This window comes from Azoarcus indigens (assembly GCF_004361735.1).
Taxonomy (GTDB): domain Bacteria; phylum Pseudomonadota; class Gammaproteobacteria; order Burkholderiales; family Rhodocyclaceae; genus Azoarcus; species Azoarcus indigens.
In genome coordinates, this window is record NZ_SNVV01000001.1 from 506,670 (window position 1) to 615,851 (window position 109,182).

Here is a 109,182-nt window from a genome sequence, read left to right on the forward strand (position 1 = left end):
CCTGCTGCGCCAGCGCCATGTCGGCCTCGTGCAACGCCAGGTCTTCGCGGTGGGCAGCGGCGATGGCGGTGACCGCCTGCTTGTAGTCGGCGCAGTTGAGCGCCAGCGCCGGGCTGGCGAGGCCGCTGGCGCCGGCGCCGGCGCGCAGCTGCTCCAGCCGCTCCAGGTTGCCCAGGTAGCGGGCGCGCTCGCCCTGCCGGCTCGCCATGTCGGCACTCAGGCGGTCGACCTCGCGGCTGCGCAGTTCGACCAGCCGCTTCAGGCTGTCCAAGGGCTTGACCATGCTCATGCCATCAACTCCTCGAGACGGGCGCGGGTTGCCGCCAGCGGCGCCGCTTCATGCGTGCCCTGGCGCAGGAACTCTTCGATCGCGGGGTACAGCGTCACCGCGCGGTCGGTGGCCGGATCGGCGCCGGGCACGTAGGCGCCCAGCGGCAGCAGGTCGCGCACCTGGGCGTAGCGCGCCGCCATCTCCTTCAGCGCGCGGGCGGCCTTCTGGTGCGACTGGCTGGCCACCAGGGCCATGCAGCGGCTGATGGAGGCGGCAATGTCGATGGCCGGGTAGTGGCCGCGCTCGGCCAGCTCGCGCGACAGCACGATGTGGCCGTCGAGGATGGCGCGGGCGGTGTCCACCACCGGGTCCTGCTGGTCGTCGCCCTCGGCCAGCACGGTGTAGATGGCGCTCATGCTGCCGTGCTCGTTCTCGCCGTTGCCGGCGCTTTCCACCAGCTGCGGCAGCAGGCTGAACACCGAGGGCGGATAGCCACGGGTGGCCGGCGGCTCGCCCAGCGCCAGCGCCACTTCGCGCCGCGCCATGGCGTAGCGGGTGAGCGAATCCACCAGCAGCAGCACATCGCCGCCCTGGTCGCGGAAATGGGCGGCGATGGTGTGGCACAGCTCGGTGGCCTTGAGGCGCATCAGCGGCGATTCGTCCGCCGGCGCCACCACCACGATGGCGCGCGCCAGCCCGGCCGGGCCGAGGGAGAGGTCGATGAACTCGCGCACCTCGCGGCTGCGCTCGCCGATCAGCCCGACCACCACCACGTCGGCGACGATCTGGCGGGTGATGAGGCCGAGCAGCACGCTCTTGCCGACGCCGGAGCCGGCCATCAGGCCAACGCGCTGACCCTTGCCCAGGGTCAGCACGCCATCGATGGCGCGCACGCCCACGTCCAGCGGCTCGCGCACCGGCCGCTTCTTCAACGGATTGACGCGGGGCGGGCGCGGCTCCAGTACATGCTCGCCGCTGAGGCGGCCGAGGCCGTCCATGGGCTCGCCCAGGCCATTGACGATGCGCCCCAGCCAGGCCGGGCCGATGCTGGGGCCGGACTGCTCGGCGGCCGGCAGCACCCGGGCGCCGGTGGCCAACCCGTCCGGCCGCTTGTAGGGCATGAGGTAGGAGATTTCGTTGCGGAAACCCACCGCCTCGGCGGCAATCCACTCGCCGCAGGCGGTTTCGATGCGGCAGCGCTGGCCGGTCTGCAGTGGACAGCCGACGCTTTCCAGCAGCAGCCCGGAGGCGCCCACCAGGCGGCCGGTGGGGGTCGCCACCGGCACCGCCTCCAGCTCCAGCCGCCGCAGGGCCTCGCCTATCATGCGGCCACCTCGCCATCTTCGCTGGCCGGCAGCAGCTGGCTGGAAACCTGCTCCATGCAGGCGGCCAGGCGCTGCCGGCAGCCGGCGTCGGCTTCGCGGCCGTCGGCCTTGATGCGGCATTCGCCCGGCTCCAGCCGCGGATCGGCAATCAGCTGCCAGCGCGCCGCCCGCTCCGGGTCCAGCTCCTTGATACGCAGCAGCTCTTCCGGGTTGAGGAAGACCTCCACGCCCTCGCGTGCCGGCGGCATGGTCGCCAGCGTCTCGTCCACCAGCGCCAGCATCTGCACCGGCTGCAGCGCCAGTTCGCAGCGGATCACCTGGCGGGCGACCTTGCCCACCAGCTCGACGACTTCCTTGCGCAGCGCGGACTGGTAATCCGCCTGCAGGTGCCTGAGGCTTTCCAGCATCGCCTCCAGCGGCGCCGCCAGGCGCTCGAAATCGGCGCGCACCGCCCGCATCGCTTCATCCCTGCCGCTGCGCAGCCCCTCTTCCCGGCCCTGGGCGCGACCTTCCTCCAGGCCCTGGGCAAGACCGCTGCCGTGGCCCTCGCGGTAGCCGCGCTCCATGCCCTGCTGGAAGCCCTCGGCGAGCGCGGCCTGGATGTCGGCGACGGAGCCGCCGGGCGCCGCGCTGCTGCCGAGCTGCGACAGCGGCGGGAAGCGGTGCAGGCGGTAGCCTTTCATTCCACCACCGCCTCGGCGAACAGCTGGATCTCGATTTCGCCGGCATCCGCCAGCCCCTTCACCGCGTCCATGATCTCGCGCCGCGTCTGCTCGATGCGGCTGATGGGCACCGGGCCCATGCGGCGCATGGTGTCCTCGAAGGTCTGCGCCTGCCGGCGCGGCATGGACTGCAGCACCGCGTTGCGCACCGCCGGCTCGGCGCCCTTGAGGGCGATGGCCCACTGCTCCAGCGGCACCTCTTCGATGATGCGGATGATGTTGGCTTCGCTCTGGCGGGAGAGGATAAAGAAGTCGTACATGCTGACCTCGATCTCCGACACCACCTCCGGATCGCGCGCCCGCAGCAGCTCCACCATCTGCTGGCGGTTGCCCGGCAGGCGGTTGAGGATCTCCGCCGCCTGGCGCACGCCTTCCACGCTGGCGCTCTGCAGGCCCAGGCTTTCGAGGCAGCGGTCCACCACCTCGTCCAGTTCTTCCAGCAGCTCGCGGTCGATCTCGTTCAGGCGGGCGACGTTGAGCAGTACCAGGTCGCGGCTCTCTTCCGGCAGCGCATCCACCACGTCGCCGGCCAGCGCCGGCGGCAGGAAGGCGAGGAATACCGCCTGCATGCGCACATGCTCATGCACGATGCGCTCGGCCAGCCACTTGGGCGAAGCCCACTGCAGCCGCGCCATCTTGGGCCGTATGGCGTCGCCGTAGATGGTGTTGAGCACGCTGTTGGCGATGTCGGCGCCCAGCGCCAGATCCAGCGAGCGCTTGAGGTAGGAACGCGAGGCGCCATGCACCCCGCTCTGCTCGCGGTAGTCGTCGAAGAAGGACTGCAGCGAGTGCTTGACCGTCTCCACCTTGATGCCGCTCATGCGCGACATCACCTGGGTGACCTCCAGCAGCTCCTCGCGGGAGAAGCAGCGCAGCACCGCGGCGGCGGGCTCCTCGCCCATGCTCAGCAGCACGATGGCCGCCTGCTCCAGCGGGCTCGGCTTCCCGGGAACGACCAGCTCACCCGGCTTGTTCGGATCGGCCATGATTCTGCACCCATTGTTTGACGACTTCGGCGACGCGCTCCGGCTCCTTGCCGGCGAGCACCTTCAGGTGATCGACCATCACATCCACCGGCGACCCCGGCGGCGGCAGGTCGTAGTCCTCCAGCAGCGGCCGCACCGGCATGCCACCGGCACCGGCCGGCCCTGCCAGCGGAATGGCGGTGCTGCCGGCCAGGGCGGCTGCCGCTGCGCCTTCGGGCGCGGCCAGCGCGGCCGGTTCCGGCGTCACGTCGACTTCCGGCAGCGTGTTGATCGGCGGCGCCCAGCGCTGCTGCGCCAGCCGCAGCAGCGGGCGGACGACGAGGAAGAAGGCCAGCAGCGCGCCCAGCGCGTACAGCAAGTAGTTGGTGGCGTCGATGACGTTGTCGCGCTCCTGCCACCAGGGCAGCGCTTCCGGCGCCGCCGGGAAGGCCATCGCCGACACCGCCAGGGTGTCGCCGCGCTGGGCGTTGATGCCGAGGCCGCTGCGCAGCAGACGCTCCACGTCGGCCAGGGATTCCTGCGTCCAGCCGGCCCCGCCCGGCGCCGCCGCGGCATTGAGCACCACCGCCACGTTTAGCTTCTCCAGCCGGCCGCGGCTGCGCTGGATCTGGGTGATGCTGCGGTCGTAGGCGTACTGGCGGGTGGTGGCGTTCTTCTGCGCGGTGCTGGCCTCCGGCGCGCCGTTCTGGCCGTTCTGGTTCTGCGGCGGGTTGCCCTGCACCGCGACCGGCCGGTTGCTGAGCGACCCAGGCACGCCGACCGCCAGCGGATCGCGGCCGCTTTCCTCGCGCATCGCCTCGTTGGTGATGCGCGGCGTGTCACCGTAGCGCTCGTGGGTTTCCTGCACGCGGTCGTTGTCCACTTCGGCGGTGACGCTGACGCGGTAGTTGTCCTCGCCCAGCACCGGCGCCAGCAGGTCGCGCACGCTGCGGCGGGTCTCGTCCTGGAAGCGGCGCGCCGCCTCGCTGCCCTGGCTGGGATCGAAGCCGTCGCTGAGGTCCACCTGGGCGGACAGCAACCGGCCGCTCTGGTCCACCAGGCTGACGCGCTGCGGGTCCAGCCCGGCGGCGCTGTCGGCCACCAGCTTGATGATGGCGGCGATCTGCTCCGCCGCCAGTTGCCGCCCCGGCTTCAGCGTGACCACCACCGAAGCGGAGCTCTTGCTGCCGTCGCTGACGACGAAGGAGGAGGATTTGGCGATGGACAGGTGCACCCGCGCGGCGGACACCGCGTCCAGCGTGGCGATGCTCTGCGCCAGCTCGCCCTCCAGGCCGCGGCGGAAGCGCACGTCCTGCACGAACTGGCTGACGCCCAGCGGATCGTTGCGGTCCATCAGCTCCAGGCCGGCGGGCAGCTGGGCGGTCACGCCCTTGCCGGCGAGCATCATGCGCACCTCGCCGAGGCGGCCTTCAGGCACCAGCACCTGGCCGGTCTCGGGATGCAGGCGGTAGGCCACGCCGGCGGCGTCCAGCGCCACCATCATGTCGGCCACCGCGACCTTTTCACCGTGGCCGAACACCGGCTTGTAGCTGGACTGGTCGCGCCACATGAACATCAGCACCAGCGCGGTCACGCCCACCGCCAACGCCACCAGCGGCACCAGGCCGCGCAGCAGCGCGGGCGACAGCACCGGCACGGCGCCGGCCGGCCTGAGGCGGGAGAGTACGGGTTTGAGGGAGGCAATCACGGTTGCTTGTCCAGGGGTAGTGGGGTCAAAGCTGCAGCTTGATGAGCTCGTCCACCGCGCCCACCACCTTGTTGCGCACCTGCATCAGCATGGAAAAAGACAGGCTGGCCTCCTGGCTGGACAACATGGCGCCGACGAGGTCGTCGCTGGCGCCGCTATCCACCGCCTCGGCACGCTCGCCGGCGATGCGGGACTGATCGTCCACCCCGCGCACCGCCTGCCACATCACATCGGCGAAATTCACCTCGGAAGCCGAGCCGAAGCCGGCAGGCATCGCGGGCTTGAGCACCGGCAGGGCCAGCCCGCCGGCAATGCCTGCAGCGTCGGCCCCCATCCGGGCGGCCTCGGCGCGGAGTACCGCATCCAGTCCCAACTGCATTGATCTCTCCTGTGCCGGCACAATGAAAAAGCCGGCGGCAGACAAATTAAGAAAGGCGTTTAAGGAAATCCGCGGATGGTCGCCTTATACCGAAGGCATCAATCGAGGGCATGATCATATTGAGTCGCGAAGTGAATCGGGAGATATATTGAATCAATGTTAGAGAATCGTTAGAAAAGCAAATCTGCAATTCCATCCCATTCAGGAAAAAACAATCGCGCATCGTGCTCGGGAATTGAAGCGCAAGAAATCCCCCTGCGCGGAATAATCATTCCGTGCAACATCCGCGATTCAAATCGCAATAACAAACCGTGAATTGACCGCAGGGCAATAAACCGGACGGCATGAGCCCTGCCGCGCGAAGTCAGCGCAGCACCGATGCGAACATCAAGTGTATCCGGGTGGTTTCATGACGCTTTCCTTGTCGTGAGCCCTGCGATCCCATCGGGGAGCACACGCACGCGGAGAGGCCTCAGCTTCGCCAGAACGGCGGAATGACAGACTTGAAAGCCATCAAATCCTTGATAATCAATGGATTTGAAGTAAGCCAAGACGGTGGCTCAAGTCCGGCAACCCCGCTATCTTGACCCGCCCGCATGCCGCGGAAGGATGTTAGACCGGAAGCTTTGCGACCCCGCCTTTCGTGCGGGTGTGCCCAAGTTGTATCTTCAAATTACATGACGCTTACACATCCCGTCAAGCAAAGAAGCAAGTTTTTTTGCATTTCCGACGCAGTGCACCATGACGCACCAATTTGAATCACGCGAATCGTGAACAGCACCAGTCAGGTTCATAAAACTGTCAACTTCCGCACCCTGCTTTTTTAATCTTCCACTTCTCCTTCAATTTCATCCCATTTTTACAGAACACGCATTATATTTAATTGTCCGTTATTGAAATTCGATCCAAATCCGAATTCGTGCGTATAGAATCGCGCCGAATTCCAACCGAACTCCAACCGAACTCCAAGTATCGCTCCGCCGCATTGCGTAGACATCACGCGAGACGCCCCGTCAACGGCAGGTCCAAAACGGCAGGTCATTACCGACGAGCATGAACACCACGCCCCCCATCGCCACCCATCAACATCCAGTACTGGACCCGTGCAGCCTGGGCCGGCCGGTGCACCTGCTGGGCAAGTTCACCGCGCTGTTCCGGGACGACCTCGCCGAGTTGCTGCGGACCCGGCTCAACCGCCGTTACCGGGCGAGTTTCCAGGTCGGCAAGGTCCAACTGGCGCAGACGCCTGCCCTGCCTACGCAGCGGTGGCGGGTGTTCGACCATGGCGCCGGCCGCGTCGCCTTCTCGATGGACCGCCGGCTGCTGCTCAGCATCCTGGCCTACCGCTACGGCGCCGCCAGCGTGCCGGAGGCCGAGGGTGAAGCGCAGCCGGAGACGGCGACCGAGGAGCGGCTGTGCGGCATGCTGGGCAAGCAGTTCGTGGCCACCCTGGCGCAGCGGGTGGCCCTGTTGCCGGGCGCGGACAACAGCTGGAGCACGGAAGGCGGCGAGCCGGCGGAGATCTCGCTGACGCCGCCGGTGGAGCGCACCTGGCTGCTGCGCGCCGAACTGGTCGAACCTGGCCACGGCATCTCCGGCGAACTGCTGTTCGCGCTGGATGAGACCTGGATGAGCCGCATCCTGCGCGGCGTTGCGCCGGCCGCCGAGCGTACCCGGCCGGGCAAGCTTCCGCGCCAGCCGCTGGCCGCCCGCCTGCCGCTGGTGCTGATTGCCCGCCTGCTGGAAAAGGAGCTGCCGCTGGGCACGCTGCTGGATGCACGCGTGGGCGACGTGATTCCGATGCAGCTGGGCCCCACCGAAGTCCTCATCGGCAACGCCCTGCTGTTCCGCGCCGCGGTGGCGGAACACAAGGGCAAGCTCTGCCTGACCTCTTTCGAAGATGTGGAGTAATCACATGGAACTCACCGACAACGTCGAGATGGACAAGCTGCTGGAAGATTTCGGCGAGGACGCCGAGAGCGGGGCCGAAGCGGAGAACCGCCCGGCGCCCGCGCCGGCCCGCCCGCGGCGCGACATGGCGCAGATGATGCGCAAGATCCCGGTGACGGTGACGCTTGAAGTCGGCGCCGCCCGCGTGTCGCTGCAGGACCTGATGGAGCTGGGCCAGGACAGCGTGCTGGAGCTGGACACCATCGCCGGCGAGCCGCTGGTGATCAAGGTGAACGGCACGCCGATAGGCCGCGCCGAAGTGGTGGTTGCGGGCGAGAACTACGGCCTCAAGGTGGTGGAACTCACCGATCTCGACCTGGGCACGCTGGCCCCATGACGCGGCTCCCGCCCGCCGGCGCTGCGCCGCGGCTGGCCATTCCGCAAGCGCTGGCGCCGGAACCGCCGGCGGCCTCATCCGCCGCGCCTGCTTCCCGCCTGCCGGCACTGTTCGCCTGCGCGGCAACACTGGCGCTCGCGCTGCTGCCGCAATTCGCGGCGGCGGCCTCGGTGCCCATCATCGGCACCACGACCCAGGGCAACACCACCGATTTCACGGTGAAGACCCAGGTCCTCATCCTGATGACGCTGCTCGGGCTACTGCCCGTGCTGGCGCTGATGATGACCAGCTTCGCCCGCTTCGTCATCGTGCTGTCGCTGCTGCGCCAGGCGCTGGGCCTGCAGCAGGGCCTGCCCAACCGCATCATCACCGGCGTCGCCCTCATCCTCACCCTGCTGGTGATGCGGCCCATCGGCGAACACGTCTGGCTGAACGCCTTCGTGCCCTACGACGAAGACCGCATCGGCCTGCAGGAAGCGCTGAAGATCGCCGAGGCGCCGCTGTCCCGCTTCATGCTGGCGCAGACGAGCAAGAGCGCGCTGGCGCAGATCTCCCACCTGGCGGGCGAAGGCGAGGTGGCCGATCCGGCGGCCCACGCCTTCACCGTCAAGCTCGCCGCCTTCGTGCTGAGCGAGCTGAAAACCGCCTTCCAGATCGGCTGCATGCTGTTCATCCCCTTCCTCGTCATCGACCTGGTGGTGTCATCCGTGCTGATGGCGATGGGCATGATGATGCTGTCGCCTCTCGTCATCTCGCTGCCGCTCAAGCTGCTGCTGTTCGTGCTGGTGGATGGCTGGACGCTGACGGTGAACACGCTGGTGACCAGCGTGAGGATGGTGTCCTGATGCGCGCCCGAGGCCGGACATGCTGACGCCAGACATCGCCACCGACCTCGTCGGTGAGAGCCTGCGGCTGGTCATGCTGATGGTGCTGCTGCTGATCGGCCCCGGCCTCATCGTCGGCCTGCTGGTGGCGCTGTTCCAAGCCGCCACCCAGATCAACGAGCAGACGATGAGCTTCCTGCCGCGCCTGCTGGTCACCCTGCTCGCCATCATGCTGATGGGGCACTGGCTCACCGGCGCGCTGATGGACTTCTGCGTGTCGGTGTTCCAACGCGCGGCGCTGCTGGTCGGCTAGGCCCCGGAGCGGCGATGGAACTGGTGATGGGGCAGATGGTGCAGGCGCTGGGCGCGCTGTGGTGGCCCTTCTGCCGCACGCTGGCCCTGCTCAGCGCGGCGCCGATGATAGGCGAGAACATGGTGCCCATCAGCGTGCGCGTGCTGCTGTCGCTGGTGCTGGCGGTGGTGTTGCTGCCGGCGGTGCAGGCGCCGGTGGGGCTGGAGGCCATCTCGCTGGCGGCGGTGGTGGCCACCGCCGAACAGGCGCTGATCGGCTTCGCGCTCGGCCTCGCCTTCCACCTCACCGTCGCCATCGTCATGGTGCTGGGCTACCTCATCGCCTCGCAAATGGGCCTGGCGATGGCGCTGATGAACGACCCGATGAACGGCACCTCGTCCGACGTCGTCTCCACCCTGCTCTACATCCTGGTGGCGCTGGTGTTCTTCTCCATCGACGGCCACCTGGTGCTCACCGGCGTGCTCGGCGCCAGCTTCCAGGCCTGGCCGGTGGGCGGCGGGCTGGCGGCCTTCGTCGGCCAGCCGCTGGAGACGCTGGCGCACGCGGTGGCCTGGGTGTTCTCCGCCGCGCTGCTGCTGGCGGTGCCCATCGTGTTCTCCGCCTTCGTGGTGCAGCTGGGCTTCGGCTTCCTCAACCGGGTGGCGCCGGCCTTCAACCTGTTCTCCCTCGGCTTCTCCATGGTGGTGGTGTTCGGCGTGTTCATGCTGGCCTACCTGGTGCGCTTCATTCCGGCGCACTACATCCGCATGACAGAGCGAGTGCTGGAAATGCTCACCTACAGCATGGGGCGCTGAGCGATGGCCGAGCAATCCACCGGCGAGAAGACGGAAAAAGCCACGCCGCAGAAGCTGCGCAAGACGCGCGAGCAAGGCCAGGTGGCACGCTCGCGCGACTGGGCCACCGCCGTCGGCCTGCTCATCAGCCTGCAGCTGGTGATGCTGCTGGCACCCGGCTGGCTGGAGGATTTCCGCATGCTGCTGCGCCAGGGCTTCGCCGACCTCTCCGGCGATGGCAGCGCCATCGACAACGTCTGGTCCAACGCCTTCAGCGCGGCGCTGCTCCTGCTGCTGAAGATGGTGGTGCCGCTGACGCTGATTCCGCTGCTGGTGTCGCTGGCCTCGGTATTCCCCGGCGGCTGGGTGCTCAGCGCCAAGAACTTGCAGCCCAAGCTGGAGCGCCTGAATCCGCTGGGCTATGCGAAGCGGCTGTTCAAGCCCAAGCATGTGGTGGAGGTGATCACCACCGCGCTGAAGGCGGCCACCATCGCCGCGGTGCTCTACCACGTCACCCGCAGCAGCATGGCGGCCTTCCTGCACCTGCAGTCGCAGTCGCTGGACCAGGCGCTGATCCACGGCATGGGGCTGATGAGCAACGGCATCCTGGCGATGTGCGCCGTCTTCGTCGTCTTCGCCCTCATCGATCTGCCGGTGCAGCGCCTGGTGTTCCTGCGCGAGCAGCGCATGAGCAAGCGCGACCTCAAGGAAGAACACAAGACCAGCGAGGGCCGGCCGGAAGTGCGCCAGCGCGTGCGCCAGCTGCAGATGCAGATGGCCCGCCGCAGCGTGCGCAAAGCCGTGCCGACCGCCGACGTGGTCATCGTGAACCCGGAGCACTACGCCGTTGCCCTGAAATACGACGAACGCCGCGCCGAAGCGCCCTTCGTCGTCGCCAAGGGGGTGGACGAGATGGCGCTCTACATCCGCACGGTGGCCGCCGAGCACGGGGTGGAAGTCGTTCCGCTGCCGCCGCTGGCGCGCGCCATCTACAACACCAGCCAGGTCCATCAGCAGATTCCGGCGCCGCTCTACAAGGCGGTGGCGCAGGTGCTGACCTATGTGCTGCAGCTGAAGGCTTTCCGCGGCGGCCAGCGCGCCGGCGAGCCCTTGCTGCCCGGCGACCTGGCCGTTCCCACGCATCTGAGCTGAAGACGTTCACGCCATGAGCTACCTCACCCGCCTCCTCGCCGACCTGCGCCGCTACCGCATCGTCGCGCCGCTGTTCCTGCTCGCCCTGCTGGCGATGCTCATCCTGCCGCTGCCGCCGGTGGTGCTGGACGTGTTGTTCACCTTCAACATCGTGATGGCGCTGATCATCGTGCTGGTGAGCGTGACCGCCAAGCGGCCGCTGGACTTCTCGGTGTTCCCCACGGTGATCCTCGCCACCACGCTGCTGCGGCTGGCGCTGAACGTGGCTTCCACCCGGGTGGTGCTGCTGCACGGCCACGAAGGCACCCACGCCGCCGGCCAGGTCATCGAGGCCTTCGGCCATGTGGTGATAGGCGGCAACTTCGTCGTCGGCCTGGTGGTGTTCGTCATCCTGATGATCATCAACTTCGTCGTCGTCACCAAGGGGGCCGAGCGCATCTCCGAGGTGTCCGCCCGCTTCACCCTGGATGCGCTGCCGGGCAAGCAGATGGCGATCGACGCCGACCTCAACGCCGGCCTCATCAACCAGGAGAAGGCGCAGGCGCGGCGGCGCGAGGTGGCGGCCGAGGCGGACTTCTACGGCGCCATGGACGGCGCCTCCAAGTTCGTGCGCGGCGACGCCATCGCCGGCATCCTCATCCTGCTCATCAACATGGTCGGCGGCATCGCCATCGGCGCGCTGATGTACGACCTGTCGCTGGGCGACTCCTTCCGGCTGTACTCGCTGCTCACCATCGGCGACGGCCTGGTGGCGCAGATCCCGGCGCTGCTGCTGTCGGCCGCGGCGGCCATCATCGTCACCCGCGTCAGCGACGCCGGCGACTTCGAACAGCAACTGGGCACCCAGCTGCTGGCCTCGCCCCAGGTGCTGTACGCCGCCGCCGCGCTGATGCTGGCGCTGGGCGTCATCCCCGGCATGCCCTGGGCGACCTTCCTCACCTTCGCCGCGGTGCTCGCCTTCGTCGCCTGGCGAGTGAGCAAGCTAGGGCCACGGCCCGCGCCGGCAGACATGGAGGCGGTGGAAACCGCGCTGGTGGCGGAACGCCCGCCGGAGCTGGACTGGCGCGCCCTGCCCTTCGTCGAACCGCTGGCGGTGGCGGTGGGCTACAAGCTGGTCGGCCTGATCGACCAGGCACATGACGCGCCGCTGTCGCGCCGGGTGAAGGGCGTGCGCCAGACCCTGAGCGAGACCCTGGGCATCCTGCTGCCGCCGGTGGCGATACGCGACGACCTCGCCCTCAAGCCCAGCCAGTACGCCATCCAGCTCTCCGGCACCACGGTCGCCCAGGGCGAGATCCTGGCCGACCGCCTGATGGCGATTCCCTCGCCACAGGTTTACGGCGAGGTGGATGGCATTCCCGGCATGGACCCGGCCTACGGCATGGCGGTGGTGTGGATCGCCGCGCAGGACAAGGCCCATGCGCTGGGCATGGGCTACCAGGTGGTGGACGGCGCCAGCGTGATCGCCACCCACCTCTCCAAGGTGATGCGCGACAACCTGCCGGAGCTGCTGCGGCATGAGGACGTGCCGGCGCTGATGGAGCGGCTGGCGGCGCTGGCGCCCAAGCTCTCCGGCGCGCTGGAGAAGGCGCTCAGCCACAGCCAGCTGCTCAAGGTGTTCCGCACCCTGCTGGCGGAGAACGTGTCGCTGAAGGACATCGTGCCCATCGCCACCACGCTGCTGGAGAACGCCGAGGCGACCAAGGAGCCCATCCTGCTCGCCGCCGAGGTGCGCTGCACCCTGCGCCGCCAGATCGTCGCCGGCATCGTCGGCAACAGCGGCGAGATGAAGGCCTTCAACCTCGGCGGCGAGTTGGAGAACATGCTGCTGGGTTCGCTGAACCAGGCCCGCCAGGCCGGCAAGGTGGCGCTGGACAACTTCCCGATAGACCCCAACCTGCTCGCCCAGCTGCAGAGCAACATGCCGCTGGCGCGGGAACAGATGAAGCAGCAGGGCACCCCGCCGCTGCTGCTGGTGATGCCGCAGGTTCGCCCGCTGCTGGCGCGCTACGCGCGGCTGTTCGCGCCGGGGCTGCATGTGCTGTCCTACAACGAGATTCCCGAGCAGCGGGAGGTGAGCATCGTGGGCTCGCTGGGGTGAGTTCGAGGTACGGCGCTGGCTTGAGGGGGATCAGCAAGAACCGCTGCGCCGGGGATGAGGGCCTTTCCCCCTCTCCCCCGGCCCCTCTGCCGCGAGGGGAGAGAAAACCGCTGCCTCTGCGGGAGAGAACCGCTGCATTTGCATCCCCGCGACGTTTCTTCGACGAGCTGCATCTGTTTGCAGGACTGGGGACTGGAGTGGCCCCCCGGGCTTGAGGCTCTCGCGGCGGGAGGCAAGCAGCCAAGCCGGTTCGCAGCGCCAGTGCCACATGCCACCGGCGCCGGTGCGCCCCGTGCCACGCGCGGAAAGGCCGGGAGAGGGGGCGCCCCGCAGGGGCGGCTGCGTGCAGCGATCCCGGCTCTTCCTCTCCTCCCCTGCCAGGCAGCAAGGAAAAGGAAGGAAAAACAAGGACCTTCCCCCTCCATCCGCTCACGCCCGCGCGCGATTGTCCTTCGCCATCGCGCAGCCCAGCAGCACCACCGCCACTTCCGCCGCAGCCCGGAACAGGCCGGGGGCCAGCGCCGCGGCCGCGGTGCCGGGGGACAGGCCAGCCAGCGAGGGCACGGTGATCGGTGGCTGGCCGTGCATCAGCGCCACCTTCAGCAACCTCAGGTCAGCGCTGGCCATGGCGGTGGCGATGGCCGGCAGCGCGTCGCGCACGGTCGGCATGCCTTCCCGGCGCTCCACCCCCAGGCTGAGCTGCACGCCGCCTCCGCCGCCCTGCACCTGGATCACCACATGGCCCAGGCCGGGCAGTACCAGTTCCAGCCGCAGCGCATAAGTGCGCAGCCGCCGTCGCGGCGGCGTGCCCTCCTCCTCTTCCACCGGCAGCACCCGCAGCATCGCCGGCACGCCGCCCCAGGCGAACACCGGGAAGATCCAGCGCTCCACCTGGGCCGGCGGCACGTTCGGGGTGGTGTCGGCCAGGCCGGCTGCGGGGGCGAACATGGACTGCATGCCGGCAAGCTGCGCCCGCGCCAGCGGTTCGTCCATGGCCACGCCCAGCACCAGGTGGCGCCAGCCCTGGGCCAGCATTGCCGGGTCCGGCACATGCCAGGAGATCTGCCGCAGCGCGGCCTGATCCAGCCGCATGGCCGCCGGCTCGGCGTTCGCCGCCGGCGTAGCCGCCGCGCCGCCGCGTGCGCCGAGGTTGCCGAACAGCTCCAGCTCCAGCCGCGGCGCGGTGGAGAGCACTTTCAACATCAGCACGTCACCCGGGGCGAGGTCCCGGCTGAGGCGGCCCAGACCGCCCAGACGCAGGGACAGCCCATCCTCGGTATGCGCGAGCAGATCGTCGCCCAGCGTCTCGGCGAAGGTCAGCCGCAAGGTGTCGCCGGCATTGGGTAGCGACCTCGCTGCGTTGCCGCCATGGGGATGTATGGCCTGGGTGTGGACGACCGCTGCAACCCGTCCCACGCTCATCTTCTAGCCCTCCACTTGCATTCCGCACACGCGCCGCGTGCGAAAAAAAAGCCGCCCGCGGCTGCGGTCGGCTCTGCCTTCGACGGCCCCGCCGGCGCGGGGCCGCAAAGCGCCGAGCGCTTACTGCATCAGGCTCAGCACCAGCTGGGACATGCTGCTGCTTTGCTTCAGCATCGAGGTGCTGGCCTGCATCAGCAGTTGCTTGCTGGTCATGTTGGCGGTTTCGCTGGCGTAATCCACGTCCATGATCCGGCTGCGCGCTTCCGTCGTGTTGGTGCTCATGTTCGACAAGTTGTTGTAGACATGGTCCAGCCGGTTGGACGCCGCGCCCAGCTGGGAGCGCAGCTCACCCACGTCGTCCAGCGCATCGGCGATGGTGTCGATCATGCCGTTGGCCGCGGTGGCGTCGTCGATCTCGGTGCCGATGGCGGTGGGCGCGGTGGCGTTGTAATAGGCGCTGATGCCGCCCAGCGCGGTATCCAGGCCAGTGAGGGCGGTAGAGGTGTCCACTTCCATGGTCTCGTCGGAGGTGGCGCCGATCTGGAAGGTCAGCGCGGCGGACAGCTTGCCGTCCGGGCCGCCGACGGCGCCGAACAGCTTCTCGCCGCCGAAGGAGGTGTTGCCGATGATGTTGGCCAGTTCGGAGCCCAAGGCGTCGAACTCGGACTGCATCGCGGTGCGGTCGTCGTCGGTGGCCGACGCGGTGGCCGATTCAGTCGCCAGGTCCTTCATCCGCATCAGGATGTTGGTCACTTCCTCGAAGGCGCCTTCGGCAACCTGCATCATCGAGATGCCATTCTGGGTGTTGCGCATCGCGACCGACATGCCGCGCGTCTGCGCTTCGAGACGAGTCGCGATCTGCAGGCCGGCGGCATCGTCCATCGCCGAGTTGATCCGGTAGCCGGTACCCAGGCGGGTCATCGAGGTGGACAGCGCCTTCTGGTTGCTGCCAACGGCAGCAGTCGTCGACAGCGCGGCGGCATTGGTGTGTAGGCTAAGCATGGCAAGTACTCCTGGCTGGGTTGGTGACGGGCGCCTGCTGCTCGCCCTCACTGATACAAGGCGACCCCGCGGCCTGCGGACTTAAGCCGGATTGCGCGAAAAGAGCGCCCGGAGCCGACCTTAGTTCACGCTGTGCGGCGGGCGACGGATGCAAAAAAAGACGGCCGCCGTGGCGACCGTCTTTCCGTGTGCTGCCATGACATCCAGCTTGCCGCCGGAGGCCCGCGCAGACTTACTGCATCAGGCTCAGCACCAGCTGGGACATGCTGCTGCTCTGCTTCAGCATCGAGGTGCTGGCCTGCATCAGCAGTTGCTTGCTGGTCATGTTGGCGGTTTCGCTGGCGTAATCCACGTCCATGATCCGGCTGCGCGCTTCCGTCGTGTTGGTGCTCATGTTCGACAGGTTGTTGTAGACATGGTCCAGCCGGTTGGACGCCGCGCCCAGCTGGGAGCGCAGGGAACCGACGTCGTCCAGCGCGTCGGCGATGGTGTCGATCATCGTGTTGGCGTCGGTGGCGGCGCTGATCTCGGTGCCGGCGGTCGGGGTGGCGGCGAACATGGTGCTGATGTCGGCCAGCGCGGTGGCGAGGTCGCCCAGCGCGGTGGAGGTATCTACTTCCATGGTTTCATCGGAGGTGGCGCCGATCTGGAAGGTCAACGCGTCGGAAAGCTTGCCGCCGGTGCCGTCCAGTGTGGTGCCGCTGCTGAACAGCTTCTCGCCACCGAAGGAGGTGTTCTTGATGATGTTGGCCAGTTCGGAGCCCAGGGCGTCGAACTCGGACTGCATCGCGGTGCGGTCGTCGTCGGTGGCCGACGCGGTGGCCGATTCAGTCGCCAGGTCCTTCATCCGCATCAGGATGTTGGTCACTTCCTCGAAGGCGCCTTCGGCAACCTGCATCATCGAGATGCCGTTCTGGGTGTTGCGCATCGCGACCGACATGCCGCGCGTCTGCGCTTCGAGACGAGTCGCGATCTGCAGGCCGGCGGCATCGTCCATCGCCGAGTTGATCCGGTAGCCGGTACCCAGGCGGGTCATCGAGGTGGACAGCGCCTTCTGGTTGCTGCCAACGGCGGCAGTCGTGGAGAGCGCGGCGGCATTGGTGTGTAGGCTAAGCATGACAAGTACTCCTGGCGGTTTGGTGGCGGGGGCATAATGCTGGCGCCCTCCCCTTCCGAAGGCGACCCGCCAGACGGCGGACTTAAATCGACGCCGTATCAACCACCTCACCACCCAACACTCAGGCTTCTGCATGCAGCGCTACCCCCACTTCTTCCACGCCCGCCGGCTGTGCTGCAATCAGCCGGCGGGCGGCTTTCCGATACGCATGGCCGGCCCCGCACCGGGTGCCGGCCGCAATCGGAGAGCATCATGGAAAACGAGCGAAAACGAACACGGGCGCTGCGCCGTCATCACCTCGCCCGCCTCAAGGCCCGCTGGCTGAGACGCGCCTGCCAGAACCCCTTGCCGCCCAGCTGGCGCCTGGCAGAGGCCGAGCGCCAGCGCTACGCGGCCGTGCGCGCCCGTACGCCGGCGCCGTGCAGCTGCTGGATGTGCGGCAACCCCCGCCGCTGGGGTGAGCGCACCCTGGCCGAACGCCGCGCCGCAATGGCTGCAGACGATGCGGAGCATGCGCTGCGGCAATCCTTGTCGTAAGCGCACAACGTGCCGCGGCGCATGATGGCTAGCCGCCGCGGCCGCTTCTAGACTGGGAAACGCGGCCCGTCCGGGCCCGTCCCAGGAGAGAAAACAAGATGCGTACATTGCCCGCCCTGCTTGCCGCCGCCGTGATCGGCAGCGGCCTGTTCGCCACCGCCGCCTACGCAGCCGATGCGCCCGCAGGGGCCTGCATGGCGCGCGCCGACGAGAAGAAACTCGCCGGCGCCGCGCGCAGCAGCTTCCTGAAAAAGTGCGAGAAGGACGCCAACACCCTGTGCTCCGCCAGCGCCACCGAGAAGAAGCTGGCCGGCGCCGCCAAGACCAGCTTCGTCAAGAAGTGCGTCAGCGATGCGGTGAACGGCGCAGCGCAGTAAGGATCTTCTGCCCCGCGCGCCCGTCCGCCTCCAGGCCCAGCTCGCGCTGTACGGCCTGGATGGCCTCGCGGGTGCGCGCGCCTATCATCCCGTCCGGGTTGCCGATGTCGTAGCCGCGGGCGATCAGCAAGGTCTGCAGTTCGCGCCGCTCGGCGCGCGACAGGCCGGCATCATCGGTCGGCCACGGCGTGGCGAAGGGCTGGCCGCCGCGCAGACGGTCCGACAGATGGGCGATGGCCAGCGCGTAGCTCTCGGCAGCGTTGTAGGAATAGATGGCGTCGAAGTTGCGGGTGACGAGGAAGGCCGGCCCCTGCGGCCCCGCCGGCAGCAGCAGGCCGGCCGGCGTCGCGCCCGCCGGCAGCGCGCTGCCATCCACCTGGCGCAGGCCGCGCGCCGCCCACTCCGACATCGGCTTCTTGTTGCGCCGGCCGGCGCCGGAAGTGTCCAGCCCGGCCGGCAGCTTCACCTCGAAGCCCCAGCCCTGGCCCGGCTGCCAGTTGGACTTGCGCAGGTAGTTGGCGGTGGAGGCCAGCGCGTCCGGCACGCTGTCCACCAGGTCGCGGCGGCCGTCGCCGTCGAAATCCACCGCCAGCCGCAGGTAGGTGGAAGGCATGAACTGGGTGTGGCCGAAGGCGCCCGCCCAGGAGCCGACCAGGCGCTCCGGCGCCATGTGCTCGTCCTGCATGATCTTCATGGTGGCGAAGAACTCGCCGCGGAAATAAGGCTGGCGGCGGCCGAAGCAGGACAGGGTGGACAGCGAGGTGAGCAGCGAACGGCTGCCGAAGTTGCGCCCGTAATTGCTCTCCACGCCCCATACCGCCACCACCGTGGCCGGATCGACGCCGTACTCCGCCTCCACCCGCGCCAGCACCGCTTGCCATTGCGCCAGCATGGCGCGGCCGTCGGCCACCCGCTCCTCGTCCACCAGGGCGGCGAGGTAATCCCAGATCGGGGTGACGAACTCAGGCTGGGCGTCCAGCAGGCCGATCACCGCCATGTCTGGCTGCAGCGCGGCGGTGGCAGTATCGAAGGTGGCGGCGGTGACGCCCTTGGCGGGTGCTTCGCCGCGCAGGCGGGCAAGGCATTCGGAAAACTCGTCGGCCGCGGCAGCCGGAGTGGAAAACGGCAGGCAGGCGGCCGCCAGCGCGAGGCTCAGTATCTTGGCGTTCATGGGGCGGCATTTTAATGGCCGGGGCAGGCGGGGACGACCGTTGGAGAGATACGGATACAAGCGCGGTGATGATGGCTGCGCGCACAGGCGCGTTGAGCACCTCAGCAACCCGGTAGTACCATTTCAACACCTAGAGGAGACCCCGCCATGCCCAACCTGTCCGTGAAGCTGGACGAAGCAACCCGCCAGCGCCTGCAGGAAGCCGCCGCCCGCCAGGGGGTGACGCCGCATGCGCTGATGGTCAAGGCCATAGACCGCGAGCTGGAGCGCGCCGCCGCGCACGATGCCTTCGTCGCCCGCGCCCTGCAGGCCCGCGCGCAAGTGGAAGCCAGCGGCAGCGCCATCGAGGGCCCCGCCTTCGCCGACTACCTGCGCCAGCGCGCCCGCGGCAAGGCTGCCACCCGGCCCGCGCCGCAGGCCCTGCTGCCCCGGGACGACAGCGACGCATGACCCGCTGGCTGCTCGCACCCGAGGCAGCCGACGACCTGGAGCGCCTCACCGACTTCCTGCTGGAAGCCGACGCCAGCACCGCCGTCGACACGGTGGACCTCATCCTCGACGCTCTGGCCATCCTCACCCGCCACCCCCGCATCGGCCGCCCGCTGCCGCAGGGGCTGCGCGAGCTGGTGATCTCCCGCGGCCAGTCCGGCTACCTCGCGCTGTACAGCTACGACGAAGCGGCGGACATCGCGCTGGTGCTGGCGCTGCGGCATCAGCGGGAAGAGGACAATTTCTAGTCCGGACGGTTTGCGGCGAACCTCAAGCGGAAGAAAAAACGCCGCACGGGAAGTGCGGCGTTTCATCCCGATGCACCGGGGGCGCCCCTCGCCCTGCCCTTCTCCGGGCAGGCGCGAAGGGAAGTGCTTCATCAATACGTCTTGTACGGCAGGAACTTGCCGCTCATGGTGATGCTCACCCGGTCGCCCTTGGGGTCGGGCTCGCGCTGCAGGTCCATCTTGAAGTCGATGGCGCTCATGATGCCGTCGCCGAATTCCTCGTGGATCAGCTCCTTGAAGGTGGTGCCGTACACGCTGATGAGTTCATAGAAGCGGTAGATCAGCGGGTCGGTGGGCACGGCGGTGGGCAGCGAGCCCTTGTAGGGCACCACCTGCAGCTGGGCGATGGCGGCCTCCGGCAGTTCCAGCGCGGCGCCGACGGCATTGGCCTGGGTCTCGGTGAGGGTCATCTGGCCGAGCAGCGCGGCGGTAGACCACTCCTTGCTCTGGCCGACGATCTCGGCCAGCTGGGCCCAGGTGAATTTGTTCTTGAGCTTGGATTCGAGGATCAGGGCGGTGACTTCGTTGCGGGTCATGGGAGTCTCCTTCAGGCGGATGCGGATGACACGGGTTTGAGCTGTGGCGCGGCGGGCGCCGCGCCGGCGGGAAGCGGGAGCACCTCGGCGCCGCCCTCCAGGCCGGGGCGGACCAACGGCGGATTGCGCGGGTCGTGGGCGGCAGCGGCGGGCGCGCCGGCGGCGTAGTCGCGCGAGCGGTTCACCAGGAAATCCACCAGGTGATTGCGGATGCGGTAGTACTGCGGATCGTGGTGGATGGTGGCGCGGCTGCGGTCGCGCGGCATGGTGATGTCCACGATCTCGGCGATGCGGGCGTGGGGGCCGTTGCTCATCAGCAGCACCTTGTCGGCGAGCAGGATGGCTTCGTCTACATCGTGGGTGATCATGAACACCGTCTGGTGGGTGGCCTGGACGATGGCGAGCAGCTCGTCCTGGATGGTGCCGCGGGTGAGCGCGTCCAGCGCGCCGAAGGGTTCGTCCAGCAGCAGCATCTTGGGCTGGATGGCGAAGGCGCGGGCGATGCCCACCCGCTGCTTCATGCCGCCGGAAAGCTCCGCCGGCTTCTTGTGCAGCGCATGGCCGAGGCCGACCATCTCCAGGTAGCGGATGCTGTGCGCCTCGATCTGCTTGGGCGTCCATTGCGGCCAGCGCGAGCGCACGCCGAACTCCACGTTCTTCAGCGTGCTCAGCCAGGGCAGCAGCGCATGGCCCTGGAACACCACGCCGCGGTCCAGCGAGGGGCCGCGCACCTCGCGGCCATCCATGATGACGACGCCCTCGCTGGCCTCGTCCAGGCCGGCGAGCACGTTGAGGATGGTGGTCTTGCCGCAGCCGGAGTGGCCGACGATGCAGGCGAACTCGCCCTTGGCGATGCCGAAGTGGATGTTCTCGAACACCGTGTTGGCCGGCTTGCCGGCGGGGCCGGGGTAGCGCTTGGCGAGCGCCTCGACCTTGAGGAAGGGCTGGGTCATTGCGCTTATTCCCGGTAGGTGACGGCGCGCGCGAGGCGGGCCAGCAAGGTGTCCAGCGCCATGCCGATCAGGCCGATGAAGAGGATGGCGCTGATGATGTTGGCGATGGAGAGGTTGTTCCACTCGTTCCACACGAAGTAGCCGATGCCGGTGCCGCCGACCAGCATCTCGGCGGCGACGATGACCAGCCAGGCGATGCCGATGGAGATGCGCATGCCGGTCATGATGGTGGGCGCGGCCGCCGGCAGGATGACCTGGAAGGCGGTGCGCAGCCGCGACACCTCCAGCGTGCGGGCGACGTTGAGCCAGTCGCGGCGCACGCCGGCGACGCCGAAGGCGGTGTTCACCAGCATCGGCCACAGCGAGCAGATGAAGATGACGAAGATGGCGGAGATGCCGGAATCCTTGATGGTGTAGAGCGCCAGCGGCATCCAGGCCAGCGGCGACACCGGCTTCAGCACCTGGATGAAGGGGTCCAGCGCCTTGTAGATCAGCGGCGACATGCCGATCACGAAGCCCAGCGGAATCGCCACCAGCGCCGCCAGGCCGAAGCCCAGCAGCACCCGGCCGATGGAGTAAAGCAGCTGGATGCCGATGCCCTTGTCGTTGGTGCCGCGGTCGTAGAAGGGATCGGACAGGTGCTCCCACAGCTTGGCGCCGACCTCGCCCGGCGTCGGCATGGCCGACTTGGCGCCGGTGGAGGCGGCCTGCCCGACCAGGGCGGCGTACTCGGAATCCACCGTGGCCTCGGCGGCCGGCTGGTAGGTGGCGAGGTACCAGACGCCGACGAGCAGCGCGAGGAAGAGCGCCGACAGCAGCGGCGCCAGCCAGGGTCGGGCGGACCTCATGGCTCAGCTCCGCTTGATGGCGAAGCTGTCGACGTAGGCCGCCGGCTGCTTCGGGTCGAAGGTCTTGCCCATGACGACGATGGGCCTGGCCGGATCGGCGGCGGGCATGCCCAGCTCCTTCATCAGGCGGGCGGCGTCGGTGGCGAGGAAGACGTCCTTCGCCACCTTGGCGTAATCCACCTCGCCCTTGAGCTGCCCCCAGCGCTTCATCTGGGTGAGGATCCACACCGCGAAGCTGTCGTAGGGGAAGGGGTCGAAGTCGATGCGGTTGGGGTCCTTCTTCACGTTGCCCAGGCCATCGGCATAGGTGCCGGTGAGCACCTGCTCCACCACCGTCACCGGCTGGTTGAGGTAGTTGGCCGGGGCGATGGCGGCGGCGATCTCCTTGCGGTTCTCGGCCTTGCGGGCGTAGGCGGTGGCGTCGAGGATGGACTTCAGCAGCGCGTGGTAGGTGTTGGGGTTCTGGGCGACGAACTCCTTGCTGGCGGAGAACACGCAGCAGGGGTGGCCGTCCCAGATCTCCTTCGACAGGGTATGGATGAAGCCGACGCCGTCATACACCGCGCGCTGGTTCACCGGGTCGGGGGCGAGGAAGCCGTCGATGTTGTCGGCGCGCAGGTTGGCCACCATCTCCGGCGGCGGCACCGAGCGGATCTGCACGTCGCGGTCCGGGTCCAGGCCGTGCTCCGCCAGGTAGTAGCGCAGCAGGTAGTTGTGCATCGAGTAGTCGAAGGGCACGGCGAACTTGAAGCCCTTCCAGTCCTTGGGATCGCGCTTGTCCTTGTGCTTCATCGCCAGCGTGATGGCCTGGCCGTTGATGTTCTCCACCGCCGGCGCGGTCCAGGGAATCGGGTTGGAGCCGGTGCCGGTGGAGATGGCCAGCGGCATCGGCGACAGCATGTGGGCGGCGTCGTACTCCTTGGCCAGCGCCTTGTCGCGTATCACCGCCCAGCCGGCGGTCTTCACCACTTCCACGTCCAGGCCGTACTTGGAGTAGAAGCCCAGCGGGTGAGCCATGATGATGGGCGTGGCGCAGGTGATGGGAATGAAGCCCACCTTCAGCTTGGTCTTCTCCAGCGCGCCGGCGCCCTGGGCGAAGGCCTCCTTCGCCAGCCCCAGCGGGAACAGGGTGGAGACGGCGGCCAGCGCGGTGCCGGCGCCCACCGCCCGCAGGAAGCCGCGGCGCATCTCGTCCTGCGGGAACAGCGCGCGCATCACCGCGCCTTCCACCACGCGGTCCTGCAGCTGGCGCGCTTCCAGCGCCTCGGCATGGTCGTGCTCGGCCTGGCTGGCGTGGCGGCCGCAGGCGCAGCCGCCGCGGTGCAGGCGCACCCGGTGATCGAAGGGATTGCGGAAAGCGGACATGGGGGGCTCCTTGTGAAGGTTCAGGCGGACTTCAACAGCGGGGAAAGGGAAACGGGCTGGGATGCGGACTGAGCGGCGGGCGCGCCAGCGGCGTATTCGATGTCGTGGGCGTAACTGTCGTAGCCGCGCTGGTATTCCATGACGCGCGCCACTTCGCGCACGAAGCCTTCGTCGTAGCCGGCGCGGCGCAGCAGGTGCAGGCCCAGCTCCACGCCGGCGCTCATGCCGCCGGCGGTGACGAGGCGGCCGGCATCCACCACCCGCGCATGGCTCACCCGGCAGCCGGGGGCGAGTTCAGCCAGGCGGTCTATTGGCGTCTTGCCCAGGTGGGAGGCCTCGTAGCGATCCGGCTCCTTGCGGTTGGTGGCCGGCAGGCCGTCGAGCAGGCCCATGCGGCCATACACCCACGAGCCGGTGCCCACGCTGGCGAGCAGGCAGTCCTCCGGCAGGCTGCGGATGTAGTCGTGCAGGCGGCGGTTGTGCATTTCCTGGCGCACACCGGGGCCGCCGGGCAGCAGCAACGCGTCCATCGCCGGGTTCTCGGCCAGGGCGTAGGCGGGCTGCACGGTGAGGCCGGCGCGGGTGCTCACCGGGCGGGCGCCCTCGGCGAGGATGAAGACCTGCAGCTCCGGGTCGAAGCGCTGGGCGGCGGCGAACACGCCGCAGGGGCCGGCGTAGTCGGCGATCTCGGCGTCGCGGAAGAGATAGACGCCCAGTCTGAAACCCGGCTTGCGCAGCATGACGGCCCGCCCCTTGCAGCAACATTCGATGGGGCGATGGTGCCGGCGGGAAGCGGGGCTGGGTATCGTGGCTGTCGTGATCCTGCTGTAGTGCTGGCACTACACGCTGTGGTCGCCGGCGCGGGCGCGGCCGGCGGTGGCAACCGCTACACTGGTTCCACCGCTGCCACCGGAGCCGCCCTTGAGCCCTGACCGCCCCGCCGCCAGCCCCGGCACCACCCCGGCGCGACCGCAGGGCTGGGCCGAACACGAATTGCTGGTGATCCAGGGCGCGGTGCGCATGCTCGGCCGCAGCCTGGACCCCGCGCCGGCAATCCGCGAGATCCTCCACCTCGCCTCCGAATTCCTCGGCCTCAACCGCGGCCGCCTGGTGCTGTGGGACGAAACCCGCGGCGCCCTCGCCATCCGCCACAGTTACGGCCTTACCCGCGAAGAAGCCGCCGCCGGGGTGTTCGCCCCCGGCGAGGGCGTCACCGGCGGCGTCTATCTCACCGGCGAAGCCGCGGTGATCCAGGATGTAGACGCCGAAGCGCGCTTTCTCTTCCGCTCCGTGCCGCGCCACCGCCTGCCGCCGGAGACGGTGGCCTACATCGCCCTGCCGGTGCTGCACGACGCCCGTGTCGTCGGCGTGCTCGGCGTGCACCGCCTGCGCCGCCGCGACCGCGGTCTGGCCGAGGATCTGCGCCTGCTCGGCATCCTCGTCGCCCTCGTCGGCCAGTTGCTGGAGCTCGAACGCCACGTCGCCGCCCGCACCGCCGCGCTGGAACGCGAGAACCGCGCGCTGAAAGAAGAGCTGGAGCGTGCCGCCGCCACCGCCCATGCCGCGGGCATCGTCGGCGAATCGCCGGCGCTGCTGGCCGCGCTGCGCCAGATCGAACGCGTCGCCGACACCGATGCCACCCTGCTGCTGCTGGGCGAATCCGGCACCGGCAAGGAACTGGTGGCGCGCGCAGCGCACCTGATGTCGCGCCGCCGCGACCGCCCCTTCATCAAGCTCAACTGCGCGGCCTTGCCCGAAACCCTGTTCGAGGCCGAACTGTTCGGCCACGAGAAAGGCGCCTACACCGGCGCCGCCGGCGCCCGCGCGGGCAAATTCGAGCTCGCCGATGGCGGTACCCTGTTTCTCGACGAGATCGGCGAGATGCCGCTGGCACTGCAGGCCAAACTGCTGCGGGCGCTGCAGGAGCGCGTGGTGGAACGCCTCGGCGGCCACCGCGAACGCCCGGTGGACGTACGCATCGTCGCCGCCACCAACCAGGACCTGCAGGCCCGGGTCCAGGCCGGCCTGTTCCGCCTCGACCTGTTCTACCGCCTCAATGTCGTGCCACTGACGCTGCCGCCGCTGCGCGACCGCCAGGCCGACATCCCGGCCCTGGTGCGCCACTTCCTCAACCGCTTCAACCAGCAGCATCAGCGCGCCGCCAGCCTGGCGCCGGCGGCCATGGCGGACCTCGCCGCCTATGCCTGGCCGGGCAACGTACGCCAGTTGCAGAACGTCATCGAGCGCATGGTGCTGCTCCAGCCCGATACCCGAGCGCTGGACCGCGAAGCCGTGCTCGCCGCGCTCGCCGCCGAGCCCGCCTCTCCCCCTGCCGCCAGCCCCGCGCGCCGCCCCGCCGGCCCGCGCGGCTACCGCTATGTCGCCGAAGACGAGCGCCCACGCATCGAAGCCGCGCTGCGCGAGACCCACGGCAACAAGTCGGCCGCCGCCCAGCGCCTGGGGCTCAGCCTGCGCCAGTTGCAATACCGCATGCAGATCCTGGCCATCCCCGGCTGAGCCTGGGGCAAACAATTCGAATTGTGTACACCGCAATGTGTACACGCAGGCTCCGCCCCACCCCTTGCCACACCACGGACCTTTCCACAATGCATTGAAACAGCAGCCCTTTTCTCCTCCAGCCGGCGACTGGCACCGCGCTTGCAATGAGACCCCGGCAAGCCCTGCCTGCCCGGCAGCCTGCCGGGCCTGGCCCAAACGAACTGGAAGGAGATCAAGGATGAACGACGTCGCCGCCCCCACCACCGTCAAGACCCAGCTCAAGCCCATAGACCGCGACGGCCTGCTCGCCTTCGCCGCCAAGGGCCGCGGCAACCCCTGCGCCCAGGGCACGATGAAGGTCCACACCGTGGCAGACGGCCAGTTCCGCAACCTCAGCTACGTCGGCGAACACGCGCCGGTGGTGGTCGATGAACCGCTGCACCTGTTCGGCCAGGACACCGCCCCGGCCCCCTCCGAAGTGCTGCTCGCCGCGCTCGGCGCCTGCCTCTCGGTCGGCATCCAGGCGGTGGCCACGTGGAAGCAGGTGGAACTGCACAGACTGGAACTATTCCTCGAAGGCGACATCGGCAACCCCGCCGCCTGGGGCGCCGGCGGCGCCGAGAAAACCCCGGAGGCCATGGGCTTCCAGGCCGTGCGGGTGAAGGTGGTGGTGGAGGGCGACGCCAGCCCCCAAGCGCTGGACGAGATCGTGCGCCACGCCAACTTCTTCTCCCCGGTGGCGAACAGCTTCCGCAACCCCATCCCGATGACGGTGGCCCTGGCCTGACCCCGCCCGTGCGGACCGCCACCAGCGGTCCGCTCCTCTCCTGCCAAGCAACGGCGCGCAGCGCGGCGCCGGAGGACACCCCATGCCCACGACCCAAGCCCCCGCAACCCCGTCCGCCAGCGGCGAGCTCGGCGCCCTGCGCGCCCTCATAGACCGCGAACTGCCGCCGCTGGTGGCCAGCATCGACCGCGAAGCCGCCTACCCCGCCGAACTGCTGCGCCAGTTGGGCGCCCTCGGCGGCTTCGGCGGCGTGGTGGCGCCCGAGTACGGCGGCAACGGCCTGGGCTTGTGGCACACCGTGCAGGTCATGGAAGCGGCCTCGCGCCACTGCCTGTCCACCGGCTTCCTGGTGTGGTGCCAGAGCGCCGCCGCGCGCTACCTGCAGCTCTCCGACAACACCGCCGCCAAGGCAGCGTGGCTACCGCGCATCGCCAGCGGTGCGGTCATGGCCGGCACCGGCCTGTCGAACACGATGAAATCGGCCGACGGCATCGAAGCCTTCCGCCTGTCCGCGCGGCGCGTGGCCGGCGGCTACCTGATCGACGGCGTGCTGCCCTGGGTCTCCAATCTCGGCGCCGACCATGTCTTCATCACCGGCTGCCCGGCCGAAGACGGCAAGCTGGTGTTCTTCCTGGTGGACTGCGCCGCCGACGCCGTCCGGCTGGTGGACTGCGCCCACTTCGCCGCCCTCGACGGCACCCGCACCCTCGCCTGCCACTTCAAGGCCAGCTTCATCGCCGACGCCGCCGTGCTCGCCCACCCGGACGAGGGCCGCGCCTACCTGCGCCGCATCAAGCCCGGCATGATCCTGGCGCAGATGGGCATGGGCCTGGGCCTGGCCGCCGGCTGCGCGGCGCTGATGCACGAAGCCAACCGCAACCTGGCCCACGTCAACCGCTACCTCGACGACCAGGTGGAAGACATCGAGCTGGCCATCGCCAGCGCCGCCGACACCACCCGCCGCCTGGCCGCCGCGCTGGCCGGGAACCCGCAGGCCGACATCGTCCCCGACATCCTGCGCCTGCGCGCCGCCGGCGGCGAACTCGCGCTGCGCGCGGCCAATGCCGCCATGCTGCACCAAGGCGCGCGCGGCTACCTGATGCGCAACCCGGCACAACGCCGCCTGCGCGAAGCCTACTTCGTCGCCATCGTCACTCCTGCGATCAAACACCTGCGCCGCGAAATCGCCCGCCTCGAAGCGGCCGCCGCGCCCGCCGCCGCCTGACCCATCCCCCGCCCGAGAGCCCGCAGATGACCACTCCACCTCCCACCGCCACCACCGCCCGCCAATGGCTGTGCCGCACCTGCGGCCTGGTATACGACGAAGACGAAGGCATGCCCGAGCACGGCCTCGCCGCCGGCACCCGTTTCGAAGACATCCCCGACGACTGGTACTGCCCCGAGTGCGGCGTCGGCAAGGGCGACTTCGAAGCGCTCGAATTCTGATCCCCCACGGAGAACGACGCGATGGCCGCCTTCGACGACCCTTTCGACCCCGACCGCACCCTGCACGGGTGCAGCTGCGGACATCACCGCAGCCAGGCCGAGCACGACGCCGCCGCCGCCCCGCCCGCCGACGCCGAACAAGCCCTGAGCCGCGCGGTGCAGGCCGGCGTGATGCGCGCGCTGTTCCCCGACGACGCGCTGCGCCGCCGCTTCCTCAAGAGCGTGGGCGCGGGCACCGCGCTCGCCGCGGTGTCCACCTTCTTCCCCCTGGGCGCCGCCACCGCGCTGGCGCTGGAACGCGGCCCGCTGGAGAAGCGCGAGCTCAACATCGGCTTCCTCCCCATCACCTGCGCCACCCCGCTGGTGGCGGCCGACCCGCTGGGCTTCTACGCCCGCGAAGGTCTCACCGTGTCCTTGATGAAGACCGCCGGCTGGGCGGTGGTGCGCGACAAGACCCTGGCCGGCGAATTCGACGCCGCCCACATGCTGTCGCCGATGCCGCTGGCCATCAGCCTGGGCCTGGGCGCCAGCCCGGTGCCGATGGTGATGCCGGCACTGGAAAACGTGAACGGCAACGCCATCACCCTGGGCATCCAGCACAAGGACAAGCAGGACCCGAAGAGCTGGAAAGGCATGCGTTTCGCCATCCCTTTCGACTACTCCATGCACAATTTCCTGCTGCGCCACTTCCTCGCCGCCCACGGCCTGGACCCGGACCGCGACGTGCAACTGCGGGTGATGGCGCCGCCGGACATGGTCTCCAACCTGCGCTCGGGCAACATCGACGGCTTCATCGTCGCCGAACCCTTCAACCAGCGCGCGGTGTTCGACGGCGTCGGCTACATCCACACCCTCACCAGCGAGATCTGGGACAAACACCCCTGCTGTGCCTTCGCCGCCACCGCCCGCTTCGCCCGCGAGCAGCCCAACACCTTCTCCGCCCTGTTCCGCGCCATCGTCACCTCCACCCTGCACTGCTCGGACATGAACAACCGCAAGGCGGTGGCCGAGGCCATCGCCGGCCCCAATTACCTCAACCAGCCCGCCACGGTGCTGGAACAGGTCCTGCTGGGCCGCTTCGCCGACGGCCTCGGCAAGGTGCGCAACGAACCCGGCCGCATCGACTTCGACCCCTTCCCCTGGCAATCGATGGCGGTGTGGATGCTGGCCCAGATGAAGCGCTGGGGCTACCTCAAGGGCGAGGTCGACTACCGCCAGGTGGCCGAACAGGTCTTTCTCGCCACCGATGCGCGCAAGCGCATGGCCGAACTCGGCTACGAGGTCCCGGCCAGCAACTACCGCAAGCACATCATCCTTGGCAAGACCTTCGACCCCGAGCGGCCGGAGGCCTGAAGCGGCAGGGGCGGCACCCGCCGCCCCACACCGCCAGGCTCACATCGGCAGCAGGTCCTGGCGGGCGGCGTAGGTCAGCAGCTCCACCATGCTGCGCACGCCCAGCTTGTCGAACACCCGGCTGCGGTAGGTGGAGATGGTGTTCACCGACAGCGACAGTTGCTCGGCGATCTCGGATACCGAGCGCCCCTGGGCGAGCAGCTTCAGCACCTGGAACTCGCGGTTGGAGAGGGTTTCGTGCGGCGGCCGGGCTTCGTCGGCGCGCACGTTGCGGGCCAGCAGCTCGGCGATCTCCGGGGTGATGTAGACGCCGCCGCCGGCCACCTTGGCGATGGCGGCGAACAAGGTTTCCGGCGAGCAGCCCTTGTTGAGATAGGCGGCCGCGCCGGCGCGGATGGAGCGCACCGCGAACTGCGTCTCCGGATACACCGACAGCATCACCACGCCGGTGGCGGGAAACTCGCCACGCATGGCCTTGAGCACGTCCAGGCCGTCGCGGTCGCCGAGAGCGATGTCGAGCAGCACCACGTCGGCGCCGGCTGCGCGCAGCGCCCGCAGCGCGGCGGGGCCGTCCTCCGCTTCGCTCACCGCGCCGATGCGGCCGTCGCCGGCCAGGATCTGCGCCAGGCCGCGGCGGATGATCATGTGGTCGTCCACGATGAGCACCCGGATGCCGCCGGTGCTCCGGCTCGTCGCGCGGCCGTCCATCGTCCGGCGCTCCCTGCTGCGGTCTTCCGCCATCCGCTCGTCCATGTCCGGTCCCCCGCTCAGGCCAGCACGCCGGGCAGGCGCAGGCTGACCACGGTGCCGCGCCCCGGCTCGCTGTCTATCGAAAGCTCGCCGCCGATGGCGCGCGCCCGTTCGTGCATGCCCAGCAGGCCGAAGCTGGTGGGCTGGGCCGGCACCCGCATGCCGCAGCCGTCGTCCTCCACCGCGATCACCAGGTCGCGGTCCAGCGCCCGCGCCAGCAGCGCTACCCGGGCGGCACCGGCATGGCGCTGCACGTTGGTGAGCACTTCCTGGACGATGCGATAGACGGCGATCTCCGCCTCCCGCCCCAGCCGGCAGCGCTCCACCGCCGGCGGGCAGACGAAGCTGCAGCGCAGGCCGCCGCGCGCCTGCACGTCCTGCAGCAGGCATTCCAGCGCCGCCCACAGGCCGAGATGGTCGAGCACACCGGGGCGCAGGTCGTTGAGGATGCGGCGCACGGCGCCCATGGCGGTGGCGCCGATGTCCAGCGCGGCATCGATGTGGGCCAGCATCTCCGGCTGCCGGTCCGGCTGTCCATCCACCCTCCCATCCAGGCGCTGGCGCAGCCAGTTCAGCTCCAGCTGCATGGCGGTGAGGGAGGCACCGAGGTCGTCGTGGATGTCGCGGGCAATGTGGGCGCGCTCCTCCTCCCGCACCGAATTCATGTGCGCCGACAGCCGCCGCAGGCCGTCGCGGGCCTGGCGCAGTTGCAGGTTGGCGGTGGACAGCTCGGCGGTGCGCTCGGCCACCCGCCGCTCCAGCTCGGCATGCGCCACTTGCAGCGCGGCCTGGGTGCGCTTGCGCTCGGTGATGTCGGTGAAGGTGACCACCGCGCCCACCACCGCCTCACCATCGCGTATCGGGTAGGAGGCGTATTCGGCGGGAAAAGCGCTGCCGTCGCGCCGCCACAGCACTTCGTCCTCCACCCGGCAGCCCTGGCCCTCCTTGAAGGCCTTGAAGATGCGGCAGTCGTGCACCGGCATCAGCGCTGCGTCCGCATGGGAGTGGTGGATGAGGTAGTGCATGTTGCGGCCCAGCACCTCGTCCGCGCTGTAGCCCAGCATCTCGGCACCGGCGCGGTTGATGAAGATGCAGCGGCCGCGCAGGTCGATGCCGTAGATGCCTTCGCCTGCCGATTCGAGCAGCATCTCGAGCTGGCGCCGCCAGGCGGCGTGGTGGGACAGCTGGTGAAGGTCGGCGAACATCGGGGGCTCCGCATGAGACCCCGGAGCCCGCGCAAGAAAAGTGCCGGCCCGGCCACCGGCCTGCGGGAACAGGCGGTGGAGGCGCGCGGCGGCCGTCGCCTGCCACGGCGGAGCGGATGCGCGGGCCGCGCCGGCAACAGCGAAGGCCCCCGCCAGCCGGGGCGGCCGTTCAGCTTCCGCTCAGGCTGGGCCTCTCTCCGCCCTGCCCTGGCGGGGCACCAGATGTGTGCACTGCGCCCGCGCCACACCCCAGGGCAGTGCGCGGCAGCCGGGGCCCCCCTTTCCCTGCAGCGCTCAGGCACCCAGCAGCGCAAGTGCTTCCGCATGCAGGGCCGGCGTGGCGGCGGCCACTACCCGCCCGTCCGACCCCAGCCCCAGCGGCTGCCCCTGCCAGTCGCTGACGACGCCGCCCGCGCCTTCGATGATGTTCACCAGCGCAAGGTAGTCGTAAGGCTGCAGGCCGGCCTCGACAACGAGATCGACATGGCCGCTGGCGAGCAGGCCGTAGGAATAGCAGTCGCCGCCGAAGCGGCGCAGCGCCACAGCCGCGCTCACCCGGGCGAAGCGCGCCTGGTCCTCGCCGGTGAACACGTCCGGCGAGGTGGCGTACAGCCGCGCCGTGGCCAGTGCCGCGCAGTCGCTGCTGCGCGCCGGCTCGCCCTGGTAGCGGGCAGGCTCGCCCGCCACCGCCCACCAGCGCTCGCCGGTGAAGGGGATGTCCATCATCCCCAGCACCGGCCGGCCCTTGTGCAGCAGGGCCAGCAGCGTGCCCCACAGCGGCGAGCCGGTGATGAAGCTCTTGGTGCCATCTATCGGGTCTATCACCCACACATACTCGGCATCCAGATGCTGACGACCCTGCTCCTCGCCGAAGATGCCGTGGGCGGGGCAGGCCGCCGCCAGCCGCCGCCTCAGCGCCGCCTCTATCTCGCGGTCGGCGAGGGTGACCGGGCTGTCGTCCGCCTTGATAGCCACATCCAGCCGGGTGCGGAAAAGGCGCAGCGCCAGGATGCGCGCCTCATCGGCGAGGGCGTGGGCCAGCGGCAGATGGGCGGCGAGGATATCTGTGCTGTTTTGTGCATTCATGCGCACTCCTGTCACATTCCCGAAAAAAACGTGTTATAAATTGCCTCAACTATGCACATTTACCCATTAATGCACAAGCTTGGTGTGTCGGGCCCACTGCCTGCACCAGTTTGAACAGCGACCCGCCGCTGTGGAGGAATCGAGATGCGCAGCCACCGTCCCGCCCGTTCCCGCTCCATCCGCCTCGCCCTCGGCCTGCTCGCCGGGCTAGCCGCGCTGCCGGCCGCCGCCGGCACCCTGGTGGCCTATACCGCGCTGGAAGAGGATGAGATCAAGGCCTACGTCGCCGCGGCGAAGAAGGATCTGCCCGACATCGACATCAAGGTGCTGCGGCTGTCCACCGGCGATCTCGGCGCCCGCATCCTGGCGGAGGCCGGCAACCCGCGCCACGACGTGATCTGGGGCTGGGCGCTGACCAACCTGCTGGACCCGCGCATCCTCGACCTGCTCGAACCCTATGCCGCCAGAGGCAGCGAGGCGCTGGCGGCCAAGGACAAGGCGGCCGACGGCAAGTGGTTCGCCGCCACCGGCTACATGGCCGCCTTCTGCGTCAATACCGAGATCCTGGCGGCGAAGAAGCTGCCGCTGCCGACCTCCTGGCAGGACCTGGCCAAGCCCATCTACAAGGGCGAGATCGCGATGCCCAACCCGGTGTCCTCCGGCACCGGCTACCTGCAGATCGCTGCGCTGCTGCAGGGCATGGGCGCCGAGGCCGGCTGGAAGTACCTGAAGGCGCTGGACGGCAACGTGGCGCAATACATCAAGTCCGGCTCGCGGCCCTGCAAGGCGGCGCGCGCCGGCGAATTCGCCATCGGCATCTCGCTCGCCTTCGCGGCGATGCAGTCCATCGAGGAGGGCTACCCGCTGAAGATGGTCATCCCCAGCGACGGCGCCGGCTACGAGCTGGAGGCCTCCGGCCTGATGAAGTCGTCGAAGAACAAGGCCGACGCCAAACGCTTCCTCGACTGGACGCTCTCGCCCCAGGCCGCCGGGCTGTACACCCGCTACAAGGAGATCGTGACCATCCCCGGCACGCCGCGCTCCAGGGCCGCCACCGCCGCCGGGCTGCCGGCGGACCTGTCCGGGGTGCTGTTCCCGATGGACTTCGCCCGCTCGGCGCGCGAGCGCGATGCGACGCTGGCCACCTGGCAGAAGCAGATCGGCCGCTGAGCGGCGCCACCTTTCATACCGACCCCGCCCCGGAAACAGCCGCCATGTCCCTGGAGATCCGCAACCTGCACAAGAGCTTTGCCGGCCAGGTGGCGCTCGAACGCATCGACCTCGCCCTGGACGGCGCGGAGTTCGTCTGCCTGCTCGGCCCCAGCGGCTGTGGCAAGACCACGCTGCTGCGCATCATCGCCGGCCTGCTCGCCGCCGACCGCGGCAGCATCCGCCTGAACGGCCGCGACCTCGCCGCCGTGCCGACGCGGGAGCGCGGCTTCGGCATCGTGTTCCAGTCCTACTCGCTGTTTCCGCACATGACGGTGGCGCAGAACGTCGGCTACGGCCTCGCCATCCGCGGCGTCGCGCCGGCGCGGATCGCAGAACGGGTCGCCGGCCTGCTGGCCACGGTGAAGCTGGCCGGCTTCGGCGAGCGCTACCCCGGCCAGCTCTCCGGCGGACAGCAGCAGCGGGTGGCGATTGCCCGCGCGCTGGCGGTCGATCCCGCCCTGCTGCTGCTGGATGAACCGCTGTCGGCGCTGGATGCGCGGGTGCGCGCGGAACTGCGCGGCGAACTGCGTGAAGTCCAGCGCAAACTCGGCATCCCGACGCTGATGGTGACCCACGACCAGGACGAGGCCATGGTGCTGGCCGACCGGGTGGTGTGCATGAACCGCGGCCGCATCGAACAGAGCGGCACGCCGCAGGAACTCTACGAGCAGCCGCGCACCCGCTTCGTCGCCGAGTTCATGGGCCACAGCAACCTGCTGACGCCGGACTGGCTGCAGCACGCCGCCCCTTCGCTGCTCGCCGGCATGCCGGCGGACCTGGGGCCGGCCGGCGCCGCCTGCGTGCGGCCGGAGCGCATCGCGCTCACCCCCGGCGCGGCAGGCGGCGGCCGCATCGTCGAGGTGGCCTTCATGGGCAACTTCAAGCGCGTGCGGCTGGAGTGGCGCGGTCGCGAACTGCTCGCCGAAGTGTCCTCCGCCCTCGCGCTCCGGCCGGGAGACCCGGTGTCGGTGGACATCGCCGCGCAGGACTGCGCCTGGGTAATGGCATGAGCGGGCATGAGCGGGCATGAGCGCCACGATGAACGCGCCCTGCCGAGCGGGGAGGAAGAGCCGATGACCGCCGCGCCGCTCGCCGCCGCCGACCGCTGGCTGATGCGCGCCTGCCTGTGGCTGCCGCTGGCCGCGCTGCTGCTGTTCTTCGCCCTGCCGATGGGCTTCATCGCCTGGCGCAGCCTGATGCAGGACGACGGCGGCATCGGCTTCGGCAACTACCTGGCGCTGCTCGACACGCCGGGCGTGTGGCAGGCCACCCGCAACAGCCTGGGGCTGGGCGTGGCCACCACCGCCATCACCCTGCTGCTGGCCTTCGTGCTGGCCTACGGCATGGACCGCACCTGCATGCGCGGCCGCCGCTTCGTCGCCGCGGCGCTGACACTGCCGCTGCTGGCGCCCTCGCTGGTGCTCGGCCTCGGCCTCATCTTCATCCTCGGCCGCAACGGCATCGTCGGCCAGCTGCTGGGCATACGGCCCGACATCTACGGCTTCCACGGCCTGCTGATCGCCGACGTGCTGTATGCGCTGCCGCAGGCGGTGCTGATCCTGCGCGCCGCACTGCGCTGCGCCGATGCCCGCCAGTACGAGGCGGCCGAGGTACTGGGCGCCACACCCTGGCGCCAGTTCCGCGACATCACCCTGCCCGGCATGCGCTACGGCCTGCTCAGCGCCGGCTTCGTGGTGTTCACCGTCACCATCACCGACTTCGGCAATGCAGTGGTGATAGGCGGCGACTTCGCGGTGCTCGCTACCGAGATCTACAACCAGGTGAGCGGCCAGATGCGCTTCGGCATCGGCGCGGTGGTCGGCCTGCTGCTCCTGTTGCCGGCGGCGCTGTCGGTATGGATAGAGCGGGTGGCGGCGCAGCGCCAGGCCGGCATCGGCGCTGAATCCGCCCAGCCGCCGCAGCCGCGTATCGCCCGCGGGCGCGACGGCCTGTACGCGATCGCCTGCCTGGGCATTGCCGGCGCGATCTGCGCGGTGGTGGCCACGGTGATCCTCGCCGGCTTCATCCGGCTATGGCCTTACCGGCTGGACCTCACCCTCAAGCATTACGACATCACCGTGTCCGGCGGCTACGCCAGCCTGTGGGCCTCGCTGGCGGTGTCGCTGATCGCCGCCGCGGCCGGCACCCTGCTGCTCTTCCTGCTCGCCTTCTCGGTACGCCGGCTGGCCGGCTGGCCGGCGCGGGCCGCCACCCTGCTCGCCACCCTGCCGGTGGGCGTGCCGGGGCTGGTGCTGGGGCTGGCCTATGTGTTCGCCTTCAACGAGCCGGAGCTGCCCTGGGGTGCGCTGTACGGCAGCCTCTTCCTGCTGGCGATGTGCAACTTCTACCACTACCACACCCAGGGCTATGTCTCGATGGCCACCGGCCTGCGGGCGGTGCCGGCCCAGCTGGAGGAAGCGGTGGCGGTGCTGGGCGGCGGCGTCGGCCGCCTGCTCGCCGACGTGCATCTGCCGGCGCTGCGCATCACCCTGTGGGCAGTGGCGGCCTTCCTCTTCATGCGCTCCATGGTGACGCTGTCGGCGGTGATCTTCCTGGTCACGCCCGAGCGGTCACTGTCGGCGGTCACCGTGATGCGGCTGGACGAAGCCGGCTTCACCTCGCAGGCGGCCGCCTTCTCCACCTGCATCATGGCGGTGGTCGGCGCGGTGGCCCTGCTGCTGCACCGGCTGACCTCCCGCGGCCGCACTCGCTAGAACAAGATCCGGAGACCCGAATACATGCTGCAAGAAGAACGCTACCAACGCATCTGCGCCCTGCTCGAAACCTTCAAGAGCCTGTCCACCGAGCGCATCTCGGGCGAACTCGGCATCTCCCGCGAGACGGTGCGGCGCGACGTGATCGCGCTGGAGGCCATGGGCCGGCTGCGCCGGGTGCATGGCGGCGTGGTGCTGGACAGCGCCCGCAGCGAGGCGCCCTACGGCGAACGGCTGAAGGTGCGGGCCAAGGAGAAGCAGGCCATCGCCCGCGCCGCGGTGAAGCTGCTGCAGCCCGGCCACACCCTCTTCCTCGACGCCGGCAGCACCACGCTGGCGCTCACCGAGGAACTGCTGACGCTGTCCGGCCTCACCATCGTCACCAACAGCATGGACATCGCGGTGCGCATGGCGCAGGCCGGCGAGAGCATGGGCCAGCGCCACGAAGTGATCGTGCTCGGCGGCCGGCTCGCGCCCGGCATCGCCGCCACCTGCGGCGAAACCACGGTGAGCGAGATCCAGCGCCACCGCGCCGACTTCGCGCTGCTGTCGCCGGTGGCGATAGACGCCCGCAACGGCGCCACCAGCTTCGACCACGGCGAGGCCGGGGTTGCCCGCGCCATGGCCGAGCGCGCCGCCCACCGCATCATCCTCGCCGATTACAGCAAGATCGGCGAGAGCAGCCGGGTGAGCTACTGCCCCATCGGCAGCATCGACACCCTGGTGACCGACGGCCGCGCCCGCAAGCTCGCCGCCCTGGCCGAGATCCAGAAAGCCGGGCCCGAGGTCGTCGTCGCCTGAGCGCGGGAAAACGAGGAGGCCGCCATGCCCTACCGTCACACCCTGGACCATCGCAACTGGGTCTTCGCCGACCTGCGCGAGGTGCTGGCCAAGGCCAGCCCGGCACGCTCCGGCGACCAGCTCGCCGGCCTCGCCGCGGAAAGCGCGGTGGAGCGCATGGCCGCGCGCATGTGCCTGGCGGAACTGCCGCTGGCGCGCTTCCTGGAAGAGGCGCTGATTCCCTACGAGGACGACGAAGTCACCCGCCTCATCATCGACGGCCACGACCCGGCCGCCTTCGCCCCGGTGGCCCACCTCACCGTCGGCGACTTCCGCGACTGGCTGCTCTCCGACCACGCCGACGAAGCCGCGCTGGCCGCGCTGCGCCCCGGCATCACGCCGGAGATGGCAGCGGCGGTGAGCAAGCTAATGCGCAACCAGGACCTGGTGCGGGTGGCGCAGAAATGCCGCGTCATCACCCGCTTCCGCAACACCATCGGCCTGCCGGGGCGGCTGTCGGTGCGGCTGCAGCCCAACCACCCCACCGACGACGCCCGCGGCATCGCCGCCGCCATCGTCGATGGCCTGCTCTACGGCGCCGGCGACGCGGTGATCGGCATCAACCCGGCCAGCGACAGCCTGCCGGCGCTGACGCGGCTGGTGCGCATGCTGGACGAGATCATCGACCGGCTCGCGCTGCCCACCCAGTCCTGCGTGCTCACCCACGTCACCAACACCGTGCAGATGATCGAACAGGGCGCGCCGGTGGACCTGGTGTTCCAGTCGGTGGCCGGCACCCAGGCCGCCAACGCCGCCTTCGGCATCAGCCTCGCCACCCTGCGCGAAGCCCGCGAGGCGGCGCTGTCGCTCAAGCGCGGCAGCCTGGGCGACAACCTCATGTACTTCGAAACCGGCCAGGGCAGCGCCCTCTCCGCCGACGCCCACCACGGCGTGGACCAGCAGACCTGCGAAGCGCGCGCCTACGCCGTCGCCCGCGAGTTCAAGCCGCTGCTCACCAACACCGTGGTCGGCTTCATCGGCCCGGAGTACCTCTACGACGGCAAGCAGATCCTGCGCGCCGGGCTGGAAGACCACTTCTGCGGCAAGCTGCTCGGCCTGCCGCTGGGCTGCGACGTCTGCTACACCAACCACGCCGAGGCCGACCAGGACGACATGGACAGCCTGCTCACCCTGCTCGGCGTAGCGGGCATCAACTTCATCATGGGCGTGCCGGGCGCGGACGACATCATGCTCAACTACCAGAGCACGTCTTTCCACGACGGCCTCTACCTGCGCCAGGCGCTGGGCCTGCGCCGCGCCCCCGAATTCGAAGACTGGCTGCAGCGCATGCAGTTGGTGGACGAAGCTGGCCATGCCCTGCCGCTCAGCCCGGCGCACCCGGCGCTGGGCACCCTGCGCCGGCTGGCGCTGCCCGCCTGAGGCGCCGCCGATGAAAAAGCGCACTCCCCCGCCCGCCGATGCCGCACCGTCCGCCGCCGGCACCGCCGCGCCCGGCGCGATAGACGCCGACCCCTGGACCGACCTGCGCCGCTACACCGCCGCCCGGCTCGCCCTCGGCCGCGCCGGCGCCAGCCTGCCCACCGCCGAGGTGCTGCGCTTCGGCCTCGCCCACGCCAAGGCGCGCGACGCGGTGCACCTGGCGCTGGACGCCGGGGCGCTGCAGGCCGCGCTCGCCGCCGACGGCTGCGCCACCCTGCGCGCCCACAGCGCCGCCGCCGACCGCGGCAGCTATCTCGCCCGCCCCGACCTCGGCCGCAAGCTCGCCGCCGACAGCGCCGCCGCGCTGCGCGCCCAGGCCGGACCGGCCGGCTGCGACCTGCTGCTGGTGATCGGCGACGGCCTGTCCTCGCTCGCCGTCGAGCGCAATGCCCGCGCGCTGGTCGCCGAGATCCGCCGCGGCCTGCCCGCCGGCTGGACGCTGGGCCCGGTAGTGGTCGCCACCCAGGCGCGCGTCGCCCTCGCCGATGAGATCGGCCAGGCGCTGGGCGCCCGCCTGGTGGCGATGCTGATCGGCGAACGCCCCGGCCTCAGCTCGCCCGACAGCCTCGGCCTCTACCTCACCTGGGCGCCCCGGCCTGGCCGCAGCGACGCCCAGCGCAACTGCATTTCCAATATCCGCCCGGAAGGGCTGGGCCACGCCGAGGCCGCGCGCCGGCTGTGGTGGCTGTGCCTGGAAGCACGCCGCCTCGGCCTCACCGGCGTGGCGCTCAAGGACAACAGCGAGGGCGCGCTGCCCGGCGCCGGCACGCCGCTGGCGCTGCCGGCCGCAGCCTCGGCCCCGGACACCGGCACACAGGACAAGCCGTAAACAAGACCGGCGGACCGCAGGCGCGGACCAGCCCGGCAGTGGAGGTGACGCAGGTGGGTGACGGTGCGGCCATGCCGCCTTGATGCCCGAAGGCGCGAGGAATTCCCCTCGCCGAATCGACGAAATGGAGTACCGCCAATGAACCGCAGAACCTGGACCCTTTCCATCGCCGCGCTGTCGGCCGCCTTCCTCGGCGCCTGCGCGAGCTCGCCCACCGGTACCGCCGGCATCGACAACAGCGCCATCGGCAAGCCGGAATTCCGCGAGCATGTGAAGACCTACGGCCTGGTCTACCGCCTGCCCAAGGACGTCACCGACGTGCTCGACGCCAAGATCACCACCCCGCTGCAGCAGAACCTGCTGCGCCTGGGGCTGAACGCCGAGGCCAACACCTTCAACCTGCCGCACGTCACCGTGGTGCACATCCACAGCGCCGACCCGGCCACGCCGAAGAAGATGCTGGCCGCGCTGCCGGCGCTGCCGCCGGTGCTGGACGGCGTGGTGCTGAAGGGCTTCTACACCACCGAGGCGGCCAAGGGCGCCGGCCACCCCTGGTGGCTGGACCTGGGCATCGTCAAGAGCGGCCCCGCCTTCGACAACATGATGGCCTTCAACACCCGCGCCACCGCCGCCTTCGCGCCGCTGCGCGACGGCCCGCTGCCGCGGGTGACCGGCCCGGTCTACGCCAAGATGGGCGACGCCGGCAAGGAGCTGGTGCGGACCGTGGGCGTGAGCGGCGTGAACGTGGTCAAGGACGGCAAGGAGCTGCGCAGCCACAACCCGCACAACACGCTGGTCTACAGCATGGCGATGTTCACCCCGCAGCTGCAGGCCTCGATGGACCAGGTGGCGGCGGACTTCAACAAGGTGCTGCCGGACGGCATCACCACCTCGTTCAAGAACGTCTCCATCGTCGAACTCGCCTTCTCCGGTAACGTGCTGCGCGAGATCTACCGGATCAGCCTGGAAGACGGTTCGGTGTACGACGTGGCGACCGGCCAGAAACTGCGCTGAGCGGCAACCGCGGGGAAGCCCTTCCCCGCCGGCCACGGCCCCAGGGCGGCCGTGGCCGGCACCCGATTGCGGCCGAAATCGCCTGCCGCCGCAGGCAGCCGGGCGCCGGGGGCGCGGCTCAATCCAGGCGCTGCTCGGTGTAGCGCAGGCCGCCGAGGTCGTAGCCCTGGTCGCGCGCCGCCTGGCGGGCCTTCTCCAGCACGTCCAGCGGCATCGCCGGGGTGCGGGAGAGTATCCACAGGTACTTGCGCTCCGGATCGCCGACCACCGCCCAGCGGTAGTCGGGCGCCAGGCCGATGATCCAGTAGTCGCCGCTGAAGGGCCAGAAGAAGCTCACCCGCAGCTTGGCGCCGCCGCTGTCCTCCACCACCCGCGCCGTCCCTTCGGCCTCGTCGAAGCCCTTGTCGGTGCGGCAGCGGTTCAGCACCCGGATGCGGCCATCCTCGCGCAGCGAGTAATCGGCGGTGACGTCGCCGACGCAGTTGCGCTGGAAGAACATCGGAAAGCGGGCAATCTCGTACCACTTGCCCAGGTAACGCTCCAGCTCCACCGCCGCCACCGTCTGTACCGGCGGGGTTTCCTCCGCCGCCCCTGCGCTCCCCGGCGCCATCATCAGCAGGCTGGTGCAAAGCGCCCCAGCGACCTTGCGGCCTGTTTTCCACCGTCCCGTGCAAACCCCGCCAGCGTGCCTCATGACTCCCTCTCCTTGCAGGCTTTCCATACTTGCACCATCGGAGTGCGAGGTACCCGCCGGGTTCCGGCTCCGCCGCAACCAGAAGACAACCCACACGCGCTGACACGTGGTAAAAACCGCCACGAGCCCCCCTCCCCCTCCACCATGGACACTTCCCGCGCGCCCTCCTCCCTGCCTGAGCAGCTCATGCCAAGGGCCGGCGACGGCCCGGCCAGTTACGCCGCCGGCGCGCGCATCGGCAGCTACACCGTAGAGGACGTGCTATATACCAGCAGCCGCAGCCAGGTCGTGCGAGCGCAGGATCCGCGGGGCGAACGCGTCATCCTCAAGCTGCTGTCGCCACCGCTGCCGGAAGTACGCCAGTTGGGGCGCTTCCGCCATGAGTTCGAACTCGCCCGCCGCTTCCATCACCCGGCGGTGCTGCGCCCGCTGCGGCTGGACAGCGATGGCGGCCGGCTCTACCTGGTACTGCCGGACGATGACGCGGTGGCGCTGCGCCAGCGCCTCGCCGACGGCCCGCTGGATTCCACCGCCGCGCTGGAGATGGCGCTGACGCTGGTGGATGCGCTGGCGGAAGTACACGCGGCCGGTGTCATCCACCGCGACATCTCGCCAGGCAACATCCTGCTGGCCGGCGGCGACCACCGCCACGCCCTGCTGGCCGACTTCGGCATTGCCGCCGAAATCGCCGCCGAGCGCCCCCTGGCGCCGCGCGCCGACGAACTGGAAGGCACGCTGAGCTGCATGGCGCCGGAGCAGACCGGGCGCATGAACCGCGATGTCGACTACCGCAGCGACTTCTACGGCCTGGGCGCCAGCCTGTTCGAGGCCGTCACCGGCCAGCCGCCCTTCATCTTCCGCGACGCCGCCGAGGCCGCCCACGCCCACCTGGCGCGCACCGCGCCGGCGGCGGACTTCGTCGAGCCCGGCGTGTATCCGCCGCTGTCGGCCATCATCGCCCGCCTGCTCGCCAAGGAGCCGGACGCCCGCTACCAGAGCCACGACGGCCTGCGCCGCGACCTGCAGCGCGCCCTCGCCGGCCTGCAGGCCGGCGACCCGCTGCCCGGCTTCGTCGCCGGCGACGGCGACCTCGCCGAACGCTTCCAGCTCTCCGGCCGGCTCTATGGCCGGGAGGACGAAATCCGCCTCATCGCCCGCAGCTTCGAGGCCGCCGCCAGCGGCGTCGCCCGCCTGCTCGCGATCTCCGGCTTCTCCGGCATCGGCAAGACGGCACTGGTGCGCCAGGCTCAGCGCAGCCTGCTGGCCCAGCGCGGCAGCTTCGCCAGCGGCAAGTTCAACCAGTTCGGCCGCCACATCCCCTACGGCGGCTTCATCGACGCCCTGCGCCAGCGCGCCCGCCAGATCCTCGCCCTGTCGCCGCACGCCCGCGGCCGCTGGCAGGAAAGGCTGTGCCAGACGCTGGGCGCCAACGCCCGCATCGTCACCGACGCGGTACCGGAATTCGCCCGCCTGCTCGGCCCATTGCCGGGCGTGGAGCGGCTGGAGCCGAACGAGGCGGAGAACCGCTTCCTGCTCGCCATCCGCCTCTGCCTGGGCGCCCTCGCCCATGCCGACGAGCCGCTCACTCTCTTCCTCGACGACCTGCAGTGGGCCGACCCGGCCTCCCGCCGGCTGCTGCGCGAAATCGCCCAGGACAGCGGCCTGCACCACGTGCTGGTGGTGATCGCCTACCGCGACAACGAGGTGCCGCCCGGCCATCCCTTCGCCGCCGACCTGGAGGAGTTCGCCAACCTGGGCGAGCGTTACGTCGCCATCGAGGTGGCGCCGCTGACGCCGGGCGACGTCGCCCGCCTGTTCGCCGACAGCCACCTGCACCCGGCCCACCGGGTGGAAGAGCTGGCCGCGCTGTGCCACGCCAAGACCGCCGGCAACCCCTTCTTCCTGCGCAACTTCGTGGACGACCTCTACACCCGCGGCCTGATCCGGCGCGAAGCCTCCGGCCGCGGCTGGACCTGGGACAGCAGCGAAGTCGCCACCGTCGCCATCGCCGACAACGTGGTGGAGCTGCTGCTCAGCCGCCTGCGCCGGCTGCCCGACGGCGCCCGCGACGCCCTCACCGCGGCCGCCTTTCTCGGCGCCACCTTCGACCTCGGCACCCTGGCCACCGTGCTGGAGCGCTCCGCCTGCGACACCGCCGGCCTGCTGGCGCCGGTACTCGCCGCCCAGCTGCTGGTGCCCGCCAGCGAGCTCTACCGCTACGCCCCGCGCCTGAGTGCGGACGAGAGCGACGGCACCGACGTGCGCTACGCCTTCGCCCACGACCGTATTCAGGAAGCCGCTTACGCCCTGGTGCCCACCGCCGGGCGCGCCGCCCTGCACCTGCGCATCGGCCGCCTGCTGCTCGCCCGCCTGGGCGAACCGCCGCCCTTCGAGGTGGTGAACCACCTCAACGCCGGCCGCGGGCTGATCGCCGCCGGCGAGGAGCGCCAGCGGCTCGCGCACTGGAACGCCGAAGCCTCCCGCCAGGCCGCCGAGGCGGGGGCCTTCGACCTTGCCGCCGACTACGCCGACACCGCGCTTGCCGACCTGCCGGAAACCCACTGGCACAGCCTGCCCGAGCAACGGCTGGCGCTGCAGGTGCACGCCGCCCGCATGGCCGCCCTCGCCGGCCGGCCGCAGCGCATGGAAGCCCTGCTGGACGACGGCCTGCGGCACGCCGCCGACGCCACCGCCGAAGCCCGCCTGCAGGAGGTGCGCATCGAATCCTTCTACGCCTCCGGCAAGCTCAACGAGACCCTGGCCCAGGGCCTGGAAGCGCTGGCCCTGCTGGGCGTGGAACTGCCGCGCGCCGACGACCTCGCCGCCACCACCGCGCTGATCGCCGCCTGCCGCGACGAAGTCGCCGCCCTCGGCCTGGAGGCGCTGGCCGAACTGCCACCGATGACCGAGGCCGCGCCGCTGCGCCAGCTCTCCATCGTCACCCGCATGACGGCCGCCGCCTACATTGCCCGCCCCGCCCTGCTGCCGCTGCTCACCGTGCTGCAGATCCGGCTGATGAAGGCCCACGGCCATCTGCCGGCGGCGCTCTCCGCCTACTCGGTGCTGGGCCTGTTGTGCGCCGAAATGCTGGGCGACTACGACTTCGGCTGCCGCGTCGGCCGCATGTCCATGCAGCTGGTGGAGCGCCACGGCTGGCGGCCGGCCTATGCCCACGCCAGCTTTTCCTACAACGCCTTCCTGCGCCACTGGGTGGAACCGCTGGCCGGCAGCCTGCCGGGGCTGATGGAAACCCACCGCAACGGCATCGAGTTCGGCAACCTGCGCCACGCCGGCCTCAGCCTGTACGTGCATGACTACCACGCCTTCCTCGCCGGCCGGCCGCTGGCGGAGCTGGAGGCGCAGCTGGAAGAACATGCGGCAGTGCTGGTGCGCATCCGCCAACCGGTGGCGGCGGACTACCTCTCGGTGCTGCGCGCCACCGTCGCCGAACTGCGCTCGCCGCGCCTGCCGGAGCGGCCGCTGGAAGGCGGCGGCTTCTCTGCCGCCCGGCTGGAGGAGGCCTACGCCGCCCGCGGCGACCGCACCGGCCTGATGTTCCTGCACGCCTTCCGCGCCCTGCTGCACTTCCTCGCCGGCCGCTACCAGGAAGCGCTGGCCGCCGGCCATGCGGCCGCCGACCACTTCTCCGCCGGCCGCGGCATGCACATGGTGCCCACGGTGGAGTTCATCCGCGCGGTCGCCGGCCTGCGTCACGCCAGCGCCGGCGACGAGAGCGCGCTATCCGAAGCCAGGCGGGTGCGCAGCCGCTTCGCCCAGCTGAATGGCGTCAATCCCCATACCTTCGCGGCCAAGTGCCATCTGCTGGACGCGGAGATCGCCCGCTTCCGTGGCGACGAAGGCGCCGACGGCGCCCACATCGCCTACGCCCTGGCCGCCTCTGCCGCCCATGCCGCGCCCGGCGGCACCCTGCTGGACGCCGGCCTTGCCGCCTGGCTGCTGGGCACCCATCGCCAGTCCCGCCTGCCGGCCGGCAGCAGCGATCCGGCGCTGGGCGAAGCACGGGTGCAGTTCCTGCACTGGGGCGCGGAGGCCCTGGCCGCGCGCATACGGCCGGTGGGCATGGATGCCGAGACCGTGGTTCAGGGCACCCCGGCCAACGCCATCGACCTCAGCAGCCTGATGAAGGCGGTGCAGGCCATCACCGCCGAAACCGACCTGCCGCAGCTGCTCAACCGCCTGCTGCGGGTGGTGGGCGAGAACGCCGGCGCCCGCCGCGCCGCCGTCATCCTCAGCCAGCGCGGCGGCTGGGTGCTGGCCGCAGACAGCGCCTCCGGCGCGGCCGGGGCCAGTGCCGGCACGCCGCTGGAACAGTGCGGCGACCGCTTGCCGCTGGGTTTGCTGCGCACGGTGCTCGCCACCGGAGAAAGCGTACTGATCGAGGACGCCGCCCACGACCAGGACTGGGCTGCCGATCCCTATCTGCACGCCCACGGTGCCCGCTCGGTGCTGGGCGTGGCACTGCAGCACCAGGGCCGCATCGTCGGCGCGCTGTGCCTGGAAAACGACGCCATAGGCGGCGTGTTCACCGCCGGCCGCAGCCAGTTCCTGGAGCTGCTGTCCGGCAACATCGCCGGCGCGGTGGACAACGCCCGCCTCTACGACCAGCTGCGCGAACTGGCCTCCAGCCTGGAGCGCAGGGTGGCCCAGCGCACCCGCGAACTGAGCGCCAGCGAACGCCAGCTGCGCACCATCCTCGACAAGGCACCGGTGCCGATGACCATCACCCGCCGCGCCGACGCGGTACTGGTCTACCTCAACCCGGAAGGCGAGCGCTTCAGCGGCCTGAGCGAAGACGAGGTGGTCGGCCGCCCGGCGCTGAGCTTCTACCGCGACCCGGCCGACCGTGAACGCATGATGCGCAGCTACAAGGCCGCCGGCTCGGTGAAGGACCACGAGCTGTGCCTGCGCATGAATGACGGCAGCGAACGCTGGGTGATCGTCTCCATCGTGCCGATCCACTACGACGGCGAGGCCGCCGACCTGGCGACCATGGTGGACATCACCGAGCGCAAGCGCATGGAGCTGGAGCTGCACCGCCTGGCCACCACCGACCCGCTCACCGGCATCGCCAACCGCCGCCGCTTCTTCGAGCAGGCCCAGCACGAGGTCGCCCGCGCCCACCGCTACGGCAATCCGCTGGCCCTCGTCATGCTGGACATCGACCGCTTCAAGACCGTCAACGACAACCACGGCCACGCCGCCGGCGACCTCGCCCTGCGCGAAACCGCCCAGGCCTGCCAGGCGGAGATCCGCGAGCAGGATCTGCTCGGCCGCCTGGGCGGCGAGGAGTTCGCCATTCTGCTGCCGGAGACCTCGCCGCTGGCGGCAGAGGCGCTGGCCGAGCGGCTGCGCGAGCGCGTCGCCGCACTGGCGCCGGTTGCCGACAACGGCCTGCAGCTGCAGCTCACCGCCAGCTTCGGTGTCACAGAACTCGGCACTGGCGAGGCGCTGGACCGCTTCCTGGCACGGGCGGACGCCGCGCTGTACGACGCCAAGCACGCCGGCCGCAACCAGGTGCGCTGCCGCCGGCCAGGGGGGTGAGAGGGCTTCCGCCCGAGGCGGTGGAGCAACTGGGCGGCTGCCGGGTCGCTTCTCTCCGCCACCCTTGAGCCGGAGTTGTTCACGGCAAAACGCGAACACCGCGCTGACTGCGCCAATGGCGAGCCGCAGGGTGTTCGCGTCCGAGGGAGCCCAGTCCTTCCGCGGCGGCGACTGCCCGCGCCGGCTAGGCCTCCCTCAGCGCCGGCCGGTTCCCAGCCGCGCCGCCGCCTTCTCCGGCGAGCCTTCCAGCCCGGCGCCGCCGTCGGTGCTCATCACCGTCGGCAGGGTGAAGGTGTGATCCACCGAGGTGTAGTCGTGGTAGCCCAGCCGCGCCAGCGGGCGCACCTTGGGGATGTCGATGCGGCCGTCCTCCGTCATCGCCCAGTCGGCCACATGCACCGCCACCACCCGGCCGAACACCACGTCCACCGTGCCCATCACGCCGTTGCCGGGAATGCGCAGGGTGTGCAGGTGTTCGCACTCGAAGTGGATGGGCGAGGCCGCCACCCGCGGCGGCCGCACCAGCCGCGATGGTGCCTTGGCGAGGCCGGCGCGCTCGAACTCGTCCACCTCCGGCGCCAGCTCCTCGGAGGTCAGATTCACCGCCTCGCGCAGGTCGTAGGTCGCCATGTTCCAGACGAACTGGCCGGTTTCCTCGGCATTGACCGTCGAATCCTTGCGCTTGCCGGTGCTGGTCTGGTTGGCGGAGAACATGACCATGGGCGGATCGAAGGTGATGTTCTGGAACTGGCTGAAGGGCGCGAGGTTGTCCACGCCGTCGCGCGAGGTGGTGGAGATCCAGCCTATGGGCCGCGGCACCACGCAGGACTTGAAGGGATCGTAGGGCAGGCCGTGGGGCAGGCGGCCGGGTTCGTAGTACATGGGGAAATCCTCTGTTCGCCGTATGGGGGTCGGGGGTCTGGGGTGCTGGCGGGCCGCGGGAGCTGCGCCGCCGCCGGCCTGCGCCCGCTAGTCGGCGAGCTTCCAGCTGCCGTTCTCGATGCGCACCATCACCTGGGCGCGGTCGTCGATGCCGTTGTGGTTGCCCGGGCTCATGGTGAATACGCCTTCCGGCGTCACAACCTCGCGCATGTTCTCCAGCGCATCGCGCAGCGCGCCGCGGAACTCCGGCGTGCCCGGCGGCGCCTTCTTCAGCGCCTCCGGCACCGCCGCCTGCAGCCAGATCAGCGCCGTCCAGGCGGTGGAGCCGAACAGCGAGCGGGTGCCTGCGCCGTAGCGGGATTCGTAGCGGCTGGCGTAATCCACGCCGGCGGCCTTGGTCGGATTGCTGTCCGGCAGCTGCTCGGCCACCAGCACCGGCGCCACCGCCATGAAGCTGCCCTCCAGGTCGCGCCCGCCGAGCTTCAGGAACTGGGCGTTGGCCACGCCATGGGTCTGGTAGATGGCGCCCTTGTAGCCGCGCTTCACCAGCTCCAGGTGGGGCAGCGCGCCCGGCGTGCCGAAGCTGAGGATGTAGACCGCGTCCGGATTGGCCGCCTGTATCTTCAGGATCTGCGAGGTGACGCTGAGGTCGGCCGGGTTGTACTGCTCCGCCGTCACCACGGTGATGCCGCGCGCCGGCGCCCGCTCCCGCAGCGCCTTCAGGAAGCCCTCGCCGTAGCTGGTGGTGACCGCGATGGCGGCGACCTTCTTCACACCGTGCTTCACCATGTGCTCCAGCACCGCGTTCACCGACAGCGCCTCCGGCGCCGGCATCTTGAAGGCCCAGCGCCGCGGCCCCTCCACCGGCTCGACAATGACGTTGCCGCCGCCCAGCGCAATGATGGGCGTGGCGGCGCGGCCGGCCACTTCCATCGCCGCCACCGAGTTGGGCGTCAGCGACGGGCCGACGATCACGTCCACCTGCTGCTCGTTTACCAGGCGGGTCGCGGCGCGCGCCGACTCGGTCGGATCGCTGGCGTCGTTGAGCAGGGTCAGCTTCACCTTCTGCCCGGCGATCTCGGCGGGCCACAGCTTCACCGTGTTCTCCGCCGGCATGCCGAGTGAAGCGGCCGGCCCGGTGACGGACAGGATCACGCCGATGTTGATGTCCGCCCGCGCCGCCGGGGCAAGTGCCAGCGCGGCGCAGAGCAGCAGGGCATGGCGCAGTGGCGCCGGCCTGCGAATGCTGGAATTCATGGAGTCTCCTCGCGGTTTGTCGGTCTTGATGGCGGTCTGGATGCCGCGAGGCCAGTCTGCCGCGCCCGGCGGGGGCTGTCTGTCCTCCTTGTGGACGACAGGGAGCGTGCGCCGGCCCACCGGAATTGGTGTAGCGTTGCACGCACGACTGCGGGGCAAGGACCGCGCGGCAAGAGACCAAGGAGGAGGCGATGTTGACCTGGCAACTGGGCGCCCGCGCGCCGGCGGCGCCATGTGCCGACGCGGACGTCTTTCTCGCCGGCATCGTCGATGCCATCGGCGAATCCGACTTCGGCACCGTGGCCCTGCGCACCCTGAACCATGCGGTGGCGATCGACTTCTGGTCGGTCTATTGCCTGCCGGTGGGCCAGCCCGCCTCCGCGCCGCCGCGCATGTACGTTTCCGGCGCATTGCGCGGCCCGGACGTTTCCGGAGACTGCTTCCGCAGCTACCGCGGCGGCCTCTGGCGCGCCGACCGCACCTTCAGCGGCGCCAGCCGGCTCGCCGCCCAGGGCGCGGCGGCGATGACGCTGTGGAACGAAGCCGAAATCCCATCTCCCCACCGCGACCGCATCTACCGCCGCCACGACATCCGCGAACGCCTGTCCATCGTCGGCGGCGAGGCCGGCGAACTGCTGGCGGTGAACCTCTACCGTTACCAGAAGAGCGGCTCCTACCGCGAGCGCGAGATCGACGGCGTGCAATCCCTGGCGCGCAGCCTCTACGCCAGCGTGCGCAAGCACATCCGTCTGCAGCGCAGCCTGGAAGCCACCGCCCCGCAGCAACCGGACGTGGCCGCCCTGCTGCAGGCCCGCTGCCCCGCCCTCACCCGCCGCGAACTCGAAGTCTGCGCACGCCTGCTGCGAGGCTGGACTTACGACGGCATCGCCGCCGACCTCGGCCTTTCCCCCACCTCGGTCAAGACCTACCGCGGCCGCGCCTTCGACCGCCTCGGTATCCACTTCCGCAGCGAATTGTTCTCCCTCGTGCTGCCCCTCACGCTGCCATCGGACAGCTAGGGTTTTCCCCAAAGGCTGAGGATAGTGCTGTGGACGACGCTGTGGATAAGTCGCATGCGCTGCGCCACTGCGGGCTCCGGCCTACCCTGCCCTTTTTTTGGGCAATAAAACCAAAAGCATATGCTTTAAGTATTTGCCGCAGAGCGCCAACGAAACCTGTCGGGCAGTCAAGCTCCGCCGAGTATCTTTTTTGGGCCTTCCGCCACCCGACCCTGATGGCCGTTCGAACGGGACTCAGGCTCTGCGCGACGGCAGTTGGCCAGCGGGCCCCAGCCACGCCGCCGACCTCTTGCTGGCGGCGCTCAGCGGTGATGAGTGTGATGAATACTGAAGCCGCCGCGCTCGTCGGCCACCGACGAACTCGAGAGACTGAACCAGAACGGTCTGAAGCTGCGCGCCAAGGCAGGCAGCCGGGGCAGATCATGAAGGGCTAGGGGTTGAAGCTGCGCCGAGCAGCCAGAAACCGGTTCGCTGTTGTGAGTACGGACGACACACCGACCCGCCCTGTCTTTGCGCCGCCCCAGAGGCAATCGTGCTTCCAGTCGGCGACGAAAGGCGGAAAGCAAGACAGTAAAGCTGAAGGAAGAGCGCCCCGACCCTACTGCAAGCCCGCCGAGCAAGGGCGAAGGCCCGGGAAAAAGGTCGAGAACCTGATGACTGGGATCCGCCAGGATCGTCACCCCCACGACAAGGACAGGGCTGCTCGATGCCGTACAGAAAGTCGAACTCGCCCGGCAATCTCTGCTGGCCATCGAGACGTTCGAACCAAGCCGAAGAATCTTGCCGATAGCGCGAAACGTCTACCAAGGGTTCGTCGCGCCCCTGGAACAGGTCGAGGATGTGACTACCGCCCGAGAGGCCCTGAAGCAAATCATCGGCGAAGTTCGCCTGATACCAGAGAACGGGAAACTGACGGCAGAAATGCAAAGCGCCGGACTAGCCGGCGCTTTGCAAAATAAAGCTGGTTGCGGGGGCAGGATTTGAACCTGCGACCTTCGGGTTATGAGCCCGACGAGCTGCCAGACTGCTCCACCCCGCGTCGGAGAAGGCATAACTATAAACAAGCATCAGGTAGAGGTCAAGGACTATTTACAAAAACTGCTGCTGGGGCCGCCGGACCAGCCCCGCGCCCATTACACGTCACATGACTGTAATCGGGACAACCCAGCATTACACACTTCGACATACTCGCCCTCCCCTCCCGGCGTACGGGACCAGCCATTGTGAGCGACGATACGATCAGCCCTCCTCCCCCGACACCGCTCCTTTCCCCGCCTGCGCCCGCCGTGCTGGAACGGTGGCGGCGGCTGGTGCGCTCGGCGCGCCTTGACGGCTGGTCCGGGCTCACGCTGGGACCCTTGCTGCTGGCGATCCCGCTGCTGGCGGCCATCTGGTGCAGCCACCTGCTGTACGCCGAACGGGAGCGCCAGCTGGCGGTGGAAAGCGTGCTGCAGGACAACGCCAACATCGCGCGGATGGCCGTCTCCGTGCTGGAGCAAACCCTGGAGCGCAGCCGCCGTCACGCCCACCTGGCCCGCGCCGGTCTGGACGACACCCGGCTACTGGAAGGCCTGCGGCTGGCGGCGGGCAGCGACAGCCTTTTCAGCGCGGTGATGGTTCAGGACGCCCAGCGCGGGCCGCTGCTCTCGTCCGCCACCACCGAAGGCGACACCGCCGCCCTGCTCCGCCTCGCCGCTCGCTCGGCCGGCGACACTCCGCGTACCGCACTCGCAGGCGAGATCACCCTGCTGCCCGCCGAACGCGGGCCGGACGGCAACTGGCGCCTGCCGGTCGCCATCCCCTTGCTCAGCGCGCTGGGCCACCGTGGGCAACTGCTCACACTCATCGATGCCAATCGCCTGCTGCAGCCCTTCCGCACGCTGGACCTGGGCAGCGGCAGCGACTTGCGCATCTACGACGCCAGCGGCCGCAGCCTGTTCGACACCCGCGGCGGCGACGGCCGCTTCTTCACCGCGGACGACGGCAGCGACAAGCTCTTCGCCACGGCGCTGCAGGGCCGCCGGACGGTGGAGCGCGCCGACGGCCGGCCGGTGCTGCTCGCCTTCGAGCGCTCGGCCGGCAGCGGCCTGGGTGTCGCGGTGGAACGCCGGCTCGACGAGGTGCTGCACAACGCCGCCCAGCGCCGTCTCGCCCTGGCGGGCTGGGCCTGGAGCCTGTCGCTGATGCTGGTCGCCGCGCTGGCGGCGATGGTGCTCGTGGCGCGCCGCCAGCATCGCCTCTACCGCGAACTGAGCCGGGCGGAGGACGAGAAGGAACGTCTGATCGAACAATTGAAGGAGGAGAAGGGCCGCGCCTACCAGCTCGCCTCCCACGACCACCTCACCAGCCTGCCCAACCGCATGCTGTTCACCGAGCTGGCCGCCAGCCACCTCAACCGGGCGCGCCGCAACCATGCGCCCTTCGTGATGATGTTTCTCGACCTGGACCGCTTCAAGGCGATCAACGACACCCTGGGCCACCGGGTCGGCGACTTGCTGCTACAGGAAGTGGCGGAGCGGCTGAAGGCCTCGGTGCGCGACACCGACATCGTCGCCCGCCTGGGCGGCGACGAGTTCGTCGTGCTGCTCACCGAGGTGGACGCGGCCGACGCCGCCGCCCGGGTGGCGCGCAAGCTCATCGACGCCCTCGCCCGGCCGATGGGGTTCGACGGGCATGAGCTGGAAGTCCGCGCCAGCATCGGCATCGCCATCCATCCGCGTGACGGCCAGGACATCGACGCCCTGATGCGCAACGCCGACTCCGCCATGTACGAAGCCAAGCGCTCCGGCCGCGGCTGCTTCCGCTACTACGATCCCTCGCTCAACGCCCGCTCCGCGCTGCACCTGGACCTGCACAGCCGCTTCCGCCGCGCCATCCTCGGCGACGAGTTCGTGCTGCACTACCAGCCCCGCGTCGCCCTCAACGGCCTGCGCATCACCAGCCTGGAAGCGCTCATCCGCTGGCAGCATCCGGAGCGCGGCCTGGTCTATCCCGGCGACTTCATCGACTATGCCGAGCAGGAAGGGCTGGTGGTGGAGCTGGGCAACTGGGTGGTGCGCGAAGCGTGTCGGCAGATCGCCGCCTGGCAGCAGGAAGGCATCACCGTGGTGCCAGTGGCCATCAACGTCTCCGCCCGCCAGCTGCGCGACCACAGCTTCGTCGAGGTCATCCGCGAAACCACCGCCCATTACCGTATCCGGCCGGACATGCTGGAGCTGGAGATCACCGAGCGCTGCGTGGTGGACGACTTCGAGCGCGCCCATGCCGCTCTGGAAGTGCTCTCCGGACTGGGAATGAAGATCGCGCTGGACGACTTCGGCACCGGCTTCTCCAGCCTCAGCTACCTGCGCCGCCTGCCCATCGACATCATCAAGATCGACCGCTCCTTCATCAACGACATCCGCAACCAGACCAACGACGCCGCCATCGTCGCCTCCACCATCGCCCTCGGCCACAACCTCGGCCTCACCGTCATCGCCGAAGGCGTGGAAACACGCGAGCAGGCGGTCTACCTCAAGGCCGCCGGCTGCGACGAGGTGCAAGGCTACTACTTCCAGCGCCCCATCCCGGCGGCGGAGACCCTGCCGCTGCTGCGCGACGGCATCCCGGACCGCTGAGCCGCAGGGCGACCGCTGCACGCGGACCTCAAGCGCATCGGCATATATTCCAACGTACTTTATTCAATGCGAGAATCGGCCGCTTCCTTCGCCCAGGCCGATCATGTCCGCAAACGCCTCCCCCTGCTCCGGCCAGCCCGGTCCCGCCCGGTCGTTCCTCCGCCACGGCCTCTCCTGCGTGCTGTTGCTGGGCCTGCACTTTCCTGGCCCGTCCCAGGCCCAGGTCTACCGCTGCACCGACCCCACCGGCGCCACCAGCTACCAGTCCGTGCCCTGCCAGCAGCATGGCCAACCGCTGGAGCTGGACACCCGCCAGCCCTCCGATGCCGAACGCCGGCTGAATGAGGAACGCAGCCGCCAGGACAACGCACGCCTGCGCCGCATCGAAGCCGAACGGGAGGCCAGCGCCGAGCTTGCCCGCGAACAGCACGGCCAGCGCCGCAAGAACGAACAGCTCGCCGCCGAGCGCTGCAGGAATTACCTCGCCGAAGCGGAACAGCTGGAACGCAGCGGCAACCGCCGGAGCGGCAGCCTGCGGGGGGAGAAAGACAGGGACAAGGCGCGCAAGCTGCGCGACAGGCATTTCAGCGAATGCTTCGCCCGCTGAAACCACGATGCTGGCGGAATCCGCGCCGTCAATCCGCTGCCGCAGCAAAAATACATGAACGACACTAGCATTTATGCGAGCAGGGACCTTTCAAGCCTGCCGGCAGAAATGGTTGGGACATTCCGATTCTTTCACTAAGAGGTGCACCTGATGTTGATGCGACGAATAGGCGAAGGCGCCGTGCGCCTCGCGCGCTGGCAGGCTTCCAGCGGCAACCGCAGTAGGGGCAGCCTCCGGGCGGCCATCATTCCTCCCGCCATTCCCGGCAGCCTGGGGGACGCTGCCATGATTTCGGCCAGCGCCGATTACCTGCGCAGCGTGGGTTTCAAGAAGGTGGATTTGTTCTTCGGCTCGGAATGGCCGCTGGATGTGCCGATAGACGACTTCGTCGCCGCGGAGCGCTACTTCTACCACGCCTCCAACTGGCAGCTGGCGCGGCTCATCAATCGCCTCCCGGCCTATTCGCACATGTTCTTCATCGGCGCGGACGTGATCGACGGCGCCTACAACCCTGGCTCGGTCCGGCGTCGCCTGTCGCTGCTGGAAGAGGCCAACCGCCTCGGCATCCACTGCACGGTGCTCGGCTCCAGCTACAACGAGGCGCCGGAAGAAAGCACCCGCGCCAAGCTCCGCACCCTGCCGGAGCAGATCGCCATCTGCGCCCGCGATCCGGTGTCGCACGGGCGGCTGGCCTCCCAGTTGGAGCGCCCCATCCTGCAGACCGCCGACCTCGCCTTCCTCCTCGAACCACGCCGTGACCATCCCGCCGCCGCCGCGACGCGGGACTGGATCTCCGCCCGGCGGGCCGCCGGTGATCGCATCCTGGCGGTCAATGCCAACTACCTGCATGCCGCGAAGCTGCCGGCGCTGCGCGGCGCCCTCACTGGATTCCTGCGCCGCCTGCTGGAAGAGAAGCTCTCCATCGTACTCGTGCCGCACGACACCCGCAGCGACGAACCGGACGAAGCCCTGCTGGCCAAGGCAGCAGCCGGGCTGCCGGACGAGCTACACGGCCGCATCCGCATGATGCCGCCGGCCAGCCCCGGCGCAATCAAGTCCGTGCTGGCGAATGTGGACCTGCTCGCCAGCGGCCGCCTGCACGCCATCATCCTGGCGCTGGGCAGCGGCACACCGGTATTCGGTTTTACCTACCAGGGTAAATTCGAGGGCCTGCTGCAGTTGCTGGAACTCAACACCGACACCCTGTTAAGAAGCCCGGCCGAACTGGCCGCCCACCCGCGGCAGATCGCCGAACTCGTCCTCGGCCAGTTGGAACGCGCGGGAGAACTTCGGGAACACATCGCCAGAACATTGCCGAAAGTGCTCAGCCTTTCCCGCTCCAACTTTGGCGGCTTCGACATTCCCGGGAGCATTCCTGCCCAACCCACCCCGGACGCAGCGTCCATCCAGTAAGGCAGGGAGCCAGCCCCCGTGCGGGCTGCGAGACCGAGCGCGGCGGTTCCGGTTCATCCCACCGGCGCCGCCGCTTCCCGTTCGGGCACCAAGGTGCCGATATAGTCCTGAAGCATTACCCCGACGCGGTCGATCTGCTCATCGCTCAGCCGCATCTGGTAGATGGCGTTGGCATCGTGCAGGCGGAGGGCCCGCTCTATCGCGAAGCGCAGGGATGCTTGGTTCTGGTTTGCACTCATGAGGGAGACGACAAGCAGGTTCAGGCACTCGATACGCGCCTCCAGCGCGGCGAGCCGCGCCTCGGTCTGTGTAGGCACTCTCTACCTCTTCCGGACAGTTACGGGGGGCAATCTACCCCCCCGCTCCCCGTGCTGGGAACTGTATGGATGAACAAATCCTTCCAGCCTTGATTTAACGCAGAAGCGCACCTCCGGTCCGCGCGCGGGAAAGTGGCGGAACGGAGTCCAACGCCGCCGGGCACACCGCTTGCCGGAAGAAACGGGTGCCCGAACCCGGGCGCTTTGCCATTACCCCACGGAGGAGAATATGACCCGACACCTCGTCAAGACCAGCCTCGCCGCCGCCTGCGCCCTGCTGCTGGCGAGCGGCGCCACCGCAGCCGACACGCAGCCGGCGAATCCCCAGACAACACCGCGCACCCCCACCACGACGCCGGGCGTCACCCCCGGCCCGACCACACAGCCCCGTGCCGACAGCGAACTGCCGAGGGCAGACCGCAGCTTTCTCGAAGACGCCGCCCATGCCGGCCACACCGAGATAGAGGGCAGCAAGCTGGCTGAACAGAAAGCCGCCAGCCCGGAGGTTAAGGCCTTCGCCCGCAAGATGATCCAGGACCACACCAAGGTGGCCGAGGAGCTCAGCACACTGGCGGCCAGGAAGGGCTTCAAACTGCCCGATGGTCCCTCCCTCACCCAGAAGACTGAACTCACTGCGCTGCGCGCCCTCAGCGGCGACACCTTCGACAAAATGTACGCCTCCCGCATCGGCGTGGCCGCACATGAGAACACGGTGGAACTATTCCGGCGGGCCTCGCAGGAGGCGCAGGACCAGGAGGTTCGCGCCTTTGCCGCCAAGCATCTGCCGACGCTGGAGCATCACCTGCAGGATGCCCAGGCATTGCATGGCAAGGTGGACACCAAGTAACCCCTCAGGCGTGCTTCGGCCCACAGCGGCCGGAGCACGTCCGCCGCGGGCCCCGCCCTGTCAGCGGAACCAGGTATCCACCGAGGCCCATCAGGATGTCGCACCACTTGCTCTCCGACGGCGGCATTCGCAGGGCCCCGATTACACCGCGTTGGTGAAGGGCATTTACCAGCGCTCGTCCGCAGTCGGCGCCTTGCTGCTACAGGCCTCCGGCTGGAAGGCATCGGCGATGGGGCGCCGGATTGCGCGGAAGTCCTTGCCTTCGTGGTCAACATCGCAGCCTCCTCTCTTTGTCGTTGGTTTGAGAGCCAATGTCGCCCCTGCGCCCCGTATGCGGTTTGCTCCTCGGACCACGCCTTTGCCCCAACCGGACAGCCCATCGCGACCTTCCTCGGCTGCTCGCCCAGCGCTCGCCGCCGCCCCCCGACGGCACTCACAACCGTTCCAGGCACAGCGCGATGCCCTGGCCGCCGCCTATGCACAGCGATACCACCGCCCGACGCTCGCCGGTACGGCGCAAGGCGTGCGCCGCCTTGACGATGAGCACCGCGCCGGTGGCGCCTATCGGATGGCCGTGGGCAATGGCGCCGCCATCCACGTTCAGCCGCGCCTCGTCCAACCCCAGCTCCGCCTGCACCGCCAGGACGATGGCGGCGAAGGCTTCATTGATCTCGTAACGGTCCACCGCATCCGCCTGCCAGCCGGCGCGCTGCAGGGCCTGCCGTATCGCCGGCACCGGCCCCAGGCCGAAAAAGGCCGGCTCCACCCCGGCCACCGCCATGCCGCGTATCGCCAGCCAGGGCTCCAGGCCTCGCGCCTCGGCCGCCGCCCGGCTGCACACCAGCATCGCCGCGCCCGCGGCGTTCACCCCCGGCGCATTGCCGGCGGTGATGCTGCCCTCCGGGCGGAAGGCGGGCTTGAGCCGCGCCAGGGTCTCCACCGTGGTGTCCGGCCGGTTGCCTTCGTCGGTAGCAAAGCTCACCGTGCCGCGCTTGCCGCTCAGTTCCAGCGGCGCGATCTCGGCGGCGAAGGCGCCGGCCGCCTGTGCCGCGGCGAAACGCTGCTGACTGCGGGCGGCGTAGGCGTCCTGCGCGGCGCGGCTGAGCGCGTAGCGGCTGGCGAGGTCCTCCGTGTGCCAGCCGGAATGGCGGCCAGAGAAGGCGTCGTTGAGACCGTCGCGCAGCATCGCATCCACCACCTCCGCATTCCCCATGCGGGCGCCAAAGCGCATCGCCGACAGCAGGTAGGGCGCGCGATCCATGTTCTCCATGCCGCCAGCCACCACGATTTCCGCCAGGCCAGCGGCGATCTCGGCATAGGCGGAAACCACCGCCTGCGCGCCCGAGCCGCACACCCGGTTCACCGTCAGCGCGGGCACCTCGACCGGCAAGCCGCCGGCAATGGCAGCCTGCCGTGCCACGTTCATGCCGCTGCCGGCCTGGATCACATTGCCCATCACCACCCCATCCACCTGCTCCGGCGCCAGGCCGGTCCGGCCCAGGCTGGCGGCAATGGCATGGCCGCCCAGCGCGGCGGCCGGCGTGTCCTTGAGGCTGCCGCCAAAGCTGCCGATGGCGGTGCGCGCCGGGGCGCAGATCACGATTTCCTTCTCCATGTCCATCGTCCTTCAGGTATGTGACGGCAGGCGCGGCGACCCGAGCCGTGCCGCGGCGGGAAGTGGAGGCGCGGCCGCCGCACCGTCCGCCGGGATGGCAGATTAAATTACGACCATCATTTTTCATGATGATGACCGTAATCTAACAAGTCAAGCGCGACGCTTCCGTCGGGGCCGCAGGGCGCAGCCTGGAAGCGCCGGGATCGGCGCTCGACGGCACCGCGGCACGCCTCGATCCCCGCCCCATCGCCAATGCCAGCGGATGCATGGAGCTGCTTCCCGGAGTCGGCTACAGTGGCAGCCCCTCCCCTGCCCCACGCCGATGAACCGCACCGACCGCCTGCTCGCCCTCATCCTTTTCCTGCAAGGTCGCCGGGTGGTCACCGCGGAGGAAATGGCCAGCCACTTCGGCCTCAGCGTGCGCACCATCTACCGCGACCTCGCCGCCCTGGGCGAGGCCGGCGTGCCCATCTCCGCCGAAGCCGGGATCGGCTACCGGCTGGTGAAGGGTTACCACCTGCCACCGGTGAATTTCACCGAGGAAGAAGCCGCCGCCCTGCTCACCGGCGGCCTGCTGGTGCGCCATCTGACCGATGCCTCGCTGGATGCGCGCATGGCCTCGGCACTGGCCAAGGTGCGCGCCATCCTGCCGGCGGCGCAGCTGAACCGCATCGACCGCCTGGAGCGCGGGCTGGGCACCGCCACCCAGGTGGAGCCGCCCTCGCAGGCACCGCTGGACCTGTTGCAGCAGGCGCTGGCGGCGTGCAGGGTGCTGCGCTTCCGCTACCGCGGCGCGACCCAGACCATCGCCACCGAAAGAGAAGTGGAAGCGCACGCGCTGGTGCATTACCTCGGCCGCTGGCACCTGCTCGCCTGGTGCCGCCTGCGCGGCGATTGGCGGGATTTCCGCAGCGACCGCATGGAGGCCACCGAGTTGCGGGACGAGGTTTTCACGCCTCGCGCCGGCACGGCCGGCCCCCTGTCCGCCGCCGACTTCATCGACATCATCCTGCCGCCGGCGCGCGAGTGGGCGCGGGTGCGCTTCACGCCGCTGGCGGCGGACAGGGCGCGGCGGGAGTGGTGGCAGGGCGTGCGGGACGTCGAGCCCACCCCGGACGACGGCGGGCAGGTGACGCTGGCGCTGGCCTCGTTCGACCTGCACACCCTCGCCAGTTGGCTGATCGGCTTCGGCACCGAAGTTCAGGTGCTCGAGCCGGCAGCGCTGCGTGACTGCCTGGTGGCCCTTGCGCGAACCGCGGCCCGGCATCACGCCGCCGCGCCCGCCACCGGCCCCGCCGCCTCCTGACATAGGGCTGTCAGCAGGCGGCAGCAGAGTGGCGGCCCAGCCAACGGACTTCGAGGCCACCATGTCTTCCCCCCGCATCCCGCTCGCTCCGCTCGCCCAACCCAAGCCGCCTACGGCGCATCCCACGCCGGACACCTCCTCTCCGGCGCTGCCAGCCGCCGTACGCGGCTACTTCGCCGCCGCCAACGCCCAGACCTCCGCCGGCCTGGAAAACTGCTTCGCCGAAACCGCGGTGGTCGTGGATGAGGCCTATGAGTACCGCGGGCTGGAGGCGATCCGCATCTGGCGCGATGAATGCGGCGCCAGATACCAGCCAGTGGTGGAAATCCGGGCAGTGGAGCAAGGCAGCGGCGGCGTAGCCGTCACCGGCGAAGTCTCCGGCACCTTCCCTGGCAGCCCGGCCGCCCTGCGCTATGAGTTCAGCCTGCAGCGGGGGCGCATACAGCGGCTGGAGGTCAGGCTGGCGAGGAATGGCTGAAGGCAAGGGCAGGAACAAGTTTCCGCCGGGCCGGCACAACGGCTCGCAATGCGGCAGGCTGATCACTCAGCCTCATCCCTTCCGGGCACTTCCCCCGCGCGGAAATCCACCCCAAACCCCGGCCCCCGCTGGCTCCGCTCTCCCCGTGGGAAGGGCCGGGGAGAGGAGGCTGCAGCGCTTGAACGCCCGCCCTACCCAGGCAACAAGCACGCTGGCGGCGCTGCGCCAGCATGCCGTTGCCTTCTCCTCGCCTTGCCCCCCGAGGCCAGGTCAATACTTCGCCCAGCCGGCCAGGCGCCCCCTTGATTACAAACGCAGCCCGGCCCGCAGCGGCTCGGAGATCGCCTGCGCCACCGGCAGGTTGTGGCCGGCCTGCAGCCGGGTCCACGGGGCGCGGTAGCGGGCGGCGGTGGAGCGCATCCAGGGCACCGGCATCACCCGGTCGCGGTCGCCGCTGATCAGCGCCACCGGGGTGCGCACCTGCTCCACCTTCACCGTCTCCGCATCCCGCAGCACGTTCGCAGCGACTTCGCGGGTGCGTTCGCCGGCCAGCCCGGACAACAGCGAGGCCAGTTCCTGATCGCGCGGCACGTCGGGCGGCACCGGCGCCAGCAGCACCGCCGCCGGCCGTTCGGAGTGCTCCAGTTCGCGCTGCACCAGGTAGCCGCCGAGGGAATGGCCGACCAGGCGGGTGTTCTCCGGCAGGCCAGCGAGCACGCTGCGCACATCCTCGAACAGGCGGGCGAAAGTCGGTTGCGCCGCCTCGCTGCGGCCATGGCCGCTGAGGGAGAGCGCATGCGCCGCGTAGCCTTCGCGGGAAATGTCCGCCATCGCCGCACGCCACTGCCAGCCGTCGCCGCCAGCGCCATGCACCAGCAGCACATGGCCCTTGGGCCGCCCCCGCGGCAAGTTCTTGAAGATCTCCAGGCGGCCGTCCGGACCGCCGCGGTGCACCTCGCTATACACGCTCTTCTCGCGCGGCAGCACCTGCAGGCAGGCCAGCGCCTCGTCGCCGTGGTAGCTGGTGGCCAGGCCGAAGCGGCGCACCAGGCGGGTCATTGCCAGGTTGCGGCGCATGTAATGCACGTACATGCGGGTAAGGCCGAAGCGGCGGGCACGCAGGATGGCGCGTTGTATCAACCGGCTGGCGATGCGCTGGCCGCGGTAACCGGAGGTGATGGACAGGCCCAGTTCGCCCACCGCGTAGCCGTCTTCCTGCATTACCGCGAGATGGGCGAAGCCGATGAGCTTGCCGCCATCCCAGGCGCCTTCGGCGACGTCGCGGTTGTAGTTGAGGCTGCGGGCGTAGGCCAGCAGGGTGCGGTCCGGCGTGCTGGCGCCGAAGCGCAGGGCGCGATCTTCGCCATCCAGGCCGAGCAGGTGCAGGGCGAGAGCGGCTTCGTCGTCGGGCGACAACGAGGCGAAGCGATAGTCCATGATTCTCTCCGGGGGCCGGGGGAGGCCTTTTATGTTTGCTCGCACTCTAGACGCGATGCTGCAATGCAGCAAACTATAAATTCTCCGGCTACGACTGAGATTAATTCAGGCAACTCCTGCGCGGCCGCTCCGCTTGCCTTGCGGCTGGGGCCGCGGGCAGGCCGCACCTCAACTCCGCCGCAGATGCCGGCCGGCCTCCCGCCGGCTCAGTGGCGACAACCGCCCGCCCTCGCCCTGCAGGAAAGCCAGCACCGCCGCGGGATCGTGGCGCGCATAGTCGCGCAGCGCCCAACCTATGGCCTTGCGGATGAAGAAGTCGGGCTCGCCGGAAAGCGCCAGCGCATAGCGGAACAGGCGATCGCTATCGGTCTCCGCCCGCCAGCCTAGCTGATGGATCATCGCCACCCGGCGGCGCCACGGGTCCTCATGCTGCAGCGCGCAATCCATGCACCGCTGGACGTCCTCCGCGCCATCCCGACGCCGTGCCCGCCGGAGCAGATCGCCAATCACGCCGGCGAGACTGTCCACCGTGTCCCACCAGGCGCCACGGCTGGCGAGGGCGAGCAGCGCCTCCACATGCGCCGGCCCCAGCGTTTTCCATTGGCGGCCGAGCAGGTCCACCGCCACATACTGGTATTCCCGCTCCGGCAGCGCCCACAGCGCCTCGGCCATGCCCAACAACACCTCCGCGTCCAGTGGCTGGCGGCAGAAGGCGGCGGTGGCGGTGCGGCGCAGCGGCGTGGGGACGCCGAGGAAGGGGAAGCGTCCGCGCATGTAGGCCCGCATGGCCGCGGCCCGCATGGAATCGGCCTCGCCCTTCAGCGCCTGTTGCACGGCCTCCAGTTGTGCCTGGTAAGGATGCATTCAGCCTCCCGTCCGCCTGCGGCGGTAAGGTAATCACACCGTGGATTTGCCCAGCACGGGCATGCGCCGCCCCGCCGCCAAAGTCTTAGTCCATCCGATGGTCTCCGATGTGCATGCCGGATGGAAGCCGCCGGCGCGTGAACCCGCCCCGCCGGCGCCTCACACCATCGGGCAGTGGAAACCCCGCCCCACCCCGTTTAACGCTTTCCGCCGAAAGCGCCGCCACCTCCCCGTCTGGCCGCCCACCCAGCCCCGGGGCGGCATTGTCGTATTTCCCTCCTTGAAGCAGGGCTACCCGCTTCCTAGGCTCCGAGCACCGTCACGGCCGCCCCGGTCGCGGCGGCCTTTCAACCGCCCAAGGAGAATGCCATGTCCGACTCCAAATCCCTGCTGCTTTCCCGCGACCTCCAGGTTTCGGTGGACCGCGCCGCCCTGCGCGACGCCATCTCGCGGCTGCGAAACCCCGGCGCCAACCAGGAATGGTGCGTGGCCTGTGGCGCCGGCAAGGGCATAGAACTGACCGACAAGCTGGACTGGGTGCAGAAGCAGGCGGCGCCCATCCTCGAAGCCCGCGCGCTGAAGGAGTTCGTCGAAGGCCTCAAGGACCTCGGCACCCAGGCCTGGTGCGTAGCCTGTGGCGCCGGCAAGGATGCCAGCCCGCTGGACAGCGTGATCAACCCGGCCGACATCAGCGATGAACTGATAGACGCCGTTGCCGCCCGCCTGCTCGGCGCCGTCAAGGTGGGCTGAAGCCATGGACGTCGCCCCCGCCCCACTACGCCAGATGCCAGGCGAGGCGCCGTCGACGGCGCCGCGGCTGGATACCCTGCACTTCAACGCCACCAAGAGCTGCAACCTCGGCTGTACCTTCTGCTACGACAAGGCGGTACGCGGCCGCACCGAGAACCTGCCGCTGGAAACCGTGCGCGAAGTGGCTGAGGATGCCGCCGCGCTGGGCGCCCGCCGCGTCATCCTCTCCGGCGGCGAGCCGCTGGCGCGCAACGACTGGCGGGAGGTGGCGAGCACCTTCGCCGCCCACGGCATGGAAGTCTCCCTCGCCAGCAACGGCACCCTGTTCAGCGCCGGCGCGGTGGCTTTTCTCGCCACTCTGCCCAAGCTCAGCCTTTCCATCTCGATGGATGGCGGCCCGGCGGTGCACGACGCCCTGCGCGGCCAGCGCGGCGCCCATGCCCGTACCCGGGCCGGGCTGCGGCGGCTGCATGCGGCGGGGCTGAAGTTCGACATCAACGCCACCATCTTCAGCGCCAACCTGAAGGAGGTGACGGCGCTGACTCGCATCGCCCGCGATTTCGGCTGCACCATGCGCCTCTCCCTGCTGCACCCCAACGGCCGCGGCGAGCACCTGGAGGAGCGCGCACTGGTCACGGAAGAAATCATGCAGTTGCGGGAGTACTGCCATGTGCTGCGCAAGCGCGCCGGCCTCAACATCTTCGTGAACCTGCCGCCGCTGCTGCAGTACCTGGACGAGATCATCCCCGGCCGCGGCGTGGCCTGCGGCTGGGCGGAGAACTTCTGCGGCGTGCTGGCGAACGGCGATGTCTCCATCTGCGGCGTCGCCAGCGACGAGCCGGCGCTGGTGGCCGGCAACGTGCGCCAGCGGCGCTTCCGCGACATCTGGCGGGAGTCGCCGCTGTTCCGCTACACCCGCTCGCTGCGCACCGCCGATCTGCACGGCATCTGTGGCCGCTGCCCCTTCAACGGCGTGTGCGGCGGCGCCTGCCGGCTCTCGGCCTTCCGCGAACAGGAGGACTTTCTCGCGCCCTACGCCCTGTGCCAGCACTTCTACGACGCCGGCTACATCCCGGAGCACCTGCTGGAGGACGCGCCTGCCGGGCCGCCCAGGGTGGCGCGGCCGCCGGCACCGCAGCGCCTGGGCGGCAGCCTGGCCGGCATCCCGGTGCGGCAAGCCTGAAGAAGAAAGCGGTCAGCCCGCCGGAACCATCCGCCGCCCTCGGCTGCCGATCTGCGCGCAGCGGGGGCGGCACCTCATTGTTGGCTGCCGCTGGATAGTCAAATCAGAAGACGGGATTTATCCAGCCCGCTGCCAACAGAATAATCCGCTTCATGGACCCGCCCGGCGGGTCTTTCCCTAGCGAACGGAAGCGGAGAAAGGCATGAACACAGCAAAGCACCCCACCCAGGTCGCCATCGTCACCGGCGCCTCCCGCGGCATAGGCGCCGCCATCGCTCGCCAGCTGGCCGAAAACGGTTATGCGGTGGTGGTCAATTACGCCGGCAGGGCGGCCGAGGCGGACGCGGTGGTGCAGTCCATCGCTGCAGCAGGCGGCCAGGCCATTGCGGTGCAGGCCGACGTGTCCGACCCTGCGGCGGCAAAGCGCTTGTTCGACACCGCTGAACAACACTATGGCCGCATCGACGTGCTGGTGAACAACGCCGGCATCATGCCCGCCAACCTGCCCCACCTCGGCGACACCGACGACGCCACCTTCGACCGCCTATTCGCGGTGAACGTGAAGGGCAGCTTCAACACCCTGCGGGAGGCGGCGACCCGGCTGCAACAGGGCGGCCGCATCATCAACTTCTCCACCAGCGTGATCGGCCTCGCGCTGCCGGGCTATGCGCTGTACGCGGCGACCAAGAGCGCCATCGAGACCATCACCAACATCATGGCCAAGGAACTGCGCGGCAGGGAGATCCGCATCAACGCCATCGCCCCCGGGCCGACCGCCACTGCGCTTTTCCTCGACGGCAAGACGCCGGAGATGGTGGAACGCCTGGCGAAGATGGCGCCGCTGGAGCGCCTGGGCACGCCGGAAGACATCGCCGCCGCGGTCGCCTTCCTCGCCAGCCCGGCCGCCGGCTGGATCAACGGCCAGACGCTGCGGGCCAACGGCGGCATCGTCTGAGCCGGACGGGCGCCGGCGCCACGCCGGAGCGGGTCCAGCGTCGGCGGAATTTACAACCGTCCGCGGCCAGCGCCTGGCCCTTGCCCGGCAAACCAAGGGGAATGCGCCTCTACTTCTTTGGCATATTCATTGCTTGTTGGGCAAAAAAACCAGCACCAATGGAGAGAGCGGAGGCAATGAGGCAGAAACTTGAGCTTGCATTGCTGGCCACGCTGGCCGGCGCCCTTCCTGCGGCGCCGGCCGCGGCGGCACCGCTGGAGTGGAAGACGGCCCCAGCCGCGCGCGCCCTGCTGCAACTGGAACACCCTCTCCTCACGGTGGCGCCGCTGCCGCCCGGGCAGACGCCCCGGCATGCACTGGTGGCGGCCGCGCCGCCGGGCGGCCCGGCCCAGGATGCCGGCAACGAGCGCCTGCCCGCCTTCGCCGCCACCGCTTTCCTGCAGCTCACACTGCCGCCCGCACTGCCTCCCCCGCTGGCCGCCCCGCGCGGCAATGAAAGCCCCGACATCGGCGACGTCGGCGGCCTGGGCAGCAGGCTGGGGCCGGATACCCGCTTCATGCTGGCCTTCGGCGCCAGCGCGCCCTGGCCCGGCGGCTTGCGGACGCACACCTTGCCGGCGCCCTCCCCCCTCACCCTGCTGCTGTTCGGCCTCGGCGCCTGCGGCGCCCGGGGGTGGCGCGGCAGGCGCTGAGACGGGGCAACAAACGCTTCAGCCTGCCGCCTGCCGGCGCGGCACCACCAAACGGGAAGTGAGCACCTGCAGCACGTCGCCGTGCTGGTTACGGGTTTCGCTGCGCAGGGTGACGATGCCGCGGTCCGGCTTGGAACGCGAAGGCGTCACCTCCAGCACCTCGCTGACCACCGTCAGCACATCGCCCGGCCGGGTAGGCCGCGGCCAGCTGACTTCGCCGCCGGCGCCTATGATGCCGCCGGCAATCGGTGCGCCGCCCTCCACCAGCAGCCGCATGGTCAGCGCCGCGGTATGCCAGCCGCTGGCGGCGAGCCCGCCGAACAGGGTGCCGCGCGCCGCTTCATCGTCCAGGTGGAAGGGCTGGGGATCGAACTCGCCTGCAAAAGCCTTGATCTGACTTTCCTCCAGCGCGTGGGAGGCGCTGGTGAAGCGCATGCCCACCTGGATGTCATCCAGGTAGTAGGGCTTGCTGCGGTCGAAGCGGGTCTGCTGCGCGGTGTGCTGAGCGCTCTCTTGAGTCATGCTGCTCCTCCTGCCTCGTCGGGCGGTCTTGGCCGCGCACTCGCGCGACCCTCGGGGTTGGAGCTCATAGATTACGAGCGTAATGTATGATGTCAAGCAATGCCGCCAGGACTGGCGGCCAGGAGCAAGAACATGAAAGTGAGCAGGGAACGCGCCGCCGAGAACCGCGAGCGGGTTCTGGACGTGGCCTCGCGGCTGTTCCGCGAGAAGGGCATAGACGGCATCGGCGTCGCCAGCCTGATGAAGGAGGCCGGCCTCACCCACGGCGGCTTCTACGGCAGTTTCGCCTCCAAGGCGGCGCTGGCGGCGGAAGCCTGCGAGCGCGCCGGCCAGCAGTCGGTACGGCGCTGGCGGCGCATCATCGACGGTGCCCGCAGCCGGGGAGAAGACCCTTACGCCGCGCTGATCAGCGCCTATCTCTCCCCTGCACACCGCGACAACCCTGGCCAGGGCTGCATGTTCACCACGCTGGCAGTGGAAGCGCCGCGTCAGGAGCCCGAGCTGCGCCAGGCGCTGGGTGCCAATCTGCAAAGCCTGCTGGCGCTGCTGCGGGAGGTGGCCCCCGGCGAAGACGCGGCCAGCCGCGAGGCCCGGGCGCAGACCACGCTATCGACGATGGTGGGCGCCCTGATGCTGGCGCGGGCCCTGCCGGACGAGGCGGAATCCGGACGGCTGCTGGCCGCCGCGCGCGCCACCCTGCTCGCCGGGTGCGGCGAGGCCCGCTGACCCGGCCCGGGCAGGCACCTCACTCCTCCATCAACATCTGCTTCAGGTAATCCGGCAGGTTGGACAGCACCAGCGTGCCGGCCTCGCGGTCGTACTGCACGGCGCCGGAGCGCAGGCTGGCGCGGTCGAACTCCAGCTTCCACTCCTCGGCGCTGGCCTTGAAGCGCACCAGCGGGCGGATGGCGCGGCGGTCGGGCACGAAGCCGCTCGCCAGCTTCACGTCCTCCGCGGTCAGCGCCCTGCTCAGTTGCTCCGGCTGATCCGGCCACACTTCCTTCGCCACCTCGTCTATCGCCAGCGGCGCGCCGCTCTCGCCCAGTTCGTCCAGATAGACGTGGGCACGCTGCATCAGCGCGTCCCGCGCCTGCGGCTCCAGGTGCTGGGTGTCGGCGAAGTGGGTCAGCGTCTGCACCAGCTTCTTGGTTTCCTTCAGCGCGATCACCACGTCGCTGCAGCCGATGAAGCGCTTGAACCAGCCGGCGACGTCGCCGCGGCCCTTGAGGAAGCTGATGTAGCGCTCGTCGCCGCGCTGCCAGCCGCTGAGGTCGATGCGCCCGGCGGCGCGCAGCTCGTTCAGGTCCAGGTAGCTGCAGTCGAAGATGTCCAGGCTGCCATTGACCGCGCTGCCCACCTTCTCGCCCACCAGCGCCACCCACAGGCAGTCGGTGTCGCCCTCCTTGATGCGGCTGATCACCACATGGCCGCCGCTGTCCAGCTCATCGTCGGCGCAGGCTTGCAGCAGCTCCATCATCTGCTTCGACAGGCTGATGAAGTCCGTCTTGCGCTCGACCACGTAGTCGCGCACCAGCTCCACCATCGGGAAGGTGGCGATGTCGGCCTCGAAGTGGCCGTACCCCTTGCCCGCCCTGTTCGCGTACTGGCTGCACAGCTGCTCCACCAGCCGCACCGCGGCGTTGTCCAGCGCGCAGGCGGTGCTGCGCAGCTCGATGCCCGCCGGCCCTTCCGGCCCCTTCACCAGCTTGTGGACGACCAGATCGGTAATGGTGTGCTGAACCTCGGACATGCGTGCAACCCGGAAAAGACAAAGGGCGGCGATTGTCTCACGCCGCCCCCTTCAAGCCGACACGGCGAGACTGTATATTCATACACATACCCAAGAGAAAAGGACGCCTCCAATGGCCCCCGCCCACCCGATAGACCTGGAGCTGGTGGAACTGCCGCCCACCGCCCTGCAAGCCTGGCTGCACATCCTGCGCCGCCATTGCCCGCGCCTGCTGGTGCCGGCAGATCCCGCCCGCGCCCCGCGCATCCTCAGCGCCGCCGGCACCACCGGCCGGCTGCTGGACGGCGGAGAACTGGAACTGCTCTCCACCACCGCCGAGGGCGACCAGCTCTTCCTCGTGGTCGGCGCCGGCCAGTGGCATTGGCGCTAGGACGCAGCGCCGCGTGATCTAGTTCTTTAATAATACGAAAGGCCTAGCCCGGAAAATATCCGGCATGGCATCATCCGACGCAGATATCCCGTGCTTTTCATATACGCACTCGCGCCCCACGCTGCCTGCCCAACGATAACGTCGGCAAGACGACCATGGACCTTTCGACCTATACCCTGCCCCAGCTCAAGCAACTGCAAGTCCGCATCGACAAGGCCATCGCCCGCCAGCAGGCCGACCTCAAGGGCACGATGCGCAAACGCCTGGACAAGCTCGCCCGCGAGCACGGGCTGTCGCTGGAGGAACTGGTGGCCGGCACCGGGGATATTGTCGATGCCAGGCCGCCGGTACAACGGGCGCCGGTCGCCGCCAAGTACCGCCATCCGAGCAACCGCGACCTCGCCTGGAGCGGCCGCGGCCGCACACCTCACTGGGTCACGGCCTACCTCGCCAACGGCGGCACCATGGACGCCCTTGCCATTGCCGCCGAGAAGCTAGCACCCAGGCTGCCGCGCATGCGCTGAACACGGAAAAGGAACCCGCCGACATCGAAGTCGGCGGGTTCTCAAAGCCGGCGGGCGCAGAGAAGTGAGGAGAGTTGCCCGCCGGAGGGAAAGGGCTCAGGCGCTGCGGACGCGCTCCCTGAGCAAGGGCTGGGTGGCGGCCGGCGGCGCCATCGGCGCGGGCGGCACGCAGGCGCCGCCGGGAAAGCCGGTGGATGCCGGCGGCAGGCCGGCGAGGCCGCGCAGTTCGTCCGGGGAGCGGGCGCCGCAGAGGATCATGGCGCGCTCCAGATCCTGGGCGAGGAAATCGAACACCGCATCCACCCCCGCTTCGCCTGCGGCGGCCAGGCCATAGAGGAAGGGGCGGCCGAGGAAGACGGCGGTGGCGCCCAGGGCCAGGGCCTTGGCGATGTCGGCGCCGCTGCGGAAGCCGCCATCCACGAACACCGGCACCCGCGCCGCCACCGCCTCCAGCACCGCCGGCAGCTGGCTGATGGCGGCCGGGGCGGCGGCGAGCTGACGGCCACCGTGGTTGGAAACGATGACGCCATCCGCCCCTGCCGCGACCGCCTGGCGGGCATCTTCCGGATGCAGCAGGCCCTTCACCACCAGCGGCCCCGCCCAATGCCGGCGCAGCCAGGCGAAGTCCTGCCAGGCCAAGCTGCGGTCCATGGCGCGGGCGAGCAGCGCCGCCTGCGCCTGGGTGGAGAGCCGGGCGCCCTGCTCAGCCGCCAGGTTGGCGAAATCCGGCATGGGCGCAAACAGCTGGCGCAGGCTCCAGGCCGGATGACGGCAGAGGTCGGCAGCCAGCCGCAGCGAGGGCTTGAAGGGCACGCGGAAACCATTGCGCAGATCGCGCGGGCGGCGGCCGCTCACCGCCACATCCACCGTCAGCACCAGCACCTTGTAGCCGGCGGCGCGGGCGCGCGCCAGCATGTGTTCGGCGATGCCGCGGTCGGACATCACATAGAGCTGCAGCCACAGGCTGGCATCGGCCTGCTGCCGCACCGCTTCCAGCCGCATGTTGGAGGCGGTGGACAGGCAGAAGGGCACGCCGGCACGGCCGGCGGCGCGGGCCAGCATGGCGTCGCCGCCCGGGCGGTAGAGGGCGTTGAAGCCGGTGGGCGCAACCGCATAGGGCCGGGCCCAGCGCTCGCCGAAGACTTCGACGGCGCTTTCCACCCGGCCGGTGTCGCGCAGCGCGCGCGGCAGCAGCAAGGTGTGCTCCAGCGCGTGGAGGTTGCGGCGCAGGCCGCTTTCGTCCTCGGCGCCACCTTCCAGGTAGTCGAACACGAAGCGCGGCAGGTGGCTGCGGGCGCGGTCGCGCAGGTCGTCCAGGCAGGCGAGCATGGGTTTCTCCTCAGGCTGGCAGCAAGGCGCGCAGCGCCTCCGGCAGCGCCACCGCCTTGATGCGCTCCGGGTCTTCGGGGTGGCGGGTGGCGAACACCCTCACCTCGGTGCATTCCAGCAGCAGTTCGTCACCGCGGTGCACGCTGTGCGTCATGACGAAGCTCTTCTGCCGCCATTCGCTGATGCGGCTGCGTACTTCGATGCGCTGGCCGTAGCGCGCCGGGCGCAGGAAACGCGCCTGGGTGTCCACCAGCGGCGTGCCGATGATGCCGTTGTGCGGCGTCAGCTCGCGCCACTCCGGCAGGCCGTAGGCGCGGAAGTAGTGTCGGGAAGCGGCATCCATCCAGCGGAAGTAGTTGGGGAAATAGACGATGCCGGCGGGATCGCAGTCGCCGAACTCGACCTCGGTGGCGTAGTGCTGGGTATCGTTCATCGTTCGCGGCGGAAAAGGATTGAAAGAGGGCGCCGCGGGAGCCGGCGGAGCGCGGCTCGCCGACGGGGCGACGCAGCCGCCCTGGGGCCCGGCCGCCCTGCGGCGGCCGGGCCGGCGACGGCTCAGCGTGCCTTCAGCAGGGTGCGGGCTTCGTCCAGCAGGCCCTGGCCATTGGCGCCCTTGGCGCTGGCTTCCTTCACCCATTCCTCGGCCACGCCGGCGGAGGCCTTCACCCAGCGCTCGTACTCGGCGGCGCTGAGGGTGACGAAGGTGTTGCCGCGATCGCGGGCGATCTTGCGCGCGCCGTCGGCCGGCATGTCGAACACCTTGCCGGCGAAGCGCGAGGCTTCCAGGCCGCTGTTGGCGTCGATGACCTTCTTCAGGTCGGCCGGCAGGCTGTCGTACTTCGCCTGGTTCATGGCCATGACGAAGATGGTGTTGGACATCTTGGCCTCGCCCGCCGGCGTCTCCACGTGCACCTTGGTGATTTCCTGCAGCTTCAGCGGCGTCGCCACTTCCCACGGGATCATGGCGCCGTCCACCACGCCCTTGGCGATGGATTCCGGCACCGCCGGCGCCGGCATCTGCACCGGGATGGCACCCAGCGAGGTGATCATCTTGGAGGCGATGCGGGTGGGCGCGCGCAGCTTCAGGCCCTTCATGTCGTCCAGGGTCTTCACCTGCTTGCTGCCGAGATGGATCACCGCGCCATCGTGCACATGGGCGAAGATCAGCTTGGTGCCCTTGAACTCGTCCAGCGCGTTCTTCTGGATGTACTCCCACAGCGCCGGGCTGCTGGCCTCGCCGCCCAGGGTCATGAAGGGCAGCTCGAACACTTCGGACTTGATGAAGCGGCCGGCCTGGTAGGTGGGCACCGTCCAGATGATGTCGGCCACGCCGTCGCGCGCCTGGTCGAATAGCTGTGCCGGCGTGCCGCCCAGCTGCATCGAGGGATAGATCTGGCATTTGAGGCGGTCGCCGGACTCCTTGGCGATCTTCTCGCACCAGGGCGTGATCAGGTTCTGGTGGGCGTTGGACGCCGGGCTCAGGAAGTGATGCACCTTCAGCACCACCTGCTGCGCCTGGGCGCCGCCGGCGGCCAGCACCAGCGCCGCCGCGGCGGCCAGGGTCGCCAGGCGCGGCCGGCGGATGGCGGTCTTGCTATCGATCTTTTCCATGTCTCACTCCTCCTTTGTTATGTGCTGCGGGTGTCACTTGAATGCATGAACCAGGTACAGCGAAATGCCGGGCATCAGCAGCAGCAGCACGATGCGCAGCAGATCCGAGGCCAGGAAGGGCATCACGCCCTTGAAGGTCTCCTTCAGCGGCACGTCCTTGGCGAGGCGGTTGATGATGTACACATTCATGCCCACCGGCGGATGCACCAAGCCGATCTCCACCACCATCAGCGCCAGGATGCCGAACCAGATCGACTTGTCGGTGTGCGACATGCCGTAGAAGTCCAGCCCCATCACCATCGGGTAGAAGATGGGGATGGTGAGCAGGATCATCGCCAGCGAGTCCATGACGCAGCCGAGGAAGATATAGGTCACCAGGATCATGACCATCACCAGCATGGGCGACAGGCCGCTCTCCTTCACCGTGTTGGCGAGATCGGCCGGCAGCTGCGACAGCGCCAGCGCGGTGTTGAGCATGTCCGCGCCCAGCAGCACCAGGAAGATCATGGCGGTGGCGTGGGCGGTGCCCATCATGCTTTCCATGATGCCGCGCAGGCGCATGCCGCCGCTGATCACCGCCAGCAGGCCGCAGGCGGCGGCGCCGATGGCGGCGGCCTCGGTCGGGTTGGCCCAGCCGCCGTAGATGCCGACGATGACCACCACGAACACCAGCAGCACCGGCAGCACCCGCAGCAGGCAGCGCAGCCGCTCCGCCCAGTCCTCCCGCGGGCCGGCCGGGCCGGCGGCCGGGTTGATGCGGACGATGATGGCGATCACCGCCATGTAGCCCACCATCGCGATCACGCCCGGCAGCACCGCCGCCATGAAGAGATCGCCGATGGACTCCTGGGTGAGGATGGCGTAGATCACCAGCGGCACCGAAGGCGGAATCATGATGCCCAGCGTGCCGCCGGCCGCCAGCGCGCCGGTGGACAGCGCACCGGAGTAGCCGAAGCGGCGCAGTTCCGGCAGCGCCACCTGGCCCATGGTGGCGGCGGTGGCCAGGGAGGAACCGCAGATGGCGCCGAAGCCGGCACAGGCGCCGATGGAGGCGATGGCCATGCCGCCGCGCTTGTGACCCATGAAGGCGGCGACGAAGCGGAACAAGGCCTTGGACAGGCCGCCGTGGGTGGCGAACTGCCCCATCAGCAGGAAAAGCGGGATGACGATGATGTCGTAATTCGAAAGCCGCGCGTACGCCAGGTTCTTCAGCGAATTGAGCAGCGGCAGCGTGCTGTCGGTGAGATAGACGTAGCCGCCGGCGCCCACCATGAACATGGCGATGCCGATGGGTACCCGCACCACCAGCAGCGCCATCAGGATGGCGAACATCAGCAGGCCTACGGTGAATCCGCTCATTGCCGGCCCTCCCGCATCGCCGCGAGGTGGTGGCAGGCCATGTAAAGGCCGGCGGCCGTCAGCAGGATGAAGCCGGGCACCATCAGCGCCTGCGCCACCCAGACCGGCCAGCCAAGAATGGGCGAGGTTTCGCCCACCTCGCGGATGGACATCGCCCCCACCCAGGTGCGCCAGGTGAGCAGCGCGCCGAACCCCGCGATCAGCAACGAGCCGACGGCGTCCAGCGCCAGCACCTTGCGCCGCGCCATGTGGGCGGTGAAGAAATCCACCTTCACATCGCCGTGGATCAGGTGGCAGTAGGCGAAGAAAGAGGCGGCGGCGAAGGCGGCGCACATCTGCAGCACCTCCATGTCGCCCGGCACCGCCCAGCTGAACAGCTTGCGGCCGACGATGGAGACCAGCGACATCACTACCAGCCCGGTGAAGATCAGGCCGCCTATCACCGCCATCGCCTTCGCCGCTCCCAACAGCATCCGCCCCAGCGGGCCGAACGCCTCCGAGCCGGCCTCTGGGCCGGCCTCCAATGCTTGCAGTTCCTGCACGTGTCTCCTCCTGGCTCCGCCTTGTGGTTATGACCGCTTGGCGCCCCCGGAGCCTTATCGGGGCATGTTCCGTGTTCGTGGCGGCCTGCCGGCTTCGGTTGAGCCGCATGCAGCCGCCGGCCGCCGCATCAATCCAGCCCGCGGCCCGCCTTGAGGTTGCCGTCCACCACGCGCAGCAGCGCCAGCAGCGCGCGGGTGTTGGGCACAGCCACGCCGAGGCGGTCTGCCGCCGCCACCACCGCGCCGTTGATGGATTCGATTTCGGTCTGCCGGCCGGCCAGCACGTCCTGCAGCATCGAAGGCTTGTGGCCGCCGTGCGCTTCCAGCGCATGCTCGACCAGCGCGCGCACCTTGGGGCCGTCGGCGGCAATGCCGGCGGCCCGGGCCACCGCCACCACCTCGTCCACCACCGCCAGCGCCAGCGCGCGCGCCACCGGCACCGCCGCCACGCCGCCGACCACGCTGCGGGTGGCGGAGCAGATGCTGTTCAGCGCGCCGTTGAAGGCCACCTTCTCCCAGATGGAGACATGCACGCCGGGATCGACGTCGCACACCAGGCCGGCGCCGTTGAGCGCGGCGGCGATGGCGTTCAGCTCGGGTGAGGCGGCGCCGTCGGCGCTCATCATGTGGATCACGCCCGGCCCGTGGGACTCGACATGGCCGGGGCCGGCGAGGTCGCCGGGGTAGGTGGTCATGCCGACGATGATGCGTTGCGGCGCGACGAATTCGCCGATGGCCTCCGCGTTGCCCAGGCCGTTCTGCAGGCTGAGCACCCAGGTGTCGGCGCCGAGCCGGCTGCGCACGCTTTCCAGCGCGGCGCGGGTGTGCAGCGTCTTGGTGAAGAGGATGAGCAGTTCGGGGCGGCCGTCGTATTCCTCCGGCCGCAGCGCGGGCAGCGTCACCCGGCACTCACCTTCGTCGGTCACCAGCTTCAGGCCGTGTTCATTGATGGCCGCCAGGTGGGCGGCGTTGACGTCCAGCAGTGTCACCGCGTGGCCAGCCAGCGCCAGCCTGGCGCCAAACAGCGATCCCATTGCGCCCGCGCCGAGTACGGCGATCTCCAGGCTCTTTCCAGTCATGCGTGCTCTCCCTGTGGGGGCGGAATCTGCCGTTCCTGTCCCCTCTTCATCTCATCGCCCCGCCGCGCTGCCGGCCTTGCGCGTCAGCCACACCACCGGCTGCGCCTTCACCGGCCGCGGCGGAGCCCCGTTGCCGATCAGCACGCGGTCCAGGGCCTGACCGCCTTCGTCCGCCAGGGCCGCTTCCCGTGCCTTGCGCACCGCCTCGGCCTTGGCCTCGGGCGGCATCGCCACGGCGGCGAGGTGGTCCAGGATGTGGGCCAGGTTCTCGCGACCGCGATCGTTGGTCGAACCATAGCCCTTCACCAAACGACCGCATAGCGCGATCTCCAGCGCGCAGCGCCAGTCCTGCGCGGCGGCGTTGCGGATCTGCGTCAGCCAGTGTTCGATCATGGCCTGCTCGCGGCCGAAGCGGACGCCGCGGCGGCGCAGGCCGCGCAGCCCGGCGAGGAAGCGCAGCGCCAGGAAGCCGCTGACGCTGGTGGTGGACAGGTGCAGCGAGAAGCCGAAAGGCGGCTTGCCGGCGGCACGGCGGCGCGCCTCCCAGCGCACCAGCCGGCGCTCCAGGCCGGGCGGCAGCAGGCCGGCGATCTCCGGGATGCCGGGCTTGAACAGGTCGACGATGCGCAGCAGGTCGCCCTCGCCCGCCTTCACCTCGCTGCGCACGCGGGAGAAGCGGCTGGCGCTGCACTTGAGGCGGGCGACGCGCACGATGTCGTCGAAGGCCATCCACAGGGCGAGGAAGCGGGCGGTTTCCCGCGTCAACGCATAGCCGTTGAGGGCGGCGGGGTCGCTGCGGCGCTCGGCCTCCAGCACCTGGCGCACGCGCTCCAGGTAGAGGCGGCCGTAGGCGGCGTCCTGGTAGTCCTGCACGCGGGCGAGGCCGGGCACCAGCATGTCCTGCACCTCGGCGGGGAAGCCGTCGATGGCGCCCGTAGGTGCGGCGGCCGCGGCCGGCGGCGCCACCGCTTCCGGCTCGCCGCCGGCGCGCACCACGTCCCAGGCGCGGGCGAAGCCGCGCAGGCTGGCTTCCACGCCACGGCCGGATTCGCGTACCACCCGCTCCCATTCCTCGCGGGCGAAGGGCAGCAGGCCGCTGGCGGCGATGGCGCCGAACATCACCGCGCTGGGCGCGGTGCCGGCGGCGCGGGTGGCGGCGGCGATGTCGAAGGCGATGCAGCGCTGGCTGTGGCGATGCAGCGTCTCCACCAGCGCGGCTTCGTCCATGCGGCCGTCGCCCATCTGCATGCGCTCGGCGGTGGTCAGGGTGCGGGAGGTGGAGGCGATGACCAGGCTGCGGTCCGGGCTCACCAGGCCGTTGGCAACATAGCGCACCGCTTCCAGCAGTTCCGAGGCGATGAACAGATCCACCCCGCCGGGCGCCGGCGCCAGGCTGAGTATCGGCCGGCGGCCGCCGAGCACGGCCAGCGGTTCCGGGTGGATCTCGACGTAATAAGTGGTGGCGCCGGTGCGCTGGGCGACGCCGGGAATGGAGGTGCTCTGGGCGTAGTAGCCGCAGCGCAGCGCCACTTCCACCAGCCACTCGGCGAGCACGCCACCGCCTTCGCCGCCGAGGGCGGCGATCAATACCGTGTAAGGCCGCCCGGCGGGCCGGGCGGGAAAGGTGCTGCTGCTCTGCTGTTGGAGTTGGGCGGTGTGCGGGCTCATTGCGGCCTCTGGTTTTCGGTTGCGGTGCTACGGGTGTCCGGTGACGCGGGCGCGGCGCGGTGGCGACGCCCGGTGCTCATGGCGCGTGAGAGTTCGAGGGAGCGGCGCATCGTCCTCTCACGCTGGCTGCAGCAGGCCGATCACCGCGCTGCGCAGGCGGGCCAGCAGGCGTTCGCCCAAGCGCGGGTTCTGCACCACTTCGCCACGATAGAAGGAGGGGCACAGGGTGGCGGCGTGGGCGTTCTCGCCACACAGGCCGCAGCCGACGCAGCCGTCTATCACCGTCGCCACCGGGTCCACCCGCAGCGGGTCGGGGCTGTCCTTCAGCGTCAGCGTGGGGCAGCCGGAGAGGCGGATACAGGAGTGGTCGCCGGAGCAGACATCTTCGTCCACGCCGTACTTCACCCGCTCCACCCGCTCGCCGCGCTTGAGCTTGCCAGCGATCCAGGGCTTCACCCGGCGCTGGCGCTCCAGCTGGCATTCGCCCTCGGCGATGATGACCTTGAGGCCGGCGAAGTCGGTGGTGAAGGCCTCCTCCAGCGTCTTCTTCATTTCCTCGACGCGGTAGCTGTGCACCACCTTCAGCCACTGCACGCCGATGCCGCGCAGCGTGGTCTCTATGGTGACGTTGCGGTCCACCAGGCTCTGGTGCTTGTTCGGCGCCTTGGCCTTCACCTCGTCGTCCGGCGTGGAGATGATCTCCTGGGTGCCGGTGGCCGAGGTGTAGCCGTTCTTCAGGATCAGCAGCACCGCGTCGTCGCCGTTGAACAGCGCCGACTCCACGCCGGTGAGCAGGCCGTTGTGCCAGAAGCCGCCATCGCCCATCACCGACAGGGTGCGCCGCTTCATCATCGGCGACACGCCGGCGCGGCTGGCCAGGCTCATGCCGTAGCCGAGAATGGTGTGGCCCATGGAGAAGGGCTCGAAGGTGGCGAAGGCGTGGCAGCCGATGTCGGCGGCCACGTGCACCTTGCCCACCTCCTGCTGCGCCAGCTTCACCGCCGAGAACACCGGCCGCTCCGGGCAGCCGATGCAGAAGCCGGGCGGCCGCGCCGGCAGCGGCTCCGCCAGCTCGGCCGCCACCTTCTCGCGGCGGGCGACAATGTCGTCCAGCCACTGCTTGCCGCCGGCCAGCGGCAGCTCGGGCGCATGGCGGCCGACGAAGGCGGCGAGGCCGCCGGCGATGGCTTCCACCGAGTATTCGCCGGCCATCGGCAGCACGTCCTTGCCGTGCAGCGCGGTGTCTATGCCGAGGCGGCGCAGGATCACCGCCACCTCCTGCTCGATGAACTCCGGCTGGCCTTCCTCCACCACCAGCACCGCACGCTTGTCGCGGCAGAAATCGGCGATCTGCTCCGGCGCCAGCGGATAGGTGACGTTGAGGTTGAGGATGGGCAGCTCGCTGTCGCCGAAGGCATCGGCGAGGCCGAACTGCTGCAGCGCGCGGATCAGCGCGTTGTAGATGCCGCCCTGGACGATGAGGCCGAGATCCTCACGCTTGCCGGGGAAAAGCTCGTTGAGGCCGTGTTCGACGATGTAGCGCCGCGCCGCCGGCAGGCGCTCGGCGCTCTTCAGCTTTTCGTGGCGGAAGGTGGCCGGCGGATGGGCGAGGCGGCCGTAGTCGAAGGCCGCCGGGTCTTCCATCAAGTGGCGGCTGGACACCGCCGGGGCGATGTTGTCCTTGCACTCGAAGCTGCCACGCACGTGACAGGCGCGGATGCGCAGCTGCAGGAAGGCCGGCGTGTTGGCCGCCTCCGACAGGGCGAAGCCCTCTTCCACCATGCGCACCATCACCTGCAGATCCGGCCGCGGATCGATCAGCAGCATGGAAGACTTCAGCGCGAAGGCGTAGGTGCGCTCCTGGATCACGCTGGCGCCGTCGCCGTAGTCCTCGCCGACCACGATCAGCGCGCCGCCGGTGATGCCGGGCGAGGACAGGTTGGAGAGCGCGTCCGCCGCCACATTGGTGCCGACCACCGACTTCCAGGTCACCGCGCCGCGCAGCGGGTAGTGGATGGAAGCACCTAGCATGGCTGCGGCGGAGGCCTCGTTGGAACAGGCCTCCACATGCACGCCCAGCTCGGACAGGTAGTCGCCCGCCTGCACCATCACGTCCAGCAGGTGCGACACCGGCGCGCCCTGGTAGCCGCCGACGTAGGCCACGCCGGACTGCAGCAGCGCCTTGGTGATTGCCAGGATGCCCTCGCCGTGGAAGGTGGTGCCGGCGCCCTGCCTGAGTTGCTGCACCTCTTTGTTGAAAGATACTTCCATCGCGCCGCGTCTCCTGATTCGCCGTGTTCGTCCGGCGGTGATGAACTATAGAATCGGCGAGTTAATGCATCCATTAGTTAAATTTAGTTTCCGATATTCATCAAATTCATATCACGCCATGGACTTGAAATTGCTGCAGGTTTTCAACGCGGTGCACAGCGAAGGCAGCGTCAGCCGCGCCGCCGACAGGCTGGGGCTGTCGCAGCCAGCCATCAGCCACGCCCTGCGCCGGCTGCGGCTGGAGCTGAAGGACCCGCTGTTCGTGCGCGTGCCCGGCGGCGTCGCGCCCACGCCCAAGGGCGAGCGCCTGGCCTTTTCGGTGGCGCATGCGCTGGCCGGGCTGGAGAAGGCCATCCACGAGGCCAGCCATTTCGACCCGCCGACCTCGGAGCGCACCTTCCGCCTGTACATGACCGACATCGGCGAGCTCACCTTCCTGCCTTACATCATGGAAGCGCTGCAGGCGCAGGCGCCGCGGCTGCGGGTGGAAGTGGACCAGGTGGCGCTGACGCAGATCATGCCGGCGCTGGAAAGCGGTGCGCTGGACCTCGCCATCGGCTACCTGCCGCGGCTGTCGGAAGTGGCCCAGCACACTATCGTGGTCGAACGCTACGTGGCGGTGGTGGGCAAGCACCATCCGCTGGCGAACGAGACGCGCGAGCCCTCGCTGCTGCATCGGCTGGACTATGCGGTGGTGCGCTCCCACTCGGAAACCCGCCGCCAGCTGGAGCGCCTGCAGCTGGAAGACCGGGTGCGCCTTACCCTGCCCCACTTCCTGGTGCTGCCCGCCCTGCTCGCCCGCACCGACCTCGCCACCCTGGTGCCCTACCGCCTCGCCCGCCATTTCGTCGAGCACGACGAGGCGGTGATCCTGGACGGCCTGTTCGAATCCTCGCCGCTGGAAGTCGGCCTGCACTGGTACTGGCGCATGGAGAACGACCCCGGCCACCGCTGGCTGCGGGAACTCATCATCGGCCTGTTCGACGAGACCGGAGGCGGTGCCGCCCACCCTGCCGGACGCTGAGCGGCGGGTGAGCGCCAACAATGCAAGGACAGCGATGCATTCCCACCGATACAATTGGACTTCCGTCCAATGCGAGCCCAAGCGCGGCAGCCGGCGCGGAACTGCTCCGCAGCCTCCGCCCTGGTACTCAAGCGAGTACCCGGCATAAAGCCAGACCGCGCACTCATCCGCGTACCCAACCCCATCCTCGCTCCAGTGTCCGTCCTCGACCTGCGCACCCTCTTCGTCGCCGCCGTCAGCTTGGCCGCCCTCGCCGCGGGCGCCTTCTGGCTGACGCACAAGCGCTACCCCGGCACGCCAGGGCCGGGCGCGTGGGCGGGCGCGCACCTGCTGTTCGCCATCGCCAGCCTGCTGGCAGCGCTGCGCGGCCACATCTGGGACGGCATCTCCATCGTCCTCGCCAACAGCTGCTGGGTGTTCGCCTACGGCCTGCTCGCCTATGGCCTGCGCCGCTTCCGCGGCCTGCGGGCCAACGCCACCCTGCAGATGACGTTGCCGACCGTGGTCACCGCCGTCGCCCTGCTGCTGCTGTGGCTGCCGCAGGATCTGCTCAACCTGCGCACCGTGCTGATGTCGCTGGTGCTCGGCGGCCAGCAGGCCCTCATCCTGCATGACCTGCGCCGCTCCCGTCCGGCGGTGCGCACCACCACCGAGACGGTGCTCACCGCGGTACTGCTTTGCAGCGTGATCTCCCACCTCGGCCGCATCGTGGCCACGCCGTGGGATGCCGCCGCGCCGCCCTTCTTCGGCCAGGGCGAACTCACCAGCGCGCTGATGCTGTGGTCCATGCTGCTCAATTGCGGCCTCATCCTCTGCCTGCTCACCCTGGTCACCGACCGCCTGCAGGCCGACCTCAGCCGCCTGGCGGCACGCGATCCACTCACCCACCTGCTCAACCGCCGCGCCTTCCGCGCCGAAGCCGAGCGCGAGATTTCCGACGCGGTGCGCAACAAGCTGCCGGTGACGCTGATGATGCTGGACCTGGACCATTTCAAGGCCCTCAACGACCGCCACGGCCACCAGGGCGGCGACGAAGCCCTGCTGCGGCTGGCCCGCATCCTCAAGAGCGAACTGCGCCAGCACGACCTCGCCGCCCGCTACGGCGGCGAAGAGTTCTGCGTGATGCTGCCCGGTACCGGCCTGGCGCCGGCGCGCGACGTGGCGGAACGCCTGCGCCGCGCCTGCGAGGAAGAAAGCCGCCACACCCGCGGCACCACCGTCAGCATCGGCCTCACCCTGCTGCCGCCGGGCCCCGAGAGCCTCAACCGCGCGCTCAAGGCCGCCGACCACGCGCTGTACGAAGCCAAGCGCAACGGCCGCAACCGGGTGGAGGTGCATTCGGAACCGATCGCCGAAAAGCCGGCCTCACACGTATAGGGCCCGCGAATGGAGCCCTGGCGCAAGCGCGGCAGGCCACCCCGCCCGCTGCGGCTTGCAGTTCCACCCAAGCCCCCACATGCGGCCCCGGGGGCCGACGGCGGCATCCGGCCGATGCCATCGAGGCATGACGATTTCCCCATGGCCAGGTGTTACACCTGCCCCAAAAACGCCCCTTATTGCGCTGGCCGAGCGATAATGGCGGGCTGCGGTAAAAACGGATCCGAATCAATGAAGCGTGTAGATGACTTTCGCCTGCGTCTGGGCAGCCACGAGGTGGTTCCCATCATGGTGGGCGGCATGGGGGTCGACATCTCGACCGCCGAACTCTCCCTCGAAGCGGCGCGCCTGGGAGGGATAGGCCACATCTCCGACGCGATGATTCCCACGGTGTCCGACCGCCGCTACAACACCAAGTACGTCAAGAACAAGCTGCAGCAGTACAAGTTCAACGTCGCCAACTCCGACAAGTCGGTGGTGCAGTTCGACCTCGGCCTGCTCGCCGAGGCCACCGCGCTGCACGTGGGCAAGACCATGGAGGCCAAGCGCGGCCCCGGCCTGGTGTTCATCAACTGCATGGAAAAGCTGACGATGAACGCGCCCAAGGACACCCTGCGGGTGCGCCTGAAGGCGGCGCTGGACCACGGCATCGAAGGCATCACCCTGGCCGCCGGCCTGCACCTGGGCTCCTTCGCCCTGATCCAGGACCACCCGCGCTTCAACGACGTCAAGCTCGGCATCATCGTCTCCTCGCTGCGCGCGCTGCAGCTCTTCCTGAAGAAGAACGCCCGCACCGGCCGCCTGCCCGACTACGTGGTGGTCGAAGGCCCGCTGGCCGGCGGCCACCTCGGCTTCGGCATGGACTGGGCGAAGTACGACCTCGCCGCCATCGTGATCGAGATCCGCGACTGGCTGAAGGCCGAGCAGCTGGACATCCCGCTGATCCCGGCCGGCGGCATCTTCACCGGCACCGATGCGGTGAACTTCCTCGAACTCGGCGCCGCCGGCGTGCAGGTGGCCACCCGCTTCACCGTCACCCAGGAATGCGGCCTGCCGGAAAACGTGCAGCAGGAATACTTCAAGGCTGGCGAGAACGACATCGAGGTCAACCAGACCTCGCCCACCGGCTACCCGATGCGGATGCTGAAGAACAGCCCCTCCATCGGCGACGGCATCCGCCCGAACTGCGAAGCCTACGGCTACCTGCTGGACGCCAGCGGCAACTGCCAGTACATCGAGGCCTACAACCGCGAAGTGGCCGCCCACCCGGACGCGCGCCGGGTCAAGGTGTACGACAAGACCTGTCTGTGCACCCACATGCGCAACTTCGAGTGCTGGACCTGCGGCCACTACACCTACCGGCTGAAGGACACCACCCGCCGCAACGAGGACGGCAGCTACCGCATCCTCACCGCGGAGCATGTGTTCCACGACTACCAGTACAGCACCGACGGCAGCATCGCCCTGCCGAAGGAATAAAGCCGCAGGGGCGGCGCCGCAAGGCGCCGCCTTCCTGCCGGCGACGGCTGTTTCCGCCTCGCTGCAGCCGGCCCCGCGCCGCACCCGCGGACTCGGCCCGCCCGCCTTCCCCTCCCCCTGCAGACACTTTCCAAGGGATTCCGCCATGCCCTATCGCCCCATCGTCGCCACCCTGGGCTATGTGCTCTCGCCGGACCGCAAGCAGGTGCTGATGATCCACCGCAACGCCCGGCCGGACGACCACCACCTCGGCAAGTACAACGGCCTGGGCGGCAAGCTGGAAGCGGACGAGGACGTGGTGGCCGGCCTGCGCCGCGAGATCCGCGAGGAAGCCGGCATCGAATGCGAGGCGCTGTCGCTGCGTGGCACCATCAGCTGGCCGGGCTTCGGCAAGAACGGCGAGGACTGGTTCGGCTTCATCTTCATCGTCACCGCCTTCTCCGGCACCCCGCTGGAGCGCAACCCGGAAGGCACGCTGGAGTGGGTGGAGATGGAACGCCTGGGCACGCTGCCGATGTGGGACAGCGACCGCGAATTCCTGCCGCTGGTGTTCGACGCCAATCCCCGCCCCTTCCACGGCGTCATGCCCTACCAGAACGGCCGCATGCTGTCCTGGAGTTACTCCCGCGTCTGACGGCCTTGGCCGACGGGCCACCAGCACGGCGGCCCGCGCCCTTCCGCCCCGGCCGCCGCTGGCACCATCCCTGCTTTTGCAGGCTCGTCCCGAACTCCCGCACGAGCCGACCATGCTGTCCAACGAAGAAGCCCGCGCCCGCCTCGCCACCCACCCGCTGCCGGCCAACCCCTGGGTGCAGGCGAGCGACAACGCCATCCTGATCCATGCCGAATACACCGACACCATAGAGCGCATGCTGCGCTGGGTGCCGCAGACGCGCTGGAGCGCGCGGCGGCGCTGCTGGATCGTGCCGCTGTCCGGGCTGGAGCTGGTGCGCTCCATCCTGCCCGAGCTGTGCCGCCTGGCGGAGGCGATGCAGGACACGCCGGTTGCGCCGGAAGCCGTGGCACCGGAAGGCAGCGGCGACACACTGGATGAGACCGAGGCGCGCCACCTGTTCCGCGACTCCGCCCGCCTGCTCTACGGCAGCGACTGGCAGCGCGACACCGCGCGGGCGCTGGGGCGGGAGGAAGCGGCGCTGGCGCGCTGGCTGCTGGGCGAAGGGGTAATGGAAGCGCCGCCCGCCATCCTGCTGGCGGAAATGCTGGCGCTGATGCAGCGGCGCGCGGCCAACATCGCCAATGCGGCGGATGCGCTGGCGCGGCGGATGGAGCGGGCCGGCCAGGCCGCGGGCGCGACCGGGGACGACAGGGAGAACGTGGCCGCGGGCTGAACCAAGCCCATAGCCGCCGCGACACCGGGCAGCGGGCCCGGAGCGGCGGCGCACACCGGGCCTGCCTTGCTGCTGCGCCGCCCGGCGCGGCAGCCTCACCTCAGATCAGCCGCACCTCGTCCGGCCGCGCGGTGAAGGCCACGCCGTCCGCCCGTTCGAACAGCTCCACCGGCACCTCGAACACGAACTGGTTCTCGAACCAGGCGCGGGCGTAGGGCAGGAAGGCCGGCGCGGAGGCGAGCTCCAGCAGGGTTTCGCCGCCGGCACAGAGCGCCGCGCCGAAACCGCTGTTGGCACCCAGCGGCACGTTGTCGTCGCCGAATACTTCGAACTGCACGAAGAGCTTGGCCGACTCGACACCGCCCTCGCTCGCCTTCACCCCGGTCACCCGCAGGTTCTGGTAGCGGCGGCCGGCCTTGCCATCGTCCAGCAGCTGGATGAACTCGTGCAGCTTCCCCTTCTTGATCGCGGTGCCTTCCGCCACCGGCACGCCCAGCTGGGTAATGCCCAGCCCGGTGGGCTTGGCGGTCTTCAATTCGATCACGGTCCTGTTCTCGGCCAATGCGGGCATCTTTGCTCTTCCTCGTTTCGATTGCGACAAGCACGCGGCGAATGCACGACATGCACCGGCGCGCCAGCGGCCGCGGGGCCCGCGGCCGGCGCGCCAGGCTGGCTTCTAGCAGTTTCGATGCCACAGGCGGAGAGCTTCCCGGCCCGCGCGCACCCGTCCGGCAATGGATTGCCAAGCGCCATCCACGCTGAGCGCACCAGCGCGTTCAAGGTGAACGGCGGGCAGCGGAGCCCTCCGCCTCTCTCCCGCCGGACATGATCATCAATGCCTAGGGCATGAAATATGCCACGGGGCATAAGCGCCCGGCCGGCTACACTCCACCCACTTCCGATACGGACCCCATCATGAAACTTGTCTTGCTGAGCGCCATTCTCGCCGGCTCGGCCCCTTTCGCCCATGCACAGGCATACAAATGCGTTTACGGGAATGGGACGGTGAGCTATCAGGACCAGCCCTGCGTCCAGCCCGGCAGCCATGCCGAGATACGGGTGATCCAGCCCACGCCTGAGCAGCGCCGGGACGCGCAACTCCGTGCCCGCCAGGACGCCTTGCGCGCGCAACTGCTGGACCTCCAGGAGGAAGAAATCGCACGGCGGCGCGCGCAGCTGGAAGAAAGCGAAGCCCGCCGCGCGGCGGCCTCGCCCTCCGCCCGTCCGCGCACCGAAGCGGACAAGTGCGCCGATTACCGCGAACGCCTGGCCGACGCCCAGTACTGGCAGAAACGCTTCCTGCACCCAGCCAACATCCAGCGGGAAGAGGAAAAGGCCAGGCATTACGACGAACGGGCCTTCTTCGAATGCAAAGCCTCCGACCGGCCCTCGGTTTTCGACAAGAAGTGAGTCAATTCCCGCCGTCGTCTCCCTCACCCGGCGCTAGCCAGCGGCGGGATCAGGAGTAAGCGGAGCCGTCGCCCTCCTCCGCCGGCGGCGCGATGCCGTAGCGCCACATGCGGCGGTAGAAGGTGGAGCGCGACATGCCCAGCTGGCGCGCCGCCGCGCTGATGTGCCAGCCGGTGCGCTGCAGGGCGTCGAGGATTTCCGCCTTGCCGGCGGTGTCGCGTTGCGGCACGGCGGCGCCGGGCAAGGGCGGCGGCGCGGCCGGGTGCAGGGCCTGCAGGCTCTCCGGCAGATGCGCCAGCGTCAGCGTGGCGCCGTCGCATACCGCCACCGCGAAGCGCAGCACGTTGCGCAGCTCGCGCACATTGCCCGGCCAGTGGTAGGCGCGCAGGCGCTGCTCCACCTCGGCGGAGAGGGCGATGCGGCGGCCGCACTGCTCGGCCTCCTCTTCCAGGATGCGGGCGATCAGGGCGTCGATGTCGGCGCGCTCGCGCAGCGGCGGCAGGCGGAAGGTGGCGGCGTTCAGGCGATAGAGCAGGTCTTCGCGGAACAGGCCCTGGGCCACCATGGATTCGAGGTTGCGGTGGGTGGCGCAGACCACATGGAGATCCACCCGCTCCGGCTCGCTCGCGCCCAGCGCCATCACCTCGCCCTCGGCCAGCACCCGCAGCAGGCGGGTCTGCAGCGCCAGCGGCATGTCGCCGATCTCGTCCAGGAACAGGGTGCCGCCGCTGGCGAGCTGGACCTTGCCCGGGCAGCCCTTGTTGCGGGCGCCGGTGAAGGCGCCCTCGCGGTAGCCGAACAGCTCGCTCTCGATCAGGCTCTCCGGAATCGCCGCGCAGTTGAGGGCGACGAAGGGCTTGTCGCGGCGCTTGCTGTAGCGGTGGATGGCGCGGGCGAAGGCCTCCTTGCCGGCGCCGGTCTCGCCGTTCAGCAGGATGGGCACCCGGCTGTCGGCCAGCCGCTTGATGCGCTCTATGCTGGCGGCCACGCCGGGATCGGCGCTGGTGAGGGCGCTGAAACCGTCATCCTCGCGCGGGCGGCCGCGGCCGACGGTGGCGCGGGCACGAGTCACCGACGGCGCCCGCAGGTGCAGCTGGAAGAAGCCGCCGGTGGCGTGGCAGCGCACCTGCATCGGCACGCCGGGGTGTTCATGGGCGTGGCGCAACAGGCTCTCGGCGTCGGCGTCCAGCAGGTCGCCGATGCCGCCCGGCGGCTGGGACAGTCGCGCCAGGTGCCGGCGCAGCCGCCGGGCGGCATGGACGATGCGGCCATCGCCATCCAGCGCCAGGTACAGGCCTTCATCCACCCCCCAGTCGTCCCCCGCCGGACACAGCCGCACCAGCCAGTTGCCGCGGCAGGCTTCGGCGAACACCGCGTTCTCGATCAGCGCAGCGTTCTGCGCCACCAGGCGGTACACCAGCGACTGGCTGCGGCGTTCGTCCGGCGAGGACACCGCCGAAGCGTTGAGCACGCCCAACAGCTCGTCGTCCGGGCCGAAGATGGGTGCGGCGCTGCAGGTGATGCGCTCGTTGAGGGCGAGGAAGTGCTCCTGCTTGTGCACCAGGATGGGCGTGCGCTCGACGATGGCGGTGCCCACGCCGCAGGTGCCCTCCTCCTCCTCCGACCAGCAGGCGCCGAGGCGGAAACCGCGGCCGCGGTACTCCTGCTCCAGGCTGCCCTGGCCGCGGAAGTCTATGGTCCTGCCCCCGGCGTCGGTCAGCAGCACGCAGTAACCGGAATCCCGCACCTGCTCATGCAGGCGATTGACGCCGGCCTGGGCAATGCGCAGGAAGGATTCCTCCCGCTCGCGCAGGTGGCGGCATTCGTCGGCGGTGAGGATGCGCGGCCGCGCCGGGCGGCCGGGGTCCAGCCGGTGCTGCTCGACCGAGCGCCGCCAGGAATCCTCCAGCTTGGTTGGGGAAAGTGCGTCCGCGCCTTCTTGGGCGGCTTCTCGCGAAAGCGCCTCGAGCGTCATCGCAGCGATGCTCATCGCCGGCCTCCTCCTTGGTCTCGTTCTCCTGCCGCCCGCCACTATCACGCAGCGCGTCCGGGGAGCTTGCAGGTGCATCAGAGGATAGCCGCAAGAAATAGGCCATTCAACCTACGAAACAAGTGCTATCGCCCAGCGCCGCGCCAGTGGCGGAATACCGGGCGGCGGCGGCCGTCCGCCAGCCGCCTCCCGGGCACTGCCCGCAGTGTGCCAGGGCCGTATCAGGGCGACCGGCTGACACAGGACTGACACATTCCTGCAACACAGCCGCCACCTGGGCGAGCTGCCGCCGCACGCCGGCACCCGCCCGGATTTTCCCTTTTCCGTCAATGGGCTGAGCATCCCCGCCCCCACCCCGCCAGCCACGCTGGCACAGGCCTTGCCCCTGCTGTCCGGCCAGAAGGCTGCGGCGCGAACGCAGCCCGGCATCGCGGCCGGCGCCGCCAGCCGCGATCACAACGCGACCAAGGAGGATGGAAAGGAATGGCTGATAGGGAACTCGAAGCGGGCTGCCCCTGCGCCAACGCACCGCAGGCGGAACCGGGCAGCCGGCGCGCGATGCTGGCGGCTTCGCTGGCGCTGGCGGTGGCCCCGCTGGTGCCGGGCGGCGCGGCCGCTGCCGACAACCCGCGCCGCGCCCGGCCCCAGGTGGGCGACGGCCTGGCCTACATGACCGGCGAGAAGGAGGGCCAGCAGATCACCCTGGCCGACCTCAAGGTGGGCGGCCCGCCGGTGCTGGCCTACCCGATGGACGTCTCCACCCAGACGGTGCGCGACGGCGCCCGCACCAACCTGCTGGCGCTGGTGAAGGTGGCGCCGGAGGAACTGCCGGAGAAGCTCCGCGCCGACGCCGCCGACGGCGTGCTCGCCTTCTCCGCCATCTGCACCCACTACGGCTGCCCGATCACCGAGACGCATCCCACCGGCGGCAAGCTGGTCTGCAACTGTCACGGCTCCACCTTCGACGTACTCAAGAACGGCGAGGTGGTGGCCGGCCCGGCCACCCGCCGGCTGGCCCACCTGCCGCTCAAGCAGGCCGGCAGCGCGCTGCTGGTGGCCGGCAACTTCGCCGGCCCGCTGGGGCCGCCGCAGCAGTAAGGCACGCGCAGCACCCGAGGAAGACGCGCCGCCGGCACGCGTTCCTGCCCGGCACATCACTTGAGCAACACCCACCCAAGGAAGGAGACAAAAATGAAAAGACTGCTATCGCTGACGGCCCTGGGCCTGGCCTTCGCGCCATTCCTGGCCGGCGCCGCCGGCGACTACAAGCCGGTCACCGCCCAGCGCCTGGCCAATCCCGAGCCGGAGAACTGGCTCATGACCAAGGGCAACTACCAGGGCTGGAGCTACAGCGCGCTGGACCAGATCACCACCGCCAACGTGAAGAAGCTCAAGCCTGTGTGGAGCGCCGCCACCGGCATGACTTCCGGCCACGAGGCGCCGGCCATCGTCAATGGCGACATGATGTTCGTCTCCACCCCGCGCAACCAGGTGCTGGCCTTCAACGCCAAGACCGGCCGCCTGCTATGGCGCTACAAGCGCGAGCTGCCGGAAGGCTTCGGCGCGCTGCACGTCACCAACCGCGGCGTGGCGCTGGCCGGCGACAAGGTGTACGTCGCCAGCCTGGACTGCATGATCACCGCGCTGGACGCCAAGACCGGCGCTAAGGTGTGGGAGTCCGAGGTGTGCGACTGGCAGAAGGACAGCGCCTACATCACCTCGGCGCCGCTGGTGGTCAAGAACGTCGTCATCGTCGGCCCCTCGGGCGGCGAGTTCGGCGTGCGCGGCTTCCTCAAGGCCTTCGACCTGGAGACCGGCAAGGAGGTGTGGACCCGCTACGCGGTGCCGGCGCCGGGCGAACCCGGCTCCGAAACCTGGCCGCAGGAAGGGCGCTGGAAGGATGCCTGGAAGAACGGCGGCGGCACCATGTGGATGCCGGGCAACTACGACGCCAAGAACGACGTCCTCTACTGGGGCGTGGGCAATGGCGCGCCCTGGCTGGGTGACCAGCGCCCCGGCGACAACCTCTACCTCGCCTCCGTGCTCGCCCTCAACCCCGACACCGGCGAAATCAAGGGCCACCACCAGTACCACTGGAACGACTCCTGGGACTGGGCCGGCATGAACGCGCCCACCCTGGTGGAGTTCGAGCGCAACGGCAAGAAGGTGCCCGGCCTCATCAGCGCCCAGCGCAACGGCTACATCTACTGGCTGGACCGCAAGCCGGACGGCAAGATCGACTTCAACAAGGCGCTGCGCTACGTGAAGCAGAACGTCTTCACCAGCATCGATCCCAAGACCGGCCGCCCCACCTACGACGAAGCCGGCAAACCCGGCACCGGCAAGACGGCAACCTACTGCCCCAGCCTGTGGGGCGGCAAGGACTGGCCCTTCGAGGCCTACAGCCCGAAGACCGGCATGCTCTACATCCCCTTCAACGACAACCACTGCATGACGCTCACCGGCAAGATCCAGGAGCGCATTCCGGGGCAATGGTCGGCCGGGGTGGAGATCACCGAGCTGAACCTGAAGGTGGACAAGAACGCGCCCTTCGTCGGCGGCATCCAGGCCTGGAGCGTGGACGGCGCCAAGGAGAACTGGCGCGAGACCTACGCCGCCTCGTGGAACTTCGGCTCGGTCATGGTCACCGCCGGCAACGTGCTCTTCGCCGGCGGCACCAACGACCGCATGTTCCGCGCCTATGACGCCCGCAACGGCAAGCTGCTGTGGGAGTTCCCCACCCCCTCCGGCATCATCTCGCCGCCCAGCAGCTACTTCATCGACGGCAAGCAGTACGTGGCCGTGGTCTCCGGCTGGGGCGTGGATGCGGCATGGATCCAGGGAAAGATGCATGACAGCCACGGTTGGGAGAAGCAGGTGCCCGAAGGCGGCTCCGTCTGGGTCTTCGCCCTCGAGGACTGAGCCCGCGGGCTCCGCCTGACCGCCGCGCGGCGCCGGCCTCGGCGCCGCCGGCCACCCCGATCCACACCCTCTGGAGACAACAACAATGATGCCTGTAAGGCAGGCCCCCTCACGCCGGGGCCAACCGAAACCGCAGCTGCTCGCCGCCACCTTGTTCGCCCTGGTGGCCGCCGGCACCGCCCTTCCCGTCCAGGCGCAGACCACCTTCGACGTCATCGGGCCGCACGAATACGACCTGCCGGTCGACTTCAAGCCCTTCAACGTCTTCGTGCAATACGCCTACCTGCAGCGCAACAAGCGCGCCTTCGACAGCGACGGCGACCGGGTGCGCGGCTCCGACTCCGAAGCCATCGTCGGCCTGTCGAAATACGTGCGTTTCTGGACGCCCGACTTCAACCGCAACATCGGCCTGGCCTGGGAAGTGATCGTGCCGGAGATCAGCATCCGCAACGACCGCGACAACTCCCACGCCAGCGGCCTGGGCGACCCGATGACCGGCTTCGCCATCTGGTACAAGCCGCGGCCGGACCTCACCCTGGGCTTCCAGTCCTTCCTGCAGATCCCGGCCGGCAGCAGCGAGGTCAGCGACAAGAACTGGAAGAACCTCTCCAGCCTGTTCTGGGATTGGCGCCTCACCGACAAGCTGGGCTGGACGGCCGACGCCGGCTTCGTGTTCCAGGGCGACCGCACGGACGACATCCGCCCCGGCCACTCCTTCCACACCAACCACCGCCTGGGCTACCGCGCCACGCCGCTGCTGGAGCCCTTCCTGGCGCTGGACTACGAGCGCAGCAAGAGCACCTCCACGGTGGACGGCGGCCATGTGCTGGATGGCGGCATCGGCCTCATGTTCCACACCTTCGACAACCAGTCCATCACCCTGCGCTACTCGCACAGCATCAGCGGCGAAAACCACTCGGTGAATGACAGCTTCAACATCAAGTACGCCTACGCCTGGTAAGCGCAGCCGCCCTTCCCGCCGGCCGCGCAGCGGTCACACCAAGTGGCCGCGAAGCGCGGCGGCGCGAAGGGCGGCAGCCAAGGAGAACGCCATGAAACTGCTGCACTCGCTTGCCCTCAGCATCGCGCTCCTGGTAGCGCTGTGGGTCTATCTCTCGGTCGGCAACCCCGGCCTCAACTTCAACGCCTGGATAGGCTTCGTCGCCTGGGCCGCCCACTTCGCCGCCGGCGGCGGCGGCGAGGGCGCGCGCAAGGCGCTGGCGGCCGGCGTGGCCGGCATCCTGCTCACCGCCGCCACGCTGTTCGGCGTCCAGGCCCTGGGCGGCGGCCTGGGCTCGCTCATCACCCTGGTCGCCGTGCTGGCCTTCGTGCTGGTGGCCATGGCCGACGTCGCCCTGCTCGCCTACACCCCGGCCGCCTTCCTCGGCGCCGCCTCCTTCTTCGGCGCCGGCGGCAAGCTGGACGCCGGCATCCTCTTCGTCACGCTGTCCTGGGTAGCCGGCGTGATCTTCGGCTTCGCCTCGGAATGCTTCGGCAAGCGCATGGCCCGCACGGCCTGAAACCCGCAACACATAAAACAGGAGACTGATGATGGCAACCGAGTACCGCAATTTCATCGACGGCGAATTCGTCGTCACCGGCGGCGATCCGCTGATCGAAGTGCGCAACCCCGCCAACGGCGAGCTGCTGGCCTTCGTGCCGGACTCCGGCGCCGCGGTGGTGGAGCGCGCGGTGGAGGCCGCCACCCGCGCCCAACCCGCCTGGGAACGCCTGCCGGCCATACAGCGCGCCGGCCACCTGCGCGCCATCGCCACCAAGCTGCGCCAGCACAAGGACAGGCTGGCGGAAATCATCACCCGCGAGCAAGGCAAGGTGCTGGGCCTGGCCACGGTGGAAGTGGATTTCACCGCCGACTATCTGGACTACATGGCCGAATGGGCACGCCGCATCGAAGGCGAAATGATCCCCAGCGACCGGCCGGGCGAGAGCATCTTCCTGATGCGCAAGCCCATCGGCGTCACCGCCGGCATCCTGCCGTGGAACTTCCCCTTCTTCCTCATCGCCCGCAAGCTCGCCCCGGCGCTCATCACCGGCAACACCATCGTGATCAAGCCCAGCGAAGAAACGCCGATCAACGCCTTCGAATTCGCCCACCTCGCCCAGGAAGCCGGCCTGCCGCCGGGCGTGTTCAACCTCGTAAGCGGCCGCGGCGCCAGCACCGGCTCGGCGCTCAGCTCCCACCCCGGCATCGGCCTGGTGAGCTTCACCGGCAGCGTCGCCACCGGCATCCGCATCATGCAGGCGGCCGCCACCAACCTCACCCGGGTGAACCTGGAACTGGGCGGCAAGGCGCCCGCCATCGTGCTGGCCGACGCCGACCTCGACCTCGCCGCCAAGGCCATCTGCGACTCGCGCGTCATCAACACCGGCCAGGTGTGCAACTGCGCCGAGCGCGTCTATGTGGATCGCAAGGTGGCAGAGGCATTCACCACCAAGATCGCCGCCCACATGGCCGCCACCCGCTACGGCGACCCGATGGCCGACCGCAGCGTCGGCATGGGCCCGCTGGTGAACCAGATCGGCCTGGACAAGGTCGCCGCCATGGTCACGAAAGCGCGGCAAGACGGCGCCCAGGTCGTCACCGGCGGCGACCTCGCCGACCTCGGCCAGGGCTTCCACTACCAGCCCACAGTGCTCGCCGGCTGCCGCCACGACATGGAGATCATGAAGAAGGAAATCTTCGGCCCGGTCCTGCCCATCCAGACGGTGGACAGCCTGGAAGAAGCCATCGCCCTCGCCAACGACTCCGAGTACGGCCTCACCTCCTCCATCTTCACCCGCGACCTCTCCTCCGCCATGCGCGCCTGCCGCGACCTGCGCTTCGGCGAAACCTACATCAATCGCGAGCACTTCGAAGCCATGCAAGGCTTCCACGCCGGCCGCCGCAAGTCGGGCATCGGTGGCGCGGATGGCAAGCATGGGCTTTATGAGTACACCGAGACCCACGTGGTGTACATGCAGCACGGCTGAGCATCACCCCGCCGGCCCGGCCTCCGCCATCGGGCCGTGGCCGGCGGTTGAATCACCTCACGCTCTCCCGGAGGCCGGTAGGCCCCCGGCCTCCTTTGCCGCTCTTTTGTGGGCGGCATTTTTTTGCGCCTCGTCGCCAGAAAAGCAGTCATGCGAAGCGCCCGCCTGGCATGCATTGGCGTCTTCTGCTCATCCTCGGTAAGGGGTGAGTGAAGGTTGTCGAAGAAAGAGGGCCTGTGATGCAGACAGTTATCGATAGGCGGGAGAAATGAGAGGCGGTAAGCGCTGCTCGCGGAGCGCGAGTAATAAGTGGCGGCAATTCGGCCGGAGCTGCCGCTCGGATCGGCATGTCCGCGCGACCGATACCGACGCGTAGCTGACGGTCGGGCAATCAAGAAGCGGACGTTCAGGCGGAGGGGCGCAGTGGAAACCGCGCCACCTCGATCAACAAATTCGGTGGAGTCCCACTCCACGAGACAACTGCGTTGCACGCGGTTCCGGGATCCGCTGTTTTGTCGTTGCCGTACCGGCGCATGCCGTGAAGTGTCGGTACGGTGGCTGCAGCCAACAAAAATTCACTGTTAGTTAAATTTTATTGACATCTAAGGTTGCCTGTGCTCAAATTCGCGCAGGCTAGGCGAATCGCCTAGGTTGCTCTTTAAGAAGTTACTCCTGCTCCAAAAGCGAAAGTCAGTTTTGCAACGCTTGGTTTATCCAGGCCGCTCTGACCTCCAGTGTTAGAGAGTATTCGGTGCCTCAGGTCGGACGTTCGGCCCGAGCGCGAAGTCCCGGTCCTCCGCCTCGTAGTACGCAGCTAGCAGTTAGCGACGTGCAGTAAGCAATGCGGAGTTAACGGGGCTTCAAAATCGAAAGACTGGTGTTGGGCTTGCGCATCGGGTTGGCTCCTTTCGGCTGCTCGCTTTCACGGGGCTTCGGCGACTTTGCCGAGATACTGGAGTAATCCCATGAACAATGGAAACTTGAAGAAAAACGTCACAACGCTCCAAAGGTTGCGTGACGTTTATCACAGCCAACTCGATGCTGGCACTCTGGCAGAACTCGATGATGTGCTCCAACAGCTCACAAGGCTTGTGGAGTGTGAGGAAACAGAAGCTTCGCTTGGCGAACTTGCCATGCGCAGTGTACGAATCATCGACAACGTACTGATTTTGGTGACCAACATCACCAACTGGTTGCAGTAGTTGATCATGGCCAAGATGCAGCAAGCCCAATATTTGCTGATCAGGTAGTCATCATGAATGTAGGCAATGCAATAAAGATGTGTCGCACGCGGCGTGGGGTCTCCCAAGGAGAACTCGCCCGCCGTGCCGATTGCTCGGTTTCATATCTCTCCATGCTGGAGAACAACCAGCGCGACCCGACGCTTTCAACCTTGAAGAAGGTTGCCGAAGCGCTGAATGTTCCTATCGGCATCCTGTTCTTCCTTGCGTCTGAGCGCGACGAGTTGACGGGCATGGATAAAACCTTGGCGGGAGAGCTTGCCCGCACAGCCCTGGAAATGCTGAGTGAGCCTCTCGACGAGCAGCAACAGCCCCTTCTATAAAGGCACTCCCATTCGTCAGCGGACATCCCTTGCCGCTGCACTGGGATCCACGCTCCATCGAATCGAGTACGTTGCCCCCCGTGCCAACAAGCTATACCGGCTGGCACATGCTGAACTGAAGAGTGATGGCACGATCCGCCAGACCTTTGATGCCAAACCGCTCCTAAAAGATCTCCACCGCCGAATCAAGACTGAAATTCTGGATCGCGTCACTTTCCCGGACTATCTAACCGGCAGCCTGAAGGGGCGTGACTACAAGTCCAATGCCGAATTGCACGAAGGCGCAGCCATCGTGATCGCTGAAGACATTGAGAATTTTTTCCCAAACACCACGAGTGACAAAGTCTTCGATATCTGGCGACATTTCTTTCGGTTCTCAGAACCTGTTGCGCAGTTGCTGACGTCACTGACAACCAAAGATGGCGCTCTGCCACAAGGCGCTATCACTAGCCCCCAGCTTGCCAACTTGGTTTTTTGGCGTGACGAACCGCTGCTGCAGGCCAAGCTGGCAGCAGATGACATTACCTATTCCAGGTTCGTAGATGACGTCACTGTATCGTCTGTGGTTCCGATACCGGCAGAAAATAAAACGGAACTTGTCGGGGCGATATACGGACTGCTGCGGCGCAATGGACTCCAGCCAAAACGCGTCAAGCATGAGCTGAAAACTCGGCGCGAACGTATGGCTGTTACTAAACTGACGGTCAATGACAAAGCCGGCTTGTCTGCCAAAGAGCGGTCTCGGATCAGGGCTGCAGTCCATCGCCTTGAGTTGAAAGGAGCCCAGCAGTTGCTAGAAGCTGGAGAACTTGCTTCTGTGCTTGGCAAGGTTCACCACATGGCTCGTTTTCACCCAGGCGAGGCCAGGCCTCTCAAGGCTAGACTGCTGAAGATTTCCGCACACGGCTGTGCTGCTACTCCATCCGAGCAGTCACCATTGCCACCGTGCTCGGAGCCTTGAGCGCGCGTACGGTGCACTCCAAATATTCCGGCACAACGCGCAGACATCAACAAGCGCAGCGAATTGCGCCGCATGAACGAATGCCCCGAAGTCAGCGCATTCAGCGTAGCACCTACGAGCGGCAGCATTCGACGCTTGTCGTGAGGCGGCGGGTTGTCGCGACGCGCCAAACCGACCCTACGAATGTCCGTTCTCGAGGCGCCTACCTGACCGTCAGCTCCTGGCCGGCCTCTGCCTCTCATGTTTCGTCGTCTCGCTGTCCGCTCCGGCCGAGGAGCCGCCAACCCGATAACAATCCAGTTGAACGCTCCCGCAATCATCTGGCGTACAACAGGGCACCACGATGACGCAGGGCTCAAGGCCACAAAATCCGGGGTATCAACCTGCCAAGCTTCATTCCCGCTGCACTCCCCTCCACCTCTCTACCCGCCCCCCACCCCATCATCCACCCATAAACCACCGGCACCACCAGCAAACTCAGCACCGTCGAAGTAATCAACCCGCCTATCACCACAATCGCCATAGGCGCGCGGAAGCTGGGGTCGCCGCCCAGGCCGAGGGCGACCGGCGGCATGCCGCCGCCGATGGCGAGGGTGGTCATGATGATGGGGCGGGCGCGTTTGCGGCAGGCGTCGAGGATGGCGGTGGTGCGGTCCAGGTGGTGTTCGCGGCGGGCGATGATGACGTAGTCCACCAGCAGGATGGCGTTCTTGGCGGCGATGCCGAGCAACATGATGAGGCCGGCATGGACAGGGTGGAGCCGGCGAGGAACAGCGCCAGCATGGCGCCGGGCACCGACAGCACCAGGGCGGTGAGGATGGTGCCGGGCTGCACGAAGTCCTTCAGCAGCAGTACCAGCACCCTGTAGATGCAGAGCACGCCGGTGAGCATGGCCATGCCGAAGTCGGTGAGCAGGCTTGCCATTTCCTCGACCTCGCCCAGCGCGCCCTGGGTGATGCCGGGCGGTAGTTGCCGCAGGCTGGGCAGCGCCAGCGCCGCTTGTTCGACCTCGCCCAAAGGGCGGCCGTTGAGCTGGACTTCGATGGTGATGTTGCGCATGCGGTCCAGCCGGGTGACCTCCCTGGGCCGGGAGCAGATCGAGCTTGGCGACCTTCCTCACAACGCTTTCAGTCCATTGCGGAACGGCACCGCCTGGAGTGTGGAGCATCCGAGACGCCGCGCCGCCCCCGTCCGGGCGCTTCTGGCATCCCCCGCAGGTGCGATCTCGGCGCCGGCCTGGGGCTGGCGACCGGCCGGGAGATCGCCCTGGCCCATGGCTGGCGCCCCGGCGCCGAGCGGGCCGGCGCTGCGTTTTGTCCTGCAGTTGAGCGGCGGCGAAGCAGCCCTGTGAATCAGCCGGCGTGGATGCCGAATCCACTCTCGCCCGGCGCCAATTCCGGCCGCAGGGTCAGCTCGGGGATGCGGTAGTCGCCGGCGTTCTGCCTGCGGAAAGGAATGGGCGGCGTCGTTGCCAGCGTATCCAGGCGCTTGCCCAGCGCTTCGCGCACTTCGCCGAAGTTCGCCTCGTTGATCTTGCTGCTGCGGTAGATCACATGCGGCGGCAGCACCTCGAAGCCGGGGTAGAACAGGATGCCGTGCTGGATGGGGAAGAGCAGATCGTCGATGGGGCCGTTGATGCCGCGTGGCGCGTAGTGGGACGCCCAGCCGCCGGTCGTCACCACCAGCATGGCGCGCTTGCCGGCCAGCATGCCTTCGCCATAGCGGTCGCCCCAGTGGGTGTCCGAATGCTCGCCGACGCCATAGGCGAAGCCGCAGGCATAGACGCGGTCCACCCAGCCCTTGAGGATGGCCGGCATGGAGAACCACCACAGCGGAAATTGCAGGATGAGGGCGTCTGCCCAGCGCAGCTTGTCCTGCTCGCCGGCAATGTCGGCGCGCTGGGTGCCGCCTGCGAAGGCCCGCATGGAGTCCGCCGATGGATCGAAGCGCGCGCCCGGCTGCGGCGCGGTGTTGTCGTCCGCATCCAGCGTGGCTTTCCAGCGCATGGCGTAGAGGTCGGAGAGCTGCACCGCATGGCCGGCCTGCTCCAGGCGGTTGACGGTGAAATCCCTCAGCGCGCCGTTCAGCGAGCGCGGCTCCGGGTGGGCATAGACGAGCAGGACGTTCATGGCTGGGTGCTCCATCAATCAGGAAGTGGAAGTGAGTGGCACCACGATAGGGGCGCGCCGGATATAGTGGAAATGAATTTCCGGAATCCCAGGTATTGCCATGAACAATTCCCTGCCCGCCAGCCTGCGGCAGCTGGACCTGAATCTGCTGGTCACGCTGGATGCCCTGCTGACCGAGCACAACGTGACCCGCGCGGCCGAGCGCCTGCACCTGGCGCAGCCCACCGTCAGCGTGCAGCTCGCCCGCCTGCGGGAGTTCTTCGGCGATCCGCTGCTGCTGCCCGGCCCGCGCGGCATGCGCCCCACCGCGCGGGCGGACGAGCTGCGCGAACCGCTGCGCGAGGCCCTGGCCGCGCTGGCCCAGGCGGTGGCGCCCTCCAGCGCCTTCGACCCCGCCTTGTCCCGCCACAGCTGGCGGGTGGCAGCTTTCGACTACAGCGAATTCACCGTGCTGCTGCCGGCACTGGCCGGGCTGCGCGAGGCGGCGCCCTCGGCACGGCTCGCCGTGGTCCAACTCACCCCAGCGCAGGTGGCGAAAAAGGCGGAACAGGGCGACATCGACCTCGCCTTCCTCATCGAAGCGGAAGCGCCGCCGGACCTGCGCCGCCGCCCGCTGTTCACCGAGCGCTACGTGCTGGCGGGTCGCGCCGGCCATCCGCGCCTCAAGCGCCGACCCACGCTGGCGCAGTTCTGCCAGCTGGAGCATGTGATCGTGTCGCCGGACGGCGGCGGCTTCACCGGCGCCACCGATGCGGTGCTGGCCGAGCTGGGCATGGCGCGCCGGGTGGCGCTGTCGGTGCCGCACTTCCTTTTCCTCGGCGCGGTGCTGGCAAGCACCGACCTGGTGGCGATGGTGCCGTCGCGGCTGGTGCGGGGGAATGCCGCGCTGCAGGTGGTGGAGGCGCCAGTCGAAGTGCCGGGCTTCGAGATGCTGATGCTGTGGCATGAGCGGCTGCATCGCGATCCGGCGCATCAGTGGCTGCGGGAGCGGGTGGCGGCCTCGGTGTGAGGGCGAGGCCGCCAGCGCAGCCAGAGACGAAAAAAAGGCCTGCGGGCATGGTGCCGGCAGGCCTGGAGGAAAGGCGGGTGCAGAGGGGTCGAGGAGACCTTACCCGCCGATGCAGTTCATTCGACGAAGCGGACGAAGTCCTCCACCGGAGCGCGTTCGGTGTGCAGGCGGTTGGCCGGCTCGGTTTCGTCCGGGTAGCCCAGCGCCATGCCGCACAGCATGCGTTCGCCGGGCGGGATCTCCAGCACCTCGCAGACGATGCGGTGGTAGCGCACGAAGGCCTGTTGCGGGCAGGTTTCCAGGCCGTGGGCGCGGGCGGCCAGCATCACGTTCTGCATGAACATGCCCATGTCCAGCCAGCTGCCCTGCTCCATGTCCCTGTCCATGGTGAAGAACAGCGCCACCGGCGCGCCGAAGAAGCGGTAGTTGCGGGCGAAGTGGGCGTGGCGGGCGGCCTTGTCGTCGCGGCCTATGCCGAGCAGGGAATACAGGCCGAGGCCGAGCGCGCGGCGGCGGGAGAGGTAGGGCTCGCGCCACTCGGCCGGGTAGATGGGGTATTCCTCTTCGTGGCCTTCGCCACCGGCGTCGTGGGCGGCGACCAGGCGTTCGCTCAGCGCGTCCTTGCGCGCGCCGGTGCACACATGCACCTTCCACGGCTGCAGGTTGGTGCCGCTGGGCGAGCGCGAAGCCACCCGCAGGATGTCCAGCAGCAGTTCGCGCGCCACCGGCTCGGGGCGGAAGCCGCGCACCGAGCGGCGGCCGAGGATGGCGTCGCGTACCGTCATGCCGCTGGCCTTGGGGTCGGCAGTCATTCACTCGTCTCCTTGCTGTTCGTTCGAGCCTGCATTGTGCGGGGATGGGGCGATCCGGGCATGCGCCTGGTGTGAGCCGCCATCAGCGCGGGCCAGCGGGCGGATCGCGACCGGCCTGCATGCTCGCCGATCCCCGTTGCATGCCCTGCAGGCGGCCATCTGGTGCTCGCCGCTGCCCTCGCCTCTGCGCGCGGCGATGACTTTCGACTGGCCTGTCCTGAGTGGAGTCACCGGGCTGGGAGCGGACGGCGGCGGCGACCCGACGCTACGGCATATTCCCCGCGCCAGCCTCACCGCTCACCGGGCCGCCCCGCGGCGCCCTCTCCGCAGCACTTCCCCCACCGCCCCGCTCAGAACGCGCTTTCCGCGAAGCGCGTCAGCGCCCCGCCCGCTTCCCGCACCACCGCGGCATTGGCGGCCGCCTGCGGGCCTATGGTGGCGATGTAGAAGCGCGCCAGTTCGACCAGGCTGGCGAGGTATTCGGCATCGCCCTCGCCCGCCACCAGCCGGCGGCGTGCGGCCTGGGCGGCGCGGGCGAGCTGCCAGCCGCCGCACACGGTGCCCAGCAGGTGCAGGAAGGGCACCGCGCCGGCGAGCACGTCGGCCAGTTGGTCCTTGCCGTTGGCCAGCATCCAGTCGGTGGCTTCCTCCAGCGCATCCACGCCTTCGGCGAAGCCATCGGCGATCTCACCCAGCTGTTCGTCCTCCTTCAGCTGCAGCACGCTGGCGCCGAGGTCGGCGATCAGCTCGCGCAGGGTGGCGCCGCCTTCGCGCAGGATCTTGCGGCCGACCAGGTCGTTGCCCTGGATGCCGGTGGTGCCTTCGTAGATGGTGATGATGCGGGCATCGCGGAAGAACTGGGCGATGCCGGTTTCCTCGACGAAGCCCATGCCGCCGAAGACCTGGATGGCATCGTCGCAGACCTCGTTGCCGACCTCGGTGCACCAGCCCTTGGCCACCGGCATCAGCAGGTCCACATAGCGGCGGTGCTTGGCCGCGACCTCGGCATCCGGGTGATGGTGGGCGATGTCGAACCAGCTGGCGGCGGTGTAGAGCAGCGCCCGCATCGCCATCACCCGGGCGCGCATGGAGAGCAGCATGCGCTTCACATCCGGGTGGTGGAGGATGGGCTTGCCGGCTTCGCCGCTGACGGCATCGCGGCCCTGCACCCGCTCGCGGGCGTAGTCCAGCGCGAACTGGTAGGCGCGCTCGGCCAGGCCGGCGCCCTGCACGCCGACGCCGAAGCGGGCCTCGTTCATCATGATGAACATGGTCTCCAGCCCGCGGTTGGGCTGGCCGATGAGGTAGCCGACCGCGCCGCCCTTGTCGCCGTAGCTCATGGTGCAGGTGGGGCTGCCGTGTATGCCCATCTTGTGTTCGATGGAGATGCAGCGCACGTCGTTGTGTTCGCCCAGGCTGCCGTCGGCATTCACCAGGTACTTGGGCACGATGAACAGCGACAGGCCCTTCACCCCGGCCGGCGCGTCCGGCAGGCGGGCGAGCACCAGGTGGACGATGTTGGGCGTGAGCTCATGCTCGCCGTAGGAGATGAAGATCTTCTGGCCGAACAGGCGGTAGCTGCCGTCCGCCGCCGGCTCGGCGCGGGCGCGGGTGGCGGCGAGGTCGGAGCCGGCCTGCGGCTCGGTGAGGTTCATGGTGCTGGCCCATTCGCCGCTCACCACCTTGTGCAGCCAGGTTTCCTTCTGCTCGTCGCTGGCGGCGATATGCAGCGCCTCCGCCTGGCTCACGTTAAGCTGCGGCAGCATGGTGAAGGCCATGTTGGTGGAGAACCACATCTCCCACACCGGGGTGGAGACGAGCTTGGGCAGGCCCTGGCCGCCGTATTCCTGCGGCAGCGACAGGCCGATCCAGCCGGCATCGCGGAACTGGTTGTAGGCGGCCTGCCAGCCCTCCGGCGTGCGCACGCGGCCGTCCGCCTCCAGGCGGCAGCCCTGCTCGTCGCCCTGGCGGTTGATCGGCCCCAGCACGCCGGCGGCGAACTTGCCCGCCTCTTCCAGGATGGCGCCGACCAGGTCGGGCGTGGCCTCCTCGCAGCCGGGCAGGCGCGACACCGCCTCCAGCCCGGCCAGCTCCGTCAGGATGAACTGCATGTCGCGCAGCGGCGCGCGGTAGTCCGGCATCTCTTTCTCCCCCTCTTCTCTGGCGCATTTCCCGGCGGTGGCTGTTGTGTGCCGCGTTCTCTGCGCGGCGCCCGTTGTGGCCGGGAAATGCGTATGACGTAACTGCGGTTTCCTGCCGCCTTGTTTCCTGCCGCCTTATTCGCAGGCGGCGCGGATGTCTTCCGGAATCGGCACCGCCTTGATGCGCAGCGGGTTCTCCGGGTCCTGGATGGCGAATACCCGCACCTCGCGGCCTTCGCACAGCACGGTGTCGCCGCGGCGGGCAACGTGGCGCATGACGAAGCTCTTGCCGCGCCACTCTTCCACCGCGCTTTCGATCTCGATGTCTTCGCCATAGGTGGCGGAGTTCATGAACTTGCCCTGCACGTCCACCAGCGGCGTGCCGATGATGCCGCGCTGGGCCTTGGTCTCGCGCCAGCTGGGTACGCCGCAGGCGGTGAAGAACTCGCGGCTGGCGGTGTCGAACCACTTGAAGTAGTTGGCGAAGAACACGATCTCCGCCGGGTCGCAATCGCTGAAGGCGATGCGCATGCGATAGATGTTGCTGCGGGCCATGGGGGGTGGTTCCGTTTGGGTTGTTGGGTTACTCGGTTGCTGGGCTATTCGGTTGTCGGGTCCTGCGGTTCAGCGCCGGTTTGCTCCCCTCTCCCCTCGCGGAGCGTAGGGGGAAAAAGCGAAGCACTGCTTCGCTCCCTGAAGCGCCCAGCGGCCCGCAAGCCACTGGGCCGGGGCGCGGAGCGAGGGCCGGGGAGAGGGGGCGGGCGCGAGACCAACGCTTGTCCAAGCTCGCAGGCTCTGCGCCCCTTCGGGGCGTCTCCCTCTCCCCGGCCCTCCCCCGCCAGGGGGGAGGGGGAACACCGGGGCCAGCTGGGACTGTCTGCCTGATCCAAGTCATCTGCCCTGTCCACGTAGCCCCGATGCAGCTCGGCTAGCGTGGTCCAGTTCATCTGCGTGGTCTGACCTATGCGCGCCCAACCTCACCGCGGCGCAGCCAAGCCTCAGCGCGCCGCCAGGCGCACTGCGCCGTCCAGGCGGATCGTCTCGCCGTTCAGCATCACGTTATCCACGATGCTGATCGCCAGCTTGGCGAACTCCTCCGGCTCGCCCAGGCGCTGCGGGAAGGGCGTGCCTTCGCCCAGCGATTTCTGCACTTCCAGCGGCAGGCCGCGCATCATCGGGGTGATGAACAGGCCGGGGGCGATGGTCACCACGCGGATGCCGAAGCGCGCCAGTTCGCGGGCGATGGGCAGCGTCATCGACACGATGCCGCCCTTGGAGGCGGAGTACGCGGCCTGGCCGATCTGGCCCTCGTAGGCGGCGACCGAGGCGGTGTTGATGATCACGCCGCGCTCGTTGTCGGCCTGCGGCTCGCCCTTGCTCATGGCCTCGGCGGCCAGGCGGATCATGTTGAAGGTGCCGACCAGGTTGATCTGGATGCAGCGGGCGAAGTCGCCCAGCGGCATCACGCCCTCCTTGCCCAGCACCTTGCCGGCGGTGCCGACGCCGGCGCAGTTCACCAAGCCCTGCAGGCCGCCGAAGCGGCTCAGCGCGAGATCTACCGCCGCCTTGGCGTCCGCCTCGTCGGCGACGTTGGTGCGCTGGAAGGCGGTGCGCGCGCCCAGCTCGTCGGCCAGCTTCTCGCCCTGCTCGGCGTTGAGATCGGCGATCACCACCTTGGCGCCGGCCGCGTGCAGCGCGCGCACGGTGGCCTCGCCCAGGCCGGAGGCGCCGCCGGTGACGATGAAGGTGTTGTTGTCGAATTTCATGTGCTTGTCCTGTTCATTTCGCCTGTTGCTTCACCGCCGGGCGGCGCCCCATCCCCGTCCGGGCCGGGCCTGTCGAAGCCGGCTGGCGCGTGCCAGCGTCTTCCGGCAGGCGGGTGGCGAACGGTGGGGATGGCCCGATCGCCCGGAGGCCGATCACCTCAAGCCGCGTTCTCGACCACGATGGCCACGCCCTGGCCGCCGCCGGCGCAAGCGGAGGACACGCCGAACTGCAGCCCGGCCTCCTGCAGCTCGCGCGCCACGGTGGTGGTCAGGCGCACGCCGGAGGCGCCCAGCGGATGGCCGATGGCGATGGCGCCGCCATGCACGTTGGACTTGTCGCGGTCCAGCCCCAGCTCCTGCTCGCAGGCGAGGTACTGGGCGCCGAAGGCTTCGTTGATCTCGACGCGGCCGAGGTCGCCGACGGTGAGGCCGGCCTTCTTCGCCGCCGCGCGGATGGCCGGCGCCGGGCCGATGCCCATGATCTCCGGCGGCACCGCCACCGCCGCGCCGGCGACGATGCGGGCCAACGGCTTCAGACCGTGGGCGCGCACCCAATCGCCGTGGGCGACGATGACCGCCGCCGCGCCGTCGACGATGGCGGAGCTGTTGCCGCCGGTCTGCACGCCGCCGAAGGCGGGCTTCAGCTTCTGCAGCGTCTCGAAGCTGGTGGCGCGCACATGGCCGTCGCGCTCGCAGCGCTCGGCGCGGTCGGCCAGCTTGAGGCCGCGCGGCTTGTAGCCGGCCAGCTCCCAGTGGCTGTTCACCACCGCCGCCACCTCGCCGTCGAAGTAGCCGGCTTCCCAGGCCGCGACGGCGCGGGCGAAGCTCTGTTCGGCGAAACGGTCCACCGCCTCGCGGGAAATGTTGTAGCGCTTGGCCAGGTTCTCGGCGGTGTCGCCCATTGAGCCGCCGAACACCGTGTCCTTGGTCGCTTCCCACAGGAAGTCGCGGAAATCCACCTGGCCCATGCGGAAGCCGGCGCGGTGGGTGTAGGAGGCCACCGGGTTGCGCGACATGGATTCGGTGCCCACCGCCAGCGCCACCTTGGTCTTGCCCAGGGTGATCTGGTCGGCGGCGGTGAGGATGGCCTCGAAGCCGGTGCCGCACAGGCGCTGCACCAGCACCGCCGGCACCTCCGCCCGCACCCCGGAATAGAGGCCGATGTGGCGCGGCATGAAGTAGGCGTCGAAGCTGGCCTGCGCCATGTTGCCGGCGACGATGGCGCCGATCTCGCTGGCGGCGATGCCGCTGCGCTCGAACAGCGCGCGGGCGGCGTAGATGCCGAGGTCGGTGGGAGAAACGTCGCGCAGCACGCCGTTGTAGTCGGCGAAGGGGGTGCGGCAGCCGGCCACCAGCCAGATGTCGTCGTAGGCGGTCGCCAGCGCGGCGGCTTCGGAGGATTGGAAGGCGTTGCTCATGTCTGCGGTCCCTTGCCCTTGCGGTTGAGGAAATGGCCGATGCGTTCGGCGACTTCGGGGCTGGTCTGGGTCAGCGCCGCGGTCAGCGATTCGACGAAGAAGCCGTCGTCGGTAGCCATGTTGGTGATGCGGGAGATGGCGGAGACCATGGCCCAGTTGGCCATGGGCGCGTTCTCGGCGATGCGGCGCGCCAGCTGCTGCGCCTTGGCCAGCGCCTCGCCAGGGCCGACCAGGTAGTGGGCCAGGCCCAGGCGCAGGCCTTCCTCGGCGTCGAGGATGCGGCCGGTGAGCATCATTTCGCACATGCGGCCGGGGCCGATGATGCGCGCCACCCGCACCGAGGCGCCGCCGCCGACGAAGATGCCGTGGCGGCCTTCCGGCAGCTGGTAGATGGTGTTGGGTTCGGAGATGCGTACATGGGTGGCGGTGGCCAGCTCCAGGCCGCCGCCGATGACCGCGCCCTGCATGGCCGCCACCACCGGGATGCCGCCGTTCTGGATGCGGTCGAAGATGCGGTGCCAGCCGCGCGAGTGCAGCATTACGCCGAAGGGCTCGCGGTGCTGGTGCTCGGCCAGGTCCAGGCCGGCGCAGAAATGCTCGCCCTCGCCCGCCAGGATGATCACCCGGGTGCCTTCCGGCGTGGCGATCAGCGCCTCTTCCAGCGCGCCGAGCAGGCGGTCGCTGACGGCATTGCGCTTGGCCGGGCGCGCCAGCGTGATGGTGTAGATGTTGTCCTCGGTCGAGGTCCGGACCAGTTGTTCGCTCATGGATGCCTTCCTTGCTGCGGACGCCGGCGCTCAGGCGGCCGGATGTACCGTGATGACCGTCTTGTCCTGCACGTCCGCGTACAGGTACTCGACGAGGTCGGCGCGGCGGTTGAGCACCGCGCGCTGGTTGATGTAGCCCTTGTCGGTGATCTCGCCCGCCTCCACCGACGGCGGCTCGGCCATCAGCAGCGCGCGCGCCGGGTAGGTGGAGGAGCCGCCGCCGGTCTTCATCATCATCGCCATGCCCTGGCGCACCCGGTTGCGCACCGCCGGGTTCAGCAGCACGTCGATGGCGGGCGCGTCTTCCGGCATGTCGGGGCACAACTTGCGGCACTCCGGCATGTTGGGGAAGACGAGGAAGCCGATCTCGTCGCGGTCGTGGCCGGTGACGACGATGTCCTGCGCCACCGGCTTCAGCGCGTCGATGCCGGCCACCCGCAGCGAACCGACGTGCACCCAGGTGCCGGTGAGCAGCTTGAAGTCCTCGCCGACGCGGCCGTCGAACAGCAGGCCCAGCTCCGGGCGCTCGGGGTCGACGAACTCCACCGCGTCGCCGATCAGGTAGTAGCCCTCTTCGTCGAAGGACTTGGCGGTGATGTCCGGTTGCTTCCAGTAGCCCGGGAACACGTTCGGGCCTTTCACCCGCACTTCCAGCTTGTCCACCGCCGGCACCAGCTTCAGCGCGGTGCCCGGCACCGGCACGCCGATGACGCCGGAGCGTATGGCCTGGAAGTGGCAATCGGTGGCCATCGGCGAGGTCTCGGTGGAGCCCCAGGACGACACCATGGTGACGCGGTGGCCGGTGGTTTCCTCGGAGAGATCCTCCAGCGCGGTCCACAAGTGCTGCGGCAGCGCCGCGCCGGCGTAGAAGATGATGGTGAGGCGCTTGAAGAAGGCCTCGCGCAGCGCCGGATCGTCGCGCAGCTTGGGCACCATCATGTCGAAGGCGCGCGGCACGCTGAAATACTGCGTGGGCGACACTTCCAGCAGGTTGCGCAGGGTGCGGTCCAGCAGCGCCGGCGTCGGCTTGCCGTCGTCCAGGTACATGCTGCCGCCGGAGCGCAGCACCATGTTGAAGTTGTGATTGCCGCCGAAGGTATGGCTCCACGGCAGCCACTCCAGCAGCACCGGCGGCGCATCCTCCAGGAAAGGCCACACCAGCGCCTTGGACGCCTGGTTGGAGCACAGCATGCGGTGGGTGTTGATGACCGCCTTGGGCGTGCCCACCGAGCCGGAGGTAAAGAGGAACTTGGCGATGGTGTCGCCGTTGATGCGGTCGAAGGCGGCCAGCACGGCGGCCTCGTCGCTCGCCGCCTCGATGGCGGCGAAGGGGGTGTAGCTGCCAACGTCGGCGCTGTTGCCGCCAGCCACCACCACGCCGTCGTGCAGCGACGCGATGGCCTCCAGCGCCGGGCGGAAGCGCTCCACCGGATCGGCATAGATCACGCCCGGGCGCAGCAGCTCGATGTTGCCCTTGAGCTTGGCGAAGTCCTTCGACATCAGCGAGTTGCCGGAGGAGATGGAGCTGGCCGGCACGCCGATGTGCATCGCCGCCAGCATCAGCAGCGCATGCTCCACCGAGTTGTCGGACAGGATCACCACCGGCCGCTCGGCCGACAGCTTCTGCTTCAGCAGCCAGCTGCCGATGGCGATGACGCGGCGACGCGCCTCGCCATAGGTCAGCTTCTGCCACTCGCCGTCCCGGCCGCGTTCAGCCAGGAAGAGGCGCTGCGGATCGGCGCGGTTCCAGTGCTCCAGCCACTCGCCGATGCAGCGCGACCAGGTTTCGGGAAGAGGAATCCCGGAGCGCAGGACGCGCACACCATCTCCCCGCGTTTCGACGTCGACGACCGGCCTGGCGAACATGCGGTCGATGTCACGAATCACCTTGTCCATAGGATTCCTCGTCCTCTCCTCGGGCCTTACTCGGAGCGCAGCAGCTTGTAGCTGCCGTTCTCCACCTTGACCAGCACGCGGGCGCGCTCGTCATGGCCGAAGTGGTCGGTCGGGCTCATGTTGAACACGCCATGCACGCCCACCACGTTCTTGGTGTTCTCGATGGCGTCGCGCAGCGCGGCGCGGAACTCCGGCGTGCCCGGCTTGGCCTTCTTCAGCGCCACCGGAACAGCGGCGTCGAGGATGAGGTAGGCATCCCACAGGTGGGCACCCTGCGGGCCGACCGAACCGGCGCCGTACTTGGCCTCGTACAGCTTCACGTAGTTGGCGATCACCGCCTTCATCGGGTTGCTGTCGGCCAGCTGGTCGCCGACCACGATGGGGCCGGTGACGAAGATGCCGCCTTCCAGCGCCTTGCCGCCCACCCGCAGCACGTCACGGCCGATGGCGCCGTGGGTCTGGTAGATGCGGCCCTTGTAGCCGCGCTCCACCAGGGTGGAATGCGGCAGCGCGGACGGCGTGCCGGAGGAAACGATGAGGATGGCATCCGGCTTGGCGGCGATCAGCTTCATCGCCTGGCCCATCACCGAGGTGTCGGCGCGGTTGAACTTCTCGTTGATGGTGAGCTGGATGCCCTTGGCTTCGGCCGCCTTCTTCATCTCGGCCATGAAGCTCTCGCCATAGGGGTCGGCGAAGCCGATCACGCCTATGGTCTTCACGCCGTTGGCCGCCATGTCGTCGGCGATGGCGCCGGCCATGATGCGGTTGTGCTGCGGCATGCGGAACAGCCAGTGCTCCTTCTCCGGCGCCAGCGAAGCCACCGGGCCCAGGCCCAGCAGCGGCGTCTTGGACTCCACCGCGATCTCGGTCACGGCGATGGTGTTGGACACCGTGGAAGAGCCGACGAGCACGTCCACCTTGTTCTCTTCGGCCAGCTTCTTGGCGTTCTTCGAAGCCTGGGTGGGGTCGGTGGCATCGTCCAGCACGATCCAGTTCACCTTCTCGCCGCCCACCGTCGCCGGCAGCAGCGCCACGGTGTTCTTCTGCGGGGCGCCCAGCGCGGAGGCCGGGCCGGTGGCGGACACGGTGATGCCGACGGTGAGATCGGCCAGCGCGGCACCGCTTGCGAACAGGGATGCCACGACCGTTGCGACTGCAAGTCTCCTGAACTTCATGTTTCCTCCTGATTTATGTGGCTGCCGCGCTGAGGCGGCAGTTGCTGCTGGCGGCTGCGGATCGATGTCCGCAGCTCGTTCTTCCGTTGGCGGGAAAGGGATCTCCTGCCCCTCGCGTCCCTTGCCTTCCCGCCATCGCTCTCTTGCCGGGGAGTGCTGCGTCTGTCCTTTCCCCGTCCCTGTGCTTGTTCTCGTGCGCCGATGCAAGGGCCCTCAAGCCGCCAGCATCGCCTGATGCTTGCCGCCCAGCCCCAGATACGCCTCGATGACCCTGGGATCATCCTTCAGCAGCGCCGCCGGCCCCTCCATCGCGATCTGGCCGGTCTCCAGCACATAGGCGTAGTCGGCCACCTGGAGGGCCGCGCGGGCGTTCTGCTCCACCA

General features: G+C 69.0%; 99 protein-coding genes, 1 tRNA gene, 2 pseudogenes and 1 riboswitch (1 of these 103 cut by a window edge). Of the genes and pseudogenes, 53 read left to right on the forward strand and 49 right to left on the reverse strand.

Annotated features, from left to right (window positions below):
* The 6 genes in view from C7389_RS02400 to fliE are tightly spaced (at most 25 nt apart) and all read right to left on the reverse strand, a layout consistent with a single transcriptional unit that may run on beyond the window.
* Positions 1 to 289, reverse strand: partial view of a flagellar FliJ family protein gene (locus C7389_RS02400; RefSeq protein ID WP_133587960.1) — the 5' portion only. Its footprint begins 146 nt before the window's first position; 289 of the gene's 435 nt are visible here — the first part of the coding sequence; the start codon lies at positions 287 to 289; its stop codon lies off the left edge, out of view.
* Positions 286 to 1,596: a flagellar protein export ATPase FliI gene (gene fliI / locus C7389_RS02405; protein ID WP_133587962.1), complete on the reverse strand. Its 1,311-nt coding sequence runs from the start codon at positions 1,594 to 1,596 to the stop codon at positions 286 to 288. Before fliI ends, C7389_RS02400 begins: the two co-directional genes overlap by 4 nt.
* The gene (fliH, locus tag C7389_RS02410; protein ID WP_133587964.1) at positions 1,593 to 2,279 is read right to left on the reverse strand and encodes a flagellar assembly protein FliH; all 687 of its coding nucleotides are present in this window, start codon (positions 2,277 to 2,279) and stop codon (positions 1,593 to 1,595) included. Before fliH ends, fliI begins: the two co-directional genes overlap by 4 nt.
* Positions 2,276 to 3,304 carry a flagellar motor switch protein FliG gene (locus C7389_RS02415; RefSeq protein WP_133587966.1) on the reverse strand — a complete coding sequence of 343 codons (1,029 nt, stop codon included), beginning with the start codon at positions 3,302 to 3,304 and terminating at the stop codon, positions 2,276 to 2,278. Before C7389_RS02415 ends, fliH begins: the two co-directional genes overlap by 4 nt.
* The gene (gene fliF, locus C7389_RS02420) at positions 3,279 to 4,991 is read right to left on the reverse strand and encodes a flagellar basal-body MS-ring/collar protein FliF (RefSeq protein WP_133587968.1); all 1,713 of its coding nucleotides are present in this window, start codon (positions 4,989 to 4,991) and stop codon (positions 3,279 to 3,281) included. The genes C7389_RS02415 and fliF overlap by 26 nt, the downstream gene beginning before the upstream one ends.
* A 25-nt stretch (positions 4,992 to 5,016) precedes the next feature.
* Positions 5,017 to 5,370 carry a flagellar hook-basal body complex protein FliE gene (fliE, locus tag C7389_RS02425; protein WP_246034592.1) on the reverse strand — a complete coding sequence of 118 codons (354 nt, stop codon included), beginning with the start codon at positions 5,368 to 5,370 and terminating at the stop codon, positions 5,017 to 5,019.
* 565 nt (positions 5,371 to 5,935) lie between these two features.
* Positions 5,936 to 6,036, reverse strand: a riboswitch (cyclic di-GMP riboswitch).
* Between the two features lie 387 nt (positions 6,037 to 6,423).
* On the opposite strand from fliE, the gene C7389_RS02430 reads away from it, so the two are divergent.
* The 7 genes from C7389_RS02430 to C7389_RS02460 are packed head-to-tail and all read left to right on the forward strand — an operon-like array spanning position 6,424 to position 12,820.
* The gene (locus tag C7389_RS02430) at positions 6,424 to 7,281 is read left to right on the forward strand and encodes a FliM/FliN family flagellar motor switch protein (protein ID WP_133587970.1); all 858 of its coding nucleotides are present in this window, start codon (positions 6,424 to 6,426) and stop codon (positions 7,279 to 7,281) included.
* 4 nt (positions 7,282 to 7,285) lie between these two features.
* Complete coding sequence (locus C7389_RS02435; protein ID WP_133587972.1) at positions 7,286 to 7,657, forward strand: FliM/FliN family flagellar motor switch protein; 372 nt, start codon at positions 7,286 to 7,288, stop codon at positions 7,655 to 7,657.
* Complete coding sequence (gene fliP / locus C7389_RS02440) at positions 7,654 to 8,502, forward strand: flagellar type III secretion system pore protein FliP (protein WP_133587974.1); 849 nt, start codon at positions 7,654 to 7,656, stop codon at positions 8,500 to 8,502. The genes C7389_RS02435 and fliP overlap by 4 nt, the downstream gene beginning before the upstream one ends.
* A 19-nt stretch (positions 8,503 to 8,521) precedes the next feature.
* A complete protein-coding gene (locus C7389_RS02445; protein ID WP_133587976.1) occupies positions 8,522 to 8,794 on the forward strand; it encodes a flagellar biosynthetic protein FliQ in 273 nt (90 codons plus the stop codon).
* A gap of 14 nt (positions 8,795 to 8,808) precedes the next feature.
* Positions 8,809 to 9,588, forward strand: coding sequence for a flagellar biosynthetic protein FliR (gene fliR / locus C7389_RS02450; protein WP_133587978.1), 780 nt, complete (start codon positions 8,809 to 8,811; stop codon positions 9,586 to 9,588).
* A gap of 3 nt (positions 9,589 to 9,591) precedes the next feature.
* Complete coding sequence (flhB, locus tag C7389_RS02455) at positions 9,592 to 10,719, forward strand: flagellar type III secretion system protein FlhB (protein WP_133587980.1); 1,128 nt, start codon at positions 9,592 to 9,594, stop codon at positions 10,717 to 10,719.
* 13 nt (positions 10,720 to 10,732) lie between these two features.
* Positions 10,733 to 12,820: a flagellar biosynthesis protein FlhA gene (locus C7389_RS02460; RefSeq protein WP_133587982.1), complete on the forward strand. Its 2,088-nt coding sequence runs from the start codon at positions 10,733 to 10,735 to the stop codon at positions 12,818 to 12,820.
* A gap of 429 nt (positions 12,821 to 13,249) precedes the next feature.
* Here C7389_RS02460 and C7389_RS02465 read toward each other — a convergent pair whose 3' ends face one another.
* The 3 genes from C7389_RS02465 to C7389_RS02475 all read right to left on the reverse strand — a co-directional run bounded on the left by C7389_RS02465 (position 13,250) and on the right by C7389_RS02475 (position 16,361).
* On the reverse strand, positions 13,250 to 14,242 hold the full coding sequence (locus C7389_RS02465; protein WP_133587984.1) for a hypothetical protein: 993 nt from the start codon (positions 14,240 to 14,242) through the stop codon (positions 13,250 to 13,252).
* 120 nt (positions 14,243 to 14,362) lie between these two features.
* Complete coding sequence (locus C7389_RS02470) at positions 14,363 to 15,244, reverse strand: flagellin N-terminal helical domain-containing protein (protein ID WP_133587986.1); 882 nt, start codon at positions 15,242 to 15,244, stop codon at positions 14,363 to 14,365.
* Positions 15,245 to 15,476: 232 nt separating this feature from the next.
* Positions 15,477 to 16,361, reverse strand: coding sequence for a flagellin N-terminal helical domain-containing protein (locus tag C7389_RS02475; protein WP_133587988.1), 885 nt, complete (start codon positions 16,359 to 16,361; stop codon positions 15,477 to 15,479).
* Positions 16,362 to 16,613: 252 nt separating this feature from the next.
* On the opposite strand from C7389_RS02475, the gene C7389_RS02480 reads away from it, so the two are divergent.
* Both C7389_RS02480 and C7389_RS02485 read left to right on the forward strand, forming a co-directional pair.
* The gene (locus C7389_RS02480) at positions 16,614 to 16,898 is read left to right on the forward strand and encodes a hypothetical protein (RefSeq protein WP_211168156.1); all 285 of its coding nucleotides are present in this window, start codon (positions 16,614 to 16,616) and stop codon (positions 16,896 to 16,898) included.
* A gap of 98 nt (positions 16,899 to 16,996) precedes the next feature.
* Positions 16,997 to 17,275, forward strand: a complete 279-nt coding sequence (locus C7389_RS02485) for a hypothetical protein (protein WP_133587990.1) — start codon at positions 16,997 to 16,999, stop codon at positions 17,273 to 17,275.
* Here the strand turns inward: C7389_RS02485 and C7389_RS02490 are convergent.
* Positions 17,244 to 18,446 (reverse strand): lytic murein transglycosylase, encoded by a 1,203-nt coding sequence (locus C7389_RS02490; protein ID WP_133587992.1) that lies wholly within the window; start codon positions 18,444 to 18,446, stop codon positions 17,244 to 17,246. The two genes, C7389_RS02485 and C7389_RS02490, sit on opposite strands and share 32 nt — an antisense overlap.
* A 147-nt stretch (positions 18,447 to 18,593) precedes the next feature.
* Here C7389_RS02490 and C7389_RS02495 point away from each other — a divergent pair, with 147 nt between their 5' ends.
* Both C7389_RS02495 and C7389_RS02500 read left to right on the forward strand, forming a co-directional pair.
* Positions 18,594 to 18,896 (forward strand): CopG family ribbon-helix-helix protein, encoded by a 303-nt coding sequence (locus C7389_RS02495; RefSeq protein WP_133587994.1) that lies wholly within the window; start codon positions 18,594 to 18,596, stop codon positions 18,894 to 18,896.
* The gene (locus C7389_RS02500) at positions 18,893 to 19,183 is read left to right on the forward strand and encodes a type II toxin-antitoxin system RelE/ParE family toxin (RefSeq protein ID WP_133587996.1); all 291 of its coding nucleotides are present in this window, start codon (positions 18,893 to 18,895) and stop codon (positions 19,181 to 19,183) included. The genes C7389_RS02495 and C7389_RS02500 overlap by 4 nt, the downstream gene beginning before the upstream one ends.
* A 131-nt stretch (positions 19,184 to 19,314) precedes the next feature.
* Here the strand turns inward: C7389_RS02500 and cynS are convergent, their stop codons facing one another.
* The 5 genes from cynS to C7389_RS02525 are packed head-to-tail and all read right to left on the reverse strand — an operon-like array spanning position 19,315 to position 23,664.
* Entirely contained in the window at positions 19,315 to 19,758 is a 444-nt protein-coding gene (gene cynS / locus C7389_RS02505; protein WP_133587998.1) for a cyanase, read from the reverse strand.
* An 11-nt stretch (positions 19,759 to 19,769) separates the two neighbouring features.
* Positions 19,770 to 20,711, reverse strand: coding sequence for an ABC transporter ATP-binding protein (locus C7389_RS02510; protein ID WP_133588000.1), 942 nt, complete (start codon positions 20,709 to 20,711; stop codon positions 19,770 to 19,772).
* A 5-nt stretch (positions 20,712 to 20,716) separates the two neighbouring features.
* Positions 20,717 to 21,559 (reverse strand): nitrate ABC transporter permease, encoded by an 843-nt coding sequence (gene ntrB, locus C7389_RS02515; RefSeq protein WP_133588002.1) that lies wholly within the window; start codon positions 21,557 to 21,559, stop codon positions 20,717 to 20,719.
* A 3-nt stretch (positions 21,560 to 21,562) separates the two neighbouring features.
* Positions 21,563 to 22,924, reverse strand: a complete 1,362-nt coding sequence (locus C7389_RS02520; RefSeq protein ID WP_133588004.1) for a CmpA/NrtA family ABC transporter substrate-binding protein — start codon at positions 22,922 to 22,924, stop codon at positions 21,563 to 21,565.
* A 20-nt stretch (positions 22,925 to 22,944) separates the two neighbouring features.
* Positions 22,945 to 23,664, reverse strand: a complete 720-nt coding sequence (locus C7389_RS02525; RefSeq protein ID WP_133588006.1) for a DJ-1/PfpI family protein — start codon at positions 23,662 to 23,664, stop codon at positions 22,945 to 22,947.
* 181 nt (positions 23,665 to 23,845) lie between these two features.
* Here C7389_RS02525 and C7389_RS02530 point away from each other — a divergent pair, with 181 nt between their 5' ends.
* From C7389_RS02530 to C7389_RS02550, 5 genes are all read left to right on the forward strand, one after another.
* Positions 23,846 to 25,441, forward strand: a complete 1,596-nt coding sequence (locus C7389_RS02530; protein ID WP_211168157.1) for a sigma-54-dependent Fis family transcriptional regulator — start codon at positions 23,846 to 23,848, stop codon at positions 25,439 to 25,441.
* Positions 25,442 to 25,661: 220 nt separating this feature from the next.
* Positions 25,662 to 26,210, forward strand: coding sequence for an OsmC family protein (locus tag C7389_RS02535; protein ID WP_133588008.1), 549 nt, complete (start codon positions 25,662 to 25,664; stop codon positions 26,208 to 26,210).
* Positions 26,211 to 26,292: 82 nt separating this feature from the next.
* On the forward strand, positions 26,293 to 27,435 hold the full coding sequence (locus C7389_RS02540; protein WP_133588010.1) for an acyl-CoA dehydrogenase family protein: 1,143 nt from the start codon (positions 26,293 to 26,295) through the stop codon (positions 27,433 to 27,435).
* Between the two features lie 26 nt (positions 27,436 to 27,461).
* The gene (locus tag C7389_RS02545; protein ID WP_133588012.1) at positions 27,462 to 27,656 is read left to right on the forward strand and encodes a rubredoxin; all 195 of its coding nucleotides are present in this window, start codon (positions 27,462 to 27,464) and stop codon (positions 27,654 to 27,656) included.
* 21 nt (positions 27,657 to 27,677) lie between these two features.
* A complete protein-coding gene (locus tag C7389_RS02550; RefSeq protein WP_133588014.1) occupies positions 27,678 to 29,009 on the forward strand; it encodes a CmpA/NrtA family ABC transporter substrate-binding protein in 1,332 nt (443 codons plus the stop codon).
* A 39-nt stretch (positions 29,010 to 29,048) separates the two neighbouring features.
* Here the strand turns inward: C7389_RS02550 and C7389_RS02555 are convergent, their stop codons facing one another.
* The 3 genes from C7389_RS02555 to hisN form a co-directional block, all read right to left on the reverse strand.
* A complete protein-coding gene (locus C7389_RS02555; protein ID WP_211168158.1) occupies positions 29,049 to 29,762 on the reverse strand; it encodes a response regulator in 714 nt (237 codons plus the stop codon).
* 14 nt (positions 29,763 to 29,776) lie between these two features.
* Complete coding sequence (locus C7389_RS02560) at positions 29,777 to 30,964, reverse strand: PAS domain-containing sensor histidine kinase (RefSeq protein ID WP_133588016.1); 1,188 nt, start codon at positions 30,962 to 30,964, stop codon at positions 29,777 to 29,779.
* Positions 30,965 to 31,258: 294 nt separating this feature from the next.
* Positions 31,259 to 32,050, reverse strand: coding sequence for a histidinol-phosphatase (gene hisN / locus C7389_RS02565; RefSeq protein WP_133588018.1), 792 nt, complete (start codon positions 32,048 to 32,050; stop codon positions 31,259 to 31,261).
* Between the two features lie 144 nt (positions 32,051 to 32,194).
* On the opposite strand from hisN, the gene C7389_RS02570 reads away from it, so the two are divergent.
* From C7389_RS02570 to C7389_RS02600, 7 genes are all read left to right on the forward strand, one after another.
* The gene (locus tag C7389_RS02570; RefSeq protein WP_211168159.1) at positions 32,195 to 33,220 is read left to right on the forward strand and encodes an ABC transporter substrate-binding protein; all 1,026 of its coding nucleotides are present in this window, start codon (positions 32,195 to 32,197) and stop codon (positions 33,218 to 33,220) included.
* A 44-nt stretch (positions 33,221 to 33,264) separates the two neighbouring features.
* Positions 33,265 to 34,272, forward strand: coding sequence for an ABC transporter ATP-binding protein (locus C7389_RS02575; RefSeq protein ID WP_133588020.1), 1,008 nt, complete (start codon positions 33,265 to 33,267; stop codon positions 34,270 to 34,272).
* Between the two features lie 6 nt (positions 34,273 to 34,278).
* Positions 34,279 to 35,976, forward strand: a complete 1,698-nt coding sequence (locus tag C7389_RS02580) for an ABC transporter permease subunit (RefSeq protein WP_246034593.1) — start codon at positions 34,279 to 34,281, stop codon at positions 35,974 to 35,976.
* 24 nt (positions 35,977 to 36,000) lie between these two features.
* Positions 36,001 to 36,777 carry a DeoR/GlpR family DNA-binding transcription regulator gene (locus tag C7389_RS02585; RefSeq protein WP_133588022.1) on the forward strand — a complete coding sequence of 259 codons (777 nt, stop codon included), beginning with the start codon at positions 36,001 to 36,003 and terminating at the stop codon, positions 36,775 to 36,777.
* 24 nt (positions 36,778 to 36,801) lie between these two features.
* Complete coding sequence (locus C7389_RS02590) at positions 36,802 to 38,196, forward strand: ethanolamine ammonia-lyase subunit EutB (RefSeq protein ID WP_133588024.1); 1,395 nt, start codon at positions 36,802 to 36,804, stop codon at positions 38,194 to 38,196.
* 10 nt (positions 38,197 to 38,206) lie between these two features.
* The gene (gene eutC / locus C7389_RS02595) at positions 38,207 to 39,085 is read left to right on the forward strand and encodes an ethanolamine ammonia-lyase subunit EutC (RefSeq protein WP_133588026.1); all 879 of its coding nucleotides are present in this window, start codon (positions 38,207 to 38,209) and stop codon (positions 39,083 to 39,085) included.
* 138 nt (positions 39,086 to 39,223) lie between these two features.
* The gene (locus C7389_RS02600; protein ID WP_133588028.1) at positions 39,224 to 40,099 is read left to right on the forward strand and encodes a hypothetical protein; all 876 of its coding nucleotides are present in this window, start codon (positions 39,224 to 39,226) and stop codon (positions 40,097 to 40,099) included.
* Positions 40,100 to 40,217: 118 nt separating this feature from the next.
* On the opposite strand, the gene C7389_RS02605 is transcribed toward C7389_RS02600, so the two are convergent.
* A complete protein-coding gene (locus C7389_RS02605) occupies positions 40,218 to 40,712 on the reverse strand; it encodes a lipocalin family protein (protein ID WP_133588030.1) in 495 nt (164 codons plus the stop codon).
* 267 nt (positions 40,713 to 40,979) lie between these two features.
* On the opposite strand from C7389_RS02605, the gene C7389_RS02610 reads away from it, so the two are divergent.
* Positions 40,980 to 46,355, forward strand: coding sequence for a diguanylate cyclase domain-containing protein (locus tag C7389_RS02610; RefSeq protein ID WP_162851641.1), 5,376 nt, complete (start codon positions 40,980 to 40,982; stop codon positions 46,353 to 46,355).
* A gap of 195 nt (positions 46,356 to 46,550) precedes the next feature.
* Here C7389_RS02610 and C7389_RS02615 read toward each other — a convergent pair whose 3' ends face one another.
* Both C7389_RS02615 and C7389_RS02620 read right to left on the reverse strand, forming a co-directional pair.
* Positions 46,551 to 47,237, reverse strand: a complete 687-nt coding sequence (locus C7389_RS02615) for a flavin reductase family protein (protein ID WP_133588034.1) — start codon at positions 47,235 to 47,237, stop codon at positions 46,551 to 46,553.
* A gap of 87 nt (positions 47,238 to 47,324) precedes the next feature.
* On the reverse strand, positions 47,325 to 48,494 hold the full coding sequence (locus tag C7389_RS02620) for an ABC transporter substrate-binding protein (protein WP_133588036.1): 1,170 nt from the start codon (positions 48,492 to 48,494) through the stop codon (positions 47,325 to 47,327).
* A 191-nt stretch (positions 48,495 to 48,685) separates the two neighbouring features.
* On the opposite strand from C7389_RS02620, the gene C7389_RS02625 reads away from it, so the two are divergent.
* Positions 48,686 to 49,513: a helix-turn-helix transcriptional regulator gene (locus tag C7389_RS02625; protein ID WP_133588038.1), complete on the forward strand. Its 828-nt coding sequence runs from the start codon at positions 48,686 to 48,688 to the stop codon at positions 49,511 to 49,513.
* Between the two features lie 962 nt (positions 49,514 to 50,475).
* Here C7389_RS02625 and C7389_RS02630 read toward each other — a convergent pair.
* Positions 50,476 to 50,552, reverse strand: a tRNA-Met gene (locus C7389_RS02630).
* 247 nt (positions 50,553 to 50,799) lie between these two features.
* Here C7389_RS02630 and C7389_RS02635 point away from each other — a divergent pair.
* The 3 genes from C7389_RS02635 to C7389_RS02645 all read left to right on the forward strand — a co-directional run bounded on the left by C7389_RS02635 (position 50,800) and on the right by C7389_RS02645 (position 55,150).
* Positions 50,800 to 53,130 carry a putative bifunctional diguanylate cyclase/phosphodiesterase gene (locus C7389_RS02635; protein WP_133588040.1) on the forward strand — a complete coding sequence of 777 codons (2,331 nt, stop codon included), beginning with the start codon at positions 50,800 to 50,802 and terminating at the stop codon, positions 53,128 to 53,130.
* A 103-nt stretch (positions 53,131 to 53,233) separates the two neighbouring features.
* On the forward strand, positions 53,234 to 53,737 hold the full coding sequence (locus tag C7389_RS02640; protein ID WP_133588042.1) for a DUF4124 domain-containing protein: 504 nt from the start codon (positions 53,234 to 53,236) through the stop codon (positions 53,735 to 53,737).
* A gap of 150 nt (positions 53,738 to 53,887) precedes the next feature.
* A complete protein-coding gene (locus tag C7389_RS02645) occupies positions 53,888 to 55,150 on the forward strand; it encodes a polysaccharide pyruvyl transferase family protein (RefSeq protein WP_133588045.1) in 1,263 nt (420 codons plus the stop codon).
* Between the two features lie 53 nt (positions 55,151 to 55,203).
* Here the strand turns inward: C7389_RS02645 and C7389_RS02650 are convergent, their stop codons facing one another.
* Positions 55,204 to 55,467, reverse strand: coding sequence for a hypothetical protein (locus C7389_RS02650; RefSeq protein WP_133588047.1), 264 nt, complete (start codon positions 55,465 to 55,467; stop codon positions 55,204 to 55,206).
* Between the two features lie 229 nt (positions 55,468 to 55,696).
* Here C7389_RS02650 and C7389_RS02655 point away from each other — a divergent pair, with 229 nt between their 5' ends.
* Positions 55,697 to 56,314 carry a DUF4142 domain-containing protein gene (locus C7389_RS02655; protein WP_133588049.1) on the forward strand — a complete coding sequence of 206 codons (618 nt, stop codon included), beginning with the start codon at positions 55,697 to 55,699 and terminating at the stop codon, positions 56,312 to 56,314.
* A 433-nt stretch (positions 56,315 to 56,747) separates the two neighbouring features.
* On the opposite strand, the gene C7389_RS02660 is transcribed toward C7389_RS02655, so the two are convergent.
* Positions 56,748 to 57,929, reverse strand: coding sequence for a thiolase family protein (locus C7389_RS02660; protein ID WP_211168160.1), 1,182 nt, complete (start codon positions 57,927 to 57,929; stop codon positions 56,748 to 56,750).
* A 322-nt stretch (positions 57,930 to 58,251) separates the two neighbouring features.
* Between C7389_RS02660 and C7389_RS02665 the strand changes: the two genes are divergently transcribed.
* Both C7389_RS02665 and C7389_RS02670 read left to right on the forward strand, forming a co-directional pair.
* Positions 58,252 to 59,235 carry a helix-turn-helix transcriptional regulator gene (locus C7389_RS02665; RefSeq protein WP_133588053.1) on the forward strand — a complete coding sequence of 328 codons (984 nt, stop codon included), beginning with the start codon at positions 58,252 to 58,254 and terminating at the stop codon, positions 59,233 to 59,235.
* Between the two features lie 61 nt (positions 59,236 to 59,296).
* Positions 59,297 to 59,713, forward strand: coding sequence for a nuclear transport factor 2 family protein (locus tag C7389_RS02670; protein ID WP_133588055.1), 417 nt, complete (start codon positions 59,297 to 59,299; stop codon positions 59,711 to 59,713).
* A gap of 306 nt (positions 59,714 to 60,019) precedes the next feature.
* On the opposite strand, the gene C7389_RS02675 is transcribed toward C7389_RS02670, so the two are convergent.
* Together C7389_RS02675 and C7389_RS02680 are read right to left on the reverse strand one after the other, a co-directional pair.
* The gene (locus tag C7389_RS02675) at positions 60,020 to 61,150 is read right to left on the reverse strand and encodes an alpha/beta fold hydrolase (RefSeq protein WP_133588057.1); all 1,131 of its coding nucleotides are present in this window, start codon (positions 61,148 to 61,150) and stop codon (positions 60,020 to 60,022) included.
* 168 nt (positions 61,151 to 61,318) lie between these two features.
* Positions 61,319 to 62,014 (reverse strand): DNA alkylation repair protein, encoded by a 696-nt coding sequence (locus tag C7389_RS02680; RefSeq protein ID WP_133588059.1) that lies wholly within the window; start codon positions 62,012 to 62,014, stop codon positions 61,319 to 61,321.
* A 369-nt stretch (positions 62,015 to 62,383) separates the two neighbouring features.
* On the opposite strand from C7389_RS02680, the gene C7389_RS02685 reads away from it, so the two are divergent.
* From C7389_RS02685 to C7389_RS02700, 4 genes are all read left to right on the forward strand, one after another.
* Positions 62,384 to 62,764: a hypothetical protein gene (locus C7389_RS02685; RefSeq protein WP_133588061.1), complete on the forward strand. Its 381-nt coding sequence runs from the start codon at positions 62,384 to 62,386 to the stop codon at positions 62,762 to 62,764.
* A 4-nt stretch (positions 62,765 to 62,768) separates the two neighbouring features.
* Positions 62,769 to 63,947 (forward strand): radical SAM/SPASM domain-containing protein, encoded by a 1,179-nt coding sequence (locus C7389_RS02690; protein ID WP_133588063.1) that lies wholly within the window; start codon positions 62,769 to 62,771, stop codon positions 63,945 to 63,947.
* A 202-nt stretch (positions 63,948 to 64,149) separates the two neighbouring features.
* Positions 64,150 to 64,902 (forward strand): glucose 1-dehydrogenase, encoded by a 753-nt coding sequence (locus C7389_RS02695; RefSeq protein WP_133588065.1) that lies wholly within the window; start codon positions 64,150 to 64,152, stop codon positions 64,900 to 64,902.
* Between the two features lie 176 nt (positions 64,903 to 65,078).
* A complete protein-coding gene (locus C7389_RS02700) occupies positions 65,079 to 65,594 on the forward strand; it encodes a hypothetical protein (RefSeq protein ID WP_133588067.1) in 516 nt (171 codons plus the stop codon).
* A gap of 18 nt (positions 65,595 to 65,612) precedes the next feature.
* Here C7389_RS02700 and C7389_RS02705 read toward each other — a convergent pair whose 3' ends face one another.
* Positions 65,613 to 66,116, reverse strand: a complete 504-nt coding sequence (locus tag C7389_RS02705) for a MaoC family dehydratase (protein WP_133588069.1) — start codon at positions 66,114 to 66,116, stop codon at positions 65,613 to 65,615.
* Between the two features lie 132 nt (positions 66,117 to 66,248).
* Between C7389_RS02705 and C7389_RS02710 the strand changes: the two genes are divergently transcribed.
* Positions 66,249 to 66,842 (forward strand): TetR/AcrR family transcriptional regulator, encoded by a 594-nt coding sequence (locus C7389_RS02710; protein ID WP_133588070.1) that lies wholly within the window; start codon positions 66,249 to 66,251, stop codon positions 66,840 to 66,842.
* Between the two features lie 19 nt (positions 66,843 to 66,861).
* Here C7389_RS02710 and C7389_RS02715 read toward each other — a convergent pair whose 3' ends face one another.
* The gene (locus tag C7389_RS02715) at positions 66,862 to 67,866 is read right to left on the reverse strand and encodes a nucleoid-associated protein (protein ID WP_133588072.1); all 1,005 of its coding nucleotides are present in this window, start codon (positions 67,864 to 67,866) and stop codon (positions 66,862 to 66,864) included.
* A gap of 112 nt (positions 67,867 to 67,978) precedes the next feature.
* On the opposite strand from C7389_RS02715, the gene C7389_RS02720 reads away from it, so the two are divergent.
* Both C7389_RS02720 and C7389_RS02725 read left to right on the forward strand, forming a co-directional pair.
* Positions 67,979 to 68,236: a hypothetical protein gene (locus C7389_RS02720; RefSeq protein WP_133588074.1), complete on the forward strand. Its 258-nt coding sequence runs from the start codon at positions 67,979 to 67,981 to the stop codon at positions 68,234 to 68,236.
* A gap of 155 nt (positions 68,237 to 68,391) precedes the next feature.
* Positions 68,392 to 68,760 carry an H-NS histone family protein gene (locus tag C7389_RS02725; RefSeq protein ID WP_133588076.1) on the forward strand — a complete coding sequence of 123 codons (369 nt, stop codon included), beginning with the start codon at positions 68,392 to 68,394 and terminating at the stop codon, positions 68,758 to 68,760.
* Positions 68,761 to 68,856: 96 nt separating this feature from the next.
* On the opposite strand, the gene C7389_RS02730 is transcribed toward C7389_RS02725, so the two are convergent.
* From C7389_RS02730 to C7389_RS02765, 8 genes are all read right to left on the reverse strand, one after another.
* Positions 68,857 to 70,089 (reverse strand): alpha-hydroxy acid oxidase, encoded by a 1,233-nt coding sequence (locus C7389_RS02730; protein WP_133588078.1) that lies wholly within the window; start codon positions 70,087 to 70,089, stop codon positions 68,857 to 68,859.
* A gap of 10 nt (positions 70,090 to 70,099) precedes the next feature.
* Positions 70,100 to 70,522: an acyl-CoA thioesterase gene (locus tag C7389_RS02735; protein ID WP_133588079.1), complete on the reverse strand. Its 423-nt coding sequence runs from the start codon at positions 70,520 to 70,522 to the stop codon at positions 70,100 to 70,102.
* Between the two features lie 122 nt (positions 70,523 to 70,644).
* A complete protein-coding gene (locus tag C7389_RS02740; RefSeq protein ID WP_133588081.1) occupies positions 70,645 to 71,700 on the reverse strand; it encodes a TRAP transporter substrate-binding protein in 1,056 nt (351 codons plus the stop codon).
* Positions 71,701 to 71,733: 33 nt separating this feature from the next.
* Positions 71,734 to 73,059 (reverse strand): TRAP transporter large permease, encoded by a 1,326-nt coding sequence (locus C7389_RS02745; RefSeq protein WP_133588083.1) that lies wholly within the window; start codon positions 73,057 to 73,059, stop codon positions 71,734 to 71,736.
* Entirely contained in the window at positions 73,056 to 73,601 is a 546-nt protein-coding gene (locus C7389_RS02750) for a TRAP transporter small permease (protein WP_211168530.1), read from the reverse strand. The genes C7389_RS02745 and C7389_RS02750 overlap by 4 nt, the downstream gene beginning before the upstream one ends.
* 128 nt (positions 73,602 to 73,729) lie before the next feature.
* Positions 73,730 to 74,680, reverse strand: coding sequence for a ketopantoate reductase family protein (locus C7389_RS02755; protein WP_133588085.1), 951 nt, complete (start codon positions 74,678 to 74,680; stop codon positions 73,730 to 73,732).
* A gap of 51 nt (positions 74,681 to 74,731) precedes the next feature.
* Positions 74,732 to 76,348, reverse strand: a complete 1,617-nt coding sequence (locus C7389_RS02760) for an indolepyruvate oxidoreductase subunit beta family protein (protein WP_133588087.1) — start codon at positions 76,346 to 76,348, stop codon at positions 74,732 to 74,734.
* A gap of 117 nt (positions 76,349 to 76,465) precedes the next feature.
* On the reverse strand, positions 76,466 to 78,619 hold the full coding sequence (locus tag C7389_RS02765; protein WP_133588089.1) for a thiamine pyrophosphate-dependent enzyme: 2,154 nt from the start codon (positions 78,617 to 78,619) through the stop codon (positions 76,466 to 76,468).
* 118 nt (positions 78,620 to 78,737) lie between these two features.
* On the opposite strand from C7389_RS02765, the gene C7389_RS02770 reads away from it, so the two are divergent.
* The 5 genes from C7389_RS02770 (at position 78,738) to C7389_RS02790 (ending at position 83,848) form a co-directional block, all read left to right on the forward strand.
* The gene (locus tag C7389_RS02770; protein ID WP_162851642.1) at positions 78,738 to 79,643 is read left to right on the forward strand and encodes a LysR family transcriptional regulator; all 906 of its coding nucleotides are present in this window, start codon (positions 78,738 to 78,740) and stop codon (positions 79,641 to 79,643) included.
* Between the two features lie 69 nt (positions 79,644 to 79,712).
* Positions 79,713 to 81,020, forward strand: coding sequence for a GGDEF domain-containing protein (locus tag C7389_RS02775; protein WP_133588093.1), 1,308 nt, complete (start codon positions 79,713 to 79,715; stop codon positions 81,018 to 81,020).
* A 231-nt stretch (positions 81,021 to 81,251) separates the two neighbouring features.
* Positions 81,252 to 82,499, forward strand: coding sequence for a nitronate monooxygenase (locus tag C7389_RS02780; protein WP_133588094.1), 1,248 nt, complete (start codon positions 81,252 to 81,254; stop codon positions 82,497 to 82,499).
* A 145-nt stretch (positions 82,500 to 82,644) separates the two neighbouring features.
* Positions 82,645 to 83,133 carry an NUDIX hydrolase gene (locus tag C7389_RS02785; RefSeq protein WP_133588096.1) on the forward strand — a complete coding sequence of 163 codons (489 nt, stop codon included), beginning with the start codon at positions 82,645 to 82,647 and terminating at the stop codon, positions 83,131 to 83,133.
* Between the two features lie 112 nt (positions 83,134 to 83,245).
* A complete protein-coding gene (locus C7389_RS02790) occupies positions 83,246 to 83,848 on the forward strand; it encodes a hypothetical protein (RefSeq protein WP_211168531.1) in 603 nt (200 codons plus the stop codon).
* A gap of 100 nt (positions 83,849 to 83,948) precedes the next feature.
* Here the strand turns inward: C7389_RS02790 and C7389_RS02795 are convergent, their stop codons facing one another.
* Positions 83,949 to 84,392 carry a hypothetical protein gene (locus C7389_RS02795; protein WP_246034594.1) on the reverse strand — a complete coding sequence of 148 codons (444 nt, stop codon included), beginning with the start codon at positions 84,390 to 84,392 and terminating at the stop codon, positions 83,949 to 83,951.
* A gap of 371 nt (positions 84,393 to 84,763) precedes the next feature.
* Here C7389_RS02795 and C7389_RS02800 point away from each other — a divergent pair, with 371 nt between their 5' ends.
* The gene (locus tag C7389_RS02800) at positions 84,764 to 85,258 is read left to right on the forward strand and encodes a DUF4124 domain-containing protein (RefSeq protein ID WP_162851643.1); all 495 of its coding nucleotides are present in this window, start codon (positions 84,764 to 84,766) and stop codon (positions 85,256 to 85,258) included.
* Positions 85,259 to 85,307: 49 nt separating this feature from the next.
* On the opposite strand, the gene C7389_RS02805 is transcribed toward C7389_RS02800, so the two are convergent.
* Positions 85,308 to 87,248 carry a sigma-54-dependent Fis family transcriptional regulator gene (locus C7389_RS02805; protein WP_133588102.1) on the reverse strand — a complete coding sequence of 647 codons (1,941 nt, stop codon included), beginning with the start codon at positions 87,246 to 87,248 and terminating at the stop codon, positions 85,308 to 85,310.
* A 483-nt stretch (positions 87,249 to 87,731) separates the two neighbouring features.
* On the opposite strand from C7389_RS02805, the gene C7389_RS02810 reads away from it, so the two are divergent.
* From C7389_RS02810 to C7389_RS02845, 8 genes are all read left to right on the forward strand, one after another.
* Complete coding sequence (locus C7389_RS02810) at positions 87,732 to 88,346, forward strand: QcrA and Rieske domain-containing protein (RefSeq protein WP_133588104.1); 615 nt, start codon at positions 87,732 to 87,734, stop codon at positions 88,344 to 88,346.
* A gap of 93 nt (positions 88,347 to 88,439) precedes the next feature.
* Complete coding sequence (locus C7389_RS02815) at positions 88,440 to 90,170, forward strand: PQQ-dependent dehydrogenase, methanol/ethanol family (protein WP_133588106.1); 1,731 nt, start codon at positions 88,440 to 88,442, stop codon at positions 90,168 to 90,170.
* Positions 90,171 to 90,255: 85 nt separating this feature from the next.
* Positions 90,256 to 91,131: a transporter gene (locus tag C7389_RS02820; RefSeq protein ID WP_246034595.1), complete on the forward strand. Its 876-nt coding sequence runs from the start codon at positions 90,256 to 90,258 to the stop codon at positions 91,129 to 91,131.
* Positions 91,132 to 91,222: 91 nt separating this feature from the next.
* Positions 91,223 to 91,690 (forward strand): DUF1097 domain-containing protein, encoded by a 468-nt coding sequence (locus C7389_RS02825; protein ID WP_133588108.1) that lies wholly within the window; start codon positions 91,223 to 91,225, stop codon positions 91,688 to 91,690.
* Positions 91,691 to 91,718: 28 nt separating this feature from the next.
* A complete protein-coding gene (gene aldA, locus C7389_RS02830; protein WP_133588110.1) occupies positions 91,719 to 93,161 on the forward strand; it encodes an aldehyde dehydrogenase in 1,443 nt (480 codons plus the stop codon).
* 965 nt (positions 93,162 to 94,126) lie between these two features.
* The gene (locus C7389_RS02835; RefSeq protein ID WP_133588112.1) at positions 94,127 to 94,363 is read left to right on the forward strand and encodes a hypothetical protein; all 237 of its coding nucleotides are present in this window, start codon (positions 94,127 to 94,129) and stop codon (positions 94,361 to 94,363) included.
* A gap of 53 nt (positions 94,364 to 94,416) precedes the next feature.
* Positions 94,417 to 94,725, forward strand: a complete 309-nt coding sequence (locus C7389_RS02840; RefSeq protein ID WP_133588114.1) for a helix-turn-helix domain-containing protein — start codon at positions 94,417 to 94,419, stop codon at positions 94,723 to 94,725.
* On the forward strand, positions 94,688 to 95,686 hold the full coding sequence (locus tag C7389_RS02845; RefSeq protein WP_133588116.1) for a reverse transcriptase family protein: 999 nt from the start codon (positions 94,688 to 94,690) through the stop codon (positions 95,684 to 95,686). Before C7389_RS02840 ends, C7389_RS02845 begins: the two co-directional genes overlap by 38 nt.
* A 355-nt stretch (positions 95,687 to 96,041) precedes the next feature.
* On the opposite strand, the pseudogene C7389_RS02850 reads toward C7389_RS02845, so the two are convergent.
* Positions 96,042 to 96,745 (reverse strand): annotated as a pseudogene (locus C7389_RS02850) (efflux RND transporter permease subunit).
* A 293-nt stretch (positions 96,746 to 97,038) separates the two neighbouring features.
* A complete protein-coding gene (locus C7389_RS02855; RefSeq protein WP_133588118.1) occupies positions 97,039 to 97,815 on the reverse strand; it encodes an NAD(P)H-dependent oxidoreductase in 777 nt (258 codons plus the stop codon).
* A gap of 100 nt (positions 97,816 to 97,915) precedes the next feature.
* Here C7389_RS02855 and C7389_RS02860 point away from each other — a divergent pair, with 100 nt between their 5' ends.
* Positions 97,916 to 98,824, forward strand: a complete 909-nt coding sequence (locus tag C7389_RS02860) for a LysR family transcriptional regulator (RefSeq protein WP_133588120.1) — start codon at positions 97,916 to 97,918, stop codon at positions 98,822 to 98,824.
* A 116-nt stretch (positions 98,825 to 98,940) separates the two neighbouring features.
* Here the strand turns inward: C7389_RS02860 and C7389_RS02865 are convergent, their stop codons facing one another.
* The 9 genes and pseudogenes from C7389_RS02865 to C7389_RS02905 form a co-directional block, all read right to left on the reverse strand.
* Positions 98,941 to 99,636, reverse strand: a complete 696-nt coding sequence (locus C7389_RS02865) for a nitroreductase (protein ID WP_133588121.1) — start codon at positions 99,634 to 99,636, stop codon at positions 98,941 to 98,943.
* A 350-nt stretch (positions 99,637 to 99,986) separates the two neighbouring features.
* The gene (locus tag C7389_RS02870) at positions 99,987 to 101,777 is read right to left on the reverse strand and encodes an acyl-CoA dehydrogenase (protein WP_133588122.1); all 1,791 of its coding nucleotides are present in this window, start codon (positions 101,775 to 101,777) and stop codon (positions 99,987 to 99,989) included.
* A 135-nt stretch (positions 101,778 to 101,912) separates the two neighbouring features.
* A complete protein-coding gene (locus C7389_RS02875) occupies positions 101,913 to 102,332 on the reverse strand; it encodes an acyl-CoA thioesterase (RefSeq protein ID WP_133588124.1) in 420 nt (139 codons plus the stop codon).
* 443 nt (positions 102,333 to 102,775) lie between these two features.
* Positions 102,776 to 103,543, reverse strand: coding sequence for a 3-hydroxyacyl-CoA dehydrogenase (locus tag C7389_RS02880; RefSeq protein ID WP_133588126.1), 768 nt, complete (start codon positions 103,541 to 103,543; stop codon positions 102,776 to 102,778).
* A gap of 158 nt (positions 103,544 to 103,701) precedes the next feature.
* Positions 103,702 to 104,961, reverse strand: a complete 1,260-nt coding sequence (locus C7389_RS02885; RefSeq protein ID WP_133588128.1) for a thiolase family protein — start codon at positions 104,959 to 104,961, stop codon at positions 103,702 to 103,704.
* Positions 104,958 to 105,728 carry a crotonase/enoyl-CoA hydratase family protein gene (locus tag C7389_RS02890; protein WP_133588130.1) on the reverse strand — a complete coding sequence of 257 codons (771 nt, stop codon included), beginning with the start codon at positions 105,726 to 105,728 and terminating at the stop codon, positions 104,958 to 104,960. The genes C7389_RS02885 and C7389_RS02890 overlap by 4 nt, the downstream gene beginning before the upstream one ends.
* Before the next feature lie 30 nt (positions 105,729 to 105,758).
* The gene (locus C7389_RS02895; protein WP_133588132.1) at positions 105,759 to 107,624 is read right to left on the reverse strand and encodes a feruloyl-CoA synthase; all 1,866 of its coding nucleotides are present in this window, start codon (positions 107,622 to 107,624) and stop codon (positions 105,759 to 105,761) included.
* Positions 107,625 to 107,650: 26 nt separating this feature from the next.
* Positions 107,651 to 108,766 carry an ABC transporter substrate-binding protein gene (locus C7389_RS02900; RefSeq protein WP_342773489.1) on the reverse strand — a complete coding sequence of 372 codons (1,116 nt, stop codon included), beginning with the start codon at positions 108,764 to 108,766 and terminating at the stop codon, positions 107,651 to 107,653.
* A 246-nt stretch (positions 108,767 to 109,012) separates the two neighbouring features.
* A pseudogene (locus C7389_RS02905) lies at positions 109,013 to 109,182 on the reverse strand (ABC transporter ATP-binding protein); the annotation flags it as partial.

Coding starts and splice junctions, on each gene's coding strand:
- C7389_RS02445 (WP_133587976.1), top strand. CDS start 8,522: ATGCTGACGCCAGACATCGCCACCGACCTCGTCGGTGAGAGCCTGCGG.
- C7389_RS02520 (WP_133588004.1), bottom strand. CDS start 22,924: ATGTCCGCTTTCCGCAATCCCTTCGATCACCGGGTGCGCCTGCACCGC.
- C7389_RS02670 (WP_133588055.1), top strand. CDS start 59,297: ATGTCTTCCCCCCGCATCCCGCTCGCTCCGCTCGCCCAACCCAAGCCG.
- C7389_RS02590 (WP_133588024.1), top strand. CDS start 36,802: ATGCCCTACCGTCACACCCTGGACCATCGCAACTGGGTCTTCGCCGAC.
- C7389_RS02770 (WP_162851642.1), top strand. CDS start 78,738: ATGGACTTGAAATTGCTGCAGGTTTTCAACGCGGTGCACAGCGAAGGC.
- hisN (WP_133588018.1), bottom strand. CDS start 32,050: ATGAATGCACAAAACAGCACAGATATCCTCGCCGCCCATCTGCCGCTG.
- C7389_RS02525 (WP_133588006.1), bottom strand. CDS start 23,664: ATGCTGCGCAAGCCGGGTTTCAGACTGGGCGTCTATCTCTTCCGCGAC.
- C7389_RS02890 (WP_133588130.1), bottom strand. CDS start 105,728: ATGAGCGAACAACTGGTCCGGACCTCGACCGAGGACAACATCTACACC.
- C7389_RS02870 (WP_133588122.1), bottom strand. CDS start 101,777: ATGCCGGACTACCGCGCGCCGCTGCGCGACATGCAGTTCATCCTGACG.
- C7389_RS02655 (WP_133588049.1), top strand. CDS start 55,697: ATGACCCGACACCTCGTCAAGACCAGCCTCGCCGCCGCCTGCGCCCTG.
- C7389_RS02580 (WP_246034593.1), top strand. CDS start 34,279: ATGAGCGGGCATGAGCGCCACGATGAACGCGCCCTGCCGAGCGGGGAG.
- C7389_RS02840 (WP_133588114.1), top strand. CDS start 94,417: ATGAATGTAGGCAATGCAATAAAGATGTGTCGCACGCGGCGTGGGGTC.
- C7389_RS02755 (WP_133588085.1), bottom strand. CDS start 74,680: ATGACTGGAAAGAGCCTGGAGATCGCCGTACTCGGCGCGGGCGCAATG.
- C7389_RS02470 (WP_133587986.1), bottom strand. CDS start 15,244: ATGCTTAGCCTACACACCAATGCCGCCGCGCTGTCGACGACTGCTGCC.
- fliE (WP_246034592.1), bottom strand. CDS start 5,370: ATGCAGTTGGGACTGGATGCGGTACTCCGCGCCGAGGCCGCCCGGATG.
- fliP (WP_133587974.1), top strand. CDS start 7,654: ATGACGCGGCTCCCGCCCGCCGGCGCTGCGCCGCGGCTGGCCATTCCG.
- ntrB (WP_133588002.1), bottom strand. CDS start 21,559: ATGAGGTCCGCCCGACCCTGGCTGGCGCCGCTGCTGTCGGCGCTCTTC.
- C7389_RS02680 (WP_133588059.1), bottom strand. CDS start 62,014: ATGCATCCTTACCAGGCACAACTGGAGGCCGTGCAACAGGCGCTGAAG.
- C7389_RS02575 (WP_133588020.1), top strand. CDS start 33,265: ATGTCCCTGGAGATCCGCAACCTGCACAAGAGCTTTGCCGGCCAGGTG.
- C7389_RS02710 (WP_133588070.1), top strand. CDS start 66,249: ATGAAAGTGAGCAGGGAACGCGCCGCCGAGAACCGCGAGCGGGTTCTG.
- C7389_RS02585 (WP_133588022.1), top strand. CDS start 36,001: ATGCTGCAAGAAGAACGCTACCAACGCATCTGCGCCCTGCTCGAAACC.
- C7389_RS02880 (WP_133588126.1), bottom strand. CDS start 103,543: ATGAAATTCGACAACAACACCTTCATCGTCACCGGCGGCGCCTCCGGC.
- C7389_RS02785 (WP_133588096.1), top strand. CDS start 82,645: ATGCCCTATCGCCCCATCGTCGCCACCCTGGGCTATGTGCTCTCGCCG.
- C7389_RS02550 (WP_133588014.1), top strand. CDS start 27,678: ATGGCCGCCTTCGACGACCCTTTCGACCCCGACCGCACCCTGCACGGG.
- C7389_RS02815 (WP_133588106.1), top strand. CDS start 88,440: ATGAAAAGACTGCTATCGCTGACGGCCCTGGGCCTGGCCTTCGCGCCA.
- C7389_RS02730 (WP_133588078.1), bottom strand. CDS start 70,089: ATGCTCGCCTGCCTGGACGACCTGCGCGACCGCGCCCGCAGCCACCTG.
- C7389_RS02625 (WP_133588038.1), top strand. CDS start 48,686: ATGTTGACCTGGCAACTGGGCGCCCGCGCGCCGGCGGCGCCATGTGCC.
- C7389_RS02620 (WP_133588036.1), bottom strand. CDS start 48,494: ATGAATTCCAGCATTCGCAGGCCGGCGCCACTGCGCCATGCCCTGCTG.
- C7389_RS02895 (WP_133588132.1), bottom strand. CDS start 107,624: ATGGACAAGGTGATTCGTGACATCGACCGCATGTTCGCCAGGCCGGTC.
- fliH (WP_133587964.1), bottom strand. CDS start 2,279: ATGAAAGGCTACCGCCTGCACCGCTTCCCGCCGCTGTCGCAGCTCGGC.
- C7389_RS02560 (WP_133588016.1), bottom strand. CDS start 30,964: ATGTTCGCCGACCTTCACCAGCTGTCCCACCACGCCGCCTGGCGGCGC.
- C7389_RS02500 (WP_133587996.1), top strand. CDS start 18,893: ATGACCCGCTGGCTGCTCGCACCCGAGGCAGCCGACGACCTGGAGCGC.
- C7389_RS02555 (WP_211168158.1), bottom strand. CDS start 29,762: ATGGACGAGCGGATGGCGGAAGACCGCAGCAGGGAGCGCCGGACGATG.
- C7389_RS02855 (WP_133588118.1), bottom strand. CDS start 97,815: ATGAACGTCCTGCTCGTCTATGCCCACCCGGAGCCGCGCTCGCTGAAC.
- C7389_RS02415 (WP_133587966.1), bottom strand. CDS start 3,304: ATGGCCGATCCGAACAAGCCGGGTGAGCTGGTCGTTCCCGGGAAGCCG.
- cynS (WP_133587998.1), bottom strand. CDS start 19,758: ATGACCCGCAACGAAGTCACCGCCCTGATCCTCGAATCCAAGCTCAAG.
- C7389_RS02545 (WP_133588012.1), top strand. CDS start 27,462: ATGACCACTCCACCTCCCACCGCCACCACCGCCCGCCAATGGCTGTGC.
- C7389_RS02805 (WP_133588102.1), bottom strand. CDS start 87,248: ATGAGCATCGCTGCGATGACGCTCGAGGCGCTTTCGCGAGAAGCCGCC.
- C7389_RS02540 (WP_133588010.1), top strand. CDS start 26,293: ATGCCCACGACCCAAGCCCCCGCAACCCCGTCCGCCAGCGGCGAGCTC.
- C7389_RS02700 (WP_133588067.1), top strand. CDS start 65,079: ATGAGGCAGAAACTTGAGCTTGCATTGCTGGCCACGCTGGCCGGCGCC.
- eutC (WP_133588026.1), top strand. CDS start 38,207: ATGAAAAAGCGCACTCCCCCGCCCGCCGATGCCGCACCGTCCGCCGCC.
- C7389_RS02675 (WP_133588057.1), bottom strand. CDS start 61,150: ATGGACTATCGCTTCGCCTCGTTGTCGCCCGACGACGAAGCCGCTCTC.
- C7389_RS02615 (WP_133588034.1), bottom strand. CDS start 47,237: ATGTACTACGAACCCGGCCGCCTGCCCCACGGCCTGCCCTACGATCCC.
- C7389_RS02695 (WP_133588065.1), top strand. CDS start 64,150: ATGAACACAGCAAAGCACCCCACCCAGGTCGCCATCGTCACCGGCGCC.
- C7389_RS02715 (WP_133588072.1), bottom strand. CDS start 67,866: ATGTCCGAGGTTCAGCACACCATTACCGATCTGGTCGTCCACAAGCTG.
- C7389_RS02725 (WP_133588076.1), top strand. CDS start 68,392: ATGGACCTTTCGACCTATACCCTGCCCCAGCTCAAGCAACTGCAAGTC.
- C7389_RS02865 (WP_133588121.1), bottom strand. CDS start 99,636: ATGACTGCCGACCCCAAGGCCAGCGGCATGACGGTACGCGACGCCATC.
- C7389_RS02720 (WP_133588074.1), top strand. CDS start 67,979: ATGGCCCCCGCCCACCCGATAGACCTGGAGCTGGTGGAACTGCCGCCC.
- C7389_RS02765 (WP_133588089.1), bottom strand. CDS start 78,619: ATGGAAGTATCTTTCAACAAAGAGGTGCAGCAACTCAGGCAGGGCGCC.
- C7389_RS02885 (WP_133588128.1), bottom strand. CDS start 104,961: ATGAGCAACGCCTTCCAATCCTCCGAAGCCGCCGCGCTGGCGACCGCC.
- C7389_RS02660 (WP_211168160.1), bottom strand. CDS start 57,929: ATGGAGAAGGAAATCGTGATCTGCGCCCCGGCGCGCACCGCCATCGGC.
- C7389_RS02645 (WP_133588045.1), top strand. CDS start 53,888: ATGTTGATGCGACGAATAGGCGAAGGCGCCGTGCGCCTCGCGCGCTGG.
- C7389_RS02495 (WP_133587994.1), top strand. CDS start 18,594: ATGCCCAACCTGTCCGTGAAGCTGGACGAAGCAACCCGCCAGCGCCTG.
- C7389_RS02705 (WP_133588069.1), bottom strand. CDS start 66,116: ATGACTCAAGAGAGCGCTCAGCACACCGCGCAGCAGACCCGCTTCGAC.
- fliR (WP_133587978.1), top strand. CDS start 8,809: ATGGAACTGGTGATGGGGCAGATGGTGCAGGCGCTGGGCGCGCTGTGG.
- C7389_RS02435 (WP_133587972.1), top strand. CDS start 7,286: ATGGAACTCACCGACAACGTCGAGATGGACAAGCTGCTGGAAGATTTC.
- C7389_RS02740 (WP_133588081.1), bottom strand. CDS start 71,700: ATGGAAAAGATCGATAGCAAGACCGCCATCCGCCGGCCGCGCCTGGCG.
- C7389_RS02570 (WP_211168159.1), top strand. CDS start 32,195: ATGCGCAGCCACCGTCCCGCCCGTTCCCGCTCCATCCGCCTCGCCCTC.
- C7389_RS02825 (WP_133588108.1), top strand. CDS start 91,223: ATGAAACTGCTGCACTCGCTTGCCCTCAGCATCGCGCTCCTGGTAGCG.
- C7389_RS02460 (WP_133587982.1), top strand. CDS start 10,733: ATGAGCTACCTCACCCGCCTCCTCGCCGACCTGCGCCGCTACCGCATC.
- C7389_RS02465 (WP_133587984.1), bottom strand. CDS start 14,242: ATGAGCGTGGGACGGGTTGCAGCGGTCGTCCACACCCAGGCCATACAT.
- C7389_RS02490 (WP_133587992.1), bottom strand. CDS start 18,446: ATGAACGCCAAGATACTGAGCCTCGCGCTGGCGGCCGCCTGCCTGCCG.
- C7389_RS02605 (WP_133588030.1), bottom strand. CDS start 40,712: ATGATGGCGCCGGGGAGCGCAGGGGCGGCGGAGGAAACCCCGCCGGTA.
- C7389_RS02430 (WP_133587970.1), top strand. CDS start 6,424: ATGAACACCACGCCCCCCATCGCCACCCATCAACATCCAGTACTGGAC.
- C7389_RS02690 (WP_133588063.1), top strand. CDS start 62,769: ATGGACGTCGCCCCCGCCCCACTACGCCAGATGCCAGGCGAGGCGCCG.
- C7389_RS02860 (WP_133588120.1), top strand. CDS start 97,916: ATGAACAATTCCCTGCCCGCCAGCCTGCGGCAGCTGGACCTGAATCTG.
- C7389_RS02835 (WP_133588112.1), top strand. CDS start 94,127: ATGAACAATGGAAACTTGAAGAAAAACGTCACAACGCTCCAAAGGTTG.
- C7389_RS02685 (WP_133588061.1), top strand. CDS start 62,384: ATGTCCGACTCCAAATCCCTGCTGCTTTCCCGCGACCTCCAGGTTTCG.
- C7389_RS02790 (WP_211168531.1), top strand. CDS start 83,246: ATGCTGTCCAACGAAGAAGCCCGCGCCCGCCTCGCCACCCACCCGCTG.
- C7389_RS02610 (WP_162851641.1), top strand. CDS start 40,980: ATGCCAAGGGCCGGCGACGGCCCGGCCAGTTACGCCGCCGGCGCGCGC.
- C7389_RS02760 (WP_133588087.1), bottom strand. CDS start 76,348: ATGAGCCCGCACACCGCCCAACTCCAACAGCAGAGCAGCAGCACCTTT.
- C7389_RS02745 (WP_133588083.1), bottom strand. CDS start 73,059: ATGAGCGGATTCACCGTAGGCCTGCTGATGTTCGCCATCCTGATGGCG.
- C7389_RS02775 (WP_133588093.1), top strand. CDS start 79,713: ATGCGAGCCCAAGCGCGGCAGCCGGCGCGGAACTGCTCCGCAGCCTCC.
- C7389_RS02600 (WP_133588028.1), top strand. CDS start 39,224: ATGAACCGCAGAACCTGGACCCTTTCCATCGCCGCGCTGTCGGCCGCC.
- C7389_RS02735 (WP_133588079.1), bottom strand. CDS start 70,522: ATGAACGATACCCAGCACTACGCCACCGAGGTCGAGTTCGGCGACTGC.
- C7389_RS02535 (WP_133588008.1), top strand. CDS start 25,662: ATGAACGACGTCGCCGCCCCCACCACCGTCAAGACCCAGCTCAAGCCC.
- C7389_RS02485 (WP_133587990.1), top strand. CDS start 16,997: ATGCGTACATTGCCCGCCCTGCTTGCCGCCGCCGTGATCGGCAGCGGC.
- C7389_RS02800 (WP_162851643.1), top strand. CDS start 84,764: ATGAAACTTGTCTTGCTGAGCGCCATTCTCGCCGGCTCGGCCCCTTTC.
- C7389_RS02780 (WP_133588094.1), top strand. CDS start 81,252: ATGAAGCGTGTAGATGACTTTCGCCTGCGTCTGGGCAGCCACGAGGTG.
- C7389_RS02665 (WP_133588053.1), top strand. CDS start 58,252: ATGAACCGCACCGACCGCCTGCTCGCCCTCATCCTTTTCCTGCAAGGT.
- aldA (WP_133588110.1), top strand. CDS start 91,719: ATGATGGCAACCGAGTACCGCAATTTCATCGACGGCGAATTCGTCGTC.
- flhB (WP_133587980.1), top strand. CDS start 9,592: ATGGCCGAGCAATCCACCGGCGAGAAGACGGAAAAAGCCACGCCGCAG.
- C7389_RS02640 (WP_133588042.1), top strand. CDS start 53,234: ATGTCCGCAAACGCCTCCCCCTGCTCCGGCCAGCCCGGTCCCGCCCGG.
- C7389_RS02510 (WP_133588000.1), bottom strand. CDS start 20,711: ATGACCCAGCCCTTCCTCAAGGTCGAGGCGCTCGCCAAGCGCTACCCC.
- C7389_RS02875 (WP_133588124.1), bottom strand. CDS start 102,332: ATGGCCCGCAGCAACATCTATCGCATGCGCATCGCCTTCAGCGATTGC.
- C7389_RS02810 (WP_133588104.1), top strand. CDS start 87,732: ATGGCTGATAGGGAACTCGAAGCGGGCTGCCCCTGCGCCAACGCACCG.
- C7389_RS02820 (WP_246034595.1), top strand. CDS start 90,256: ATGATGCCTGTAAGGCAGGCCCCCTCACGCCGGGGCCAACCGAAACCG.
- fliI (WP_133587962.1), bottom strand. CDS start 1,596: ATGATAGGCGAGGCCCTGCGGCGGCTGGAGCTGGAGGCGGTGCCGGTG.
- C7389_RS02480 (WP_211168156.1), top strand. CDS start 16,614: ATGGAAAACGAGCGAAAACGAACACGGGCGCTGCGCCGTCATCACCTC.
- C7389_RS02475 (WP_133587988.1), bottom strand. CDS start 16,361: ATGCTTAGCCTACACACCAATGCCGCCGCGCTCTCCACGACTGCCGCC.